The sequence below is a fragment of the Aliivibrio finisterrensis genome (assembly GCF_008933155.1).
Classification (GTDB): domain Bacteria; phylum Pseudomonadota; class Gammaproteobacteria; order Enterobacterales; family Vibrionaceae; genus Aliivibrio; species Aliivibrio finisterrensis.
Genome location: NZ_WBVP01000009.1, coordinates 57,389 through 145,447 on the forward strand (window position 1 = coordinate 57,389; position 88,059 = coordinate 145,447).

The 88,059-nt window shown below is 39.3% G+C and carries 68 protein-coding genes and 4 pseudogenes (1 of these 72 running past the window's edge); 38 read left to right on the top strand and 34 right to left on the bottom strand.

What is annotated here, in order from left to right; translation table 11 throughout:
• Positions 1 to 475, bottom strand: partial view of a CobW family GTP-binding protein gene (locus F8B77_RS09845; protein ID WP_151655203.1) — the start only. 497 nt of this gene lie to the left of the window's left edge; only the first 475 of its 972 coding nucleotides appear in the window; it begins with the start codon at positions 473 to 475; the stop codon falls past the left edge of the window.
• Positions 476 to 685: 210 nt separating this feature from the next.
• Here F8B77_RS09845 and F8B77_RS09850 point away from each other — a divergent pair, with 210 nt between their 5' ends.
• The 3 genes from F8B77_RS09850 to gltS (F8B77_RS09860) all read left to right on the top strand — a co-directional run bounded on the left by F8B77_RS09850 (position 686) and on the right by gltS (F8B77_RS09860) (position 5,116).
• The gene (locus F8B77_RS09850; protein WP_151655204.1) at positions 686 to 2,512 is read left to right on the top strand and encodes an ABC transporter ATP-binding protein; all 1,827 of its coding nucleotides are present in this window, start codon (positions 686 to 688) and stop codon (positions 2,510 to 2,512) included.
• A 181-nt stretch (positions 2,513 to 2,693) separates the two neighbouring features.
• Positions 2,694 to 3,677 carry a Solitary outer membrane autotransporter beta-barrel domain gene (locus F8B77_RS09855; protein WP_151655205.1) on the top strand — a complete coding sequence of 328 codons (984 nt, stop codon included), beginning with the start codon at positions 2,694 to 2,696 and terminating at the stop codon, positions 3,675 to 3,677.
• A gap of 215 nt (positions 3,678 to 3,892) precedes the next feature.
• A complete protein-coding gene (gltS, locus tag F8B77_RS09860) occupies positions 3,893 to 5,116 on the top strand; it encodes a sodium/glutamate symporter (RefSeq protein ID WP_151655206.1) in 1,224 nt (407 codons plus the stop codon).
• Positions 5,117 to 5,395: 279 nt separating this feature from the next.
• Here gltS (F8B77_RS09860) and F8B77_RS09865 read toward each other — a convergent pair whose 3' ends face one another.
• Positions 5,396 to 5,887, bottom strand: coding sequence for a hypothetical protein (locus tag F8B77_RS09865; protein ID WP_151655207.1), 492 nt, complete (start codon positions 5,885 to 5,887; stop codon positions 5,396 to 5,398).
• Between the two features lie 47 nt (positions 5,888 to 5,934).
• Positions 5,935 to 6,357 (bottom strand): DUF3010 family protein, encoded by a 423-nt coding sequence (locus tag F8B77_RS09870; protein ID WP_130045860.1) that lies wholly within the window; start codon positions 6,355 to 6,357, stop codon positions 5,935 to 5,937.
• Between the two features lie 383 nt (positions 6,358 to 6,740).
• Here F8B77_RS09870 and F8B77_RS09875 point away from each other — a divergent pair, with 383 nt between their 5' ends.
• Positions 6,741 to 7,211, top strand: a complete 471-nt coding sequence (locus F8B77_RS09875; RefSeq protein ID WP_151655208.1) for a CreA family protein — start codon at positions 6,741 to 6,743, stop codon at positions 7,209 to 7,211.
• A gap of 59 nt (positions 7,212 to 7,270) precedes the next feature.
• On the opposite strand, the gene F8B77_RS09880 is transcribed toward F8B77_RS09875, so the two are convergent.
• Positions 7,271 to 7,897 (bottom strand): OmpA family protein, encoded by a 627-nt coding sequence (locus tag F8B77_RS09880; RefSeq protein ID WP_151655209.1) that lies wholly within the window; start codon positions 7,895 to 7,897, stop codon positions 7,271 to 7,273.
• A 207-nt stretch (positions 7,898 to 8,104) separates the two neighbouring features.
• Here F8B77_RS09880 and F8B77_RS09885 point away from each other — a divergent pair, with 207 nt between their 5' ends.
• Together F8B77_RS09885 and F8B77_RS09890 are read left to right on the top strand one after the other, a co-directional pair.
• On the top strand, positions 8,105 to 8,542 hold the full coding sequence (locus F8B77_RS09885; RefSeq protein WP_151655210.1) for a DUF3069 domain-containing protein: 438 nt from the start codon (positions 8,105 to 8,107) through the stop codon (positions 8,540 to 8,542).
• Positions 8,543 to 8,589: 47 nt separating this feature from the next.
• Positions 8,590 to 8,835, top strand: a complete 246-nt coding sequence (locus tag F8B77_RS09890) for a DUF2960 domain-containing protein (RefSeq protein WP_130045856.1) — start codon at positions 8,590 to 8,592, stop codon at positions 8,833 to 8,835.
• 9 nt (positions 8,836 to 8,844) lie between these two features.
• Here F8B77_RS09890 and viaA read toward each other — a convergent pair whose 3' ends face one another.
• Both viaA and F8B77_RS09900 read right to left on the bottom strand, forming a co-directional pair.
• Positions 8,845 to 10,293 (bottom strand): ATPase RavA stimulator ViaA, encoded by a 1,449-nt coding sequence (gene viaA / locus F8B77_RS09895; protein WP_151655211.1) that lies wholly within the window; start codon positions 10,291 to 10,293, stop codon positions 8,845 to 8,847.
• Between the two features lie 32 nt (positions 10,294 to 10,325).
• Positions 10,326 to 11,975, bottom strand: coding sequence for an ATPase RavA domain-containing protein (locus F8B77_RS09900; protein WP_151655212.1), 1,650 nt, complete (start codon positions 11,973 to 11,975; stop codon positions 10,326 to 10,328).
• Positions 11,976 to 12,300: 325 nt separating this feature from the next.
• Here F8B77_RS09900 and ltaE point away from each other — a divergent pair, with 325 nt between their 5' ends.
• Positions 12,301 to 13,305, top strand: a complete 1,005-nt coding sequence (ltaE, locus tag F8B77_RS09905) for a low-specificity L-threonine aldolase (RefSeq protein WP_208846130.1) — start codon at positions 12,301 to 12,303, stop codon at positions 13,303 to 13,305.
• Between the two features lie 66 nt (positions 13,306 to 13,371).
• On the opposite strand, the gene mlc is transcribed toward ltaE, so the two are convergent.
• Positions 13,372 to 14,586: a sugar metabolism global transcriptional regulator Mlc gene (gene mlc / locus F8B77_RS09910; RefSeq protein WP_151655214.1), complete on the bottom strand. Its 1,215-nt coding sequence runs from the start codon at positions 14,584 to 14,586 to the stop codon at positions 13,372 to 13,374.
• Positions 14,587 to 14,769: 183 nt separating this feature from the next.
• Here mlc and queE point away from each other — a divergent pair, with 183 nt between their 5' ends.
• Positions 14,770 to 15,450, top strand: coding sequence for a 7-carboxy-7-deazaguanine synthase QueE (gene queE, locus F8B77_RS09915; protein ID WP_151655215.1), 681 nt, complete (start codon positions 14,770 to 14,772; stop codon positions 15,448 to 15,450).
• A gap of 104 nt (positions 15,451 to 15,554) precedes the next feature.
• Positions 15,555 to 17,000: a pyruvate kinase gene (gene pyk / locus F8B77_RS09920; protein WP_151655216.1), complete on the top strand. Its 1,446-nt coding sequence runs from the start codon at positions 15,555 to 15,557 to the stop codon at positions 16,998 to 17,000.
• A 104-nt stretch (positions 17,001 to 17,104) separates the two neighbouring features.
• Here the strand turns inward: pyk and nagZ are convergent, their stop codons facing one another.
• Positions 17,105 to 18,100, bottom strand: coding sequence for a beta-N-acetylhexosaminidase (gene nagZ / locus F8B77_RS09925; RefSeq protein ID WP_151655217.1), 996 nt, complete (start codon positions 18,098 to 18,100; stop codon positions 17,105 to 17,107).
• A 172-nt stretch (positions 18,101 to 18,272) separates the two neighbouring features.
• Here nagZ and F8B77_RS09930 point away from each other — a divergent pair, with 172 nt between their 5' ends.
• From F8B77_RS09930 to F8B77_RS09970, 9 genes are all read left to right on the top strand, one after another.
• Positions 18,273 to 19,376 carry an anhydro-N-acetylmuramic acid kinase gene (locus F8B77_RS09930; RefSeq protein WP_151655218.1) on the top strand — a complete coding sequence of 368 codons (1,104 nt, stop codon included), beginning with the start codon at positions 18,273 to 18,275 and terminating at the stop codon, positions 19,374 to 19,376.
• 31 nt (positions 19,377 to 19,407) lie between these two features.
• Positions 19,408 to 20,271: a (2Fe-2S)-binding protein gene (locus F8B77_RS09935; RefSeq protein WP_151655219.1), complete on the top strand. Its 864-nt coding sequence runs from the start codon at positions 19,408 to 19,410 to the stop codon at positions 20,269 to 20,271.
• Positions 20,272 to 20,631: 360 nt separating this feature from the next.
• The gene (locus F8B77_RS09940) at positions 20,632 to 21,570 is read left to right on the top strand and encodes a porin (protein ID WP_151655220.1); all 939 of its coding nucleotides are present in this window, start codon (positions 20,632 to 20,634) and stop codon (positions 21,568 to 21,570) included.
• Between the two features lie 168 nt (positions 21,571 to 21,738).
• Entirely contained in the window at positions 21,739 to 21,975 is a 237-nt protein-coding gene (locus tag F8B77_RS09945; RefSeq protein ID WP_130087604.1) for an RNA recognition motif domain-containing protein, read from the top strand.
• 136 nt (positions 21,976 to 22,111) lie between these two features.
• The gene (locus F8B77_RS09950) at positions 22,112 to 23,827 is read left to right on the top strand and encodes an RluA family pseudouridine synthase (RefSeq protein WP_151655221.1); all 1,716 of its coding nucleotides are present in this window, start codon (positions 22,112 to 22,114) and stop codon (positions 23,825 to 23,827) included.
• Position 23,828: 1 nt separating this feature from the next.
• A complete protein-coding gene (locus F8B77_RS09955; protein WP_425277988.1) occupies positions 23,829 to 25,532 on the top strand; it encodes an RluA family pseudouridine synthase in 1,704 nt (567 codons plus the stop codon).
• Between the two features lie 241 nt (positions 25,533 to 25,773).
• Positions 25,774 to 26,853 (top strand): rod shape-determining protein RodA, encoded by a 1,080-nt coding sequence (gene rodA / locus F8B77_RS09960; protein WP_151655222.1) that lies wholly within the window; start codon positions 25,774 to 25,776, stop codon positions 26,851 to 26,853.
• A gap of 217 nt (positions 26,854 to 27,070) precedes the next feature.
• On the top strand, positions 27,071 to 28,294 hold the full coding sequence (gene gltS / locus F8B77_RS09965) for a sodium/glutamate symporter (protein ID WP_130087602.1): 1,224 nt from the start codon (positions 27,071 to 27,073) through the stop codon (positions 28,292 to 28,294).
• A 198-nt stretch (positions 28,295 to 28,492) separates the two neighbouring features.
• Positions 28,493 to 29,158: a DedA family protein gene (locus F8B77_RS09970; protein WP_151655223.1), complete on the top strand. Its 666-nt coding sequence runs from the start codon at positions 28,493 to 28,495 to the stop codon at positions 29,156 to 29,158.
• Between the two features lie 80 nt (positions 29,159 to 29,238).
• On the opposite strand, the gene gnd is transcribed toward F8B77_RS09970, so the two are convergent.
• From gnd to lolC, 8 genes are all read right to left on the bottom strand, one after another.
• Complete coding sequence (gnd, locus tag F8B77_RS09975; RefSeq protein ID WP_151655224.1) at positions 29,239 to 30,687, bottom strand: decarboxylating NADP(+)-dependent phosphogluconate dehydrogenase; 1,449 nt, start codon at positions 30,685 to 30,687, stop codon at positions 29,239 to 29,241.
• Between the two features lie 28 nt (positions 30,688 to 30,715).
• Complete coding sequence (gene pgl, locus F8B77_RS09980; protein WP_151655262.1) at positions 30,716 to 31,432, bottom strand: 6-phosphogluconolactonase; 717 nt, start codon at positions 31,430 to 31,432, stop codon at positions 30,716 to 30,718.
• The gene (zwf, locus tag F8B77_RS09985) at positions 31,429 to 32,931 is read right to left on the bottom strand and encodes a glucose-6-phosphate dehydrogenase (protein ID WP_151655225.1); all 1,503 of its coding nucleotides are present in this window, start codon (positions 32,929 to 32,931) and stop codon (positions 31,429 to 31,431) included. The genes pgl and zwf overlap by 4 nt, the downstream gene beginning before the upstream one ends.
• 201 nt (positions 32,932 to 33,132) lie before the next feature.
• Positions 33,133 to 35,424, bottom strand: coding sequence for an arginine decarboxylase (gene adiA, locus F8B77_RS09990; RefSeq protein ID WP_151655226.1), 2,292 nt, complete (start codon positions 35,422 to 35,424; stop codon positions 33,133 to 33,135).
• A gap of 58 nt (positions 35,425 to 35,482) precedes the next feature.
• Complete coding sequence (gene potE, locus F8B77_RS09995) at positions 35,483 to 36,805, bottom strand: putrescine-ornithine antiporter (RefSeq protein ID WP_151655227.1); 1,323 nt, start codon at positions 36,803 to 36,805, stop codon at positions 35,483 to 35,485.
• Between the two features lie 363 nt (positions 36,806 to 37,168).
• Positions 37,169 to 38,413, bottom strand: coding sequence for a lipoprotein-releasing ABC transporter permease subunit LolE (gene lolE / locus F8B77_RS10000; RefSeq protein WP_151655228.1), 1,245 nt, complete (start codon positions 38,411 to 38,413; stop codon positions 37,169 to 37,171).
• Positions 38,413 to 39,129, bottom strand: a complete 717-nt coding sequence (gene lolD, locus F8B77_RS10005) for a lipoprotein-releasing ABC transporter ATP-binding protein LolD (protein ID WP_151655229.1) — start codon at positions 39,127 to 39,129, stop codon at positions 38,413 to 38,415. Before lolD ends, lolE begins: the two co-directional genes overlap by 1 nt.
• Complete coding sequence (gene lolC, locus F8B77_RS10010; RefSeq protein WP_151655230.1) at positions 39,122 to 40,330, bottom strand: lipoprotein-releasing ABC transporter permease subunit LolC; 1,209 nt, start codon at positions 40,328 to 40,330, stop codon at positions 39,122 to 39,124. Before lolC ends, lolD begins: the two co-directional genes overlap by 8 nt.
• Positions 40,331 to 40,502: 172 nt before the next feature.
• On the opposite strand from lolC, the gene F8B77_RS10015 reads away from it, so the two are divergent.
• From F8B77_RS10015 to bamJ, 5 genes are all read left to right on the top strand, one after another.
• On the top strand, positions 40,503 to 41,072 hold the full coding sequence (locus F8B77_RS10015; protein ID WP_151655231.1) for a PilZ domain-containing protein: 570 nt from the start codon (positions 40,503 to 40,505) through the stop codon (positions 41,070 to 41,072).
• Positions 41,073 to 41,087: 15 nt separating this feature from the next.
• Positions 41,088 to 44,543, top strand: coding sequence for a transcription-repair coupling factor (gene mfd / locus F8B77_RS10020; RefSeq protein WP_151655232.1), 3,456 nt, complete (start codon positions 41,088 to 41,090; stop codon positions 44,541 to 44,543).
• A gap of 89 nt (positions 44,544 to 44,632) precedes the next feature.
• On the top strand, positions 44,633 to 45,520 hold the full coding sequence (locus F8B77_RS10025) for a peptidoglycan binding protein CsiV (protein ID WP_151655233.1): 888 nt from the start codon (positions 44,633 to 44,635) through the stop codon (positions 45,518 to 45,520).
• A 117-nt stretch (positions 45,521 to 45,637) separates the two neighbouring features.
• Entirely contained in the window at positions 45,638 to 46,261 is a 624-nt protein-coding gene (locus F8B77_RS10030) for a thiol:disulfide interchange protein DsbA/DsbL (RefSeq protein WP_162922489.1), read from the top strand.
• A gap of 29 nt (positions 46,262 to 46,290) precedes the next feature.
• A complete protein-coding gene (gene bamJ, locus F8B77_RS10035; RefSeq protein WP_151655234.1) occupies positions 46,291 to 46,764 on the top strand; it encodes a BamJ family beta-barrel-assembly machinery protein in 474 nt (157 codons plus the stop codon).
• Between the two features lie 89 nt (positions 46,765 to 46,853).
• Here the strand turns inward: bamJ and F8B77_RS10040 are convergent, their stop codons facing one another.
• Positions 46,854 to 47,465 carry a class I SAM-dependent methyltransferase gene (locus F8B77_RS10040; RefSeq protein ID WP_151655235.1) on the bottom strand — a complete coding sequence of 204 codons (612 nt, stop codon included), beginning with the start codon at positions 47,463 to 47,465 and terminating at the stop codon, positions 46,854 to 46,856.
• A gap of 281 nt (positions 47,466 to 47,746) precedes the next feature.
• Here F8B77_RS10040 and hutI point away from each other — a divergent pair, with 281 nt between their 5' ends.
• From hutI to F8B77_RS10075, 7 genes are all read left to right on the top strand, one after another.
• The gene (gene hutI, locus F8B77_RS10045; protein ID WP_151655236.1) at positions 47,747 to 48,988 is read left to right on the top strand and encodes an imidazolonepropionase; all 1,242 of its coding nucleotides are present in this window, start codon (positions 47,747 to 47,749) and stop codon (positions 48,986 to 48,988) included.
• On the top strand, positions 48,978 to 50,009 hold the full coding sequence (gene hutG, locus F8B77_RS10050; RefSeq protein WP_151655237.1) for a formimidoylglutamase: 1,032 nt from the start codon (positions 48,978 to 48,980) through the stop codon (positions 50,007 to 50,009). The genes hutI and hutG overlap by 11 nt, the downstream gene beginning before the upstream one ends.
• A gap of 88 nt (positions 50,010 to 50,097) precedes the next feature.
• On the top strand, positions 50,098 to 51,786 hold the full coding sequence (gene hutU / locus F8B77_RS10055) for a urocanate hydratase (RefSeq protein ID WP_151655238.1): 1,689 nt from the start codon (positions 50,098 to 50,100) through the stop codon (positions 51,784 to 51,786).
• A 102-nt stretch (positions 51,787 to 51,888) separates the two neighbouring features.
• Complete coding sequence (gene hutH / locus F8B77_RS10060; protein ID WP_151655239.1) at positions 51,889 to 53,421, top strand: histidine ammonia-lyase; 1,533 nt, start codon at positions 51,889 to 51,891, stop codon at positions 53,419 to 53,421.
• A gap of 163 nt (positions 53,422 to 53,584) precedes the next feature.
• Positions 53,585 to 54,901: an MATE family efflux transporter gene (locus F8B77_RS10065; protein WP_151655240.1), complete on the top strand. Its 1,317-nt coding sequence runs from the start codon at positions 53,585 to 53,587 to the stop codon at positions 54,899 to 54,901.
• Positions 54,902 to 54,910: 9 nt separating this feature from the next.
• Positions 54,911 to 55,156, top strand: a complete 246-nt coding sequence (locus F8B77_RS10070) for a DUF2164 domain-containing protein (protein ID WP_151655241.1) — start codon at positions 54,911 to 54,913, stop codon at positions 55,154 to 55,156.
• Between the two features lie 179 nt (positions 55,157 to 55,335).
• Positions 55,336 to 56,964: a methyl-accepting chemotaxis protein gene (locus F8B77_RS10075; protein ID WP_151655242.1), complete on the top strand. Its 1,629-nt coding sequence runs from the start codon at positions 55,336 to 55,338 to the stop codon at positions 56,962 to 56,964.
• A gap of 76 nt (positions 56,965 to 57,040) precedes the next feature.
• Here the strand turns inward: F8B77_RS10075 and copI are convergent, their stop codons facing one another.
• The 5 genes and pseudogenes from copI to F8B77_RS10100 form a co-directional block, all read right to left on the bottom strand.
• Entirely contained in the window at positions 57,041 to 57,583 is a 543-nt protein-coding gene (gene copI, locus F8B77_RS10080; protein ID WP_151655243.1) for a copper-resistant cuproprotein CopI, read from the bottom strand.
• A gap of 91 nt (positions 57,584 to 57,674) precedes the next feature.
• Positions 57,675 to 59,955: pseudogene (locus F8B77_RS10085) on the bottom strand (efflux RND transporter permease subunit).
• Positions 59,952 to 61,421, bottom strand: a pseudogene (locus F8B77_RS10090) (efflux RND transporter periplasmic adaptor subunit). Before F8B77_RS10090 ends, F8B77_RS10085 begins: the two co-directional pseudogenes overlap by 4 nt.
• A gap of 10 nt (positions 61,422 to 61,431) precedes the next feature.
• Positions 61,432 to 62,767: pseudogene (locus F8B77_RS10095) on the bottom strand (TolC family protein).
• 107 nt (positions 62,768 to 62,874) lie between these two features.
• Positions 62,875 to 63,291, bottom strand: coding sequence for a hypothetical protein (locus tag F8B77_RS10100; RefSeq protein WP_151655244.1), 417 nt, complete (start codon positions 63,289 to 63,291; stop codon positions 62,875 to 62,877).
• 198 nt (positions 63,292 to 63,489) lie between these two features.
• On the opposite strand from F8B77_RS10100, the gene F8B77_RS10105 reads away from it, so the two are divergent.
• Positions 63,490 to 64,515 carry an acyltransferase gene (locus F8B77_RS10105; RefSeq protein ID WP_151655245.1) on the top strand — a complete coding sequence of 342 codons (1,026 nt, stop codon included), beginning with the start codon at positions 63,490 to 63,492 and terminating at the stop codon, positions 64,513 to 64,515.
• A 70-nt stretch (positions 64,516 to 64,585) separates the two neighbouring features.
• Here the strand turns inward: F8B77_RS10105 and F8B77_RS10110 are convergent, their stop codons facing one another.
• Entirely contained in the window at positions 64,586 to 65,431 is an 846-nt protein-coding gene (locus F8B77_RS10110) for an alpha/beta fold hydrolase (RefSeq protein ID WP_151655246.1), read from the bottom strand.
• A 206-nt stretch (positions 65,432 to 65,637) separates the two neighbouring features.
• Here F8B77_RS10110 and F8B77_RS10115 point away from each other — a divergent pair.
• The 4 genes and pseudogenes from F8B77_RS10115 (at position 65,638) to F8B77_RS10130 (ending at position 70,655) form a co-directional block, all read left to right on the top strand.
• A pseudogene (locus tag F8B77_RS10115) lies at positions 65,638 to 66,821 on the top strand (NnrS family protein).
• Positions 66,822 to 66,978: 157 nt separating this feature from the next.
• Entirely contained in the window at positions 66,979 to 68,442 is a 1,464-nt protein-coding gene (gene nagE / locus F8B77_RS10120; RefSeq protein WP_045104014.1) for an N-acetylglucosamine-specific PTS transporter subunit IIBC, read from the top strand.
• A 211-nt stretch (positions 68,443 to 68,653) separates the two neighbouring features.
• Entirely contained in the window at positions 68,654 to 69,331 is a 678-nt protein-coding gene (locus tag F8B77_RS10125) for a response regulator transcription factor (protein WP_045104015.1), read from the top strand.
• The gene (locus F8B77_RS10130) at positions 69,312 to 70,655 is read left to right on the top strand and encodes a sensor histidine kinase (protein ID WP_151655247.1); all 1,344 of its coding nucleotides are present in this window, start codon (positions 69,312 to 69,314) and stop codon (positions 70,653 to 70,655) included. The genes F8B77_RS10125 and F8B77_RS10130 overlap by 20 nt, the downstream gene beginning before the upstream one ends.
• Positions 70,656 to 70,660: 5 nt before the next feature.
• Here F8B77_RS10130 and F8B77_RS10135 read toward each other — a convergent pair whose 3' ends face one another.
• The 5 genes from F8B77_RS10135 to cmoM form a co-directional block, all read right to left on the bottom strand.
• Positions 70,661 to 71,275, bottom strand: a complete 615-nt coding sequence (locus tag F8B77_RS10135; RefSeq protein WP_151655248.1) for a DNA-J related domain-containing protein — start codon at positions 71,273 to 71,275, stop codon at positions 70,661 to 70,663.
• A 90-nt stretch (positions 71,276 to 71,365) separates the two neighbouring features.
• A complete protein-coding gene (mukB, locus tag F8B77_RS10140) occupies positions 71,366 to 75,832 on the bottom strand; it encodes a chromosome partition protein MukB (protein WP_151655263.1) in 4,467 nt (1,488 codons plus the stop codon).
• A 2-nt stretch (positions 75,833 to 75,834) separates the two neighbouring features.
• On the bottom strand, positions 75,835 to 76,572 hold the full coding sequence (mukE, locus tag F8B77_RS10145) for a chromosome partition protein MukE (RefSeq protein ID WP_151655249.1): 738 nt from the start codon (positions 76,570 to 76,572) through the stop codon (positions 75,835 to 75,837).
• Positions 76,553 to 77,890, bottom strand: coding sequence for a chromosome partition protein MukF (gene mukF, locus F8B77_RS10150; RefSeq protein ID WP_151655250.1), 1,338 nt, complete (start codon positions 77,888 to 77,890; stop codon positions 76,553 to 76,555). The genes mukE and mukF overlap by 20 nt, the downstream gene beginning before the upstream one ends.
• A gap of 25 nt (positions 77,891 to 77,915) precedes the next feature.
• Positions 77,916 to 78,695, bottom strand: a complete 780-nt coding sequence (gene cmoM, locus F8B77_RS10155; protein WP_130046389.1) for a tRNA uridine 5-oxyacetic acid(34) methyltransferase CmoM — start codon at positions 78,693 to 78,695, stop codon at positions 77,916 to 77,918.
• A gap of 135 nt (positions 78,696 to 78,830) precedes the next feature.
• Between cmoM and elyC the strand changes: the two genes are divergently transcribed.
• On the top strand, positions 78,831 to 79,694 hold the full coding sequence (elyC, locus tag F8B77_RS10160; RefSeq protein ID WP_151655251.1) for an envelope biogenesis factor ElyC: 864 nt from the start codon (positions 78,831 to 78,833) through the stop codon (positions 79,692 to 79,694).
• A 140-nt stretch (positions 79,695 to 79,834) separates the two neighbouring features.
• Here elyC and kdsB read toward each other — a convergent pair whose 3' ends face one another.
• Genes kdsB through F8B77_RS10185 form a run of 5 tightly spaced genes read right to left on the bottom strand, consistent with a single transcriptional unit; the run spans position 79,835 to position 85,840 of the window.
• Positions 79,835 to 80,581 (bottom strand): 3-deoxy-manno-octulosonate cytidylyltransferase, encoded by a 747-nt coding sequence (kdsB, locus tag F8B77_RS10165; protein WP_151655252.1) that lies wholly within the window; start codon positions 80,579 to 80,581, stop codon positions 79,835 to 79,837.
• Positions 80,563 to 80,760, bottom strand: a complete 198-nt coding sequence (locus F8B77_RS10170) for a Trm112 family protein (RefSeq protein WP_130046392.1) — start codon at positions 80,758 to 80,760, stop codon at positions 80,563 to 80,565. Before F8B77_RS10170 ends, kdsB begins: the two co-directional genes overlap by 19 nt.
• Position 80,761: 1 nt before the next feature.
• A complete protein-coding gene (gene lpxK, locus F8B77_RS10175; RefSeq protein ID WP_151655253.1) occupies positions 80,762 to 81,748 on the bottom strand; it encodes a tetraacyldisaccharide 4'-kinase in 987 nt (328 codons plus the stop codon).
• Positions 81,748 to 83,496, bottom strand: a complete 1,749-nt coding sequence (gene msbA, locus F8B77_RS10180) for a lipid A ABC transporter ATP-binding protein/permease MsbA (protein ID WP_151655254.1) — start codon at positions 83,494 to 83,496, stop codon at positions 81,748 to 81,750. Before msbA ends, lpxK begins: the two co-directional genes overlap by 1 nt.
• 34 nt (positions 83,497 to 83,530) lie before the next feature.
• Positions 83,531 to 85,840 (bottom strand): DNA internalization-related competence protein ComEC/Rec2, encoded by a 2,310-nt coding sequence (locus F8B77_RS10185; protein ID WP_151655255.1) that lies wholly within the window; start codon positions 85,838 to 85,840, stop codon positions 83,531 to 83,533.
• Between the two features lie 6 nt (positions 85,841 to 85,846).
• Between F8B77_RS10185 and F8B77_RS10190 the strand changes: the two genes are divergently transcribed.
• Both F8B77_RS10190 and F8B77_RS10195 read left to right on the top strand, forming a co-directional pair.
• Entirely contained in the window at positions 85,847 to 86,362 is a 516-nt protein-coding gene (locus F8B77_RS10190) for a DUF2062 domain-containing protein (RefSeq protein WP_151655256.1), read from the top strand.
• 271 nt (positions 86,363 to 86,633) lie between these two features.
• Positions 86,634 to 86,786 (top strand): nonsense-mediated mRNA decay protein NMD3 family protein, encoded by a 153-nt coding sequence (locus tag F8B77_RS10195; RefSeq protein ID WP_151655257.1) that lies wholly within the window; start codon positions 86,634 to 86,636, stop codon positions 86,784 to 86,786.
• A 67-nt stretch (positions 86,787 to 86,853) separates the two neighbouring features.
• Here F8B77_RS10195 and F8B77_RS10200 read toward each other — a convergent pair whose 3' ends face one another.
• Positions 86,854 to 87,774 carry a manganese-dependent inorganic pyrophosphatase gene (locus F8B77_RS10200; RefSeq protein WP_151655258.1) on the bottom strand — a complete coding sequence of 307 codons (921 nt, stop codon included), beginning with the start codon at positions 87,772 to 87,774 and terminating at the stop codon, positions 86,854 to 86,856.
• Positions 87,775 to 88,059 lie beyond the last annotated feature (285 nt).

An 88,059-nucleotide genomic window follows, 5' to 3' on the forward strand; every position in this document is an offset into this window, starting at 1 on the left:
ATGCCATATCCATTTTAGTCGCAACAACGACATCAGAAATATTTAATTGGTCATTAAAGTTTTGATTACTCGTATACTTCTCATCAGATAGGTTTTTAGGATCAACAAGGCCAATAGTTGCTTTTAAATCAATGTAATTCTTGTAGTTTTCTGACTGCAAAATAGCCAGTATTTTTTTAGGATGACCTAAGCCTGTTGGTTCAATAATCAAACGGTCTGGTTTTTGTCTTAAAAGCGCATTTATCCCAACCGACATCGGTAACCCTGCGGTGCAACACATACACCCCCCAGGGACTTCTTTCACCATTGCGCCACTTTCCGTTAAGAATGCACCATCAATACCAACTTCACCAAATTCATTGACTAAAACAGCCCAAGATTCATTTTCAGGTTTATTTTTTAGCAATTGTAATATCGTGGTGGTTTTTCCAACCCCAAGAAAGCCAGTAATAATATTAGTTGGTATTTTTTTCATAACATTGCTCATAATTAGTAAGATCCATTAATGATACCTCTAGGGCGCCTCAGTCTGCTAATTATTTGAGGGCATTTATTGATTAATGCATAAAATCAATTACATAAAATTACGTTTTGAGTTATGTTAATGATATGTAGAAATACGAATTTTCTTGCAACACGCATTGATATTACTTTTAAACAAAAACAATAATTAAAGGCTTCATGTATGTTTAACTTTTTTGAACGGCTTACCACCGCGTTTCCAAAACAAGACCCCGACCAACCACCAAAAGGACTGTATGCATTTTGTCGTCATTATACCAAAGGCTATGAGCTCCCTCTTATTGCAATGTCTTCTCTAAGTGCCATTATTGCGGTTATTGAGGTCTCACTTTTTGGCTTCATGGGTCAATTAGTTGATTGGCTATCAACGCACAATCGAGATACATTTTTAGCTCAAGAGGGCCATACTTTAATGTGGTTAGGTCTACTTGTAGTGGTTGGGGTCCCTATTTTGATCCTTATCCACTCTCTTATTACTCATCAAACATTATTGGGAAACTACCCAATGGCTATTCGTTGGCAAGCCCATCGATACCTTCTAAAGCAGAGTGTCTCATTTTATTCTGATGATTTTGCGGGACGTATTGCGACAAAAGTAATGCAAACCTCTCTAGGAGTTCGTGAAACGGTCATGAAATTACTGGATGTATTGGTATATATCTCTGTTTATTTCACCTCAATGATCGTCATGGTTGGTCAAGCAGATTGGCGTTTAATGGCGCCAATGCTGATCTGGCTAGCAGCCTATGTTGCAATTCAGTTTTACTTTGTTCCAAAATTAAAAGCGATTTCAGAAAAACAAGCCGATGCCCGTTCGACAATGACAGGCCGTATTGTTGATAGCTATACTAACATCAACACAGTAAAATTATTTAGCCACAGTAAACGTGAAACTGAATACGCAGAAGAAGGAATGAAAGAGTTCCTTAGTACCGTGCATAAACAAATGCGTTTAGCCACTGGGATTAACATTTCAGTAGAGATCATCAACTACCTACTTGTTTTTTCAATTGCAGCCGTTTCTATCATGTTATGGATTGACAATGTATTGTCTGTTGGTGCTATCGCTATTGCCATTAGTTTAGCATTACGAATTAATGGCATGTCACATTGGATCATGTGGGAAATCAGTTCGTTGTTTGAAAATCTAGGTACTGTAACTGATGGGATGAATACCCTCGCAAAACCTATCACCATTAACGATAAACCGAATGCGACAGAACTAAAGGTTACTCAGGGTAGTATTAAATTTGATAACGTTAATTTTCATTATGGCGAAAATAAAGGCGTCATTAACTATTTAACCCTCGAGATCAAACCAGGCGAAAAAATTGGCTTAGTTGGTCGCTCTGGTGCGGGTAAATCCACATTAGTTAATCTATTACTTCGTTTTCACGATATAGAGTCAGGGGCTATTACTATTGATGGTCACGATCTAAGAGACGTAACACAAGACTCATTACGCAGCCAAATAGGTATGGTAAGCCAAGACACCTCTTTATTGCACCGTTCTATTAGAGATAACATCAAATATGGCAGACCTGATGCCAGTGATGACGAATTATTTGCTGCGACTAAACAGGCTCAAGCTCATGAATTTATCGAAACCTTAACCGACTCCTATGGCAGTAAAGGCTACGATGCGCAAGTTGGTGAGCGAGGAGTTAAACTTTCTGGCGGCCAGCGTCAACGTATTGCTATATCGCGAGTACTCCTCAAAGATGCACCGCTATTAATCTTAGATGAGGCAACCTCAGCACTTGATTCTGAAGTAGAAGCAGCAATACAAGACAGCTTAGATGAGTTAATGGAAGGTAAAACAGTGATAGCTATTGCACACCGTTTATCAACCATTGCCGCAATGGATAGATTATTAGTGATGGATCAAGGTAAAGTGGTTGAACAAGGTACACACCAAGAGCTTGTTCAATTAGGTGGGATTTACGCACAACTTTGGGCTCACCAAACGGGTGGATTTATCAGCGATTAAGAAAATATAATTTATAAGTGAAAACATAATTTGATATTTTTCTTATTGTGTTTTCACTTTATATTCATATAGTAGCTAAGAGTATTAAACTTCGGACATATTATTATAACAGGCTGATTTAGTGTAGATTTTAAGGGTAATTTCTACTACATTATTAATAACTCTTTTCAAAGGACTGCACATGCTACGCGGACCAATCTCCCTTCTTATTGTTTTATTACTTAATGCGGTAATGGACAAGGCTATTGCCCAGGATATTACCCCTGCCGATAGATTTGAAGCAGCATTCGCGACCTCGTTAGTTCTATCTGATAGTAATATGATCACCTTTGGTATCGCTGATTTTAATCCTAATAACTATTTAGAAACCGATAACGAAAATATTGGTAGCTCCGATTCTATTGATTTACGCAGTAAAATGACGGTTTACTCTCTCCCTTATACTTTTGAGTTAACTGATGATCCCGATTCACTCTGGAGTCATGAAGTGACTTTACGTGCTTCTTATGTAAAAACTGATATTGATGTTCAATTTGACGAAAAATCCTTTCCAGATTCTGATTTAGATGAAGTCTTTGGCCTTTATGCCGAATACGCCCAAAATTATGTTTTCCGTGAGAACTGGACCATATCCTTTGGTAATGCCCTACACTTGATGCATTACAAAAATACACACAAATATAATTCTCGTTTTAGCCAAACTCTATCTCCTTTCCTCGATGGCAATTACTATAATGTCACGACGAATACATTTATGATTGAACCTAAAATCACATTTGAATATAAAAAAGAGACCGACTGGGGAGAATGGCGATTCAATAATAGTTATCACTATGCATTTGGACAAGGCTTTGGTGGATCATCCGATGTTAGTTCTGATGTTAATCCTGAGGTGTGGCGCTTTGTAAATAGCGTTCAACTTAGATACAACATGGCGCATTGGAATCGCTTGGCTCAAGTTCTTTACTTAAAAGCAAAGCGTGTAGACCTTGGTGGCGATGTGAACGAACCTCTAGGTACTGATTACTATTATGAGTTCAATATTGCATGGTTAATCGATACTAGAAAATGGATTTCCCTTGTGGATAATGTAGGCATTGGTTTCACTTTTAATGTAGGTAGTGCTCTACGTGGTGGAAGCATTGTCTTATTTTACGATGAATAACCACCAAAAAACCCATTAAAAATAGCAATCATAACAGTGAGTTTATATATTTTACTTCACGATAACCCTATCGCATTGATAAAAATGGTACTATCGCCCCTTAAAATCAGACAATATCCTTCAGGGTAAATGCATTAAAATACATTTATTCTTCATTTATTTTCGTTAGCGTTATTTAATGAAAAAAAGGAATGATATTTCAACGTAGGAGTACTATGTCAAACACTCTATCTATTGGCGCACTAGAATCATTTTTAATTGCCATTGCGGTGCTATTTTTAGGTCACCTAATCAATTCAAAAGTTGTGCTATTTAAAAAATACAATATCCCAGAACCGATTGTTGGTGGGTTAATTGTTGCTGTCGCTATTACGCTATTGCACTTTCAGGGAATAAACTTACAGTTCTCTTTACCTTTACAAAGTACATTCATGTTGATGTTCTTTAGTACGGTTGGGCTAGCGGCAAACTATAAGCAACTAATAAAAGGAGGAACTAAAGTCTTCTTATTTCTTGCTATCGCTTCTGTTTACATCATTATCCAAAACGGTATTGGTGTCAGCCTTGCTAGCTTAATGGGACTTGATCCGTTAATGGGATTAATTGCAGGTTCTATTACACTATCTGGTGGTCACGGTACTGGTGCAGCTTGGTCGCAGACGTTTGCTGAAACGTATCATCTAAATACGCTTGAGCTTGCAATGGCATCAGCAACGTTTGGTTTAATTATGGGTGGATTAATCGGTAGCCCTATTGCTCAAAAGCTAATTCATAAACATAAGCTTGAATCTGAATACGGCACAGGAATCGATACGCATACCCGCTTCCCTGAAGTGGTAACCTATAATGAACGCGAAGAAGAGAAAGTCACCGCTAAAAAAGTAATTGAAACTCTATTTGTGCTTTTACTATGTGTTGTGGGTGCCGGTTATCTTGGTGATTTTGTAGCTACCTTTGATATTGCGTGGCTAAAGATCCCTGATTTTGTCTATGCCTTGTTCATTGGTGTATTCATTACCAACATTACTGAAGTGACTAAAGTTCATAAGATAGATACTGAGACCGTGGATATTTTGGGTACTGTCTCACTAGCTCTATTTTTAGCTATGGCATTAATGAGTCTAAAATTATGGAATATCTTTGATTTAGCCATTCCATTGTTAGTTATTCTGTCGGTTCAAACTGTTGTATTAGCATTGTTCTCATACTTTATTACGTTCCGTGCTATGGGCTCAAACTACGATGCGGCTGTGATGGCAGGCGGACACTGTGGCTTTGGCTTAGGTGCAACGCCTACCGCGGTAATGAACATGGGATCATTAGTTTCTCGTTTTGGCCCCTCTCCACAAGCATTTATGGTAGTGCCTATTGTAGGTGCGTTCTTTATCGATATTGTTAACCTAATCATATTGCAAACTTACATTAGCTTTATTGGGTAAAAGTCATATCAATAGCAAAAAGCCCGACAGTTCAGTTCACTATCGGGCTTTTATATTCTTCTATTTTAAATATCAATCAAAGTACTGTTGCCGAATACTTACCAATTCATCAATGTTTTTAAGTCTATTCATATGAAGGGCTGTATGAATGTAATACTAGGGCATTAATCGGTTTTTCTGTTACAAGTGGCTATGTCGCAACATTCAATGAGAAAAAGACAAAAACTGAGCTAAATAACAATGACGCATAAACTTATCGCTCAATAACAAAACACCAAGTTAATTTTTAATGCAGGACTTAAGCGTGCTTTCAAATTGAATAGACTGCTGAGTTATCACAGCGTTTAAAAAAGCATGCTCATTGATGGCATCGCTGATTAATACAATATCAGAAACGTACATTATCCCTTCACTAACTTGAGATAAACAAGCAGCAACAGGTTTCATGCCATCAAGCGCAACAAACAATTGATAATCATCGCATAGGTCCATTTGAGTTAAAAACTCTAATACTTCGTCATATTCGGCATCCCATTGACTGGCAACAGTTATTGCCCAACGAATCGTTAATCTATGCTCTGTCACCAATAGAACCGAGATGGTTTCAGGTAGTGTTTCTAATGATAATGTGTATTCTTCTGCCGCTTTCGCAGGTTGCTTTAAATAAACATCTCGTCCTTTCACACTTTCAGGAGTTGGAAAGTCAACATTAACTTGGTTCGATAACCAAGTCTGTTTTTGTTGAAAAAATGTTTCAGAATTAATAGTCATAGCACCTACAAAAAAGGATGGTCACCCATCCTTTATATCATGAAATTTTAGAAGTTTAAGAAAGCGTAAGCAGCTTCATATGCTTCTTGTTGGTAACCTTTAAGGCCAATCTCTTTTACACGCAGCATTTCAGGCGCACGTTTAAGGCTTGCTTTTTGGTCTGCGGCAGTTAGTACTTCAACTTCAATCTCATCAATCAGTTGAATAGCAGCTTCTAATTTAAAGCCTACAGCACCACCTGCAAATTTACCCTTCATTAAACGCTCTTTAATAACAACCGTTTCAATTTGGTAATCTTGCATTAATTTTTTAAATTTAAACTGAAAATCACGGATTGATTCCGTTTTAGATGGCTCAGTAATATCAAATTTAGCAACACGACAGTCTGGTAGGTCAATCATGCCATCTGATTTATTTACTAAACAGATGATTGCTTCATTACCTTTAAGCTCTACGCCACATACTTTCATTTTAAAAATCCTAACAATGTCTTGAACCTGTTGATTATAGGCTTATATTCAATAAATAGATACGTTGAATCCAACAATAAAACAGCAAAGATAAAACTACTGCCCCCAAATATTACAAAAATCAGGAACACATATTTGCTGTTGCGCAGCAGAGCTGCACCCACCCATTAAAGCAGCCATCATTAAAACGGCAATGATTTGTTTTTTCACAATACAATCCACACTTAAATTCTGTTAAACAGATACTAATACATTTTAGCGAATGAAACACTCAATAACGTTCTTCTCTATATTCAAATGAAAAACTATTTAAGAGAAGCGCTGCACTAAAAAATCATATTTAATGTTATAGTTACTGTATCGCCCCTTTAGAGAATAACTTTATGAAAAAATTACTGATCGCTTTAAGTATCTCAGGATTGCTGGCTGGTTGTTCAGACAACGAGGTTGGAGACGTTTCGCTCGGTCTATTTACACTAAAAGACATCAAAATCTCAAACCTTGATGATGATAAAATTCCAGGTGTAACCTGTCATATTGCCTCAGTTGAAGCGAATTTGAGCCTATCTGACCCAAGTGATAGCTCGATTTCGTGTCGTCAAACAGGCGAAATTACCCCCGAGATGATCGCTCAAATAGATAGAAGTAAATCAGGAGAGGTAGTATTTAAGCAATCTAAAAGTATTTTCTTCAAGTCAATGAAAGTTAGACGTATCTACGATGCTGAAAATCAAACTTTACTCTACTTGTCTTACACGACGAAAGAGACAGAAGGTAGTTTCAAACACAGCCTTTCGACGGTACCGCTGTGGGGAACTAAGGCTTACCAAAAGCCAGTAATTGCAACTCAGTAACCTAAATGCAATCTGGATAGTGAGTCACTATCCAGTTTGAGTTCTGTTCTTATATCTTCTTACCAATGAATCTTCAGAATAGTAATTTCGACACGTCGATTACATTTACGGCCAAGCATCGTTTCATTATCACACAATGGAAGATACTCACCGAAACCACGAGAATAAAGCTGAGATGCATTTAATTTATTAGTTAATAAATAACGACGAACTTCGTTTGAACGCATTTCTGACAGATCTTGATTGTTGATTGGACTACCAGTGACATCAGTATGCCCATCTAAAACCAATGCTAATTCAGGCTTTGTTGACATAACTGAAATTAGCTTATCTAATAAGTTAGTTGCTAGCGGCGTCAGTTTAGCTTTTGCACTAGAAAAATGTACTTTTTCTTGAATTGAAATAACCAGCTGTTCACCACTAACTTCATGATAAACAACACCTAAATCAGTTAATTGTTCAGACACTTTTCTCATGTCATCGTCTTTTAATTCACCATTTGGGCCGGTTAATGCTCGAGTAGCATCCGTCGTATGTTCCTGTTCTGTCGTTTCTGTATAAGGCTCTTCAAACATTGGGTATGGTGTGTCACTTTTTGTTTTTGGAGCTGTATCCAATAAATTGCTTCCATGTTGAACACAACCTACCAATAACAGTGTAGTGCATAACGATATAATTCTTAGCATTATTAATCCGAGTTATTATAATTTCTATCAACTGTATCGACCTATTAAGCGCATTCTTTATCTAAATCTTCATTTTTGTGATGTTAATTCCTGATTTTTGCTTCTAAATAGAACGAATTGAAGGCTAATTTCATCTCATGATATGAATAGAATTGACATTTCTTGTGGTCTGGTTACCATTTCTCTTTTATATGACGAGAAACTCACATGTCTGAAATTGAAAACACAAAAAAAGAAGCTATCGATTTAGAAACTATCTCTCCTGAACTTAAAAAAGTGATTGAGTTTGAAAACGTTCCTGAAGAAATGTGGCACATGCTTGTTTCTGTTCATGAAGTTGCTGAAATTGCGGTTCGTGAATCTTGGGATGAAATGCCTGCTAGTGCACAAAAAGTGCTAGATAACTTTGAACAGTTCCATGCTTTAGTCTCTCTAAGTCAAAGTTATGCGGGTTATGATTTCATGGCTGAGTTCGAAACTATCGAACTTCCTGAAAACATGGATGATGACGCAAAAGCAGAATATCGCTCTCAACTGCTTGACCAAGTGCTTCACAACTGTGTGAAAGATCTTGTTAAACAAATCAAAAAAGCACGTCGCGATCCAATCATGAAACGTGAACTTGCTGAAATCTTCAAAAAATAATTGATGATTATGGATGGCAATATGCCATCCATTTTCGAGGAATAATAATGGCTCGTACCGTTCGCTACACATACAAATCTGAAACCAAAGAGATCCCTTTTTCATTTCGTGAGTTTCATGGTCCATTTGAAGCAGCTGCAGCTGCAGAAGGCATCGATATTTCTCAATTTGATACCATGCTAAAGCAAGTTGAGATGGCATCAAACAACCCAGGTGCGGTAAAAGATTTTCGCCATAGCTACTTTACTAAATTAGGTTTTAGCAAAGTTCGTTTTGTTAAAGATGGCGAATAACGCTAAGCCTTAACGAATTTGCGTTAAACGACCTAGCATTGATGGATGATAAGACCATGTATGGTCAAACATCGCCATTAATGCTGGATTACCGTATTTTGATAAACAAACGGCATGAAATCGATTCCGGTGCTGTTTTAAATCCTCTACCATTGCTGCAATATTATCTGATTGCGTTGGAGCAATAAAATCAGATAAAACCACTAAATCTGCGTTTTTATATTTATCACCATGCATCAATTCAATAGATTGTTCTAATACTGGCTCTAAATCTGTTCCACCATGGAATTTGTACGATAAAAAATCGGCAACTTCTCTTAAGCCATCTTGCTTGCTTAATTCATACGTGATTTGCTGGGTTGAGAATAAAACCACATAACAATCTCGCTCTTCCGCTAATGCTATTTGCATCAAGCCATAAGCAAGGGCTTTAGCACATTGCTCAGGAAACCCACTCATTGAGCCTGAGGCATCAACACACACAACAAAAGGGCCTTTTTCAACTAATGCATCATTTGATGCTCTTGAATGAGCCGTAACTTTGCGTAACTTCCTATCAGCCCCTTCCATACGATAATTCATCAGACGCTTATCAAGCAAATGCTGATAGAAAATCACTTCTAGCTCAGGGTGTGACAAAAATAAGGTTTCATTAGGCAGTAATCGACTAAGATCATCCCCTTCTTGAATACCAATAATGTCATCAGTAACAAAATCACTTTTCTCTTCTACCACCTTAACTTCTTCAGCGGTAGCTTGAGAGCGATCATGATTTTGTGCTTCATTCGCCATACGACCCAGTTTTGACGCTATTTCTTGCAAGCCTTTATTCTTTTTAAGGAAGCGTGCATGCAACTTCATGATATCGACATTGGACTTGGTTAATTTTGCTGAAGCCATATCCCACAGTTTACCAATATGGGCATCATCACCTTCCTCTGTTACTGATTCCATTGTTTTTAACGTTTCAATCCGCTGATATAAATCCGCCAGCAGTTTTTCTTTGTCTGCTTTAAGTTCGCTCAATTGAGCCTGTTTAATTGAATCAGACAAACTCTGATACCATCGCTCGCAAAAAAATCGTGGCAACATTGGGTTCATTAAGTTTTTATTATTGTTAATAAGCTCTTTTGCTTCGATATAAAATGAGGAATGCCACTGGAGCTTAGTCATAATATCATCTACCTGACAATAGAATTCACTCTCACTCCAATGAATCACCTCTTGGTACAGCGCTAGCTCCTCTTGAATTCGCTCGGTCTCACACACTTTTGTCATTTTGTGCTTAACCTTACCACGCCATTTCAAAATGTGATTTTTAATCGTAGGCTTAATATTAGGATTAGACTTTGCTGCAGTCAAAAACTGTGGTCTTGATAATATTTCGGTAATGGATGAGTCAATCATTCCTGACTCAGCAACCATTAAAACCAAATTTAGCGCATCTGCACCTAACATAAGTGTCCTTGTATTCTAAAAGAGATCATAGCCTATGAATAATAGTCGCTAAATTTCAACATGCGACGGCTTGACCCTTCAAATTGAGATTTACAGCTTTCAATACGCTGACCTAAAAGGTGTAAACTGTTTTCAATCACTGATGGTAAGCTCTCTTCAATGAAGTTATGAGGCAATGCAGAATGAAATTGAGCACGACTTTTTCTTAACTGGTGCTCTGCTTCATCTAAGTGCTGTTGGTTATGCGCTATTTTTTGTGTCCATTCATCAAACTGGCTTTGTGTTGGATCATTATGACCTACCATACCAACAAGAACAGAACGATTTGCGATATCTTTAATTACTAATCTGCAATCAGCATCCAATTCGAACGTTAAGCTGCACAAGTTTTGATTCTGGTTTACATAACCATATACCGTTGCTCTCCCTTCTTTCATCTGCTTAGCCAGCTCTTCAGGGTTAACATAAACCCAGCGACTGTCCCCTTTCTCACCTTCAGAGACAGACATGTTTGACTGAAGCATTATCAACTTAATCAACTGATGCGTATGACCCACGATGTATCGCTTGCCTTTGTTAAAATCAAATTCAAAGCTTTCTTTTTTCATCAGACGATTACCCGCCGATTCAATATGAAGAGCGATGCCTTGTTCAACAAGAACCTGCGCTTCCATCTCAGCAATGTCACTTTGAATCATTTCAATATTCATAGAAACATTCTTTTGATCAAATGCCTTATCGGAAGCAAAGGTTCGAATACTTTCTCTTACTTGCTCTCGGTTTTCAGGGGTTGTCCACAAACAATCTTGAAGCAGCAATAGATCCATTGGGTTGATTTCATCGCGCCCACTAAAAAATGCAGAAGCTTTCAATAATTTAACTGATTTTTTCCATCGACGATCCGATACGTACAATGAGTCATCATAAGACGCATTGTGTTTTTCAAGCATTGTTTTTAATTCAAATAATTTTTCAAATACCTCTTCAGATAAAGTAAGTCCATCGAACTCTCTTTGCCATTGATGATATTCTTCATCGGTTACCACTAATGCCGGATCGATTTCTGTTTCTTGAATCGTGCCCGTCATCAACATAGATTTGAAATTATTTTTATTTTGAATACGGTTTACAAACACACGAACAAGCATTCGGTCATATAGAGCATCCAGGCCACTGTCTTCATCTGGTAATTCATTTGAGGCTGAAATCAAAAGACGCATTGGTACAGGGAGTATTTCATTGCCATTTTTAAAGGTTTTTTCATTAACCACAGTTAGCAATGTATTTAGAATTGCAGGACCGGCTTTCCAAATCTCATCTAAAAAGACAACTTGAGCCGTAGGTAAATACCCTTGAGTGAGTCGAACGTATTTTCCATTGTCTTTAAGTTCTTGAATCGATAATGGACCAAAAACTTCTTCTGGTGTCGAGAACCTTGTCATTAAATATTCAAAATAACTACTACTATCAAACGCTTTTATTAATCGTTTAGCAATTAAACTTTTTGCGATACCTGGTGGTCCAAGTAAAAATACACTCTCACCAGAAAGCGCTGCAAGTAGGCACAATCGCATTGTATCTTCTCTTTCATATACGCCGTCAGATAACGCCGTTGTCAGTTTTTGAATACGCTCTGATAACAACGCTCGCTCTGCACTGGTTCTTATTGAGTTACCTTGCATTACATTTCCTTACACTTCAGATATCACATTGCTCTTGAGTATAATGTAATTTTTAGTCTGTACCTAGTAGCCCTTTAGTGTAATTGACTGAAAAATAACCAAATCAACAAGCCATTTAGTCGTGATTGGGCATTTAAAGTGATTACCACCAGTGTATTTATTAAATACGATGGATGTTTAACTCTCTTAAATTGAAAGATCTCACTCTCATTATTTTCACATCTAGAAACACTATGTTATCTTGGCTTTAAAGTAAAATATAACAACAACATCGCCACAAATATCCTATATTCAGAGATAGTGGCTAATGCAAGGACGTAACATGATTGATTTTCGCTCTGATACAGTAACAAGACCGACCCAAGCCATGCGTGAGGCGATGGCTAATGCCCCTGTGGGCGATGATGTGTATGGGGACGACCCTACGATTAATGAGCTAGAAACGTGGGCAGCAGAGCGCCATGGATTTGAAGCTGCACTGTTTACATCATCAGGGACTCAGGCGAATCTATTAGGTTTAATGGCTCACTGTGAACGCGGCGACGAATATCTATGCGGTCAACAAGCACATAACTATAAATATGAAGCTGGCGGTGCAGCCGTATTGGGTTCTATTCAGCCTCAGCCTATCGAAAACAATCCTGATGGCTCACTCTGTTTTCAAAAACTTGAAGCCGCAATTAAGCCTGATGATTTCCATTTTGCACGAACAAAACTATTGAGCTTAGAAAATACCATTAACGGTAAAGTCTTACCCCTTTCTTATCTTGCACAAGCACGTGAGTTTGTAAATAAACACAACTTACAACTTCACCTTGATGGCGCACGAGTTTATAACGCAGCTGTTGCCCTCGACGTTGATATTAAAGAAATTGCTCAGCACTTTGATAGCATGACGATTTGTTTATCTAAAGGATTAGCAGCACCTGTAGGTTCTTTATTATTAGGCCCAAAAGAATACATTCAAAAAGCACGTCGTATCAGAAAAATGCTCGGCGGCGGAATGAGGCAAGCTGGTATTCTAGGGGCTGCGGCTAAACTTGCGCTGACTGAGCAAGTGCCACAGTTAGCGCTTGATCATAGCAATGCGAAATATTTAGCAGAACAACTAAATACTGTGGTTGGGTTTAACGTTAATGTTGAGCATATACAGACCAATATCGTTTTTGCACGCTTAGATAGCCAAATCGATATTCATGATATTGTGCAAAAAGCGAACCAGCAAGATATCTTACTGTCTGCAGGTAACCCTATTCGATTCGTTACTCATAAAGACGTTTCAAAAGAAGATATTGATACTTTTATTGTGTTTCTTAAACGCGAAGTCTAATTGTCTACAAATAAAAATAGCAGCTCATTTCAGCTGCTATTTTTATAGAATAAAAGAGTATGAATATTACCCTTCAATCACCCTCATTAGCAACGAACCATCACACATTGCTTGTTTCACTAATGCCGCGCCGGGCATCGTTGCTTGCGTATAAAAGCGGCTTTCGGCTAACTTGGTGTCTTTAGCGTACAATGGCAATACTTGGTTTTGGATCGCATCCATAATGACAGGATATAAAATCGCTTTAGAAAGGTTAATTTCTCCACCAATCAATACAATTTCAGGGTTAAATAAGTTCACCATAATAGCGATCGCCTCACCAAGATTATGTCCTAGTTCAGTAATAACTTGTTTAGCTAACATATCTCCGTCATTCGCCGCAAGGCAAATGCTTTCTATCGTGATTTTTTTAGCGCTTAATGATGTTTTATGCCCATCATCAATCAGCTTTTTAACTTGATCTCGTAATGATTTTGCACTTGCAACCGTTTCTAAACAGCCAGAATTACCACAATGGCAACGTGCACCCAATTTATTGATTTTGATGTGCCCCATCTCACCAATATTGCCTGTTCTGCCTTGTAAAACTTCACCGTTCATAATAATACCAGCACCAACCCCATGATGGATTGATACTAATATTGAATTATCGTGTTCTTTTGAATTGCCAAATAGCTTTTCAGCTAGCGCCCAACTACGGGTGTCATTGCCAACAAACACAGGCAGTCCTGTTGCTTCGTAGATCTTAGGGCCCAAAGGCAAATTATCTACATTGTAATGAGGCATTTGTATAACAAGACCTTGTGACGAAATCACTAAGCCAGGTAATGACACTGCGATACTGGTAATTCTTCCTAATATTCGAGAATGCTTTTGGAAAAACAGTTCAATTTCAGACAGTAATTTTGCAAGTAATTCATCTTGCTCAATTTCATGAATCGTTTGTCTTTCTTCAATAATTTGTGCTCCACCTAAGCTATGTAACGCAATAGTTAGATAACCACGCCCTAAACGCATAGATAGGAATTGCCACCCTTCATTATCAACTTCTAAGCCAATTGCAGGTCGACCACGACTATTTGCTTCTTGTACTTGCGTTTCTTTGATAAGGTGTGCATCAAGTAATTCACGTGTGATTTTAGTAATACTGGCAGGAGCTAAATTACTTTGCTTAGAAAGATCGATCCGAGAGATAGGGCCTAGTTGGTCAATTAACTTGTATACCCGTCCAGCATTTACTTGTTTTAAATGATCAATGTGTCCGGGTTGGGCCACGTACATGCTTCTCTCCAGTAAATAAATATCATCGGATATCATTTTTTTACTTTGCGAACAAATTGTGAAGTCCGAGAGTTAACCTACGTGATGTTTATCACGAAGATCATGAAATATTTACTGAAAATGCGACTTTAACACGTATTTCAATCACCAAATTTTGTAGTTTTTTATTTGAGTAAAATAATTATGTCATCGTCAACATTTAAGATTAATGAGCTATTTGAAACCATTCAAGGTGAAGGCACATTTACTGGAGTTCCTTCTATTTTCTTACGCTTGCAAGGCTGCCCTGTCGGTTGCTCTTGGTGTGATACAAAACAAACGTGGTATGTGGAGTTAAGTGATCAAACGGATTTAGCTTCAATTTTAGCTAAAACAGAAGACTCACCAAGTTGGACCGAGTTAACGAGCACTCAAATAATCAATATGCTTAAAGAGCAAGGCTACACTGCAAAACATATGGTTATCACTGGTGGAGAACCATGCATGTATGACTTAACACAATTAACTGAAGAATTAGAACAACAGGGTTATCGTTGTCAAATAGAAACCAGTGGTACTTATCCTATTCTTGCATCAGAAAATACATGGGTTACGGTTTCACCAAAAATCAATATGAAAGGTAAACTGCCCGTTTTAGAAAACGCATTAATGCGAGCAAACGAAATTAAACATCCTGTAGGAACTAACAAAGATATTGAGCAACTAGAAGCGCTATTAGCTGGTGTGAAATTATTGGATGACGTAACTATTGCACTACAACCTATCAGCCAAAAGCCTGGCGCTACTGAACTTTGTATTGAAACCTGCATCAAAAGAAACTGGCGACTTTCTATACAAACGCACAAATATTTAGCGATTGCGTGATAATTTTAATAATTACCTTGTTTGAATCATGGAATTGTCATCATTCTCGATATATGTTTACTTGATCACAGAATAAACACAACAACATCCATCTTGGAGATAATATGTCTAATAGACTACGTAGAACAAAAATTGTTACCACTCTTGGCCCTGCAACTGATCGTGATAATAACTTAGAAAAAATCATCGCCGCTGGCGCAAACGTTGTTCGTATGAACTTCTCTCACGGTAGTCCAGAGGATCATATTGAGCGAACTAAAAAAGTTCGTGAAATCGCTGCAAAACTTGGTACTCACGTAGCGATTCTAGGTGACTTACAAGGCCCTAAGATCCGCGTTTCTACGTTTAAAGAAGGTAAAATCCAATTAGCTATTGGTGATAAATTCACACTAGATAGCGATTTACCTAAAGGTGAAGGTAATCAAGACGCTGTTGGTCTTGATTATAAAGAGCTTCCACAAGACGTGACTACTGGCGACGTTCTTCTTCTTGATGATGGTCGTGTACAACTTCGCGTAACGGCAGTTGAAGGCAATAAAGTTCATACAGAAGTAACGGTTGCTGGTCCACTATCAAATAACAAAGGCATCAACAAGCAAGGTGGTGGCCTTTCTGCTGACGCTCTGACTGAAAAAGACAAAGCTGACATCATCACTGCTGCGGCAATGAAAGTTGATTACCTCGCGGTTTCTTTCCCACGTAACGGCGAAGACATGAACTACGCTCGTCGTCTAGCTCGTGAAGCTGGCCTTGAAGCAAAACTTGTTGCTAAAGTTGAGCGTGCAGAAACCGTCGCAACAGAAGAAGCAATGGATGATATCATCATGGCCTCTGACGTTGTAATGGTTGCTCGTGGTGATCTAGGTGTAGAAATCGGCGATCCTGAGCTAGTTGGTGTTCAAAAACAACTTATCCGTCGTGCTCGTAGCCTTAACCGTACGGTTATTACTGCAACACAAATGATGGAATCAATGATCACAAGCCCAATGCCAACACGAGCTGAAGTTATGGATGTTGCTAACGCCGTACTTGATGGCTCAGATGCGGTAATGCTTTCTGCTGAAACAGCAGCTGGTGACTTCCCTGTTGAGACAGTAATGTCTATGGCAAGTGTATGTATTGGTGCTGAAAAAGTTCCAACTGTAAACGTATCTAACCACCGTTTAGACCGTCGTTTCACTACCCCTGAAGAAACGATTGCAATGGCTACCATGTATGCAGCAAACCACATGGAAGGCATCACAGCAATGATCACGCTTACTGAATCTGGTCGTACTCCACTAATGATGTCACGTCTAAGCTCTGGTTTACCAATCTTTGCTTTATCTCGTAACGAAAGCACACTAAACCGTGCTGCTCTTTACCGTGGTGTAACGCCTGTATTCTTTGATGAAAACGCTGATTCTGGTCTTCCATCAACGTACGCAGCAATCAATACGCTAAAAGAGAAAGGCCTATTGAGTGCTGGTCATCAAGTTATCATCACTCAAGGTGATGTAATGGATATCGTTGGTTCAACTAACTGTATGCGTATCATTACGGTTGAATAATTGATCGATATTTAAAACAAAAGCCTCGTAGATCAAATTGATTTACGAGGCTTTTTTATGTGTTTTACTTTCTATATCTGCTCAGATTAATATGATCAGAGTAATCACTTTTTCCAGCGATCATAAGCTCGGGTAACGATCTCATTCGCACTTTTCCATTCCTTAGTGCTTAATAACGTTTTTCTATCGAAATGTTGTGTTTTCAATAATAAATTAGCCTTTTCTACGGATTGAATAGCTAAGTTATCCAACACTTCGACGGCTGATTTTCGATTATTACACATTAATACCATGTCGCAACCGGCATCAAGAGCTTGCTGAGAGCGCTCTGCTGGTCCACCCATGATAGTGGCGCCTTCCATACTTAAATCGTCAGAAAATACCAAGCCATTAAAGTTAAGTTGTTTACGTAATACGTCTTTCAACCAATATGAAGAGCCACTTGCTGGTGACGCATCATACTCAGGATAGATAACGTGGGCTGGCATCATCGCATCCAAAATACCCGCGTCGATTTGTGCTTTAAAAATCGCCATATCCAATTCAAAAATATTGTCACGGTGATCATAAGGGGTTTCTAAATGCGAATCCGCGATCACACCACCGTGCCCAGGAAAATGTTTCCCTGTCGTAGAAGTACCCGCAGATTTCATGCCTTTCATAAAAGCAGTGCTGTATTTAACGATAGTATTAATATCATCACCAAATGCACGGTTACCAATGGCTTTACAATCAAAACCATTATCAAGCACAGGTGCAAACGTAAGATCGATGTCATGAGCAACGAGCTCTGAACACAATAACCAGCCTGCCGTTTTCGCTAACTCAAGACCATTATCCATTTCAGCATACGCTTGCGCTGGTGGAATAAGCGTAAATTCATCTCTAAAACGCTGAACTCGACCGCCTTCTTGGTCAACACCAATTAGAATTGGACGCCCTGCTGCTTTACGAATAGAAGCGGTTAATGCTGCTAATTGCTTTGAGTCATGATAATTTCGAGCGAAAAGGATCAATCCGCCCACTGTTGGATGTTGAAGTAACTCACGCTCTTCTGCATCAATTTCATATCCTTCAACATCTAGCCATAATGGACCCATATTTTTCTCCAAATCATCTTAATTTTTATAGGCTTAAAGTATCATGCCCTTTCACATATTAACATCTTATCTATGGTAATTTTATGTCAATAATGTGAGTAATATAGATATTATTCACCGACTTTATGGCACAATAAAACCGTTAATTAATCAGCATTTATGGAGTGTTGGCATGGAAAAATACATTGGCTTAATGTCAGGAACCAGTTTAGATGGCGTTGATGCCGTTGTCGTAGAAACAAATGGCACAACAATCAATCTACTTGGGCATGCCGATTTCCCAATGGAGCCTCACTTAAAAGCTGATTTATTGGCTATTTGTACTGGTCAACAAACTAATTTAAAGGTGATTGGTGAAATTGACCATCGCTTAGGTCATTTATTTGCAGATGCTGCACTTCATCTTCTTCATACACTCAACCTTAAACCAGAAGATATCACTGCTATTGGTAGCCATGGACAAACGGTTTTTCATTCGCCTGACGCACAATATCCTTTTACGATGCAACTTGGCGATAGCAATATTATCGCGGCTAAAACAGGAATTAATACCGTTGCTGACTTTCGCCGTAAAGACATGGCACTAGGCGGACAAGGCGCACCATTAGTACCCGCTTTCCACCACACCTTATTTGGGAAATCCGAAAGTACTCACGTTATTTTAAACATTGGAGGTATTTCTAATATTTCAATTTTACAGAAAGACTCCCCTGTTATCGGTTATGACACAGGCCCGGGTAACATGTTAATGGATGCATGGATCACTGCGCACCAACAAGTCAGTTACGATAAGAATGGCGATTGGGCTCGCAGTGGAGCCGTGATTGATGAACTTTTAATAAACCTGAAACAGCATAGCTATTTTGCTCGCCCTTATCCAAAAAGTACTGGGCGTGAGTTATTCAACTTAGATTGGTTTTCTCAATATATTGAAAATACCCCTTATCTACCACAAGATGTGCAAGCAACGTTATTGGAGTTCACCGTAACTACGATTGTCGATCAGGTTCTAAAATTCCATGTTGGAGAGAGTGCAAAACTGCTCGTTTGTGGAGGTGGTGTTCATAACCAATATCTTATGGAAAGACTGCAATTCCATTTAGCAAATTGGGCAGTTATTAGCACTAACGACTACAATGTAGATAGTGACAATATGGAAGCAATGGCGTTTGCATGGTTAGCACATCAACGAATTCATGATTTACCAAGTAACGAACCGGATGTCACGGGCGCTTCTCGTTATGCAAGTTTAGGTGTAATCTACCCGGCATCTTAAATACAAATAATAATAATTTAAAGTAGCTCATATGCATATTGCAGAACAATTAACGCCATTATGGCGCAGCAAAAAATCACCTGATTCATGCCACTCTTTAAAAGAGCAATTGGCATGGTTAAACGATGCTGATGACAATTTCAAACTCAAAGCAATCAATAAAGAACAGCTGGATGATAAGCACTTACCATTAAATCAGTGGTTACCAGTCAACTTATCCAACGCGATTGAGTTATTCGGTAAAAAAAACGACGTCAATACCAACGTTTCGGCTTCCATGTGGCTAAAATCATTTAATAACCAATTTTTTACTAGCCTAGTCGCTCTACGTTTACGCTTTAATCGCGTTCCTATTATTCAGTTTAACGATATTTTCATTTCAACACCCAATGGCGAAAAGATAAAATCACTGAAAATTAATAACGCCTGCCCTTTTGTTTGCCTTGTAACCGATCCTTTGGCTTCTGAACCACAAGCGACCGTCGTAGAGAGCCAAGAGAAACTTGATGAAGCATTTACCCATTTATTACAGCAAATAGGTGGCGGACTAAGTGTATTATTTGAACAAGAAAGACTGAAGCACAAACCATTTTGGGGAGCCGTTTCACTGGCAGTCAGTGTCTTTTTCATGCGCTTAACTGAAAAAGGGCTCTCAAAAGAACTCGCTAATCAAGTAGCACCAAAAGCCCAGCAATGGTTAGAAAGTATTATGCCTGAGATAGGAAAAGATCTTTCTCATATACGAGTTGCTGAAAATAAACATCAGGCAATCCTTTATGTTCAACGTGAAACCTGCTGCATGAAATACAAAATTGATGGCAAAAAAAATTGTGCGACCTGTCAACTCTTAAGCGAAGAAGAACGTCATAAAAAGAACATCAAACGTATTCACTAAATAACAAAGCAATTAATACCAATCTACATAAGTATTTGATCATTCTTGCTTGTTAAAATCGATTATATCTGCGTTATACCTTTCTATTGCAAAAATTAGGTGTAATTAGACCCACTAGTTACTGTAATTTATGCCTTGTTCTAATCGATTTTTCCTACGCAATTATCTGAACAAAGACTTATCCAGAATGGTATAAGCGAACTATCAAGAGTAATGTGTTTGTCACCCTAACGACACATTACTTTTATAAATATTAAACATAACTGACATTAATCTTTCATATATAAAATTTATCTTAGATCCCAAGCAATTAACTAAACCAAAGCGGAGTGTTTTGGTATTTTAAAGGTATGGAATCTAATGAAAAAATTACTACTATCAACAGCTATCGTCTCATCTTTTTTATCAACCCCTCTTTTAGCTGCAACCGTTTATGATCAAGATGATACACAATTAAAAGTTGGTGGCAGAGCCGAAGCTCGCGCGAATATTTCAGATAATAATGAAACAGCAGCAGAGAGTTCATTTGAAGATAAAAGCCGTGCTCGTATTAATTTAAAAGGCAAAACTAAAATCAACGATAGCTTAGGCGCATTTGGTACTTATGAAGTTGAGATTGGCAGTGGTAAAGGTAATACCGTAAATACCCGTTACCTATTCGCAGGCTTAAGCACAAGCATTGGTAATTTCTCGTATGGTCAGCAAGATTCAGCACAAGTGATGCTTACCAATTACACTGATATTTTAGCTACATTCGGTGGTGATGCGGCTGATTTAACGACAGGTAACAAAGATAAACGTGAAAATAACTTTTTATACTCAGGTGAGTTTGATGCACTAACAATTCAAGCAAACTACATTGCTAGTAACGAAAAGAAAAACGATAGCTTTGGTATTTCAGGTATGTATGCATTACCAATGGGCTTAGATTTTGGCCTTGGTTATACCTCTGGAGAACAATCCCCAAATGGCGTAACAAAGGTAGATGCAGATCAAGTTAACTTTGCTGTGCGATACACACTTGATGCATTTATGGTTTCTGGTTTATTTGTTACAGGTGAAATCGATAAAGTCGATGCAAGTGGTTATGAGTTTGCGGCTGCATATAAAGTTGATAAATTTCTTTTCCAAGGCGTTTATAATTACCAAAAAGAAGATAGCAAAGATACAGTAAAAGATTTTGCAATCGAAGCCATTTACAAACTCAACAAAAGCTTTCGTACTTATGTAGGCTACAAGTTTGAGCAGATTGATAATCTAGATGACCAACTTCAGTTTGGCCTACGTTACGATTTCTAATCCAACCTAATACGCCCAAATTTTAGCGCTCTGGGTGGAGGGCTAAATCCAAATCCGAAATCATGTTAATGTGGTTTCGGATTTTCTATTTTTGAATCGATAGAATACTTGGGGAAACCACCAAGATCTGTTATAACGTACCCTTAAATCACTATTATATGGTTACTCATGAAATTACTTGTTCGCAATCTTCCTCGCACCATGTCTGAATTCCAATTACGTGAAATGTTCCAAGCACACGGTTCATTCCAATACTGTAAATTAGTAATCGACGAAATTACAGGCGAATCAAAAGGTTTTGGTTTTGTTGAGATGCTAGTTGAAGAAGAAGCGTTAGCCGCGATCGCAGCTGAAGACGGTAAAAAAATCGGTAAAGACAAAATTCGCGTAAAAGTAGCAGAATAAACACCTTACTTCTGTACACCAACGCATTCGAGTGATTCAAAAACACATGGTCTCTACCTAATTTTGAATCACTTATCTTTATGTGCGTCATTCTGCAATATCCCCCTATTTCATCCCTGCTAATATAGATATCATTATGCCTACATCTGAACTGTGTTTTACCTCTTTTTCTCATCCAATTGACCATTACGCTTTGCCTGAGCGATTCACTTTTCCATTTTATTATGAACCCCACCCTTTATGTGAATTGGCTGCAGAACAGTTACAACGTCATCTGGAGAGTCAAACAGAATGGCAGCATAATTTTGGCTTAGAGAATGGCTTAGAAATACAAGAAAATAATAAAGCAATTGGTAAAATGTTTGGCGTACTGCTCGTTCAGCATATATCTGGCGAGGTTGGATTCTTATCTGCTTTTTCAGGAAAAGTCGCTGACAGTAATCACCTTCCCCATTTTGTTCCTCCTGTATTTGATATGTTAGAGGAAGATGGTTTTTTCAAAGCAGAGCTCGCTGAGATAACCGAAATTAATGCAATCATTAAGCAACAACTAGCCAATCCATTACTCGCTGAATTAACAGCGGCAGTAAAAACAAAAAGCCTGACTTCAAAAGAACAATTAGAAGCACAGCGTCAGGAGATGATTGAAGGTCGAAAATCACGTAAAGCACAACGTGCAGAAGCCGAATTACACGCTCAAGATAACGATCAAGAAGCTATCGATGCACTAGAACAATTAAAGATAAAATTGGGCAAAGAAAGTGTTCAAGAGAAAAATACGCTAAGAGATCTTAAGCTTTTTTGGGATAACGAAATCACTAGTATTCAAAGCCAATTAGATACATTTAATATCGAGCTTTCCACACTAAAAACAGCACGCAAAAATCTATCTAATGCACTACAAAAGAAGCTATTTCAGCAATATAAATTTTTAAATACCCATGGTATCGAAAAAGATCTCAATGAAATTTTCAAAGACACACCCAACCATATTCCCCCTGCAGGCTCTGGTGAATGTGCCGCTCCAAAACTGCTGCAATATGCGTTTACTCATGATTTAAAACCACTAGCATTAGCGGAGTTTTGGTGGGGTGTAGCCCCAAAATCTGAGATCCGTCAGCATAAGAAATTCTATGCTTCTTGCCAAAGTAAATGCCAACCAATTTTAGGTCACATGCTTGATGGAATTGAAATGGATGAAAACCCATTATTAATCAACCCAGCGGAAGGCAAAGACATCGACATAATTTATGAAGATGAATGTATGGTTGTCATTAATAAACCTGCAGATTTTTTATCTGTTCCTGGTAAGAATATTCAAGACTCTGTCTATACTCGTATTCAACAGCGTTACCCTAATGCTACTGGAGGATTGATCGTCCACCGCTTAGATATGGCAACCTCTGGTTTAATGATATTAGGACTAACCAAAAAAGCACATAAACGATTACAAAAACAGTTTATCAACCGTACTATTGAGAAGCGATACACCGCCTTAATTGAAGGCGTATTAGCGCAAGATGAAGGAATGATAACATTACCACTACGTGGTGATTTGTATGATCGCCCTCGTCAGCTCGTCTGCTTTGAACATGGAAAACCTGCAGAGACAACGTATCAAGTCATTGAACGCATAAAAAATAAAACTAAAGTTTATCTGTACCCAAAAACAGGACGCACACATCAATTACGAGTTCACTGCGCTCATAAGTTAGGCTTAAATATGCCGATTGCTGGCGATGATCTCTATGGTAAAAAAGCGAACCGATTACATTTGCACGCTGGCTATTTATCCCTAACACACCCGATGACCAAAGAACCGATGGAATTTGATATTGAGGCGGAGTTTTAATATGTCACAAGATAAAATGACACACTCAAAATTCACACCATTCTCAAGTCAAACAGACTCCTACGCAATTCCAGAAAGGTTTACGTTTCCTTATTATTATGCTCCGCATCCACTGGCATCATTAGCTATAGCGGAACTACAAGATTTTCTCGGTAACCAACAAACATGGCATCATGACTTTACTAAGCAAGGTAAGATGTTTGCTGTTCTTGTGGTAAAAAATCAGCAAGGAGAACTGGGTTACCTGTCTTCTTTTACAGGTACACTTGCAGATTCAGAAGATAGCTTGGACCAGGCTCCTGATTTTTTTGTCGATGCCATTTTTGATAAACAAGCACACCATAAACTATTTTCACATCAAGAAAGCGAAATTGAATCACTTAAATCGCGTATTTCTCAATTAGAGAGTTCACCCTCGTTTATCGCATTAACAGAAAAGTTATCGGTAAGTACGGTACAGTCAGAGCAAGAGATCTCTGCGTTTCAACAATCAATAGCAGTGGCAAAAAAAGAACGAAAGCAGCGACGTGCCCAAGCAGAATCTTTGGCTGACTCATCATCTACTGAAAAGCTAGCAGCGTTAATTGCTGAACTTGGTAACCAAAGTAGCCGTGAAAAGAGAGATTTAAAGCAATTAAAACAGCAATGGCAACAAACTATTGCTGACTTGACCCAACAACACAATGAATACACTCACCATATTGATTTACATAAAAATCAGCTCAATAAATTGCTGAAAAAAATAGATATAGATACGCTAAAAGCAACTCAGTTTATTAATCAATCTGGCGTAATTAAGAGCTTATTTGAACTGTTTAAACAAAGTGTTCCTGAACAGGCGCAAACCCCAATCCCTTATTCTAGCGAGCAGAATTTACCAAAACTGCTACAAACGGCTTTTCGTTTCGACTATACACCAATTGCACTCGGTGAATTTTGGTGGGGTTCTTCGCCTTATGAACAAGTTCGCCAGCATAAAAACCTTTATCCTGTGTGCCAAAGTAAATGCTTTGAGATCCTTGAACATATGCTTACTGGAATTAACCTTGATGAAAGTCCATTAGAACAGACACCGTCTTATGGCAAAGAGTTAGACATCGTTTATGAAGATGATGTAATGGTTGTAGTGAATAAACCCGCTGAGTTTTTATCGGTATCTGGAAAATTTATTGCTGATTCTGTTCATGCTCGCATTCAGGCACGCTATCCTAGTGCTACTGGCCCATTAATTGTTCACCGGTTGGATATGTCGACATCTGGTTTATTAGTGCTAACACTTACGCCAGAGACGAATAAACAAGTACAGAAACAGTTTATTGAACGAACGGTAGAGAAGCGTTACACCGCTCTACTGGAAGGTAATATCGACAACGACACGGGTATTATTACTCTGCCATTATATGGAGATATGGAAGACAGACCTCGCCAAATGGTTTGTCATCATAAAGGCCGAAGTGCCGAGACTAGTTACCAAGTGATTGCTCGTGCTAATAATAAAACCAAGGTTTACCTTTATCCTAAGACTGGGCGGACCCATCAATTGCGAGTTCATTGCTCACATCAAGCAGGATTAAACACCCCTATTGTGGGGGATGATTTATATGGTTTTAAAGCAGATAGACTGCATTTACACGCAGGGTATTTAAAGTTACGTCACCCTGTTACCAATATTGAAATGGAATTTGAAGTTGATGCTGAATTTTAAATTCAAACTAATGCCAATGTAACTAAAGGACTGATACGATGCCGTGTCAGTTTTTTCTCCTTATCCATCAAGTAAAGATTGCTTTTTTTCGTAAAAGAGTTATTTTCCTTCATCTTATAAATCACTCGGTAACTATCGCCGATTATAAAAAGTCCTTAATCAAGCACTTTTCTCTACCCAATTTATGGCTCAATATTATGAGCGATCGCTTGTCTATCTATTTTATAATGAATGATTAACTATGTTTAAGTACGCACCTCGAATCGATTACCCACTACTGATAGCCATTTCATTATTGATTTTGCTTGGCTCTCTAACTGTATGGAGTGCTAGTGGTTTTAGTGAGCCAATGTTAGAACGACACCTTATTCGAGCTATCATTGCTCTTGGCTGTATTGTTGTCATGTCGAGTATTCCACCAAGAACCTACGAACGAATTACACCCTATTTATTTGCTTTGGCTGTTATTCTTCTTCTTGGTGTTATTGTCGCAGGCGACAGTACTAACGGCTCTCAACGCTGGTTAGCTATTGGGCCTATTCGATTCCAGCCATCAGAATTAGTGAAGGTCGCCATTCCTCTTATGGTTGCATGGATTCTAGTTGCTGAAGCCGGACGCCCCGATGCTAAAAAAATCCTTATCTGCTTATTGGTAACCGCTATTCCTGCCGGTTTGATTTTTATTCAACCCGATCTTGATGGTGCTATATTTACTATTATTTATGCACTATTTGTCCTTTATTTTGCAGGAATGAGTTGGAAAATTATTGGTTCTTTTCTCGGAGGAATTGCCGTTATCGTTCCAATGCTATGGATCTTTGTGATGGCAGCTTATCAAAAAAAGCGTGTAACTCAGTTTCTTGATCCTGAATCTGATCCTCTTGGTGCTGGCTACCAAATTATTCAGTCATTAATTGCTGTCGGTTCTGGTGGAATGCGTGGTAAAGGTTGGATGAATGCAACACAAGGACAACTTGGTTTCATTCCTGAAAGTCATACTGATTTTATTTTTTCAACCTATGCTGAAGAATGGGGCTTTTTCGGATGTTTGCTCTTACTCGGATTATATCTGTTTATTACAGGCCGAGTGATTTGGCTTTCATACCAGTGTGATTCCTCATTCAACCGCTTAGTAAGTGTTACTTTTGCCCTTAGTTTCTTTTTATATGCATTTATCAATATAGGCATGGTAACGGGCTTATTACCTGTAATGGGAAGTCCTTTACCCTTCTTTAGTTATGGTGGGACTGCAATGATAACTCAAGGGATTTGCTTCGGTATTATTATGTCTCTGTGCCTAAATAAAGCATATAAACCTTAATAATCAATAAATTAAAACAGTAAAAGATGATATCGAGATTGTGTTTATCGTGTCTCACTTTTAATATGAACTTTTTATGACAGTGAATATTTATAGTGACATTTTCAATAAGTTAGCATAATCTCGAATATTCCTAACAATGTAATCTAGGAAAACACTTAAACTACCTAGACTTGCATCGTACCTATTGGTTTGATAATTATAACTTCGAGCTTCTATGACAAACACTTTATCTATCGGCGCATTAGAATCGTTTCTAATTGCAATTGCCGTGCTGTTTCTGGGTCATTTCATTAATTCTAAAGTTGACCTCTTTAAACGATACAATATTCCTGAACCTATCGTCGGCGGATTAATTGTAGCCTTTGCCATTACTATTTTACACTTTCAAGGCGTAAGTCTTGAGTTCTCTCTACCCTTGCAAAACACCTTCATGCTAATGTTTTTTAGCACGGTCGGCCTTGCCGCCAACTATACACAACTACTAAAAGGCGGTACTAAAGTATTCCTTTTCCTAGCTGTTGCTTCATTCTATATCATCATACAAAATGCAGTTGGTGTTGGACTTGCTAGCGCAATGGGGTTAGACCCACTAATGGGGCTTATTGCAGGCTCAATAACACTCTCTGGTGGACACGGAACAGGGGCAGCTTGGTCACAAACCTTTGCGGAAAACTACCAAATCAATACACTAGAGTTAGCAATGGCTTCTGCTACTTTTGGTTTAATCATGGGCGGTTTAATTGGTAGCCCAATTGCACAACGATTAATTCAAAAGCATAATTTAGAATCAGAGTATGGTGTGGGTGTTGATACTCACACCCGCTTCCCAGAGCTTGTCACTTATAATGAGCGTGAAGAAGATAAAGTCACAGCGAAAAAAGTAATTGAAATGCTGTTTATCTTGCTTATCTGTGTGGTTGGATCTAAGTATTTAAGTCAATTTGTAAATAGCTTCGACATTGCTTGGTTAAAAATCCCCGATTTTGTTTACGCTTTATTTGTCGGTGTATTCATTACTAATCTCTGTGAGATCACTAAAGCACGTAAAATTGACACTGAAACGGTTGATATTTTAGGAACGGTTTCGCTTTCCTTATTCTTGGCAATGGCATTGATGAGCTTAAAACTGTGGAATATTTTTGACTTAGCCATACCTTTCTTAATTATATTAACGGTTCAAACTATCGTTCTGGCATTATTTTCGTACTTCATTACTTTCCGTGCGATGGGATCAAACTATGATGCGGCAGTAATGGTTGGTGGCCATTGTGGCTTTGGCCTAGGTGCAACACCAACAGCAGTGATGAATATGGGGTCTTTGGTTTCTCGCTTTGGTCCATCTCCACAAGCGTTTATGGTTGTTCCAATTGTTGGCGCATTCTTTATCGATATAACCAACCTAATCATTCTTCAGGCTTACATTAGTTTTATTGGTTAGATCAAGGTATCTAACTGATTTAAAGATTAAAATAGAAAAAGTTCGAATGGCTAATATTCGATCTTTTTTTTATCTATAATTCAATTATGAACTTTTTATGACAGTGTATATTTTTAGTGACTTTATCAATAAGTTAACTTAATCTCGATCTACCTACCTTAATTAGTTTACGACTTATTTTTCGTCTGGAGAATGGCGATGTTTGACTCATTTGTTTCGATTTTAACGGCTCTTTGGCAACAAGATTTCACCGTACTACAAAATCCAGCAAGTATGACGATGATTTACTTTTGTTTAATTTTATTTATTTGGTTAGAAAGCGCCTTTATACCTGCAGCTCCTCTTCCTTGTGACAGTGTCGTTATCCTTGCGGGCTCACTGGCCGCAGCAAATGTGATCAGTTACCCTGTGATTGTGGCTGGTCTCATTATGGCGGCGGCGATAGGTAGTCAACTTGCCTTTATTCAAGGCCGTTGGTTACATAAGTTCCCAATGATTCAAAAGTGGATCAATACGGTTCCTGCTCATCGTTTACAAACGGTAGATTCCTTACTTGCTAAGCATGGTCTAATTGCACTGTTCGTCGCTCGCTTTATTCCAGTTGTGCGCCCTCTTCTTCCGTTAATGATGGGGTTAAGAATGCAAAAAGCATCACGCTTCCATTATTTTGCTTGGATGAGTGCGATTATCTGGATTCTTCTATTAACTGGCTTTGGTTATTCACTTTCATTCTTGCCTGAGAAATTAGCTAAATACATCACAATGGCTCTTATGGCTGCACCTGTGATTACATTAACGATTGCGATTGGCAGCTTTATTAGTGGCTACTGTGTAAAAAGATACCGCAGAAAGCGCATTATTTAATAGCTCTTTCATTCAAATAAAAAAAAAGCCCTTAACTCATTATAAGTTAAGGGCTTTTTTATTATCTATCAACGTTATGATTATACGTCATAAGTTGTAGAAGCTGTGTCACCACCTGTACCAGTCCAGTTTGTGTGGAAGAATTCACCACGTGGACGGTCAGTACGCTCATAAGTGTGAGCACCGAAGTAGTCACGTTGAGCTTGTAGAAGGTTCGCTGGAAGACGAGCTGTAGTGTAGCCGTCTAGGAACGTTAGTGCAGAAGTCATACATGGCATTGGGATGCCTGATTCCATAGACTTAGCTGCAACTTTACGCCAAGCGCCCATGCAGTTATCTAGGATACCTTTAAAGTAAGCATCTGAACCTAAGAATGCGATCTCTGGGTTTGCTTCATAAGCATCACGAATGTTACCTAGGAATGCAGAACGGATGATACAACCGCCACGCCACATTAGAGCAACGTTACCGTAATTTAGATCCCAGCCATTTTCGTTCGACGCTTCACGCATTAGCATGAAACCTTGAGCATAAGAGATGATCTTAGAAGCAAGTAGAGCCTGACGAATTGCATCAACCCACTCTTGCTTGTCGCCTTCAACTGGAGCTACAGTCTTGCCGAACAGTTTCTCAGCTTCAACACGTTGATCTTTAAGTGCAGATAGGCAACGAGAGAATACAGACTCAGTGATTAGAGTCAGTGGGATACCCATGTCTAGTGCGTTGATACCTGTCCATTTACCTGTACCTTTTTGGCCAGCAGTGTCTAGGATCTTCTCAACTAAAGCTTCACCGTCTTCATCTTTGTAGCCAAGGATGTCAGCTGTGATTTCAACTAGGTAGCTGTCTAGCTCAGTTTTGTTCCACTCTGCAAATACAGCCTGCATTTCGTCGTGGTTCATACCTAGGCCATCTTTCATGAACTGGTATGCTTCAGTGATAAGCTGCATGTCACCGTATTCGATGCCATTGTGAACCATCTTAACGAAGTGACCTGCACCGTCGTTACCAACCCAATCACAACAAGGCTCACCCGCGTCAGTTTTCGCAGAGATACCTTGGAAGATAGGCTTAACCGCTTCCCAAGCTTCAGGAGAACCACCTGGCATGATAGAAGGACCAAAACGAGCGCCTTCTTCACCACCAGAAACTCCCGTACCGATGAAATGAATGCCTTTCTCGCGAAGAGCAGCAACACGGCGATTTGTGTCTGGGAAGTTAGTGTTACCACCATCAATGATGATGTCACCTTTTTCTAGAAGTGGTACAAGCTTATCGATAAACGTATCTACAACATCACCAGCACGTACCATAAGCATTACTTTACGTGGTGCTTCAAGTTTTTCAACTAGCTCTTCTAGAGTGTAAGCACCAACAATGTTAGTTCCTTTAGCAGGGCCTTCTAGGAACTCGTCTACTTTAGCAGCAGTACGGTTGTGAGCCACAACTTTGAAGCCGTGGTCGTTCATGTTTAGGATAAGGTTCTGACCCATTACTGCTAGGCCGATTACACCGATATCACCTTTCATTATTTTATCTCCTTGCGGCTATCTGCGATTACGCGATAGCACTTGCTGCATTTGAATCTAGGAACCACTCTGTTTCACCAGCCTTAGACTGGATTTTCGCTGCCGGGTAAGGCAACTCTGAAGCAGGAGTTGTATGAATTTCTTTAACGATTTCAACCTTACCTGCGCCAAGCACTAGGTAGCTGATTCGTTTTGCTGCCTCTAAAACTTTTGCTGTTTTAGAAACACGGATTTGGCCAGACTCTGGGTGAGAAGCCAATACAGATAAGTTCTCATCTTGATAGTCTGTTGCACCAGGGAATAGTGACGCTGTATGACCATCTGCGCCAACACCTAACAGGATCCAATCGAATACTGGAGTGCCGTTTTCAGTTGGGATGACATCAGCCATCTCTTTTGCAAAACGCTCTGCTTCTGCTTTTGGTTCATCTTCACCACGGATGCGGTGGATGTTTTCTACTGGTAAATTTACTTTGCTAAAAAGTAATTCATTCGCTTCACCAAAATTGCTTTCAGCGTCGTCTGGTGCAACACAACGTTCGTCGCCCCACCAAAAGTGAAGGTTATTCCATTGAATACCTTCAGCATATGGTGCTTGAGCTAATAGCTGAAACAACATTTTTGGTGTACTGCCACCAGACAGTGAGATATGAACAGGTTTACCCTGCTCACTGTACGATTTCATTTCATTTGCTAAGCTTTCAACAACCAATTCTGGTGTAGCAAAAATTTTGTGATTGATCATAATTCGCAGTAATCCGTATCGGTTAAATTTTTGCATGGGAAACGCCATGCGCGATCATCTCTTTGTAGCAGCTCATCGGCCTCTTGTGGTCCCCAAGTACCACACGCATACCCAAACAAAGATTGAGGGTCTTGTTTGAAGTCTAAAATAGGCTGCACATATTTCCAACAGGCTTCCACTGCATCAGTACGAGCAAATAACGTTGCGTCGCCATTTAAGGCATCAAGCAATAAACGCTCGTATGCCGTAAGCATTTGAGTTTCGTGCAAGTCTGCGTATGAGAAGTTCATCTTAACTTCTTTTGCTTTAAATCCTGCGCCCGGCTCTTTTAAGCCAAAGCTCATTTGAATGCCTTCATCCGGTTGAATACGGATAATCAATTTATTTTCAGGCGCATTCTGACCAAAGACTGGATGTGGGGTTTGTTTAAAGTGAATAACAATCTCTGTTACTCGAGTCGGCAAACGCTTACCAGTACGAACATAGAAAGGAACACCATTCCAACGCCAGTTATTGATATAAGCTTTTAAACCGATGTAAGTTTCTGTTCGAGAATCATCGGCAACACCATGTTCTTCACGGTAACCCGCTAACTGCTGGCCACGTACATCAGATGCCGTGTATTGACCTAACACTAGGTTTTTACGCAAATCATCTTCTTCAAGCGGTTTAAGACATTGAAGAACTTTAACCACTTCATCACGAATCGAATCGGCGTTAATTTGAGCCGGTGGTTCCATGCCTACCATTGCTAATACTTGTAGCAAATGGTTTTGGAACATATCACGAACGGCACCAGAACCATCGTAATAGCCACCACGCTCTTCTACACCAAGAAATTCTGCACCAGTGATTTCAACGTAATCAATAAAATTACGGTTCCATAACGGCTCAAACATCGCATTTGAAAAACGAAGAACAAGTAGATTCTGAACGGTTTCTTTACCTAGGTAATGGTCAATGCGGTAAATTTGGTGTTCTTGAAAATGCTCGTGGATCTCAGTATCAAGCTTCTGTGCTGATTCAAGATCATAGCCGAATGGTTTTTCAATAATCAGACGCTTCCAGCCATTAGATTCATCGTTCATGCCATGAGTTGCAAGACAAGCGGGGATAACACCGTAAAGGCTTGGCGGAGTTGCTAGATAGAAAAGCGTATTCTGTTGGTCTAGTTGGTATTTTTCAGCTAACTGATCTAACTTAACAGCAAGTTTACTGTAATCATCAACATCTGACGTATTTACCGCTTGGTAATGCAAGTGGCCACAAAATGCAATAAGCGTTTCTGGATCTGTTTTTTCCATCTCTTGCAGTGATTTTTTCATCTTTTCACGATACGACTCATCGTCATATTGAGAGCGGCTGACACCTAAGATTGAAAAAGATTCTGAAAGTTGATTACTCGCGTACAGATGATACAAAGCAGGAATGAGCTTGCGGAAAGTAAGATCCCCCGAAGCTCCAAAAATTACGATGGTATTGTTGTCCGAAATTATCATTATTTCTCTATCCGATACACAGTAAAGTATGCGCGTATAATAGAAAAAAAATCAAGGAATTACTAGTTAGTTTTAGCTATTGAATCAATTGTTAAAACAAATCAACCAATAAAATCTACAACTTCAAGAAGTAATGCCCTTATGAATAAAAAAACCACTAATTTATAATATGTTAGTGGTTTTTTTTATAAAAAGGCAGTACTAATTTTTTAAACACATTACGTAATATTGGCCATCTTTTACTTCTGTACCTTCTGTCTCATGTTCAAATCCTGGGAACTCTTTATCCCAAACCTCTAAACTTCTAAGGTAACCGATTTGAGGGCTATCACTGCCTCCGAAACTTTCACCAGACATTAGCATTGGTATTCCTGGTGGATATGGGATAACCGCATTCGCCGCTACTCTATTTTCTAACTTTGAAGAGGCAACCATCTCAATATTATTATCAACAATTGCCCCGAATGCTGCTCTCGGCGTTATGATTGCCTCAGGTAATGTTGAATATGCGGCATTCAGTTTATCTGATGGTGTATGCTTTTTAAGGTAAGAGAACATTTTGTCGCCTAAATCTTTTATTCCCATATGCCCGTAAGTTTCTGGATGTTCAGCAACTAATTCAGGCAGCACTAACTTTAACGCTGTATTGCTATCATAATGCTTCTTAAAGCTCAATAATGTATTAACAAGTGTTGCCCACTTACCTTTTGTAATACCCATCGAAAACAAAAACATTATTTGAAAATCAGTAGTTCTCGTTGGAACAATACCAAATCTCGTCAAGTACTGAGTAACTATCGCAGCCGGAACACCAGCCTCTAATAAATGGCCATCATCTCCCATCCCTGGTGCTAATATACTGACTTTAATAGGATCTAACATACACCAATCATTTGCAATATCATCAAATCCGTGCCATTTGTCCCCAGGCTTCATCATCCAAAAATCTTGTGTCTCTGCAAGTAAATTGGGTTCGGCGGTTTCAAAAGGAATGTCTTTTCCTGTTTCTGGGTCAATAATAGTTTCCGCATTCCACGGTTTAAAGAACCAATCGTTATCAGCTTCAAATTCTCGAAATAATCGCCCCATAGCTTGGCGATAATCAACCGCTTCTCTGATCACTTCTTGAGTTAATGAGTAACCTTTATTTCCAGCCATTTGCGACACAGCAATATCATTCGATGCACTTATTGCATATAAAGGAGAGGTCGTAGCATGCATCATATAAGCTTGGTTGAAGCGTTGGAAATCAATCGCATCCTTGCCATGACGCACATGAATCCAAGATGCTTGAGATAAACCATTTAATAATTTATGCGTAGAATGGGTGGCAAACACCGTTGGTGCATTATCTGATACAACAGGCTCTCCTCGCATTGCAAAATGATTTTCATAAATAGGATTAAAACGAGCGTAACCATACCAAGCTTCGTCAAAATGAAGTCGGTTACTGCTTTTTCCTAATATTTCTTGTACACGTTTAGCGTTATAGCACAGGCCATCATAAGTACAATTTGTTATAACTGCGTAGACAGGTTCTTGGTCTGCATGACCTTTCGTTAATCGACTTTCTTTTGCCCGCGCTTTTATTGCTGCCTGTTCCATTTGTTCTGGATAGATAGGACCAATAATTCCATATCGATTCCGTGTCGGGAGCAAATAAATAGGAAGAGCACCGGAAAGCATCAAACCTTGTTCTATTGATTTATGACAGTTTCGGTCACAAATTGCCAGACTATTTTCTTTCATACAAATTTGCATAATGGTTCGATTCGCACCAGAGGTTCCAGTAACTAATGAATAAGATTTATTAGCACCAAATACTTCTGCTGCAAATGCTTCGCTGTCTCCAAAATACCCGGTATGATCGAGAAGTGACCCTAACGAACCTCGCTCTATCCCCATATCAGAACGGAATAGTCCTTCGCCATAATAATGGTAAAAACGCTGGCCTTCAGGTGTCTTAGTAAAGCCTATTCCGCCTTGGTGACCTGGCGCTGCCCATGAATATTCATGAACATCATCATATTTCATCATTGCTGCCATTAATGGCGGAAGTAGCTGTTCTCTATAACGCTCCATGGCTGCTATAGATCGTCCTACAATAAAATCTGCTGTATCTTCAAGAATCCAAGCAAACTCATCTACACGTGACATTAATTCGCGACTGACGGTTAACGTAATCTTCTTTCTTTCCGCCAATAAAAAAACAGGGACGCCTTCTTGACGTTGATTTAACTTATCAATCAGTTGGAAAAAATGTTCATTCTCTTCTTGCTGATGTCCTATCATTTTTGACGCTAGCATTAAACAATCCACGGCTATATTTGCATTCAATATTGAATAACAATCATCAAATGAAGAAGCGACTGTGACGTGTACTCCTTGAGTATTAAATTCTTCAAGTAGACGATTTAATGCACTTTGAATAACTCCCCCTTCAATTGAATCATTAAATAGTAATACCCTTTTTTGTTTTCCATAGTTCTTCATGCTTTTCTTCCTTCATTTTGGGAAAATTTAATTTCAAACGCAATTTTAGTGTATTAATTCATATTGTTTTTTGCTCTTTCAATTGATCTCGACTTGCAATAAACCCATAAAATAAATATCCGAATAGTGCAATAATGACACCATAATAAACGGCCTCAGTTCCGGTCGCGTAAGCGCCATAAATACTATAAACCACAGCAATAGTTCCTAGGGAAATACTGACGTTATATTCTTTAGATTCAACATTACTTTGACGGAGAATAACGCCTAAAGCAGTCAAAGATAAAATATATGGAATCATATTAATAAATACGGCCAAATCGACTAAAATATTAAACTGTTTTAATAAGGTTGGGGATATGGTCATTATTGCTAAGATTACCTCCAATCCAAGCATAATTAGCATCCCTTTCACCGGTGCCTCAAATCTATTTACTTCTGAAAAGACTTTCGGGAAAAGATTAATTTCAGCGGCAGCTTTTGATACTTGCGCATTGGTAAATTGCCAACCTAAAAGTGAACCTAAACAGGCAATAATAGCTAAAACTGTAATAATATTACCAATAAATGGATTGAACATTTGTGAAAAAACCAATCCAAATGGAGCATCAGACTTGGATAACAATTCATTAGGAACGATCCCTTGAATAACCGTTGTTGATGCAATATAAGTGATCGCTGAAAATACGGTTGCAAGCATGCAGGCTAATGGTACATTTCGTTTTGGATTTTCCACAGCACCTGAATTAGCGCCTGCAGATTCTATACCTAAAAAAGCCCATAGCGTTAATGCTATACCTGATGAAATTGCAGACATGGTTGGTATATCATGCGGATTCCAACCCGCTGCGAAAATCTTCGTATCAAACCAAAACCAACCGATAATCGAAACCCCTAATACAGGGATAATAACCCCCCATACAGTCACAGAAGAAATTGCACCCGTAATTTTTGCGCCTCTAATATTACAAAGCAATGTAACGATTAAAATCGTAACCACACCAATAAAGTTATGTATCGGTGTTTCTTTTAGCCAAGGAAGAAATGTCTCAAGGTAACCAACAGTAGTGACCGAAATAGCGACTGCACTAATAACAAGGCAAACATAATAAGTGTATGACGCTATAAAAAAACTCGATTTACCATGCGCTTGTTTCGCATAAGCTGACATACCACCATCTTCGGTACAATACATACCACATTTCGAAAATGTATAAGCTATACAGAGTGCACCAATCGCGGTTATTCCCCATGCTAATAAAGCAATACCTCCGGTTGCAGCTAAACTTGATGGAAGCAATATAATACCAGACCCCATCATATTTACAGTCACAATGGTTGTTAGTCCCATTAACCCCATTTTATTTGAACCTGTGCTCATATTATTCGCCCTCTATTCAGATCGCACTCATTATTATATAAATAAATAACTTAATCATTTAGTTACAATAAAAGCGTAGTTCATAGATTTAAATGTGCAAAAAACAAATTCAATAATTTAAATTTAACCATTCTCATAAGAAGCATGATTATTTTTAATAAAAAGAATCTAGGTAATATATTGTATCTTATATCAAAATTATCTATTACCACCATGAAATCAGGTGATTAAAGAGTTTATCCTTACGAAAAAAATCTTAGATCACAAAAAACGTATTTCTTTTCATTTTTTAAATTCAATAAAAAAGCCATTGAATATTTCAATGGCTTAAAAAATAAGAATTGCTATTGATGTAAAGCAGTTTTACTTAGAGCTCAACACCGCAGCAGGATGTAACTGGCTTGCCTTTCTTGCAGGATACCAAGTCGCAATGGCACTTAAAAATATCGCCGTCGCTGTCACAATAGCGACATCACTCCAAACTAGCTCTGAGGGTAAGAAATCAACAAAATAAATATCACCCGATAAAAACTGATGACCAATCAATGACTCTAATCCTTTAATCATAGGTGTTAGCTTTAAAGCCACAAATGAACCTAATGCAGAGCCTGCTAAACTACCTGTCACACCTGAGAATATCCCTTGGCATACAAAGATACGTTTAATTAAACCGTCATTTGCACCCATGGTTCTTAAAATAGCAATGTCACCAGAGCGATCTTTCACGGCCATCATTAGAGTTGATACGATATTAAAACAAGCAACCCCAATAACGAGAACCATAACAAGGTACATGATTGAACGAACTAATTGAATGTCTCGGTATAAGTAACCGTATTTCTGAACCCAACTGCGTAAATAAACATACTCAGTTAATGTTCCCCCTACCTCACGGACAATATTTTGAGCATCTAAAACACGACTGACTTGTAATGACACACCCGTGACACTGTCACCTAGATTAATATACTGCTGAGCATCTTTTAGAGGAACAATTGCTAAACCATGATCAACTTGCCCACCTAAAGACAATAGTCCAACTACTTGCAAACGTTGACGCTTTGGAGAACGAAGCTGCTTACTTGCATTTTCATCAGGGATCATCGCCGTGATCCAATCTCCAACTTTTACATCTAATGTATCCGCAACGCCCTTGCCTAAAATAACACTTTGTTTATTGGCTTCGAACGCTTTCCATGCCTCGTTATCAATATACTCAGGTAACTTAGAAACCGCTCCTTCTAATATAGGCTCAACACCTCGAACTTCCACCGCTTTTAATTTACTGCCTCTTTCAAGTAAGGCGGTAAATCGCACATAGGGTGCAGCACCAGTAACCTTTGGGTGCTTCTTAGCTTGGATCATCATGGTTTGCCAATCAGATACTGGGTTTTTAACCCCTTCAAGCTCAGCATGTGGAATAACAGAAAGCACACGATTTTGCAGCTCACGCTCAAAACCATTCATTGCAGAGAGACCTATAATGATCACTGCAACACCAATAGCAATACCAAGCGTGGATGAAATCGAAATAAACGACACCATCTTGTTACGCTGTTTAGCTCGCGCAAAACGACCACCAATAAAAAGAGAAAGCGGTGAAAACATTACGCCTCCGGCTCTTGGCTTAATGCAGAACGAACCGTTTCCGTAATAAAACGGCCATCTTGCATGCTTAGTTGCTTATCCAGTTTCGCTGCCAATTCATTATCATGTGTCACCACTAAAAATGCAGTACCTGACTCTTGATTCAATTCACGCATTAAATTGTAAATATCCAATGCTGTTTTATGATCCAAGTTACCTGTTGGTTCATCAGCAAGCACTAAAGCAGGCTTGTTAACTAACGCACGAGCAATCGCCACACGCTGGCGCTCGCCACCTGACAGCTCAGAAGGACGATGTTCAATACGATGAGCTAAACCTACTTTCTCAAGTAATTCTGTTGCACGTAGTGCGGCTTCTTTCTTATGAACACCACCAATTAACAACGGCATTGCTACATTTTCTAACGCGCTAAAATCAGACAGAAGGTGATGAAATTGATACACAAATCCAATATGTTGATTACGGATTTTTGCTTGCTTATTCGCACTCAATTTTGTCAGTTCATTTTGTTGAAAATGTACCGTTCCTGCTGTTGGCTCATCAAGTGCGCCAAGAATGTGCAATAATGTACTTTTGCCAGAGCCAGATGAACCTACTATCGCCACTAATTCACTTTCATTAATATGAAAATCAACACCCTTTAGCACTTCAGTTTCCATTGTGCCTTCTTGGTAAACCTTACGAATACCCTGACAAACTAATAATGGATTACTCATATCTTAATGCCTCTGCTGGTTGTACGACTGCCGCTCGATAAGATGGGAATACGGTCGCTAATAAACTTAATAAAATTGCTAGAACAATGACTACGCACACTTGTAATGGTTCAACCTGTGCTGGCAAAGATCCACCAACAGTAAATAACGATAATCCAAGTGTAGAAAGAATAACATTAATATTACTGGCAAATAATGCACCTAACGTGCCACCAACAATGGCACCAATCACACCGCTGCTCGCCCCTTGAACCATAAAGATAGAAAGCACTTGGTTACTCGTCATACCCTGTGTTTTTAATATCGCGACTTCGGCTTGTTTTTCCATTACCACCATAATAAGTGCAGAAATGATATTAAACGCCGCGATCGCCACAATAAGCCCAAGCATTAAGCCCATCATGTTTTTTTCCATTTTTACCGCCTGGAATAACTCTCCGCGTTGATCACGCCAATCACTCCATGTCATATCATTTTCTAAAGGCAGTTTTGATAATTCAGTCACTTGGAATGGGTCGTCGAAAAATAAACGCCACCCCGTAATGTTGCCTTTTTTTAGTTTCATCAAACGGGCGGTATCTTGAATGTTCGCTACCATTAATTGGCCATCGATATCAGAGCCCGTATTGAATACGCCCACAACTTTAAAATTACGCTGACTCGGAATACGGCCTAGTGGCGTATATTGGCTTGCATTTGTCACCATAATACGAACCGTATCACCATAACGAACGCTCAACTCACGTGCTAACTTTGAACCAAGAAAGATGCCATATTCACCCGCTTTAAGTTGACGAACATTGCCTGAAATTAACTCATATGCAATAGGGTCATATTCATCTGGGTCAATACCAACAAGCATACCCGCACTCAACCCTTTTGCGCTTTGAATAATCGCTTCACCACGAACCACAGGCGTTACTTGGGTAACATGAGGCAAGTTTGCAACATAATTGCGGTCATCGTCAGAAGGTGCGATTTGATCATCCACCGTAGATACCACCGCTTGCGGTAGTACACCAAGGATCCTATCTTTTAGTTGAGCCTCAAACCCATTCATCACAGACAGCACCGTCACTAACGATAACACGCCAATAGTAATGCCTGCGGTAGACATATAAGAGATAAAACGACTGAACCTATCGCCAGAACGTCCTCTTAAATATCGCAACCCTATAAATACTGATACTGGATGAAACATAAATTCTCTCAATCATGCTTTTTGAAGCTATAATAATGAATACAGTCTATCACGTAAAATACTGGTATTTATTCCTTTTTTTGCTCTTTTGTTCATCATACTTACCGATTAAACACTTGCTGATACCTAGTGACTTCGCCATAATCAGTAAATAATAAATAGAGGGACGCTTATGTCACACGATGAATACTTTTCGGTTCACTACGATTTAACAGTTAATGTAGAACCGCTTGCTATAGACGCGATACTGCCAAACATGGAAACGTTTGAACGTGAGATCCCAGCCCCATTTCGAGTTGCTCAAGAGTGCAGTTCTATTGATGACCTCTCTGAGAACGAGCTTTCTTTCTTGAAGTTAGATGATGGTAAACGTCTTGCTAACTATTTAAAAAATCAGAATCAAAAACTGAATCTACTGCTGTCATATTTGTTAATTCAACAAGATGATGAAGCTTATCGCTATAAAACGTCGAGCTTTGGTGCGAGTAAATTTACTTTTGAAAGTAAGACAGCACTCAATTTAACTCAAAAAGCCAAAGTAAAACTCTTTCTTGAGCATCCGCCATCAGCGATTTACTGCTATGCTACGGTGACTCAATGCACCGAGACTGAAACAGGCTATAGTATTGAAATGGCTTATGAGCTTCTTCGTGATATCGATCAAGATTTACTGATCAAAGCCGCTCTGTTTCAACAACAAAAAGTGCTTAAACTTCGTGCTCAAGAACGCAACTTAACCTAATAATTGAATATCCTGATGCCTATAAAAAACTTACTGTCATTACCGTTACCAACGAAAGCCAATGATACACGCTCAATTGGTAACCTTACGGGTTCTTCTCTAGCACTTGCGATTGCAGAGATTGAGCAACAACACACTGGTCCTGTCGTGGTTGCGGTTACTGAGCCGCAATTGGCGTTTCGTTTACAGAATGAAATTAACCAATTTAGCCAACATTCAGTAGAGGTTTTTCCTGACTGGGAAACCCTTCCTTATGACAGTTTTTCTCCGCATCAGGACATTATTTCTGACCGTTTATCGCGCCTATATCACTTACCGCAGCAAAAAGATGGCACCCTAATCGTTCCTGTTAGTACCTTATTACAACGTCAATCACCACAATCTTTCTTGCACAAGCACGCATTGGTTGTAAACGTCGGTGATCGTCTATCGTTTGATAAGCTAAAATTACAGCTAGAAAAATCCGGTTATTTACACGTTGACCAAGTCATGAGCCACGGTGAATACGCAAGTCGTGGATCTATTCTTGATTTATTCCCAATGGGTAATGCACACCCTTATCGAATTGATTTCTTCGATGATGAAATTGACACCATTCGTCAGTTCGATCCTGAAAATCAACGTACGATTGAAGAAGTAAAATCCATTAACCTACTTCCTGCTCATGAATTCCCTACTGATGATGTAGCGATTGAAGATTTCCGTATTCGCTGGCGCCAACGTTTTGATGCTCGTCGTGAGCCAGAATCGGTTTACCAACAGATCAGCAAAGGCGCTTGGCCTGCAGGTATAGAATATTGGCAGCCGCTGTTCTTTGATGAAACGGAAACTCTGTTTGATTATCTACCAGATAACACATTACTGGTTACTATTGGTGATATAGAAAAAGCAGCCAATGATTTCTTAGCTGATGCCGAATACCGCTATGATCAACGTCGAGTGGATCCACTACGCCCTCTTCTTCCAGTAAATGAGCTGTGGCTTCAAACGGCGGATATGTTTGGTTTATTCAAACAATACCCACGAGTTAAATTATCTAAAGAAGCCGAAATAGAAAAAGCAGGTCGTTTTAATCCAGATTTACTTGAGTTGCCAGAAATTGCAATTCAGCACCAAAATAAAGAACCTTTCGCTCAATTTCGTCAATTCTATGAGAAATTCAGTGGTCAGGTTATTTTCTCCGTTGAATCTGAAGGTCGCCGTGAGGCCCTTCTTGAATTATTAGCGCGTATTAAGCTAAAGCCTGCGATTTGTAATTCAATGAAAGATGCCGTCGCGCATAAAAATAAAGCCACGTTAGTGATTGGCTCAGCTGAACACGGCTTTATTCTTCAAAATCCATGCGTTGCTTTTATTTGTGAAAGTGACTTACTGGGTGAGCGAGTAATTCAACGTCGCCGTCGTGGTGATAACAAATCAATAAACAGCAATACACTGATCCGTAATCTCGCTGAACTAAAAATTGGTCAACCAGTGGTTCACGTTGATCACGGTATTGGCCGTTACATGGGGCTTCAAACATTAGATGTTGGTGATATGCCAGCGGAATATATGATGTTGGAATACCTAAATGAAACCAAACTGTATGTTCCTGTTTCATCATTAAATCTGATCAGTCGATATTCAGCAGGAGCCAATGAAACTGCCCCTATCAGCAAACTGGGCAGTGACACGTGGAGCAAAGCACGTCGTAAAGCGGCAGAGAAAGTACGTGATGTCGCAGCAGAGTTACTGGATGTTTATGCTAAACGAGCAATTAAACCGGGCTTTGCTTTTACACAAGATCGTGATGCTTATGCTGATTTTAGCTCAAGCTTCCCGTTTGAAGAAACGCATGACCAAGAAATCGCCATTAACGATGTGTTATCCGATATGTGCCAAGCCAAAGCGATGGATCGTCTCGTTTGTGGTGATGTAGGTTTTGGTAAAACAGAAGTTGCCATGCGCGCAGCATTCTTAGCAACACACAACGAAAAACAAGTGGCGGTATTGGTTCCAACTACTCTACTTGCTCAGCAGCATTTTGAGAATTTCCGTGACCGTTTTGCTAATTTCCCAATTCGAGTTGAAGTTTTGTCTCGCTTTAAATCAGCCAAAGAACAAAAAGAAATATTAGCAGCAACAGCGGAAGGCAAAGTGGATATCTTAATCGGTACTCACAAATTACTGCAAGACAGTATCAAGTTTGAAGATCTTGGTTTACTCATTGTGGATGAAGAGCATCGCTTTGGTGTCCGTCAAAAAGAAAAAGTAAAAGCGATGCGTTCAGACGTAGATATTCTGACGCTAACCGCAACACCAATTCCAAGAACCTTGAATATGGCAATGAGTGGCATGCGCGATTTATCAATCATCGCAACACCACCGGCTCGTCGATTAGCGATTAAAACATTTGTGCGTGAAAAAGAGGATGACGTGATCAAAGAAGCCATTCTTCGTGAGATCAAGCGTGGTGGCCAAGTGTATATCTTGCATAACAATGTTGAAACGATTCAGAACGCCGCTGAAGAAATTGAAAAGCTGATCCCAGAAGCTCGTGTTACCTTAGCTCATGGTCAAATGCGTGAACGTGAATTAGAACGTATCATGGGTGACTTTTATCATCAGCGTTTCAATGTTCTAGTTTGTACAACGATCATTGAAACCGGTATTGATGTTCCAACCGCCAACACCATTATCATGGATCGTGCCGATAAACTCGGTTTAGCACAATTACACCAACTACGTGGTCGTGTCGGCCGTTCACACCACCAAGCTTATGCGTATTTACTGACGCCACATCCAAAAGCATTGAGTAAAGATGCAAGAAAACGTTTGGATGCGATAGCTTCACTGGAAGATTTGGGTGCAGGCTTTACTCTTGCTACTCACGATTTAGAGATCCGTGGTGCCGGTGAGTTATTAGGTGATGGGCAAAGTGGTCAAATTCAATCTGTTGGCTTTACCCTTTACATGGAAATGCTTGAGCAAGCGGTTGAAGCATTAAAAGAGGGTAAAGAGCCATCGTTAGATGATTTATTGCGAGAACAAACAGAAGTCGAACTTCGTTTACCAGTATTAATTCCTGAAGATTACATTCCAGATGTCAATACCCGCTTATCTCTATACAAGCGTATTGCGAGTGTTTCAGACAATGGCGAATTAGATGAACTAAAAGTAGAAATCATTGACCGTTTTGGATCATTACCAGAAGCGACTCAAACATTATTAGTCAGCTCAGAAGTTAAAATGTTAGCGGCTTCATTAAAAGTGAAGAGATTAGAGGCTCATGGAAATGGTGGTTACATTGAATTTGAACCTACCGCTGACATAAACCCTATGTTCCTTGTGTCATTATTACAAAAAGATCCAACAGGCTTTGCGCTAGATGGCCCAACTAAGGTTAAATTTATAAAAGACTTAACTGAGAGACAAGTGCGAATTAAATACGTAATGGACTTGCTCAAATTGTTTTACGAAAATAGAATCTAACTATTAGATTTAAATAATAAGAAAATACTAATTTTTGGTCTTGATTATGGACAACCAAGACTTTAAAGAACCATTTCACTGGAGTTTGAATGAAAAAAATAATTTATGCGTTAATTTTACTGGCAAGCTGGCCTTCTTTTGCTCGTCAATTTGACGTCGAAGTCATCATTTTTAAGCGTAATGTTGAGCCATCTTCTTATCAAGAATCTTGGCCTGACATTCTTGCGCCTATCAATTTAGATCGTGCTTTCTCATATCGCGATAAAAAGATGATGAACAGTAATGGTGCATCACTACTTCCTTCTGGCTACTATAAGTTAAATGAAGCTTATACTAAACTGCAAAATCACGCTGGATTTAAGCCGTTAGTACATGTTGCTTGGCGCCAAGGTGACTCAGGCTCATCTCTTTCTCCTATTTTCCATATTCAAGCAGGACAAGATTTCTCTGATCGTTTTGTTGCTGATGGTCGAACTATTGAAGATGCAAACGCTGATTTATCACTGGTTCCTTTAGACGCACCAAAACCTGCGCTTATTGAAGAATCGGAAACTATTGAATCTGATACAACAGCGTCAACTTCAGCTCCTCTTCTTGAATTAGATGGCACAATGCAGGTTTACGTCCAGCATTACCTATACGTAAATACCATTTTAGATCTTAAAGTTCCTGGTCAACACGAATTTATTGTCAACACCCCAAAAAAAGAAAAAGACGTTATTACAGAAACAACTTCTACTTCTTCTGACGAAGTAACAACCACGGAAACCGCAGAATTATCTACTGAAGCGACAGCAATTGAAGATCCAAATGCGGATATTCAGTTAGGTCATTTAGAGGACGTAACTCCGGAAACTGAAATAAAAGAGTTTTTAAAATCTTACCGCATAGAAGAAAGACGTAAAATGCGCAGTGGTGAAACTCACTATATTGATCACCCACTAATGGGCATGATCATCCAAGTGCGTAAAGTATAACATCGTAATTTCTTTACATAGCTTTACTAAATAGGACAACAATTGTTGTCCTATTTTATTTCTACTTTTTTAAAATCATGCTATTTTCACTCGAAATAATAACCTATGAGAATTCACATGAAATCCATTATCAAACCATTGTTACTTGTTCTTTCTTCCGCTCTTTTTTTAACAGCATGTGGCGATACTAACGAACCAAAAGAAGGCGTTCAATATGAAGTACTTTCTACCACATTACCTACAGATTCAATTGCACCAGTAACTGAAGTTTTTGCCCTATCTTGTGGTCACTGCCGTAACATGGAAAACTTTTTACCTGTGATCAGCCAAGAAGCAGGCACTGATATCGATAAAATGCACATCACATTTAATCAATCAGCTCATGTTGCTGCTATGTTCTACTACGCTGCAGAAATGCAAGTAGATGGCACTCCTGATCACGCCTTTATGGAAGACTTATTTGCTGCAACCCAAATGGGCGAAGGTACAACGCTTACTCAACAACAAGAAGCCTATGCAAAAGCGTTCACATCTCGTGGTTTAACAAGCCCTTACGACTTTAATGAAGAGCAACGTGATATTCTTATTCAAAAAGTAGATAATGCTAAGATGCTTTCTGAGCAATCAGGTATTAGCTCTGTTCCTACTTTTGTTGTTAACGGTAAATACAACGTATTAATTGGTGGTCATGATGACCCTAAGAAAATCGCTGAAACTATTCGTTACCTACTAGAAAAATAATTGATTTAATACCAATATAAGGAAATAACGTGACTAAAATTATCATTACCATTGCGCTTATCGTTGTTGGTTATATGCTGTTTCAACACTTTGTAAATAACCCAAAAGCAGCAAAAGAGAACATTGAAATTGGAAACGCATTTTTAGCTGAAAATGCAACCAAAGAAGGTGTTCAAACAACTGCATCTGGTCTTCAATATCTTGTACTTGAAGAAGGTACAGGTACTGAGCATCCTACAGCGAAGAGCAAAGTTAAAGTTCATTACCACGGCACCACTATCGATGGTAACGTATTTGATAGCTCAGTTGAGCGCGGTGAGCCGATTCAATTTGGTTTAGGTCAAGTAATCAAAGGCTGGACAGAAGGTGTTCAACTGATGGTAGTTGGTCAAAAGATGCGTTTCTTTATTCCTAGCAATTTAGCTTACGGTAACCGTTCTGCAGGCTCTATTCAGCCAGGTTCAGTACTGATTTTTGAAGTTGAGCTATTAGATTTTAAATAATCATTTATCATCGTAAAGCTTCAATATCATATAATAAAAATGGCGAATCAATTTGATCCGCCATTTTTTGTTTCTAACTGTCGATAAACCTAATTTAATTTACGCATCACGATTGTAAAATCTTCATCTGCATAGTCATCTATCAATTCACAATTTGGGCATAAGCTTAAACAATAACTAAGCACCTGCTGCGGATCATGTGCTTCTAGTAAATTGGTTTCTTTAAAATAATGGCGGTTTAATAAATTAAAAACAACGGCCTCTTCTGCCTTCTCATACATAGTTCTAATTACTTTTGCATGATAGGTTTTGTTACGAGCTCGATAATTAAGAGAACCACTTGCCACCACAATATCCGCTGTTGGTAACTTAGTTGATGAAAAATCCCCTTTAATAAACGCGCAATTATGTTGATGCTCAAAATGTTTTTTTGCTTGTTTAACGAAACTCCCTTGCTGATCAACACCGGTATAAGACTCTACACAGCAACTCATATCAAGAAAGGTTTTAAAATCACCATAACCACAACCTAAATCCAATACTCGTTTGCCATCAAAATTAACAGCTTGAGCTATGGTTTTAAAACGTATAAATTGAGATTCAGTCGAATTCCAACCTAATGATCTGGCATGATCACCTGCATATTGCTTCAGTCTTTCATCATGATAAAGACGAATACTCAATCTATCTAATAAGTGCATATGTTGTTTTTACCATTTTATTCTTAGAATTATACGGCTTGAAGTGTACTCTTGATAATTCTAGTTTTCATCTACTTATCGTTAGCTACTCGTATAAATATCATTTAATGATTAGAACCCATCTTAACCGTAATATCTTCTCAATGTTGGATATTTAATAGTCAATAATTGCTCTTTTGATCACAACTCCATTACACTCCATCTTGATTTAACCTATAAAAAAGATTATCTATTTGCATATACATATTAACTTGTCCGTTAATTTACATAGGCAGATAATCATGGATAGAATTTTTACCAATCTGAATCTTGTTACATTAAAGGCTAATTCGCCCAATACCAATGACGGCTATCGAGTAATCAAAAACGTTATGATCGGCGTGGCCAATGGCAAGATTGAATATGTCGGTAAACCTTGCTCTGAAATTTTACATGGACATCCTGATGTCACTGATTGTGCGAATGCTTTAGTCACTCCTGGCTTAATTGATTGCCACACTCACCTTGTTTTTGCAGGTAATCGAGCTAATGAATTTGAGCAACGATTACAAGGCGTACCTTACGAAGAAATTGCAAAACAAGGGGGCGGCATTTTATCTACCGTCTATGCCACTCGTGAAGCAACAGAAGATGAGCTTTATCATTCAGCATTACAACGCTTAGAAGGCTTAAAACGTGACGGTGTCACTACAGTGGAGATTAAATCAGGCTATGGCTTAACGCTTGATGATGAAATCAAAATGCTTAGAGTCGCCAAACGCATTGCTGAATTACCAGATATAAAAGTCTCTGCCACTCTGCTTGCTGCTCATGCCCTTCCTCCTGAATATAAAGATCGTCCTGATGATTACATTCGCTTAATTTGTGACACCATTATTCCTCGCGTTGCTAAATTAGAGTTAGCGGATCATGTTGATGTCTTCTGTGAAGGGATTGGGTTTTCGATTAAACAGTGTGAGCGGGTATTCAATGCTGCATTAGAGCACGGTCTAAAAATCAAAGGCCATACTGAGCAGTTATCGAATCTTGGCGGCAGTGCATTAGCCGCTTCAATGGGCGCCTCTTCAGTTGATCATGTTGAATACCTTGATGAAGATGGGGTCAAAGCATTAGCACAGAATAATACCGTAGCAACTCTTTTACCTGGTGCCTTTTATTTCTTGCGAGAAACCAAACTCCCACCGATTGAATTGCTGCGTAAACATCAAGTTCCAATGGCCATTGCCACTGATTTCAACCCCGGTACGTCACCTATAGCTTCGCTTCGAACCATGATGAATATGGCTTGCACTTTATTTAAATTAACACCTGAAGAATCCTTACGGGGCGTAACTTGCAATGCTGCTCAAGCTCTTGGATTGCAAGCCTCACGCGGAACGATTGAAGTGGGTATGGATGCCGATTTTGCACTTTGGCAATTGGACTCTCCTGCTGAACTCTCCTATCGATTAGGCGTTCCCGATCTTATTGCACGGGTGGTTGATGGTAACGTTTTTTATAATAGGGACACTTATGAAAAATAATACCTTAATCGACATGGCAAGTTGGACAGGCAGAGTCGATCTTGAAGATGGTGAACTCGGTTTACGTTGGCATCAAAAAATTACAGCAGCAACGAGTTCAAGTACAGATGGGATCATGTTACTTGGTTTTGCTTGTGATGAAGGTGTTTATCGTAACAAAGGTCGTATTGGTGCTTATTCTGCTCCACAAATCATTCGACGCGCCTTAGCCAATTTATCTTGGCATCATAATAAAGCTATTTTTGAGGGGGGTGATGTCTGCTGTAATGACGCAGAACTTGAAATAGCACAGCATCAACTTGGTGATAGTGTTGAACATGCCCTTGCTAACCATAACCAAGTGATTGTTTTTGGTGGCGGTCATGAAGTTGCATGGGGTTCTTTTCAAGGTATTGCGCGTCATTTAAAAAATATCACTGAATCAAACCAACAAAAAACGCCACCACGCATTGGTATTATTAACTTTGATGCACATTTTGATCTACGAAATCCACCACAAAAAGAGCAACTATCTGAAGGACCATCAGAACAGCAGCTTGGCAGTTCAGGCACTCCTTTTCATCAAATCGCTCAATATTGTAAAACGAATGGGTGGCCATTTAATTACGCCTGCTTAGGATTAAACCGAGGAAGTAATACTCAAGCCCTTTACAAAAAGGCAGATGATCTCGATGTACTCTATTTTGATGATACTGAAATGACACTCGCTAACTTCCCGACAATCCAACGGGGTTTATCCAATTTTATTGACCAAAATGACTACCTTTATCTCACGATAGATATCGATGTTTTTCCTGCATCGACGGCTCCCGGAGTGAGCGCACCTGCTGTTCGTGGGGTTCCGCTTGAGATCATTGAGCCTCTTATTTTTGATATTTTGACAGCTAAAAACCCTGAAGGTATTCCCAAATTACTCTTGGCTGATATGGCTGAGTTTAACCCTAATTTTGATATTGATAATCAAACAGCACGCTTAGCTGCAAGACTCGCTTGGACCATTGCTCATGGAATGAAAGCCTAATACTTTTATTTTCAGAGCGAGTAATTCACAGGCACTTTTAATATTCAAAACCAGTCACCAATACTATTAACTCGCAAGGAGAGCAACAATGACACATGCATCGCCATCTAACCCTAGATTGGATGAGACTCGTACTATTATTGCCCCAACAGGTACAACACTCACCGCTAAATCTTGGCTAACCGAAGCCCCACTTCGTATGTTAATGAATAACTTACATCCTGATGTAGCAGAGCACCCTCATGCTCTGGTTGTGTATGGTGGTATTGGTCGTGCCGCACGAAATTGGCAATGCTACGACAAAATTGTAGAAGTGCTGACTCGCCTTGAAGACGATGAAACCTTGATGGTGCAATCAGGAAAACCTGTTGGTGTGTTTAAAACTCACACTAATGCCCCACGCGTATTAATTGCCAATTCAAATTTGGTTCCTCACTGGGCAAATTGGGAACACTTTAATGAGTTAGATAAGCAAGGTTTGATGATGTACGGTCAAATGACCGCTGGTAGTTGGATCTACATTGGATCTCAAGGTATCGTTCAAGGGACTTACGAAACCTTTGTTGCAATGGCAAAGCAACATTTTAATGGCAAGGCACAAGGACGTTGGGTTCTTACTGGTGGGCTTGGCGGTATGGGTGGCGCACAACCGCTTGCGGCAACTATGGCTGGATTTTCAATGCTTGCGGTGGAGTGTGATGAGTCTCGTATCGATTATCGTCTCCGTACTGGGTATGTCGATCGTAAAGCCACCACATTAGATGAAGCCCTTGCCATTATTGAAGACGCAAAACAGACAGAAACACCAATATCAGTAGGTTTACTGGGAAATGCCGCTGACGTTTATGCAGAAATTGTTCAACGCGGCATTGTGCCTGATATAACAACCGATCAAACCTCTGCACACGATCCTCTCAACGGCTATCTTCCGCAAGGTTGGTCAATGGAACATGCTGCTGAAATGCGTTTAAAAGATGAATCAGTAGTCGTATCAGCGGCTAAAAGATCAATGGCAATTCAAGTTCAAGCCATGCTGGATTTACAAAAAGCAGGCTCTGCAACTGTCGATTACGGTAATAATATTCGTCAAATGGCCTTAGAAGAAGGTATCGCTAATGCCTTTGATTTTCCGGGCTTTGTACCGGCTTATATTCGTCCGCTATTTTGTGAAGGGATTGGGCCTTTCCGTTGGGCGGCACTTTCTGGCGATCCAGAAGACATCTATAAGACCGATCAAAAAGTAAAAGAACTCATTCCTGATAATCCACATCTGCACAACTGGCTTGATATGGCGCGTGAGCGTATTCAATTCCAAGGATTACCAGCACGTATTTGTTGGGTTGGCTTAAAAGATCGTGCTCGTCTCGGTAAAGCCTTTAATGAAATGGTAAAAAATGGAGAGCTAAAAGCACCGATTGTCATTGGTCGAGATCATCTTGATTCAGGCTCGGTTGCCAGTCCAAACCGTGAAACCGAAGGCATGATGGATGGATCTGACGCGGTATCTGATTGGCCACTATTAAATGCCCTATTAAATACAGCTTCGGGCGCTACTTGGGTATCTCTGCATCACGGCGGTGGTGTAGGCATGGGGTTCTCTCAACATTCAGGCATGGTGATTGTATGTGACGGCAGTGATGATGCGGCAGAGCGTGTTGGTCGAGTACTTCACAATGATCCAGCCACCGGTGTCATGCGTCATGCAGATGCGGGTTATGACATTGCAATTAATTGCGCCAAAGAACAAGGCTTAGATTTGCCAATGTTATCTGAATAAAAGCAACAGACATAAACTCTACATTTCAGTTTTAAAAATAATTATAAAGAATACCAACCTAGCAACACGAGTTGGTATCACAACCATAACGAGAAACGAACTATGTATTCATTAGAAATTATTCCAGGCAAGTTATCTCTAAAACAATTACGTGAAGTGAGCCGCCAGCCTACTCAGCTATCATTAAGTCCAGATGCATTGCCCGATATGCTGACCAGTGCCGAAGTGGTTGCTCAAGTGATCCGTGAAGATAAAACCGTCTATGGCATTAACACTGGTTTTGGCCTGTTGGCAAACACTCGAATTGCTGAAGAAGATTTAGAAACTCTACAGCGTAGTATTGTTCTCTCCCATGCTGCTGGCATCGGTGAGTTCATGAATGATGCCACCGTGCGCTTAATGATTGTGCTTAAAGTAAACAGTCTTTCGCGTGGTTATTCTGGTATTCGCCCATCCGTCGTTAATGCATTAATACAATTGGTCAATTCAGAGGTTTATCCGTGCATTCCTAAAAAAGGATCTGTGGGTGCTTCTGGTGATCTTGCTCCTTTAGCGCACATGAGTACCGTTTTGCTAGGCGAAGGGGAAGCTCGTTATAAAGGCGAAGTGATTTCAGGACTAAAAGCCTTAGAAATAGCAGGATTAACTCCAATAACACTCGCACCAAAAGAAGGATTAGCACTTCTCAACGGAACTCAGGCCTCTACTGCCTTTGCTTTAGAAGGCTTATTTGCGGCTGAAGATCTTTATGCTGCAGCCACCGTATGTGGTGCCATGTCTGTAGAAGCCGCACTTGGCAGCCGTAAGCCGTTTGATCCACGAATTCACCGTGTGCGTGGTCATCGCAGCCAAATGGATGCCGCTTTAGGTTATCGTCATTTATTAGGTCAAAATAGTGAGATTGGTCTTTCTCATCAATGCTGTGAACGAGTACAAGACCCCTATTCATTACGCTGCCAACCCCAAGTGATGGGTGCTTGTTTACAGCAGATAAGAAATTCGGCAGACACACTAGAAGTCGAAGCGAACTCAGTGTCAGATAATCCATTAGTCTTTGCCGATGATGGTGACATTATCTCTGGCGGTAATTTTCATGCTGAACCGGTTGCTATGGCCGCTGATAATCTTGCTCTCGCCATTGCTGAAATAGGCAGTTTATCGGAGCGTCGAATGGCGCTTCTTATCGACAGCTGTTTAAGTAAACTTCCTCCATTTTTAGTTGATAACGGCGGTGTAAATTCAGGTTTTATGATTGCTCAAGTTACTGCTGCCGCATTGGCAAGTGAAAACAAAAGTCTTGCTCATCCAGCCTCTGTTGATAGCTTACCGACGTCTGCAAATCAAGAAGATCACGTATCAATGGCTACCTTTGCCGGCCGTCGCTTAGGAGATATGGCAGAGAATACACGTGGTATATTAGCCGTAGAACTATTGGCATCTGCACAAGGTCTAGACTTTAGAGCACCAAATAAGAGTTCAGAACGTATTGAAGATGCCAAAAACATGCTGCGTGAACGTGTCGATTTTTATGATAAAGACCGTTACTTTGCGCCAGATATAGCTAAAGCAAATACCTTATTACTTGAAGCAAAATATAATGCGCTAATGCCTGAGTCCTTACTTCCTAGTATCTAAAAACTGTAGAAATCCCTCAAAAAATATAGCCGTAGCTTCTTGATTTATGATTAAGAAAATACGGCTATGGCACAAACTCTTCTTCTATTCTCGCTCATGCATTTGAGTCTTGCTCTATAATCAGTACAATAGCCGACCAATACTTTTAGAGCACCCTTTAATCATGCCAAGTCCTTCTCTCTCAAAACAACTTTTTCATATGACATGGCCAATGACGTTTGGTGTTCTTTCTTTAATGAGCTTTCAACTTGTCGATAGTGCCTTTATCGGCCAATTGGGCATACTTCCTCTTGCTGCCCAAGGCTTTACTATGCCATTACAGATGGTCATCATTGGTTTACAAGTTGGATTAGGCATTGCGACAACCGCTGTAATCGCGCGAGTATTAGGCGCTCAACAAATAAAAAAAGCCAAGCAACTTGCTGGATTAGTTCTCTCGCTGGGCGCCGCAATGGTATTCATCATGTGTCTGCTCATTTGGTTCTCTCGAGGTTTATTACTTGACCTACTCGGCGCAGAAGCCAATGTATTTCCCATAATCGATAGTTATTGGCCAGTATGGTTAGCAAGTTGCTGGGCAGGAGCTATGATCTATTTTGCTTACAGTGTGTGTCGTGCCAATGGTGATACTAAACTGCCGGGCTTAATGATGATGGCAACCAGTATCTTAAATATGATCCTTGATCCTATTTTCATCTTTCAATTTAACTTAGGCTTAAACGGTGCAGCTTGGGCAACGATAGTCTCTTTCACTATTGGTTTTTGTATCATTCTACCCCCTATTTTTAAGCGTAATTGGATCTCTTTTTCATGGCACGATCTCAACATCCTGCAATCCATTAAAGAGCTAAACGCAGTAATGGCCCCAGCAATGATGAGCCAACTTCTACCACCCCTTTCTTCTATGATGGCAACGAAAATTATCGCCGGTTTTGGCGCGGCAGCTGTTGCAGGTTGGGCTATGGCTTCTCGTATCGAGTTTTTTGCTATTGTGATAGTCCTTGCTTTAACCATGTCAACTCCACCAATGGTTGGAAAAATGCTTGGTGCCAAACAATTTGGGGAAATTCAAAAGCTAATCAAAATTGCAGCTAAATTTCTCTTAGTTTGGCAAATCAGCCTCGCTGTCTTATTGTTTGTAATTGCCAAACCATTAGCTAATTTATTAAGTGCGGACACCAATGTAATTGCCGTTATTCAATCTTATCTTATGTGGGTGCCTGTCAGCCTTGGCTCTTTAGGTATTTGCATGCTGATGGTTTCCGTTTGTAATGCGTTAGGTATATCAATGCGAGCGCTCACTATTTCGATACTTAGATTATTCGTCTGCTTTTTACCTATGATATGGCTAGGTTCTACATTATTTGGATTGAATGGTGTTTTCATGGGTGCATTGATTGGTAATACAATGGCAGGAATAATGGCTTGGATAATGTACGCTCAAGCAATAAATAAACTTCAAGATAATAGCGAATATTAAGGATATGTCATGACTACAATTACATTACCAAAAAACAAACGAGATGAGTTAGTACAAAAATTTCAACACTATTTTGAACAAGAACTAGATACTGAGCTTGGTCAATTTGACGGAGAGTTCTTATTGGACTTTATAATTAAGCAAACCGGTCCTGTCTTTTATAACCAAGGATTAGCCGACGCTCAAACCATTATAGAACGTAAAACACAAGATATTGCAGATGAAATCTATGAAATTGAAATGATTGAAAATTAATATCATTAATAAACATTGAATTTAGAACAAATACTTAACTGATACATCAATGATTAAAGACAAAAAAATCACAACTTGTTACAATCACTATCGACAAAACCGTGACAAAGGTCTAAAATTTGCGAAACATGACGTAAATATTACACAATTTACTTTTTTCTCAAAAATAAGAGGCTTAAATGCAATTTTCTTTAAAAAATACGTCGATACGTATTCAAATATTATTACCCGTCATCCTTACTGCTCTAGCCTTATTTATTTCTCTAGGTTTTACTGCTTCTATCTTGGAAGAAGAACAAAACATCATTGCAAGCAACACTAATTCTTTTGTATTTTACAAAGACCAACTTGCTAAAGTCGATGATATCGTTTATCCGTTACGTATAGGTGCTATTTATGCTATTTATGATACAAGTCGTCGTGACAACTTTACAAACGAGCTACAAAGTAAAGTAAGTAGCATTAATGCTTTGCTTGATGAAATGGAAGAAAGAAAAACATTCGCTCGTGACGTAAAACAAGTCCGCTCTAATATTAATGATTACGTTCAGTTTTCACATAAAGTTGTTAATTACTTAAACAAAAAAGAAAGTGGCGCTACCGTTAATGAAAATTATAGCAATTTAATCTCTCAGTATCGTGATGTCGGCAATCGCATGGTTGAGTCTATCAACAGCCTTTCTCAACAAGTAAATAAATTTTCTGATATTGCTATGCAAGAAAGTTATAAGAAAAACACACAAGTTAAGTTTAATGCTGGTTTAAGCATTTTAGCAGTGTTTATCCTTTCAATGATCAGTGCGTGGTGGTTATCCGGCCTTATCGTTACCCCTATCAAAAAAATCCAAGTTATTATTCGTCGCTTAGCAGAAGGTGATTTAACCGTTCGCGCTGACGCTAATGGTGATAATGAAATTTCTGAATTAAGCAAAGACATAAATACAACCGCAACTCAACTACAAACGACTGTTGAAGCACTATCCCGTATCAGTGAAGATGTTGCAGCAGCATCAACTGAATTAGCAGCTGTAATGACAGAATCAGAAGTAAATTCACAAAAAGAGCTCAGTGAAATTGAACAAGTTGCCTCTGCTGTTAACGAATTATCCAGCACTGCTGATAATGTAAGTGATAACGCCTTGTCAGCAGATAGAACCGCTCGTGATACAAACGAACTTGCTCGCTCTGGTTTAGATATCTTTACTCAAAGTAATCAAGCAAGCGAAGATATGGCAAATGCACTAACCGATGCTGCAGTGGTTGTTAATCGCTTAAAAGAGCAATCGGAACAAATCAATAATGTTGTCGAAGTAATCCGTGGTGTTTCAGAACAAACAAACCTTCTTGCATTGAATGCTGCCATTGAAGCTGCGCGCGCAGGTGAATCAGGTCGTGGTTTTGCCGTAGTTGCTGATGAAGTCCGTCTGCTTGCTGCTCGTACTCAAGAGTCAACAAAAGAGATTCAAACTATTATTGAATCACTACAAGAACAGTCAGGCTTAGCTAATGACAGCATGCAAACCAGTCTTGATAAACTTGAATTAAATAAAGAGTTAACAGCAAAAGCGGGTGATGCTTTAGTTAGCATCACTGAATCAATTACCGCTATTAATGACATGAACACTCAAGTTGCTACTGCTGCCGAAGAGCAATCTCAAGTCACTCAAGACATTAACCGTAATGTGGTGAATATGTCTGAGCTTGTAAATCAAAATGTAACAGGCATTAGCCAAAGTGCGAGTGCAAGTAATGAATTATCTCGATTAGCTGAGCAACAAAAAGAACAACTGGCTTTCTTTAAGTTGTAATTTTTAGATAAAGCGTTGATATAAAAAAGCGGTAAGGCCACCCACCTTACCGCTTTTTCGTATCATTCAAATAGCATTATAATGTTACTTTCTTTACCATTCCTGCTTCTGCATGCCCTGGAATATTACACGCAAACTCTACGTTATTATCACCATGGAAATGCCATGTAATCTGTTTTGCTTTCCCAGGCTGAACGGTTACGGTACTGCCACTGTCATGCGCATGACCCGATGTCATTTTTTTCATCATTTCGCGATGTTCTAACTGCTCAGTTTCGTTACCAATCGCAAACTCATGATCAATCTTACCTGTATTCATTATCACAAATTGAACGATATCGTTTGGTTCAATAGTCACTTCTTTTTTGGATGTAATTTTCATATCATCAGATAAGATAACGTGTACGACTTTGTTTGGTTTCATACCTGTTGCTGGCATACCTACTGCATTCATATCCTTCATAGACATGCCTTCCATCTTACTCATATCCATGTCTTTCATATTCATTTTTGAATGGTCCATTTCCATTGAACCATGATCCATTTTACTGTGGTCCATCTCAGCCATTGCTGAACTTGCTACTAATGATAATGCGATTGCTAATACTGTCTTTTTCATTTTATTTTCCTTTTTAGATATTTATTAATTGGCTTATTACTTAGAACAATAAGCCATTGATATTTTTAGGTTAAGTTAATTGGTGCTATAGCTAAACACTTTGACACTGACGCTGTTTCCAGAGTTTAAATACGGCAGGAATAACAACTAATGTCAGTAACAATGCTGATACCATTCCACCAATCATTGGCGCTGCAATTCGTTGCATTACTTCAGATCCCGTACCTGAGCCATACATAATTGGAATTAGGCCAATAATTACAGTAAGCACAGTCATCATGACAGGACGAACACGTAAACCCGCCCCCTCACCAATCGCTTGTGTTAAGTCTTGTTGAGTCGGCAAGTTATTTTTCTCAGAAGCATTATTCTGTTTTTCATTCCATGCTTGGTTTAAATACACCAACATAATCACGCCTATTTCAACCGCAACACCAGCTAAAGCAATAAAGCCAACACCTACAGCAATAGAGAAATTAAAGTTTAGAATATGCATAAGCCACAGGCCGCCAACCATAGCTAACGGTAATGTTCCCAGGATAATTAACACTTCAGAAATCCGCTTAAAACTAAGATAAAGAAGCAACATAATAATGCCAATCGTAATGGGAACTACCGTTGTTAAGCGCTCTTTAGCTCGTTCCATATATTCATATTGACCAGACCAACCTAATGAATAACCTGCAGGTAAATCTAATTGCTCATGAACGACTTGCTGAGCTTCGTGAACATAAGAGCCCAAATCTCGACCATCAATATCAACAAACACCCAACCATTAGGACGTGCATTTTCTGTTTTGATCATTGGTGGACCATCTTCATACCGAATATCAGCCACATCAGCAAACGCAATTCGAGCGCCATTAGCGGTAATAAGCGGTAAGTTTTGCAATTTAACGACAGAATCTCGATACGACTGTGGATAACGAACATTGATCGGATAACGCTCTAACCCTTCAATGGTTTCACCTACATTCATGCCACCAACAGCGGTTGAAATAACTTGCTGTATATCTTTAATATTCAATCCATATCGAGCTGCTTGGCGACGTTTAATATCTATTGTGACATAGCGACCACCAGCAACACGCTCTGCGTAAACAGAAGTCGTTCCTTGGATATTGTTTAAAATCGGTTCTAACTCAGCACCTATCTTTTCAATGCGTTAAGATCTGGTCCTACTATCTTTATTCCTATTGGTGTTTTAATCCCTGTCGCCAGCATATCGATACGCGTTTTGATTGGCATTACCCATGCGTTCGTAATTCCGGGAAATTGAATCAATTGGTCTAGCTCGTTCTTGATCGATTCAGTTGTGACACCGTCACGCCATTCATCTTTTGGTTTGAACTGAATAACCGTCTCTATCATGGTCAATGGTGCCGGATCAGTCGCGGTTTCCGCTCGACCAATTTTTCCCCACACCGTATCAACTTCAGGAACGGTTTTAATCAGTTTATTGGTTTGTTGTAGTAACTCTCTCGCCTTACCAATTGAGAACCCTGGATAGGTTGTTGGCATGTACATTAAATCGCCCTCATCCAATGGCGGAATAAACTCACTGCCCATTTTAGAGATCGGATAATACGCAGAGCCCATAAGAACGATAGCAACAAGTAAAACCGTTTTAGGAAAACGTAAACTCACATTAAGTAGCGGGCGATATAACCTGAAGTGCGAACCATATGCTCAGCTTCTGCTACTTCAATAACGGAGGCGCCTGCTTCTTGATTTCCGTCTTTAATCGCTTTATTAATTTGCTGTAGTGTTAGGTTATAAGCTCGTAACTTATCAGGATCAATTTCAACCTGATATTGCTTGACCATTCCGCCAACGGTCGCGACTTCCGATACGCCATCAACGGTTTGTAATTCATACTTTAAGAACCAATCCTGAAAACTACGTAATTCAGCGAGATCATGTTTTCCTGTTTTATCTTGTAAAACATAACTGTAAACCCAGCCCACACCTGTCGCATCTGGACCTAATATCGGTTTTGCTTCTGCTGGTAACTTAGGTGCGACTTGACTTAAGTACTCTAAAATACGCGAACGTGCCCAGTACATGTCGGTATCATCATTAAAAATAATATAAACATACGAGTCACCAAAGAAAGAATAGCCGCGAACGGTTTCAGCTCCCGCAACCGCAAGCATGGCTGTCGTTAACGGATAGGTAACCTGATCTTCCACCACTTGTGGTGCTTGTCCTGGGTAACTTGTTTTGATGATCACCTGTACATCAGAAAGATCAGGCAGAGCATCTATTGGCGTATTCTTTACACTGTAAATCCCTGCTACGACTAAGGCGAACGTTGCAACCAACACTAAAAATCGATTTTCTATTGACCAACGAATAATGGCAGGGATCATAATAATTCCCCTTCTTTCTCTATCTCAAGCAGTTGATATTCATCATTTATCTTTTGAACTAGAAACTGAACCGCTTCACCTTCACGAAAAGAAACTAAATCAATCTCTTTATCGACCGAAAAATTCATTTCACCCGCTTTCCAATCCCATTGTGATACGGGTTTATGAGCAAAGGTGAACATACCAAAATCAGCCATAAGCATGGTGATATTTCCAGAGATCCAAACACTGTTTTCTGGTCCATTAATTCGGCTTAACTCAGCCGTTTTACTTGATTCAGAATCTAATAAGAATTGATCTGATGTAACAACTTTATCGTTTTCTTTCAATCCCTTAACGATTTCAACTTTATTCGCAGCTTCACGGCCTGCAATGATGCGAACTGAACGATATTTACCTTCTCCTTCATCTAATACAACACGTTCCATACCATTTGAACGTATTACCGCTTGGCGAGGAATCGTCAATACTTCCTCTTTTGTTTTAGGATAAATTGTAATGTTTGCGAACATGTTGGGCTTTAATGCACCATCTTGGTTATCAAATTTTAAGCGCATACGCATGGTTCGTGTTTTTTGGTCTAAAATCGGATAAACGTAATCAACTTCGCCTTCCCATTTTTTTCCAGGGACAGCATCGAGTGTCATTACCGCTTTATTGCCTGACGATAACCAGTGTGCCTGACGCTCAAAAACTTCTGCATCTAGCAAACCTCTTCTAAAGGCCCCGCGCTTATCACAACCTGAGAAGGCGATAAATACCCTCCTTCACGAATATTCAGACTTGGAATAACACCACTAGATGTTGCTTTTATCTCTATGTTTTTATTTGCTTTACCTTGTCTAACAATATAATTAATCTTTTTAATATCAACACCAAAAGAATGCAATCACTCTCTTGCGCCTTAAACTAATCCTTTGCGGCCAGTGCGATACGCGTTTAATAATTCTTCTTGTGCTTTTACAAGCTCTGGAGAGTAAAGCGTAAATAATACATCGCCTTTATTTACTTTTTCACTAATCGCGTTGATATTCAGTTTCTCAACCCAACCCGCAGCCCGCACGTTGACTTGCCATAATTGACTTTCATCAAATGCGATATAACCGACGGTATCTATATTTGGTGACAAGATCGTTTTCTCGACAAACGCACTTTTTACGCCAAGATTATTAACCACGCTTGGATCAATTGTTACCGTTCCTGCTAGTGCTTTCTCTCCTTGTCCTTCATCGGCATAAACAGGCACTAAATCCATTCCCATTGGGGATTTACCTGGCTGATCTCGACGATAATTTGCATCCATAGGAGCAACCCATTATAAATGGCTCACTTTTCTCAGCACCGACTTCTGAACTGTTATTCATCGTCATCGCCGCCATATCATGCCCTGAGTACAAGCTCATACCCGAAACGCCAATAACGCCACCAATTACGATTGAAAGTAATGCTATTTTAACTGGTTTCATTTTCTCTTCCTTACTGCTCTGACGGCGAAAATTGTGGCGCAGAAACGTGATAATCAAAGCCATTTAAGATAAAAAGCTAAGTTGCTGTATTTTTTCTTTAAATCACTGAATAAACGTGGTTTTTCTAGTTCAATGCTCAGTTCATCACTTGCAGCTGAAATCACATCATTAAATTGTGCGGTATTATTTTCATAACCACGCTCAACGGCACGAGTTCTATCTTTTGCTTGGGGCAGTAAAGTATGGTTATAACGAGAAAGACGCTGCTCAAGATTGTATTTATCAACCAATAGCGAATTAACTTTTGCGTTCATTTGACGAAGTAATACGTCACGTTGTGATTTTGCAGCACCCACTTGATATTGCGCAGCTGCATAGTTTTGGTCTTGACGTTTGTCGGTAAATAGCGGGAGATCCATGGTTACATATGCACTCACCAAATCAGACGCAGGTTGTCCACCCATGCCATTCGCTTGACGATAGGCATACATTACTTCTACACCAAATTGAGGCGAATAAGATTCATCGGCAATATCCACTTTGGTTTTGGTTGCGGTTATCGCTAATTCACTCATTTTTATTGTTGGATTCGACTTCAATAAATCATAAAATTCAGTATCTTGACTTGCCTTTGAATTTAATAATTTATTCAATGTCGACCACTCTAGTGATTTTATACCTTGCGATTTTTTCTCGGCTAAATTAGGCAACCATTCTGTGAGTTGTGCATAGATACGGCCTTGCAACTGACGGTTCGTTTGCAACTTTTCATCCAGCCGACTCAATTGAAGCTGAGCTTGTAGCAAGTCCTGACTTTCACTTTTACCAATCGAATAATTGGTCTTAATGTAGGTTTCCATCTCTGACAGTAGTTGACGATTCTCATGTAAAATAGCTTCTGCTTTTTGTAAGAATCCCAACTCAATCCAAAGTTGGGTAATGGCATTTGCCACTTCTAACTCACGAACTTGAACCTGCATTGCTAATACATCGGCTTGTTGTCCAGTTTGCTTTTGTTGTAAGTCTAAGCTTGAGCCTCGCCCACACTTTTGCATTAATCCGACCGATATATTGGTCATAGGGTCTTCATCAAATTTAAAACTGTCCACCGGTAAACCACCAAAACCGACTTTTAGCGTAGGATCGGCAAGCGTTGAACTCGCAATACCTGTAGATCGAAGTGCTTGAGATTGTGCGTATATTTGCTCTCTACTTGCATCAGAAGAGAGTGCTTGTTCGATAAGTTGTGTTAGCTGACTTTCTGCCAACACTTGATCTGAAATCATTAACGAGATCGCAGAGGCTAACCACACTTTAGTAAAGTGTTTACGTGCTGTATTTTTCATGGAAACATTCCAATAACGGCATGATCGTAAAGACAGATCAGTGCCATGATTAAACCGGAAAATAAGAAAGCTTATTTAGCGTATTGATTTAATAGATATAATTGGAATTAAGCTATTGGAGGTCGATATAAGGAAGGAGATGATAATGAACGGGGTTGTTCATTGTAAAAACCATATTTGATAGCAAAAGCTAATGAGTTAATTTGAGTATTCAAGCCAATTGGTAAAGCATAAGCCGCTACTGTACATATTGTGTTACAACAGTTATCACCCTGTTCTGAACAATGGTCATTATTATTCATCGACATAGATGACATATCACATCCCAAATCACTACCTTGAGACTCTTTTGGTGAATGGCATTCAGGCATGCTGTCACTCATAGGCGACATTTGACTTTGAGGCATTGCCATATTCAAGGTCATTCCTTCCATTTTCATTGGGTAGCTGTAAGCAACACTAGATAGCACTAATGCCATCAGCGTAACGCTTGTCACAACCCATTTAGAAAAAGAAGAAAACACTATAAATATTCATATATTCATATATTCAGAATTGGTCAGATATTAAGGCTTCCACTAGGGGTAAGGTCAACGGTTTTATGTGAAAACCCTCTCATTTATGAAAACATCCAATGCAAAAATCTCAACGAATTAATCTAACTCATATATTTTGTTAAAAGTCCTTGATAGATTACGCAAAAAATTAAGGATGTTATTTTAATGGAAAACTCTCAAAAAATCGCAAGCTTAGAGCTCGGAAGGCTTATTGCTATGTTTGCGATTATTGCTTTGCACTCACAAGTATTTATGACGTACCTCCTGATGGAGGATATCCCTGTTTTTGGTTATGCTTTTAATCAATTCACTCGTTTTGCCGTTCCTTTCTTTTTCATTTTATCCGGTTATTTTATTCAACCTAAATTAACCGCGACTCCTTTAAAAACAATACAGTCTTACTCTGCTCCGTTATTTAAGATTTGGTTAGTATGGAGTGCTTTATGCCTAGCAATGCCTTTTAACTGGAAAAAGGTTGCTGAAAGCGGTTATCTAGCAGAACGTACTGGATATTGGAACTGGCTAACTCAGAACCCTCTTAATGCAATCATGGAAGGGGGAATGGTGCACTTATGGTTTATTCCAGCTCTTATTATCGCCGTTGCTATTATTGGTTTATTCGTTCATTTTAACAAAACAACATGGCTTATTCCTATTGCGGTTATCTTGTATTTATATGGACTTGCAGGCGGTAGCTACCAAACTCTCACCGACGTTTGGACTCCGTTTTTTACTCGAAATGGCCCTTTCTTTAGCACTTTAATGGTAGTCATTGGATTTGAATTAAGAAGAAGAGAGATTACGCTTTCATCAACTAACGCTTTGATCTTATTACTGGTTGGTTTTGCTATTCATTTTAGTGAGGCTTATTGGCTAACAAGTCTTGACGTTCCTTTTAACCTGCATGATTTCTTAATTGGAACCCCACTCATTGGCATCGGTCTGTTTTTTCTATTGTTATCAAACCCACAACTTGGTCAGCACCCTATCACCTTCACGTTAAGCAAGCATGTTCTTGGCATTTATGTATGCCACCTACTCTTTGTGGTTGTGTTCTTAAACATTACCGGAATGATGGGACTGACTTTAGCACTAAGAGATTTTGTGATTGTGTTTGGAACGGCTGGAGCATCTACTTTGTTTGTTTTAGCGATCAATAGAACACCACTGCGTCGATTGTTATTTAGATAATAAAAAAACAGATGCATCCAGCTCCTGCGATGCATCTGTTTTATCTCACGACTTATTGAATTAATTTCAATTAACTTAATACATCAAACGCTCTCTTCGCCTCATCACTCGCCATTACTCGACCATGACCTAAGCCCGTTGTTGGATATAAGGTTACCTGCCTAATATACTCAGAAGCTGATTTAGAGAGATCAAAACTACTAAAGCGATCTTCTTTATCATGAACAATGATGGTTAGCGCTTCTCTTTGCGTTAAGCGTTGATACGGGTTAAAACTATCAATAGAACGCTGGTATTGATCTTCTATATCACCAACAATCGCTTTAAATAATTTAATTGAGTACCCAGAGCGCTCAATGCTACGGAATAAATTCTCGGTATAGTTAAGTACTGGTGCAATTAACAGTAAAGGTGCATTATCCAACTTCACATGATGACATTCGAGTACCGCAGCCGTTCCCATGCTATGTGCGACTATCCCCACCACATCATCACAAGAATCCAATATCGCATTTAAACCTTCAATAAACGCAGGTAAATGGGCATGTTTTCCCTCACTTGCACCATGAGCTGGGTGATCAAAAGCAACGGCGGTAAACCCCTTCGATGCGATGTATTCCATTAATGGATAGAATTGACTCGAATTCCCCGACCAGCCATGGGCCAGTACCCAAGTAGGACCAGAGCCAAGTTGATAAAGACTAAGTTCACCTTCAGATGAGTTCAACTTACTCTTTATTAACCCTTCTGGCTCAGAGTTTTTTGATTTGGTTCTTACAGGAGTTAATAGTAATTTACGCCCCATCTTCTTCGCGTGACTGGGGATCAATAAGTGATGCAAACGCGTTACTGCATTTAAAGCACTTCGTTTAAAGCTAAACTTGTTCTCTGTACCAAAGTAAATTTCCTGACTCATGAGTACGTCCATTTATAATTTCTATATGTGCATCTTATCTAAAGTATCCTCTTTGTCGATAGAGCACTTTAAAATTTAACAATTAGATCACAAACTCTATTGTGTAATCTAAAAATACACCCGAAATATAACATGTATAAAAAATACATGTTATTGGGTTTTATTTCAGTTATACTTATTTTGTCATTAAAAGTTGAGAACAAATTATGATAAACATTACAGATAAAGCCGTTGAAGAGAAGATCCCACCGATCCTACGTCTAGGCTTTCGCCCTTTCTTTTTATTAGGCAGCATTTACGCCATTATCGCTGTTGTAATTTGGATTTGGGCGTTCCAAACTGGCCAGCCCTCTTATCTACAAGTTCCAGCGCTTTGGTGGCACGTACATGAAATGCTTTTTGGTTTTTCGATGGCTATTGTCGCTGGTTTTGTGTTAGTGCCGTTCAGAATTGGACTGGTGTTAAAGGAACTTCCGATAAACGACTCGGTTTGATTGTCTTATTATGGCTGTTACCAAGAGTGTTATTCTGGACTTCAGCACCACTTTGGTTAATTTCAAGTATCGAAGCATTGTTTATGCTTGCTATTGCGTATGAAGTTGGATTTCGTGTAATCAAAACTAAAGGCGTTCGTAACTTCTTCTTCATTCCGCTGTTTTTAGTCGCTATTGCCGCGAACTTCGCTAGTTACGCAACAATTAAAGGCATGCCACCATTTACTTCTGCTGCGGTTTGGGAATCCATGCTTTGGTGGTTTACGCTATTAATTTCAGTAATGGGGGCACGAGTAATCCCATTCTTTACTGCACGTCGCTTTCAGTTTGAAAAAGCACAGCCGATGATGTGGTTAGAAGCCTTATGTAATATTCCGCTGGCAATGCTATTTATTCTTAGCTTTTTCCCTATTACCTCTGCCGAAATTAGCCCGTACTTAATGGTGATAGCAGGATCAGCACAACTTATTCGTATGATTAGCTGGAAAGGGTATAAAACACTGAGTGAACCATTAGTATGGTCTCTTCATGCTGGTTATTTATGTATCCCTTTAAGCCTATTAATTCGTGGTTTTGCTAATAATAGTTTTATTTCGCACACAGCAATTCATCTCTTCGCTATTGGTGCATTAGGCGGGGTGATTTTAGCAATGATTGCTCGTGTCACTATGGGTCATACTGGTAGAGAAATCTATAAAGGACCTGTTATGTGGCCTGCTTTCTCGGCTATTATTCTTGCTGCTGTGATTCGCTCTGTCGGCGTGATCTTGTTCCCTGAATACATGATGAATATGATCAATATTGCTGCAGTATTATGGGCATTTGCATTTGGTCTATTTGTTTGGCATTTTGCCCCTATGCTATGCAAAAAACGTGTTGATGGTCACCCAGGTTAATTTACAGCACGAATAAACAAGATCCAACTCACATATTCTTAATATTACTGTCAACATTAACAATAGTTAATGTTGGCACAACCTTTCCTTAATCTTCCCCTCTGTATTCTTCTCTTAGTTTAAAAATAATTACGATTTTTACTTTGAGGAATATAATATGAATGTATTAGGTTACATGCAAAAAGTAGGTAAAGCGCTGATGGTTCCTGTCGCTACGCTTCCTGCTGCCGCGATATTAATGGGTGTTGGTTACTGGATGGATCCAACTGGTTGGGGTGCCAACAGTGTATTCGCTGCGTTTTTAATTAAATCAGGCGGAGCTATCATTGATGTGATGCCGATGCTATTTGCCATTGGTGTGGCGTTTGGTTTGAGTAAAGACAAAAACGGTTCGGCGGCACTAGCAGGTTTCATCTCTTTTACCGTTGTTACTACCCTTCTTTCTCCTGCGGTTGTGGCTCAACTTGAAAACATCCCTTTAGATCAAGTTCCTGCGGCGTTCGCTAAAATTAATAACCAGTTTATTGGTATTATTGTTGGTATTATTTCTGCTGAAATTTACAACAAATACTCTACGGTTGAGCTACCAAAAGCACTTGCTTTCTTTAGTGGCAAGCGTCTTGTTCCTATCTTGACATCAATTGCTGGTATGGCTCTATCATTCGTACTGCTTTACGTATGGCCTGCTATTTTTGATGCGCTAATCTCATTTGGTACTCAACTTCAATCAATGGGTGCTGTAGGTGCGGGTCTATTTGGTTTCTTTAACCGTTTAATGCTAAGTGTTGGTATGCACCATGCGCTTTACCCTGTGTTCTGGTTTGATGTTGTTGGTATTAACGATATTCCAAACTTCTTAGGTGGCGCACAGTCTATTGCTAACGGCACTGGTATTCCGGGTCAAACAGGCATGTACCAAGCTGGCTTCTTCCCTATCATGATGTTTGGTCTTCCTGGTGCTGCACTGGCTATGTACCACTGTGCAGAAAAACGCAATAAAGCCGCGGTATTCTCTATCATGCTTGCAGCTGCAATGGCGTCATTCTTTACTGGTATCACTGAACCGCTAGAATTCAGCTTCATGTTCCTTGCTCCGTGGTTATACCTGATCCATGCAATCTTAACGGGTCTATCTCTGTTCATCGCTGCAAGCATGGAATGGATGGCTGGTTTTGGTTTCTCTGCAGGTTTAGTCGATTTTGTACTTTCAAGCCAAAATCCATTAGCGGTTAAATGGTACATGTTGATCCCACAAGGTCTTGTATTCTTTGTTCTTTACTACACCATCTTTAGATTCGCGATTAAGAAGTTTAACTTCCTAACTCCAGGTCGTGGTGAAGACATGAATAAAGATGACTCTGTAGAAGAGAACATTACAGATGTAACCAATGCCTACATTGAAGCAATTGGTGGTGCAGACAATATTCTAGAAGTAGATAACTGTATTACTCGCCTACGTTTAACAGTAAAAGACTCTGGCCTTGCTGATAAAGATAAGCTGAAATCAATTGGTGCAGCAGGTGTTGTTCCAATGGGTAAAGGTGGCTTACAAGTAATCATTGGCCTAGGAAAAGTAGATAAAGTTGCTGCTGAAATGAAAGTGATTTTAAAAGCAGAATAGCAATCTAATTAAATACGAACCATATTTAGTTAAATTGGTATCAGCCCCATAATGTTCGTACCAGATGTTATGGAGTACAACTCAAGAGCCTTAATTCTTCCCCCTTTAAGGCTCTTTATGATGTATTCCTATTTTCGTTATTTTCAAAACTAGTTATCTAATCACTCTCTTTTTCTTGCTACAATGTATGAACTAAATATAGAGAATTCTTATGAAAATATTGGTTATAGAAGACGATCAAACCACCCGTGACTTTATTGCTAAAGCATTAGAACAAGAAGGCTTTATTGTCGATAGTTCTGGCGATGGTAAAGAAGGCTTAATGATGGCAATTAGCTGTGAATATCAGTTAATTGTGCTAGATCGCATGCTTCCTAACCTTGATGGCTTAAAGATTTTATCTGCAATTAGAGCGACGGATAACAATACACCTGTTCTTATTCTTAGCGCACTAGATAGTGTAGACCAACGTGTTGAAGGCTTAACCGCAGGCAGTGATGATTATCTAACAAAACCATTTGCTTTAGCAGAGCTACTAGCACGTATTAATATTATCTTGCGCCGTAACCGTCCAATAGAAAATACGCTAAATGAAATACAGATCAATAATCTAACCATTAATCTTCGCTCTCAAAAGGTCACAATAAACAACGTCCCTATCGCATTACAGAATAAAGAGTTTATTTTATTACGTTTTCTTGTAGAGCATGTCGATGAAGTCGTTTCTCGCATGCGATTGTTTGAAGCTGCTTGGGATTATCATTTTGATCCTAAAACCAACGTTATTGATGTTCATATCGCTAAATTGCGTAAAAAGCTAGAACACGGTGGCGCAGTAAACCTGATTGAAACGGTACGTGGGGCTGGCTATGTTATTAGACAAGCGTGATGAGCTCTACCGTTCATCGATTTTAAAACTCTTAATTTGGTTTGCTGTTGGCTTATTCTTAATGATGGCATTATTGCTGTATCAACTGTATTCAACCTCTTTGCATTTATATAGCCAAAACCTTGATGAATGGTTACGTGGTGAGACTTCACAACTTCAAGCCATCGCAAGTGCTGAAGGCATTGAAGCTGTTCAGCAAAGCATTAATAACAGCAAAGAAAGTAACCGTTATATTTACCATATTGCTAATCATGCTAGTCCTTCACCAACGGACACGTCGGCAACGTCCTACCCTGTTATTGCTCAAATAAAACAATATCAAGCCTATAATGATTTACCCAATATGAGGGCAACGACAGTTGAGCTTCCTGATGGTTCTGAATTAATTATTGGCATTGATCAAGAGCGTTACTTAAGCTTTAAAAAACAATTAGATTCATCTGTTATTTGGGGTACTTTTTTCCCCTTTATCGCTTTATGCTTAATCGCAATCCTAATTGCCGTATACATTCTTAAACGATTAAACCTTGTTAATCAAACCATGAACCGAGTGATGCTAGGTGAGCGCAACGTTCGTTTAAAAGTGGGGCCAGATATGAATGAATTTGATTTACTGGCTTTGCATTTGAATAATATGCTAGAGCAAATGGAGCAGAGTGAATCTAAACTTAAATCCTTAACCGTAGATATTGCTCACGATTTAAGAACCCCAATGGGACGCATTAAACTACGTATTGAAGATCTTTTGTATGATAATACTGTAAGCGATTATCATCAGGATAAATTAGAAAACATACAATCCGATTTCTCCCTTCTGCTTGATACCTTCAATGGCATGATGGAGTTATATCACTTAGAAAATGGCGGAACTCCCGTTAATAAACAACAGTGTGAGCTCAGTAAAATAGTGCAAGACGCCATTGAATTTGCAGAGCCTACCGCATTAGACAAACAACAAAAGTTATATTTAACTATAGAGATGCCCTGCCCCTTATACGCCAACCCAAGCCTGCTTTTTCGTGCCGTATTTAATATCATCGATAATGCGATTAAATACACTCATAATGGCGGGGTAATTGAGGTGATTGTCGATTGCTTTGGTGTCGTTGTTGCTGATAATGGTATGGGAATAAAACCAGAAGATAGAGAGCGAGCATTAGATCAATTAGTGCGTTTAGATCCTAGCCGAACAGAGCATGGTTTTGGTTTAGGCCTTGCTCTGGTTAAAACCGTTATGAAAATACACAATGGAAGAATAAGCCTAAGCGATAATTACCCAGGCCTGCGAGCACGTTTACTATTTGATGAAACCGTAAACAAGTAATTATATTAACGCAATACGTTCCAAGCTTCACACATCACTCTGAACTTATCCGCATCACCGCTTGCTCTGTCTGGGTGATGCTTCATCGCCAATTTTCGCCATTGCTTTCTAATGTCTTTAGCAGTAGCACTTTCTGACAAACCAAACAGCTTCAACGCTTGAATTCGATCCATTGATGCTACAGCTCTAGAGCCGCCTAAATATCGACGATAATTACTCCAGAACTCGTTTAATAGGCGTTTAACCTCATCTTCTTCAACTTGGTAATTTGTCCACTCTAAATAATATTCTCGAAGTGGATGTACTGTATCAATTGCCTGTATTGACCCTTCTGTTTCTGCCACCGAGAACAACTGTATGTTCATGGCTTCGACTTGCAACCATTGCTCTGGATACAACTCAGTTTGAAGTTGATACAGAGCATTCATGATCAAAAAATTACGTTTAAACAGATCTTTATCTGGGCTTTCATCAAGCTGTGTTAATAAACCTTTTTCGATCAAATGCGAAGATAGCGTATGAACTTTCCATTCTTGATCTGTTTCTTGTAATACCTCAAACAACGGCCATACCAATGGATTTTCAAACTGACCGTCTGATTTATCTAAATACCTGTCCATTACTTCTTATGCCTCATTTGTTCAATTAACATAATAATCATAAAAAATGGCAGCCATTTCTGACTGCCATTTATTTACAAACTTAACGCACTATTCCGCAATCTCTGCTTCTTCTAGCGTTTGTTGAGTACGACTTGCTGCCGACTCTTGCCCGAAGCCTTTAAGACCGACCACATGAACGTGCTCGCGATCTTTAAAGATCTTACGAACCAGTTTATAAGTTGTCCCCTTCTCTGGGCTGATGTTCTCTGGTGCTGCGATAAGAAGTTGCATGTCCAGACGGTCACACAATTCAAATAACGTCGCAATAGATTTCCCATCCAGACGTGCCGCTTCATCCAAGAATAATAGACGACAAGGCATAATGTCTTTACTACGAAGACGACGAGACTCTTCTTCCCAACTTTGGATAACCATTAATAAGATCGCTTGACCTGTACCAATCGCTTCACCAGTTGATAGTGCACCTGATTCTGCTTGTAACCAACCATCAGCACCACGGTTTACTTCAATGTTTAGCTCAAGGTAGTTACGGTAATCCAGTAACTCTTCACCTAGTGTTTGTGGTGAACGTTGGCCAACATCGATATGTGGGTTAATTCGTTGGAACAGTTTCGCAATTGCTTCTGAGAACGTAAAGCGAGGATTACCAAACAAGTCTTGATGCTGTGCTTGATGCTCAGACAGACCCGCTAGTAGCGTTGCGTGAGTTTCACGAATACCTACATTTAGACGAACACCCGTTACTTGACCAAAACCAATTTGTGATAAACCTTGGTTCAGCATACGAATACGGTTTTGCTCACGCTGAATGGTCTTACGAATAATGTTCGCAACACTTTCAGAGCTCAACGCTAAACGGTTTTCACGAGACGTCAGCTCTTCAGTCAGACGACCAAGCTCAGTTTCCATCTCTTCAATGGCTTCAACCGGATCATCAGTATGAATGATATCTTGGCGAATACGCTCACGAAGATGCTGATAAACCGCAATGTAGAATAGAACCTTACGCTCTGGTTTACTTGTATCTTCAGAAGCACGCAGCGAATCACGCAGGTCTTCGTTATCTGCAACAGCAAGACGAAGCGCACCTAATGATTTATCCGACATTGAACGCAGTTCTTCTGCACTTAAGTACGCAAGCTCACGTTTATGTAGACGACGTTCTACATCATTCTCACGAGCTAAGCGTAGAACTGAACACCAGCCCGCTTTTGCGTTAACCACAAACGTGCGTAGCTCTTTGTACAGTTTTTCAACTTTACGAGATTGCTTAACTAAACCTTTGATCTCAAGCTCGTTTGATGTGATACCTTTTTCTAGCTCACTCTTACGGCCACGAGAACTGTGTAGACGCTCGTTCAATTCACCCTTACGAACTTCAGCACGCTCTAATGCGCTATGATCAGCATGAACACCAAACTCTTGCAGTTCACGTTTAAACTCTTGAACCGTTTCTTGTTTTGCTTGATGCGAGCTCTTAAGCGATGCCATTACTTGATTATATTGGTTTGCTTGAGATTGAGCTTGTTTCTGCTGCTCTTTTGCCTTAGTACGCGCTTGTTCTGCTTGTACTAATTTCGCTTTAAGTTGTTCGTTTAGTTCACTGCTCTTATTAAGTAGTGCAACGGCATCTTCATAACCAAAGTGATGACGACGCTCTACTAAATCAGAAATTGCAAACAATTGGGCTTTAATGCTTTGTAGCTGCGCATCGATTTGCTCATGCTCTGCTTTTAGTGCATCAAATTGCTCAGGATCCACTTCTAGCGCACGTTGCAGTGTTTCTAACTCTGCAATCGCTTTGCCATTTTGACGTAGGAAACTTTCTGCTTCTGATACTTGTTCAACTTGAACACTGATCTCTTCAAAACGCTCTGTGATGGTTTCATCTTCAAGCACATTGATATGAGGTGCGATCTTAGCAAGTTGAGATAACGCTTCTTTAGACGCTGAAATTTGTGATTTATGTTGCTGCTCTGTCGCAACCAATTCTGTTAACTGACGGCTAACTTGTGCTAGTTGTTCACGAGCATGTTTCAATTCAACTTCTGGATCCGCATCAAATGCCACAGCAAGGTGTGTTGATACAAAGCCATTGAAGCTTTGGTATAGGCGCTGTAATTTTTGTGAATCAAACGCCGCTTTTGCGTGTTCTTCAACGGCAATCTCACGTTCTTCACGTAACGTATCTAAACGCTGTTCACGAGCTGCACGACCAAATAATGGTAGTTCAGGGAAACGAGAGTAACGCATTTGGCGATCATTTAGATGAACACAAACCGCATTCTCCATTTCATCTGCATCAAATACACTGTCATCAAACGCATCGATATCACCTTCAATGATGTAAAGATCATCCGGACAATCTTCAAGATCAACCAGTTTATCTTTAATGCCTGATAAATCAGAAACAACGATCGCGTGACGAGCTGGACCGTATAATGAGCTGAAGTACGGCGCATCACTTAATGTAATGTCATCGTAAATCTCAGAAAGCAGTACACCACCTAGTGTATCCGCAAGACCTTTAAGGCGTGCATCACCACTACCACCAGGGGCTGCTAGACGCTCAATTTCAGATTCTAACTCTTCTTTACGAGCAGCTAGACGATCTTTGTTTGTCGACAATACACGCTCATTTTCTAGCGTTTCTTGCATTTGGCTGATAACCATTTGGCTATCTTCCAGTTCAACACCACATTGATCATTCAGCTTGTGTAATGCGTCATTTGCTGCAATCCATTTAGGCGCAATAGACTCTAAACGATGAGATTCTGAACGATATTGTTGTTCTTGGCGTTTTAGCTCTGAACGTTTATCAACAATGTTTTCTTGCTGCTCTTGAACGGTTTCAAGCATCTCTTCATGACGTGCTTGCTCCTCTTCAAGAACCATTTCAGAATCAATCGTGATATTGAAACGTTTTGCGTATTCTGTTGCTAATTCTTGAGCTTGACGTTGTAGTCGAACAGCACGTTCAAGATCTTTATATTGTGCTTTCAGCTGCTCTGCACGCTCTGCAATATTGTTGAACTGGCGAGCTTGTTCAATTAAAGCTTTTGCCTTATCTGATGCTTCATTACGCTCAACATGACCTGCAATTGAGGTAACTAATGCCAAGCCACGTTCAAATTGTTGAACCGCTGCAGAAGAAAGATCCAGCTTATGCTTAATCGCAAGTAATGCTGTGGTTTGAAGTTCTTCTTTTGCTTTTAATTCAGATTGAAGATCGATTGCATTGTTCTGCGTTAGTTCATCATTAGCTGTTAGCTGTTGTGCTTTTTCAAGCGCTTTAACCGCTTGTTGATATTGAAGCGCACGAGTTTGCTGCATATCCAACGCTTGTTGGTAATCAGCAAGTTGTGTTTTAAGGCTATCAACTTCTTCTTCAGTTAATTGTGCTTGCTCTTCTGACATCGCAAGTTGTTCAGCGGCTTCTTCCACCACCATCACTTGCTCTTCTAGACGCTCTGTTAGCTCTTCTAGATCTTCAGAGTAGCGTTCAATCTTCTCTTGTTGACGAACGGCTGTTTGCACTAATTGAAGATGATCTGACGCGGCTTGGTAATCTTGCTCAAGACCTGACTCTAATTCAGTAAGCTGCTCTAATTCACTCTGCATATTGTTTAATACAGACGATAGATCCACTAAGCTTCGTTGTGCATTCATTAACTCAACACGGTGCGTTAATGTTTGTTCTACTTTATTACGGCGATCATTCGCATGACGCATGTAATCTGAAGCAACATAGTTAGTTGATTCTGTGATGAGATGCTTGAATAGATCACGATCAGACTGAGTCGTCTTAATCGCTTCTAATGTCATACGGTTTTCACGCAGTGCCGCTTCCATATCTTGGAAGGCTTTCTTAACACCACCATTTTGTGGCAATAAGTAATCACGTAAAGAACGCGTGATCGCACTTGAAATACCACCGTATAAAGAAGCTTCGATTAAACGATAGAACTTAGAACGATCGCTTGTGTTACGAAGTTTCTTCGGTAATACACCGTAATCAAACATTTGAGCGTGATAGTCGGTTACTGAATTGAACGCTTTAAATTGAACGCCTTCGTACTGTGAAACAATGTCTTTTACGTCATTGATTTGACGAACACGAGCTTGATTTTCAGAAACAGATTCAATCATTAAATCCGTTGGTTTTACATGGCTTGGTAAACCAACAACAATGAATGGCTTGATGTCTACTTTCTTATCACGACCTGCTACTTGCTGTAATTTAACCGCAAAAAGTACACGTTGCTTACGAGAGTTAACAATGTCTAGCGCAGCATAACATGCACCCGGTTTTAATTTACCGTGCAGGCCTTTATCACGAGACGCTTGTGAGCTACCTGCTTCAGTTGTGTTACGAAAATGCAGTAGTGATTGATCGGGAATAAGCGTTGTAATGAACGCCGCCATTGTGGTCGACTTACCCGCACCGTTACCACCAGAAAGTGTGGTTACTAGATTATCAATGTCAAAAGTACGGGCAAAAAAGCCGTTCCAGTTAACCATGGTGAGTGATTGATATTTACCACGTTCAACCATACTCATAGATCACCTTCCAATTCTAATTCATGTTGCTCTTCAGCCGGTTTTTCGTTGTTATCTATATCAAGATCCAAACTAGATTGGCTTGCTTCTTCTTGATGAACAACTACCGCTTCACCATCACGGATTAAACGTAATTGTGCTTCTTTCATGTCATCGCTTGTACGTACATCGGCACCAAAACGGAAAACCGCTTCACTTATACGAAATTTACCTTGCTCACCCACTTGAATGATCATACCTAGACGCTTTAAACGGCGCAGTGAAGTACGAACTTTATCAAACAGCTTTTCTTTATCTAAATCAGAACCAGAAGCACGGTTTGTTACTAGCTTCATCAACTTTTGTTCGTCAGCTAATACGAGTAGTTCATCGAACAATTCTTGGTTGGTAAAGATACCTTCGTGAGCCAAACGCTCAGGGCTTAAGTATAAAAAACACAATACTTTACCAACAAGCATGTCGATTTCAGCCAATATGCTACGCGCAATGAAAGACGTTGAACGTGGACGTAAATAGAAAAAACCTTCAGGTGCCTTTACTAGTTCAGCGTTATAACGTTGATAAAACAGGCCTAATTCATGTTCAAATTCACACAGTAGTCCATGATTATCTAAATCTTCACTGGCTATATGACGACCAGAACGTAATAAACTGTCCAGCTCTGGGAATAATGGATTAGCAATTGCTTTTGCTAACTTCTCAGGCATAAATTCTTCAATATTTGTCAATGACATTTGCTTGTACCTTCGCACCGAATTCGTTAATAGATTGCCAATCAGGTTGAACGGCTTGGAAATCGGCTTCTGAATAACCGAGGCGCACCGCTTGATCTACCACTAGACGGGCAAGATCAAAGTGCTGAGAATGTGGGTATGTCGCTAGGTAATTCTTAAGAATAGTACCTAACTCAATCGCTTCGCCCGTATCTTTATGATGTTGAAGCATCTCTGCTACACGCTCTGCAAGAATATCGGTGATAACACTTAATTCTTCGTATTCCATTTCATCTGGAACAATACCGGTTACTTCATCATCACGCAGCATCAGTGCCTCATCACGCATATCACGTAAACGAGCAGCATCTGCATAAGTCAGTAACCAAGGTGCATCAAAGTAACCTTTAACTGAATCACGTAAACGCTGGCTAAATGCTCGGTTCTTATCCATATCAATAGCGGTACGGATGAACTTATGAACATGTCGGTCATAACCAATCCAAAGATCAATCGCTTGTTGACCCCAACTTACGATACGGTCTAACTTCATTTGTAATGAATACAGTAGAGCATCAATAAACTCGAGCTCTTCATCACGATAAACAATTTCTTGAATATTCAGCAGTTCTGTTTGCAGCTGATCACCCGCAGCCTGCAATGAATCTTGCAGTTCACGTAAGTTACCTGATGTTTCATCAAGCAGTTTTTCACAGCTAGAAATCGCTTCACGCCAATTTTGGTTTAAAAGTTCTGCAATTTCTTCTTTTACTGATTGCTGTTGTTCATCCATAACACGTTGGTTTAAATCGATACGATCAAAGATCTCACCTACTGAGTATTTCAGAACACCATAAACGTTTTTACGCCAGTGTTTTGCTTCACCGCCCTTTTCCGCCGCTTTTGATGCTTTTTGGATCTCTTCTGCTACCATCGCCAATTGAATAGAAAGCTTCAATTTAGAGAATTGACGGTGACGCACATAATAATCAGTGATCCCGATAGCTAATGGCGTAAGACGATAGATATTCATTCCATCGGTACTTTCACCACTAAAACGGCTAATTAAACGTTGTTTTACTAATTCATTGATTGCATTGTTCGCACGAAAAGCAATGGTGTCATTGGATTGACCAAATAAACCACTGATGATACCAAACGCATCGTGAAGCTCTCCTTCACCCAGCTCATCATCAAATCTTTCATTACTGAGAACAGCAATGGCCAACAAAAATGCCAAACGCTCGGTTGGCAAATTCAATGAGAAATCGTGCTGCTTTACCCAACCAACCAGCTCATCAACTGTTTGGTCTGTAACAGCATTAGAAAACTCACTCATTGTGTATCCTTTATGTACATCATTATTATTTTCTCTTCGCCCATACGTGAATATAACGGCCAAGAGAGAGATAAGGTTCTTGACGGCATAACTGCTCTTCGAGCTTTAGAACGTCTTCTATTTGGTAATCGCCCATGTATTCCATATTACCTATGTAATCATGAAATGAACGAATACCCGATTTTCCTTTAATTTCATAACCAGCATCTTCAATCCACTGATACACGTCATTAGGCATTAGACCTTTTTGAGGCTGTAACTTAAACCTTTTTCGATGAGGCATACCATCTAAAACATGTGGAATATTACCACAAATCACATTTTTGAGCACAAGACCATGATGATTATAAAACATGATGGAGGCATACCCACCCGGTTTTACTTGTTTTAAAAGAATATCTAATGCTTCTTTTGGGTTATCTAACCATTCCATAACCGCATGAAATAGAAGAATATCAACCTCCCCGATATTATACTGTTCAATTTGTTGTACAGCAGTATGAATAAATTGATATTGCGGCAATAAACCATTGTCTTCGACTGCTTCTTTCGCTAATTTCAACATTTCTGAAGAAATATCACATAACGTGACAGAATGACCACGTTTTGCTATTTGCTGAGAAACCTGCCCTATCCCCCCCCCAGCATCTAAAACGGTAAGTGGCTCAGATTTTGCATTATTTTCAGCTAAGATAGTTTCCATATCTTGCCACACAATTGTTTGGCGGATCCCACCCTTATCAGAACCATAGATGTTCTTGGCAAATTTGTGGGCGATGTCATCGAAATTACGGTCTTTATTCACAGTGGTTAAGTTATGATATTATCTATTTGAAACACGCATTGTCGCATAAGAGCTCAAGGAAGTAACAGCATGACGCTGTTTTTTGCTCTCAAGTGGTGATTTTTCATTCTATATCATCGGTAATAGTTAAAAAATATGTTTGAGTTAAAGAAGTTTTTGTCATCCATGTTGATGCCCCTTCCAGGTTTACTCCTGATAGGGTTCATTGGATTAATGATTTTATGGTTTTCTAAAAAGAAAGGATTTGCCTCTTTTTTATTAACTTTATCTCTTTTGGGTATTTTCCTGCTCTCTTTTCAACCAATCACAACACCATTATTAAAATCGACTGAACGAATCTACCCTTCGTTTATTGCACCAGAGACACCAGTTGAGTACGTACTTGTTCTTGGAAATGGTCATGTTGTTGACGATGAAATATCACCTATTTCAGAGCTATCTAGAGCCGCTGTCATGAGATTGACAGAAGGGATCCGTATTTATCGTATGTATCCTGGTTCCAAAATGATTCTATCTGGCTATAACGGTGGAACAACGGTTAGTCATGCTCGCATGATGGCACGCGTTGCACTGTCATTAGGGGTTAATAAATCGGATATTCTATTATTAGAAAGTGCTCGTGATACCCATGAAGAAGCAATGCAGACATTTAATGCAGTAGGTGATAAAACGGTAGTTCTTGTCACTTCAGCAAGTCATATGCCACGAGCTATGGCAGAGTTTAACTATCTAGGAATGACTCCGACACCTGCCCCGACCAATTATTTAGCGCATTCTGAAATAAAGCAGACATGGGAAAAATATGCACCTAAAGCGAAATACTTAGAACAGTCTGAACGTTTTTGGTATGAGCAAATGGGCCGCTGGTTTATGCAGCTTAAAGATCTTGTTATGGAAAAAGAAAAACAAGCACAAGAAACACCACAGCTTGATATGGAAGATGTGATAGATAAAGTAGATGAAATAAAGCAATCATTACCTTTACCGAATAAAAGCTAATAACATTTGGTCACTTAAAAAAAGCCCGAAGCTATTAAAATAGATTCGGGCTTTTTAGTATACAAAGAAGTGTTTATACCAATCGTAGTAAATAACCGATCATCCTAGCTTATTAAAAAACCAGATAACTGTGATTGGTATTATTTAAGAATAGCGCGCACTTTCTCTAAATCTTCTGGTGTATCTACACCTGCTGCTGGTGCTTCTTTTGCAACTGCAACATGGATTTTTTCACCATACCAAAGAACACGAAGTTGTTCTAAACACTCAATTTTCTCAAGAACACTTGGCTGCCAATTAATATAAGTATTAATAAAACCAGCACGATACGCATAAATACCGATATGACGAAGCAAAGGATTTGCTGTTAATGTTTCACCTTGAGCAAAAGCATCACGATCCCATGGGATCGACGCTCGGCTGAAATACAACGCATAACCTTCAGCATCGGTAACGACTTTAACTGCGTTAGGATTAAACACTTCGTCTTCTTCATCAATGGTCACTGCAAGTGTTGCCATTGGTGCAACTGAGTCTGACAAGTTTTGAGCCACTTGTTGAATGATACTTGGTGGAATTAGTGGTTCATCGCCTTGTACATTTACAACGATCTCATCCGCTGAAATACCGCACTGTTCAATCACTTCAGCAAGACGTTCAGTGCCTGATTCGTGATTTGGTGATGTCATGCATACATCACCACCAAAACCTTTAACTACCGCTTCAATACGGCTGTCATCGGTTGCGATGATCACACGATCTGCACCTGCTTTTGACGCTTGTTCGTAAACCCATTGGATCATTGGTTTACCACAAATATCCGCTAATGGCTTACCTGGTAACCGAGTTGATTGGTAACGCGCAGGGATTATGACTGTGAACGACATAACTCTACCTCTTCCATTGTCATGCGACGCGCTTCAGGTTCAAGCATTACAGGAATGCCTTCTTTAATTGGGTATGCAAGACGATCAATTTTACAAATAAGCTCTTGCTTATCTTTATCGTAGTTCAGTTTTCCTTTACATACCGGGCAAGCTACGATTTCAAGAAGACGATAATCCATATTATTCTTTTACCTCAATAATTTTATTTAATATTTGTTGTGCTTTTTCTTCTGGGAATTGAGCATCAACAGGTAAATACCACCATGACGATTGAGCAAAAGACTGACATTTTACTGCATCTTTCTCAGTCATAATTAACTGATCGCCATGTTTCATTAATTGTTCTATTTCTGTCTGTTCAAACGCTTTATGATCTTCAAACCCTTGAGTATGAACCACATTCGCTTTCAGCTGATTCAGCGTTTCAAAAAAACGTGGCGGATGCCCTATTCCAGCAAAAGCAACCAAATTAGATAATGAAGAAACACTGCGTCTTTCACCTGTAATTAAATTAATTGCTTCACTTGGCTGAAGTCGCATCGACACCTCATTTTCTTGAGGCTCTCCACCATTACAAATTAAGAAATCCACACTAGATAAACGCTCTACTCCCTCTCTTAATGGGCCTAGAGGAATATAATGCTGATTACCAAAACGGCGCTTTCCATCAATAACAATAAACTCTATGTCTCGTTGAAGTGCATAGTGCTGTAGGCCATCATCAGTAATTATAAAATCAACACCCTGTTGCTCAAGCATTTTAACCGCTTCGCTGCGAATGGGCGCAACAGCAACTTCAGCTTTAGTGCGTTGTTTAATTAAAACAGGCTCATCACCTGAAATATCAGGCGTTGTCGTTTCAGTTAATAAATAAGGATAGTAAGGGGCTTTACCACCATAGCCACGAGAGGCAACCCCTACTTTATAGCCTTTTAGTTGAAGCTGTTCGACAAGCCATACAACAACAGGTGTTTTACCATTTCCACCAGCGGTAATATTACCAACGACAACAACAGGAACCGATGAACGATAACTCTGCTTTTTACCACGTTGGTAATCTGATTTTCGCTTTGTTGCGATCCATTTAAATAAGCAACTAAGTGGCCACAATAATGGCCACAAGAGCTTTCCTAAAAAATGGTTCTCAAACCAAATTTTTTCAATCATTAATCACCAAACTGAATACGATGTAATTGAGCATAAGCCCCATCATGAGCGATAAGTTCTGCATGATTACCACGTTCAACCACTTCACCTTCATCAACAACTAAGATCTGATCGGCATCTTCAATCGTTGATAAGCGGTGAGCAATAACTAATACCGTTTTGTCTTTTTGAAGCTCATCTAATGCTGATTGGATCGCTTTTTCAGATTCGGTGTCAAGTGCAGATGTTGCCTCATCAAGAATTAATACTGGTGCGTTTTGTAATAATGCTCGAGCAATCGCAATACGCTGGCGTTGACCACCAGATAAACTTGCGCCATTTTCACCAATCATGGTATCAAAACCGTCATCCATCTTATTAATAAAATCAGATGCATAAGCAAGCTCTGCCGCTTTTTCTATCTCTAGCCGCGTAAACTTACCTTCAGAGGCATAAGCGATGTTATTTGCAACGGTATCATTAAATAGATGAACATTTTGAGAGACTAAAGCAAAATGTTTACGCAAGTTTGGTAAGCGATAATCTTCAATCTTATCGCCATCAAGGCTAATCTCACCTGAATCGACATCATAAAAGCGAGTAAACAAGTTAGCGATGGTACTCTTACCTGAACCTGAACGGCCCACTAATGCGATGGTTTTACCTGCTGGAAGATCAAAACTTACACTACGTAGTGCTGGTGCATCCGCGGTTGGATAAGTAAAGGTCACATTATCAACTTTTATATCACCTTTTATGGTGTCTCTTTCAATATTACCGTCGTCTTTTTCTTTATCCATGTCCATCAATTCAAACAGCGTCTGACATGCTGCCATACCGCGCTGGAAATCAGAAGTAACGCTCGTTAAGCCTTTTAATGGGCGTAATAAACCAAACATTGCTGAAAATACAACGGTAAAGGTACCCGGTGTCAACGTCTCTTTAATCGAATCTACACTTGCTAAATAAAGTACAGTAACTAGAGCGAACGAAGCAATCATTTGAATAATAGGGTTAGCTAAACCTTGAGCTACCACCATTTTCATACCTTGCTGACGCATATGGTTACTAATATTGTCAAAACGCTCAGATTCAACCTTTTGACCACCGTAACTAAGAACCACTTTATGGCCTTTAAGCATCTGCTCTGAGGTTGCCGTTAATGAGCCCATTGCCGTTTGCATGTTTTTACTGATCTTTCTAAAACGTTTAGAAACAAAGCTAATAGCAAAAGCAACAATAGGAGCAACAACGACCAGTACAAGAGATAACTGCCAGCTGTTCCAAAACATCAAGCCAAGTAAACCAATAATACTGGCTGATTCACGCACAATATTAACTAAGGCTTTACTGGTTGCCGAAGCCACTTGCTCTGAATCATAAGTAATTCGAGATAATAAACGCCCAGTTGATTCTTGATCAAAATAGCTTACAGGCATATGCATAAAATGATTGAAGATTTGACGACGAATACGCATAACCACGTTACTCGCAACCCAACTCATGCAATAACCAGAAATAAATCCACTCAAACCTCTGATAAACATCATGGCTAGAATAATAAATGGCATTTTCTTTAAGAAATCAGAATCTGCGTTACCAAAACCATCATCTAAAAGTGGTTTTAGCAAAGAGATCATGTAGGTATCGCTTAACGCATTGATAATCAGTGTTACAACGGCAACGGCAAGACCCGCTTTATATAGTGAGATATGTGGCCATAAACGCTTAAATGTTGCCCATGTAGATTCGTCTTTTTCAATAGTCATAAGTACTTATTCTTCATATACAATTATCTATATTCTACTCTGAATTTAGATTATCGCCAAATAGCTTTCTGTACCAAGTATTTTGATTGTGCAGTGAATAAGCTTCAATTGATAACTTCTCACCTTTTGAGCTTAGACTTATTTGCCCTAATTGAGCAGTATCTAACCAAAGTACCTGATTGTCTAAGTGCCTATCTTTAATCTCTGGATTAGGTAAATTCCAGGGAGTAAACCTTCCGGCAGATACTACACCAACCTTCCCTTCCATTACTTTTACCCATCGCTTGGTTGACGAAGTATTAGAACCATGATGAGGAACCAAAAATACATCGATATCATCAAATGTATTTTGATTTAAAATCAACATCTCTGAAATGGCATCAATATCGCCAGTTAATAAAAAAGACCACTTATCTATACTTAGTTTTATAACGCATGAGTGAGGATTATACGCACGGCTTACCATTCTCGGTGGCCAAATTGCGGTAAAATGCATTCCTGCTACTTTCCACTCTTCACCTTTAATACATGGTTGGTGATTACTGCCTTTCTCACTTGCTCTGACCCAATTAGGGCTGAAAGTATCTATTAAATAATTTTTCCCGCCTGCGTGATCGTTATCTGAATGACTGAGGATCAGGCCATCAATATTCCTTATTCCTCGATGATGCAAAATAGGCTCAATAACACTTTCAGCAATACTGCCAGTTCGCCACCTCCCTCCTGTATCATAAACAACGGTATGCCCTTGATTAGATAATAGTAGTGATAAACCATGCCCCACATCTAAAAAATCAACTTGCCACTCTCTTTCTGGCTTAATAAACAGTGACCCGATAAATAAAAGTATAATTGGCTGAATAAAAAAACGTATGGGAAGTAACAACTTAAGAGATAAAATAAAAATAACAGCGTACAACAACATATTAATATGATTTGGTAATACAACCCATGATTGCTCCGCATGTCTAGCTAACCACCATACTGGGGATATAGATAAACTAGCCCACTCCCATCCTATTTTTGCAATGTCATTACTGAATTGTTCCATAATAACTGAAGCTAGACTTAACGGTACCGTAAAAAAACTAACCCAAGGTACAGATAGAAGATTGATGAATGGTGATAAGTAACTTACACCGGAAAAGAAAATACCTTGAATCGGCGCTAATAAAATAAAAAGCGCAAATTGTATAAAGATGACTTGTTGCCACTTTCTAAATAATGGTTGGTCTTTGGCGTAAACAATGATCTGATAAAAATGAAGAGACAGAAAAACTACGCATACCGCACTAAATGAAAGCCAAAAACTCATAGAAAGGGAAGAAAAAGGATTGAGTAACAAACATAGGAATAAACACCACAATAATAATTGATGTTTCGGCCAACGTAACCGGTATATTAATAAAATAGATACGATAAAACAGGCAATCAAAGCCCTAATCGTAGGAAGTGAAAAACCCGCAAGCCACGCATAGAAAACAGCAAACAGACAGCCGAGAATAATAGGCAACCATCGCTGATTTTTTTGAGAAAAAACAAGACGAGCCCTCTTACCTACCCACCAACCAATTGCAAAAACAAACCCAATATGCAGCCCGGATATTGCCATTAAATGCGCCAAACCAGAGTTACGAAGCGCACGCCACTCAGAGGCACTAATCTCTCCTTTGTAACCAAAGGTCAGTGCAAGGAGTAACGATTGATGCGATTCATTAACTGTATTCTCATAGACTTTTTGAAACCATTGAGCTCGATAGGAGGGCTTATCTTCTAATAAGGTAGCATTACTTATTTTACCGTATGAGTGGATTCCTTTAGCTAGTGCATAGTCTTCAAGCTTATAGCCTACTTCATTATGTCGGCCAATGGGCGGACGTAGTTTTACATTCATTTCCCACAACTGACCCTGTTTAAATAGAATGGTTTCTGACTCTTGGCTAAATTGCTTCTGATAATCTCGAATTGATAGCCTTAATCGTGGTAAATCATAAAACTTCATTGAATGATTATTAATACCGCGAACTTGGACTAAAATTGAAGATGTTCTATTGTTAAATGCAATTAGACTTTGAATTTCACCTTTGATGGTAATATCATGGCCTTGACTATAAAGTAGCTGATTAAGAGTTTTATAGTAAGTTATGTGTGAGGAAGTGATGACTAACCCCAGAAGGATGCCTTGTAATAACTTTGCTTGGGGAAATTTTAGCGTAATAATTATATAGCTAAAAACACACAATATAAATGCAAGCGACGGCAGGTTTGTTGGCCAATAGGCTGATGATAAAAAAATCAGAATTACGACAACGAGTTTGACTCGTATGTCTCGAAGAAGAAGCATTAACTCATGCCAAGAAAGTTCATTAAACGTTTTTTACCAAACCACGAAACAATTAAACGCCAGAAAGCATTAAAGATATTTGGTAACGTCTTATATAACCCAAATCTATGGTGCTTAAACCGTCGTTCTGCGGCTGGGGCTTTTGCTGTCGGCTTATTTATGGCGTTTGTTCCTCTTCCAAGTCAAATGATTATGGCAGCAGGTTTAGCTATTCTTTGCAGTGTAAATTTACCTTTATCAATCGCTTTAGTTTGGGTGAGTAATCCCGTCACTATGCCTGTGTTATTTTATGGCGCTTATAAAATTGGTGCTTGGATATTATCAACACCTACTCAACATTTTCATTTTGAGCTTTCTTGGGAATTTATTGCTTCTCAGATGTCCACAATTGGCCCCCCTTTCCTATTAGGTTGTGCTATTTGTGCTGTCGTCTCATCTCTTATCGGTTACTTTGGCATACGAGGACTCTGGCGTTACTCTGTAGTGCGAAGCTGGCAAAAACGCACATTACGATTAAAATAGCAAAAACTAATCTACCCTTATCTTTAAGCTTCCACCTATAACTGACAGTAAAATTTTGCTGTCAGTTCACAGAACTTTCCTCGCGAACAAACAGTATGCCAGCTTTAATGTAATATATTTGTTGGTATCTTATTAATAATAACAACGTCTTTCAGCATTGTCGTTCATTATAAGATGCTTATACTCATCACGGTAAGTAAGTGATTGGTATAACCCATAATACTAATAAGAAACAAAACTATACACTTACAGCTTGCTTAAGGAACTTGATATGAATGAATTAATTGAATGCCCAAAATGCCATTCTGATGAATTACTTATATCAGACAACGAAACCACGGTGCTTTGTTCTGAATGTGGAGTAATAAAAAGAGATGGGGTTTGGCTTATTGAATCACCAAAAATTGTAGAAACAACAGCCTAGAAGAGAAAAAGCCCATATTTCACAATATGGGCTTTTTCTTTACCTAACTGGCTTTATATCAAAAAGATTAAGCAAACACGTCTTGTAATTGAGGAACGACTTGTTTCTTACGGCTAAGCACGCCATCTAGCCATACACGGCCGTTTTCTGTCGCTTTACCGTAAGCTTTAGCTGTTAGCTCTTCATTATCACTAACGACTAGTAGTTCTGAACCTTCTTTCATAATGTCAGTTAAAAGTAAGATCATAGTATGACGATTACCTTCGACTTTCATTGCTGCGATATCCGCTTCTAATTCTTCTTTGATTTCATCAAACACGGCAAGATCGATAACTTCAAGTTGGCCGATACCTACTAGCTCGCCATTCATATTGAAATCTTTAAAGTCACGCATTACAAGATCACGTACAGGCGTACCTTCTACTGCAGATTTTACTTTAAACATTTCCATGCCAAGTGCTTTATAATCTTCAATTCCAGCGATCTCTGCTAGTGCTTCAACACACTTGATATCAGCAGTTGTACAAGTTGGTGATTTGAAGATTACTGTATCACTTAAAATTGCGCATAACATGATACCAGCCATGTCTTTTGGGATTTCAACATTGTAGAAATCATACATCATTTTAATGATTGTATTACTACAACCAACAGGGCGGATCCAACACTCTAGTGGTGTTGAAGTTGTTAAATCACCCAGTTTATGATGATCAACAATACCGACAATTGTTGCTTCAGCGATATCGTCTGGTGCTTGTGTTAGCTCTGAGTGATCTACAATATAAACCTCTTCACCAGCATAGCTTAATTTTAATTCAGGTGTTTGTACGCCAAACTTTTCAAGGATAAATGCAGTCTCAGGAGACACTTCACCTAAACGAGTAGGAGTTGCTGCTTCACCGATTTGATTTTTTAAGTAAGCTAGTGCAATCGCACCACAAATTGAATCTGAATCTGGGATCTTGTGACCCACTACATACATTGACATTGTATTACTCTCCTTTAAATATGGCGCTATTCTAACAAATTGAGACGATTTGAAAACAGAAAGTATCTATAGATACATAAACTATTGAGCCCGTAAATCAAGGTAAGAAATTGTAAATAACAAAAAGGCTCATACCTTTCGATATAAGCCTTTTTTAAATATGGCAGAGGTGGAGAGATTCGAACTCCCTACACGCGTGTTCTTATGGTGGGGGAATCCGTGGTTCTTTTCTCAAATCAAAGATAACAAAAAGGCTTGTATCTTTCGATACAAGCCTTTTCTAAA

What these genes read in the sequence shown, in the direction of transcription:
- F8B77_RS09855 (WP_151655205.1), top strand. Translation starts at nt 2,694, where the DNA reads ATGCTACGCGGACCAATCTCCCTTCTTATTGTTTTATTACTTAATGCG.
- F8B77_RS09955 (WP_425277988.1), top strand. Translation starts at nt 23,829, where the DNA reads ATGTCACAAGATAAAATGACACACTCAAAATTCACACCATTCTCAAGT.
- adiA (WP_151655226.1), bottom strand. Translation starts at nt 35,424, where the DNA reads ATGAAGAACTATGGAAAACAAAAAAGGGTATTACTATTTAATGATTCA.
- F8B77_RS10135 (WP_151655248.1), bottom strand. Translation starts at nt 71,275, where the DNA reads ATGGACAGGTATTTAGATAAATCAGACGGTCAGTTTGAAAATCCATTG.
- hutH (WP_151655239.1), top strand. Translation starts at nt 51,889, where the DNA reads ATGTATTCATTAGAAATTATTCCAGGCAAGTTATCTCTAAAACAATTA.
- F8B77_RS09935 (WP_151655219.1), top strand. Translation starts at nt 19,408, where the DNA reads ATGCATATTGCAGAACAATTAACGCCATTATGGCGCAGCAAAAAATCA.
- F8B77_RS09880 (WP_151655209.1), bottom strand. Translation starts at nt 7,897, where the DNA reads ATGCTAAGAATTATATCGTTATGCACTACACTGTTATTGGTAGGTTGT.
- mlc (WP_151655214.1), bottom strand. Translation starts at nt 14,586, where the DNA reads ATGTACGTGGCCCAACCCGGACACATTGATCATTTAAAACAAGTAAAT.
- F8B77_RS09865 (WP_151655207.1), bottom strand. Translation starts at nt 5,887, where the DNA reads ATGACTATTAATTCTGAAACATTTTTTCAACAAAAACAGACTTGGTTA.
- F8B77_RS09950 (WP_151655221.1), top strand. Translation starts at nt 22,112, where the DNA reads ATGCCTACATCTGAACTGTGTTTTACCTCTTTTTCTCATCCAATTGAC.
- lpxK (WP_151655253.1), bottom strand. Translation starts at nt 81,748, where the DNA reads ATGATTGAAAAAATTTGGTTTGAGAACCATTTTTTAGGAAAGCTCTTG.
- hutU (WP_151655238.1), top strand. Translation starts at nt 50,098, where the DNA reads ATGACACATGCATCGCCATCTAACCCTAGATTGGATGAGACTCGTACT.
- nagZ (WP_151655217.1), bottom strand. Translation starts at nt 18,100, where the DNA reads ATGGGTCCATTATGGCTAGATGTTGAAGGATATGAAATTGATGCAGAA.
- gnd (WP_151655224.1), bottom strand. Translation starts at nt 30,687, where the DNA reads ATGAAAGGTGATATCGGTGTAATCGGCCTAGCAGTAATGGGTCAGAAC.
- mukF (WP_151655250.1), bottom strand. Translation starts at nt 77,890, where the DNA reads ATGAGTGAGTTTTCTAATGCTGTTACAGACCAAACAGTTGATGAGCTG.
- lolD (WP_151655229.1), bottom strand. Translation starts at nt 39,129, where the DNA reads ATGAGTAATCCATTATTAGTTTGTCAGGGTATTCGTAAGGTTTACCAA.
- F8B77_RS09870 (WP_130045860.1), bottom strand. Translation starts at nt 6,357, where the DNA reads ATGAAAGTATGTGGCGTAGAGCTTAAAGGTAATGAAGCAATCATCTGT.
- lolC (WP_151655230.1), bottom strand. Translation starts at nt 40,330, where the DNA reads ATGTTTCATCCAGTATCAGTATTTATAGGGTTGCGATATTTAAGAGGA.
- F8B77_RS09850 (WP_151655204.1), top strand. Translation starts at nt 686, where the DNA reads ATGTTTAACTTTTTTGAACGGCTTACCACCGCGTTTCCAAAACAAGAC.
- F8B77_RS10130 (WP_151655247.1), top strand. Translation starts at nt 69,312, where the DNA reads ATGTTATTAGACAAGCGTGATGAGCTCTACCGTTCATCGATTTTAAAA.
- F8B77_RS09930 (WP_151655218.1), top strand. Translation starts at nt 18,273, where the DNA reads ATGGAAAAATACATTGGCTTAATGTCAGGAACCAGTTTAGATGGCGTT.
- F8B77_RS09875 (WP_151655208.1), top strand. Translation starts at nt 6,741, where the DNA reads ATGAAAAAATTACTGATCGCTTTAAGTATCTCAGGATTGCTGGCTGGT.
- nagE (WP_045104014.1), top strand. Translation starts at nt 66,979, where the DNA reads ATGAATGTATTAGGTTACATGCAAAAAGTAGGTAAAGCGCTGATGGTT.
- F8B77_RS10110 (WP_151655246.1), bottom strand. Translation starts at nt 65,431, where the DNA reads ATGAGTCAGGAAATTTACTTTGGTACAGAGAACAAGTTTAGCTTTAAA.
- F8B77_RS10065 (WP_151655240.1), top strand. Translation starts at nt 53,585, where the DNA reads ATGCCAAGTCCTTCTCTCTCAAAACAACTTTTTCATATGACATGGCCA.
- F8B77_RS10070 (WP_151655241.1), top strand. Translation starts at nt 54,911, where the DNA reads ATGACTACAATTACATTACCAAAAAACAAACGAGATGAGTTAGTACAA.
- F8B77_RS10125 (WP_045104015.1), top strand. Translation starts at nt 68,654, where the DNA reads ATGAAAATATTGGTTATAGAAGACGATCAAACCACCCGTGACTTTATT.
- F8B77_RS10025 (WP_151655233.1), top strand. Translation starts at nt 44,633, where the DNA reads ATGAAAAAAATAATTTATGCGTTAATTTTACTGGCAAGCTGGCCTTCT.
- F8B77_RS09945 (WP_130087604.1), top strand. Translation starts at nt 21,739, where the DNA reads ATGAAATTACTTGTTCGCAATCTTCCTCGCACCATGTCTGAATTCCAA.
- queE (WP_151655215.1), top strand. Translation starts at nt 14,770, where the DNA reads ATGTCATCGTCAACATTTAAGATTAATGAGCTATTTGAAACCATTCAA.
- pyk (WP_151655216.1), top strand. Translation starts at nt 15,555, where the DNA reads ATGTCTAATAGACTACGTAGAACAAAAATTGTTACCACTCTTGGCCCT.
- viaA (WP_151655211.1), bottom strand. Translation starts at nt 10,293, where the DNA reads ATGTTAGGTGCAGATGCGCTAAATTTGGTTTTAATGGTTGCTGAGTCA.
- kdsB (WP_151655252.1), bottom strand. Translation starts at nt 80,581, where the DNA reads ATGTCGTTCACAGTCATAATCCCTGCGCGTTACCAATCAACTCGGTTA.
- F8B77_RS10190 (WP_151655256.1), top strand. Translation starts at nt 85,847, where the DNA reads ATGCCAAGAAAGTTCATTAAACGTTTTTTACCAAACCACGAAACAATT.
- F8B77_RS10105 (WP_151655245.1), top strand. Translation starts at nt 63,490, where the DNA reads ATGGAAAACTCTCAAAAAATCGCAAGCTTAGAGCTCGGAAGGCTTATT.
- F8B77_RS10185 (WP_151655255.1), bottom strand. Translation starts at nt 85,840, where the DNA reads ATGCTTCTTCTTCGAGACATACGAGTCAAACTCGTTGTCGTAATTCTG.
- rodA (WP_151655222.1), top strand. Translation starts at nt 25,774, where the DNA reads ATGTTTAAGTACGCACCTCGAATCGATTACCCACTACTGATAGCCATT.
- elyC (WP_151655251.1), top strand. Translation starts at nt 78,831, where the DNA reads ATGTTTGAGTTAAAGAAGTTTTTGTCATCCATGTTGATGCCCCTTCCA.
- F8B77_RS10200 (WP_151655258.1), bottom strand. Translation starts at nt 87,774, where the DNA reads ATGTCAATGTATGTAGTGGGTCACAAGATCCCAGATTCAGATTCAATT.
- F8B77_RS10170 (WP_130046392.1), bottom strand. Translation starts at nt 80,760, where the DNA reads ATGGATTATCGTCTTCTTGAAATCGTAGCTTGCCCGGTATGTAAAGGA.
- copI (WP_151655243.1), bottom strand. Translation starts at nt 57,583, where the DNA reads ATGAAAAAGACAGTATTAGCAATCGCATTATCATTAGTAGCAAGTTCA.
- F8B77_RS09900 (WP_151655212.1), bottom strand. Translation starts at nt 11,975, where the DNA reads ATGCAAGGTAACTCAATAAGAACCAGTGCAGAGCGAGCGTTGTTATCA.
- F8B77_RS10195 (WP_151655257.1), top strand. Translation starts at nt 86,634, where the DNA reads ATGAATGAATTAATTGAATGCCCAAAATGCCATTCTGATGAATTACTT.
- F8B77_RS10040 (WP_151655235.1), bottom strand. Translation starts at nt 47,465, where the DNA reads ATGCACTTATTAGATAGATTGAGTATTCGTCTTTATCATGATGAAAGA.
- F8B77_RS09885 (WP_151655210.1), top strand. Translation starts at nt 8,105, where the DNA reads ATGTCTGAAATTGAAAACACAAAAAAAGAAGCTATCGATTTAGAAACT.
- F8B77_RS10075 (WP_151655242.1), top strand. Translation starts at nt 55,336, where the DNA reads ATGCAATTTTCTTTAAAAAATACGTCGATACGTATTCAAATATTATTA.
- gltS (WP_151655206.1), top strand. Translation starts at nt 3,893, where the DNA reads ATGTCAAACACTCTATCTATTGGCGCACTAGAATCATTTTTAATTGCC.
- F8B77_RS10015 (WP_151655231.1), top strand. Translation starts at nt 40,503, where the DNA reads ATGTCACACGATGAATACTTTTCGGTTCACTACGATTTAACAGTTAAT.
- F8B77_RS09890 (WP_130045856.1), top strand. Translation starts at nt 8,590, where the DNA reads ATGGCTCGTACCGTTCGCTACACATACAAATCTGAAACCAAAGAGATC.
- hutI (WP_151655236.1), top strand. Translation starts at nt 47,747, where the DNA reads ATGGATAGAATTTTTACCAATCTGAATCTTGTTACATTAAAGGCTAAT.
- mfd (WP_151655232.1), top strand. Translation starts at nt 41,088, where the DNA reads ATGCCTATAAAAAACTTACTGTCATTACCGTTACCAACGAAAGCCAAT.
- lolE (WP_151655228.1), bottom strand. Translation starts at nt 38,413, where the DNA reads ATGTTTTCACCGCTTTCTCTTTTTATTGGTGGTCGTTTTGCGCGAGCT.
- F8B77_RS09970 (WP_151655223.1), top strand. Translation starts at nt 28,493, where the DNA reads ATGTTTGACTCATTTGTTTCGATTTTAACGGCTCTTTGGCAACAAGAT.
- potE (WP_151655227.1), bottom strand. Translation starts at nt 36,805, where the DNA reads ATGAGCACAGGTTCAAATAAAATGGGGTTAATGGGACTAACAACCATT.
- msbA (WP_151655254.1), bottom strand. Translation starts at nt 83,496, where the DNA reads ATGACTATTGAAAAAGACGAATCTACATGGGCAACATTTAAGCGTTTA.
- F8B77_RS10030 (WP_162922489.1), top strand. Translation starts at nt 45,638, where the DNA reads ATGAAATCCATTATCAAACCATTGTTACTTGTTCTTTCTTCCGCTCTT.
- mukB (WP_151655263.1), bottom strand. Translation starts at nt 75,832, where the DNA reads ATGGTTGAACGTGGTAAATATCAATCACTCACCATGGTTAACTGGAAC.
- hutG (WP_151655237.1), top strand. Translation starts at nt 48,978, where the DNA reads ATGAAAAATAATACCTTAATCGACATGGCAAGTTGGACAGGCAGAGTC.
- F8B77_RS09940 (WP_151655220.1), top strand. Translation starts at nt 20,632, where the DNA reads ATGAAAAAATTACTACTATCAACAGCTATCGTCTCATCTTTTTTATCA.
- mukE (WP_151655249.1), bottom strand. Translation starts at nt 76,572, where the DNA reads ATGTCATTGACAAATATTGAAGAATTTATGCCTGAGAAGTTAGCAAAA.
- zwf (WP_151655225.1), bottom strand. Translation starts at nt 32,931, where the DNA reads ATGATAATTTCGGACAACAATACCATCGTAATTTTTGGAGCTTCGGGG.
- pgl (WP_151655262.1), bottom strand. Translation starts at nt 31,432, where the DNA reads ATGATCAATCACAAAATTTTTGCTACACCAGAATTGGTTGTTGAAAGC.
- gltS (WP_130087602.1), top strand. Translation starts at nt 27,071, where the DNA reads ATGACAAACACTTTATCTATCGGCGCATTAGAATCGTTTCTAATTGCA.